Source organism: Thiobaca trueperi, from assembly GCF_004342175.1.
GTDB lineage: Bacteria > Pseudomonadota > Gammaproteobacteria > Chromatiales > Chromatiaceae > Thiobaca > Thiobaca trueperi.
On the sequence record NZ_SMAO01000006.1, the window covers coordinates 112,874 to 226,741 of the forward strand.

General features: G+C 61.2%; 104 protein-coding genes and 1 tRNA gene (2 of these 105 only partly in view). 43 read left to right on the forward strand and 62 right to left on the reverse strand.

Annotated features, from left to right (window positions below; translation table 11 throughout):
• Positions 1–205, reverse strand: partial view of a murein hydrolase activator EnvC family protein gene (locus EDC35_RS12495; RefSeq protein ID WP_132977584.1) — the 5' portion only. It extends 1,049 nt beyond the left edge of the window; only the first 205 of its 1,254 coding nucleotides appear in the window; it begins with the start codon at positions 203–205; its stop codon lies off the left edge, out of view.
• Positions 206–477: 272 nt separating this feature from the next.
• Between EDC35_RS12495 and coaD the strand changes: the two genes are divergently transcribed.
• Complete coding sequence (coaD, locus tag EDC35_RS12500) at positions 478–954, forward strand: pantetheine-phosphate adenylyltransferase (protein ID WP_132977585.1); 477 nt, start codon at positions 478–480, stop codon at positions 952–954.
• A 58-nt stretch (positions 955–1,012) separates the two neighbouring features.
• Positions 1,013–1,261, forward strand: coding sequence for a YfhL family 4Fe-4S dicluster ferredoxin (locus tag EDC35_RS12505; protein WP_132977586.1), 249 nt, complete (start codon positions 1,013–1,015; stop codon positions 1,259–1,261).
• Positions 1,262–1,357: 96 nt separating this feature from the next.
• On the opposite strand, the gene EDC35_RS12510 is transcribed toward EDC35_RS12505, so the two are convergent.
• Positions 1,358–1,729 (reverse strand): hypothetical protein, encoded by a 372-nt coding sequence (locus tag EDC35_RS12510; RefSeq protein ID WP_132977587.1) that lies wholly within the window; start codon positions 1,727–1,729, stop codon positions 1,358–1,360.
• Between the two features lie 309 nt (positions 1,730–2,038).
• Here EDC35_RS12510 and EDC35_RS12515 point away from each other — a divergent pair, with 309 nt between their 5' ends.
• The 7 genes from EDC35_RS12515 (at position 2,039) to EDC35_RS12545 (ending at position 19,871) form a co-directional block, all read left to right on the forward strand.
• Positions 2,039–3,484 (forward strand): glycosyltransferase, encoded by a 1,446-nt coding sequence (locus tag EDC35_RS12515; protein ID WP_132977588.1) that lies wholly within the window; start codon positions 2,039–2,041, stop codon positions 3,482–3,484.
• Positions 3,485–3,702: 218 nt separating this feature from the next.
• Entirely contained in the window at positions 3,703–5,043 is a 1,341-nt protein-coding gene (locus EDC35_RS12520) for a hemolysin family protein (protein ID WP_132977589.1), read from the forward strand.
• Positions 5,036–6,379 (forward strand): hemolysin family protein, encoded by a 1,344-nt coding sequence (locus tag EDC35_RS12525; RefSeq protein WP_132977590.1) that lies wholly within the window; start codon positions 5,036–5,038, stop codon positions 6,377–6,379. Before EDC35_RS12520 ends, EDC35_RS12525 begins: the two co-directional genes overlap by 8 nt.
• Positions 6,380–6,525: 146 nt before the next feature.
• Positions 6,526–9,513, forward strand: a complete 2,988-nt coding sequence (locus EDC35_RS12530) for a chemotaxis protein CheB (RefSeq protein ID WP_132977591.1) — start codon at positions 6,526–6,528, stop codon at positions 9,511–9,513.
• Positions 9,514–9,556: 43 nt separating this feature from the next.
• Positions 9,557–13,009 (forward strand): EAL domain-containing protein, encoded by a 3,453-nt coding sequence (locus EDC35_RS12535; protein ID WP_243651636.1) that lies wholly within the window; start codon positions 9,557–9,559, stop codon positions 13,007–13,009.
• A gap of 309 nt (positions 13,010–13,318) precedes the next feature.
• Complete coding sequence (locus EDC35_RS12540) at positions 13,319–14,353, forward strand: response regulator (protein WP_207896210.1); 1,035 nt, start codon at positions 13,319–13,321, stop codon at positions 14,351–14,353.
• A gap of 319 nt (positions 14,354–14,672) precedes the next feature.
• Entirely contained in the window at positions 14,673–19,871 is a 5,199-nt protein-coding gene (locus EDC35_RS12545; protein WP_132977593.1) for a response regulator, read from the forward strand.
• On the opposite strand, the gene EDC35_RS12550 is transcribed toward EDC35_RS12545, so the two are convergent.
• Positions 19,811–20,854 (reverse strand): quinone-dependent dihydroorotate dehydrogenase, encoded by a 1,044-nt coding sequence (locus tag EDC35_RS12550; protein ID WP_132977594.1) that lies wholly within the window; start codon positions 20,852–20,854, stop codon positions 19,811–19,813. The two genes, EDC35_RS12545 and EDC35_RS12550, sit on opposite strands and share 61 nt — an antisense overlap.
• A 336-nt stretch (positions 20,855–21,190) precedes the next feature.
• Between EDC35_RS12550 and EDC35_RS12555 the strand changes: the two genes are divergently transcribed.
• The 7 genes from EDC35_RS12555 (at position 21,191) to EDC35_RS12585 (ending at position 27,868) form a co-directional block, all read left to right on the forward strand.
• Positions 21,191–21,778, forward strand: a complete 588-nt coding sequence (locus EDC35_RS12555) for a DJ-1/PfpI family protein (RefSeq protein ID WP_132977595.1) — start codon at positions 21,191–21,193, stop codon at positions 21,776–21,778.
• 55 nt (positions 21,779–21,833) lie between these two features.
• Positions 21,834–22,607, forward strand: a complete 774-nt coding sequence (locus EDC35_RS12560) for a hypothetical protein (protein WP_132977596.1) — start codon at positions 21,834–21,836, stop codon at positions 22,605–22,607.
• A gap of 8 nt (positions 22,608–22,615) precedes the next feature.
• Complete coding sequence (locus EDC35_RS12565; RefSeq protein ID WP_132977597.1) at positions 22,616–24,364, forward strand: RyR domain-containing protein; 1,749 nt, start codon at positions 22,616–22,618, stop codon at positions 24,362–24,364.
• 101 nt (positions 24,365–24,465) lie between these two features.
• A complete protein-coding gene (locus EDC35_RS12570; protein ID WP_132977598.1) occupies positions 24,466–25,287 on the forward strand; it encodes an MlaE family ABC transporter permease in 822 nt (273 codons plus the stop codon).
• Positions 25,284–26,021, forward strand: coding sequence for an ATP-binding cassette domain-containing protein (locus tag EDC35_RS12575; protein WP_132977599.1), 738 nt, complete (start codon positions 25,284–25,286; stop codon positions 26,019–26,021). The genes EDC35_RS12570 and EDC35_RS12575 overlap by 4 nt, the downstream gene beginning before the upstream one ends.
• Positions 26,018–27,139 carry an MlaD family protein gene (locus EDC35_RS12580; RefSeq protein WP_132977600.1) on the forward strand — a complete coding sequence of 374 codons (1,122 nt, stop codon included), beginning with the start codon at positions 26,018–26,020 and terminating at the stop codon, positions 27,137–27,139. The genes EDC35_RS12575 and EDC35_RS12580 overlap by 4 nt, the downstream gene beginning before the upstream one ends.
• A gap of 105 nt (positions 27,140–27,244) precedes the next feature.
• On the forward strand, positions 27,245–27,868 hold the full coding sequence (locus EDC35_RS12585; protein WP_132977601.1) for an ABC-type transport auxiliary lipoprotein family protein: 624 nt from the start codon (positions 27,245–27,247) through the stop codon (positions 27,866–27,868).
• 124 nt (positions 27,869–27,992) lie between these two features.
• On the opposite strand, the gene EDC35_RS12590 is transcribed toward EDC35_RS12585, so the two are convergent.
• Together EDC35_RS12590 and EDC35_RS12595 are read right to left on the reverse strand one after the other, a co-directional pair.
• Positions 27,993–29,468 (reverse strand): autotransporter domain-containing protein, encoded by a 1,476-nt coding sequence (locus tag EDC35_RS12590; RefSeq protein WP_165903425.1) that lies wholly within the window; start codon positions 29,466–29,468, stop codon positions 27,993–27,995.
• Between the two features lie 55 nt (positions 29,469–29,523).
• The gene (locus EDC35_RS12595) at positions 29,524–29,946 is read right to left on the reverse strand and encodes a hypothetical protein (protein WP_132977603.1); all 423 of its coding nucleotides are present in this window, start codon (positions 29,944–29,946) and stop codon (positions 29,524–29,526) included.
• A 123-nt stretch (positions 29,947–30,069) separates the two neighbouring features.
• Between EDC35_RS12595 and EDC35_RS12600 the strand changes: the two genes are divergently transcribed.
• Positions 30,070–30,414, forward strand: coding sequence for a hypothetical protein (locus tag EDC35_RS12600; RefSeq protein ID WP_132977604.1), 345 nt, complete (start codon positions 30,070–30,072; stop codon positions 30,412–30,414).
• A gap of 64 nt (positions 30,415–30,478) precedes the next feature.
• Here the strand turns inward: EDC35_RS12600 and EDC35_RS12605 are convergent, their stop codons facing one another.
• The 5 genes from EDC35_RS12605 to EDC35_RS12625 all read right to left on the reverse strand — a co-directional run bounded on the left by EDC35_RS12605 (position 30,479) and on the right by EDC35_RS12625 (position 36,925).
• The gene (locus EDC35_RS12605) at positions 30,479–30,829 is read right to left on the reverse strand and encodes a hypothetical protein (protein WP_243651638.1); all 351 of its coding nucleotides are present in this window, start codon (positions 30,827–30,829) and stop codon (positions 30,479–30,481) included.
• Positions 30,830–30,959: 130 nt separating this feature from the next.
• The gene (hypF, locus tag EDC35_RS12610; RefSeq protein WP_132977605.1) at positions 30,960–33,302 is read right to left on the reverse strand and encodes a carbamoyltransferase HypF; all 2,343 of its coding nucleotides are present in this window, start codon (positions 33,300–33,302) and stop codon (positions 30,960–30,962) included.
• Between the two features lie 118 nt (positions 33,303–33,420).
• Positions 33,421–34,158 (reverse strand): SDR family oxidoreductase, encoded by a 738-nt coding sequence (locus tag EDC35_RS12615; protein WP_132977606.1) that lies wholly within the window; start codon positions 34,156–34,158, stop codon positions 33,421–33,423.
• The gene (locus EDC35_RS12620) at positions 34,155–35,477 is read right to left on the reverse strand and encodes an FAD-binding oxidoreductase (RefSeq protein WP_132977607.1); all 1,323 of its coding nucleotides are present in this window, start codon (positions 35,475–35,477) and stop codon (positions 34,155–34,157) included. The genes EDC35_RS12615 and EDC35_RS12620 overlap by 4 nt, the downstream gene beginning before the upstream one ends.
• Positions 35,477–36,925 carry a UbiA family prenyltransferase gene (locus EDC35_RS12625; protein ID WP_132977608.1) on the reverse strand — a complete coding sequence of 483 codons (1,449 nt, stop codon included), beginning with the start codon at positions 36,923–36,925 and terminating at the stop codon, positions 35,477–35,479. Before EDC35_RS12625 ends, EDC35_RS12620 begins: the two co-directional genes overlap by 1 nt.
• A gap of 72 nt (positions 36,926–36,997) precedes the next feature.
• Here EDC35_RS12625 and EDC35_RS19135 point away from each other — a divergent pair, with 72 nt between their 5' ends.
• Complete coding sequence (locus EDC35_RS19135; protein WP_165903426.1) at positions 36,998–37,192, forward strand: hypothetical protein; 195 nt, start codon at positions 36,998–37,000, stop codon at positions 37,190–37,192.
• Between the two features lie 227 nt (positions 37,193–37,419).
• Here the strand turns inward: EDC35_RS19135 and EDC35_RS12635 are convergent, their stop codons facing one another.
• From EDC35_RS12635 to EDC35_RS12715, 17 genes are all read right to left on the reverse strand, one after another.
• Entirely contained in the window at positions 37,420–38,373 is a 954-nt protein-coding gene (locus tag EDC35_RS12635) for a lysylphosphatidylglycerol synthase transmembrane domain-containing protein (protein WP_132977610.1), read from the reverse strand.
• Entirely contained in the window at positions 38,373–40,163 is a 1,791-nt protein-coding gene (locus EDC35_RS12640) for a hypothetical protein (RefSeq protein ID WP_132977611.1), read from the reverse strand. Before EDC35_RS12640 ends, EDC35_RS12635 begins: the two co-directional genes overlap by 1 nt.
• 45 nt (positions 40,164–40,208) lie before the next feature.
• On the reverse strand, positions 40,209–40,709 hold the full coding sequence (locus tag EDC35_RS12645) for a GtrA family protein (protein ID WP_132977612.1): 501 nt from the start codon (positions 40,707–40,709) through the stop codon (positions 40,209–40,211).
• A 41-nt stretch (positions 40,710–40,750) separates the two neighbouring features.
• Positions 40,751–41,389, reverse strand: a complete 639-nt coding sequence (locus tag EDC35_RS12650; protein WP_165903427.1) for an HAD family hydrolase — start codon at positions 41,387–41,389, stop codon at positions 40,751–40,753.
• A gap of 7 nt (positions 41,390–41,396) precedes the next feature.
• Positions 41,397–42,485, reverse strand: coding sequence for an N-acetylneuraminate synthase family protein (locus EDC35_RS12655; protein ID WP_132977614.1), 1,089 nt, complete (start codon positions 42,483–42,485; stop codon positions 41,397–41,399).
• A gap of 47 nt (positions 42,486–42,532) precedes the next feature.
• Positions 42,533–43,507, reverse strand: a complete 975-nt coding sequence (locus EDC35_RS12660) for a radical SAM/SPASM domain-containing protein (protein ID WP_132977615.1) — start codon at positions 43,505–43,507, stop codon at positions 42,533–42,535.
• Positions 43,508–43,619: 112 nt separating this feature from the next.
• Positions 43,620–44,621, reverse strand: coding sequence for a glycosyltransferase family 2 protein (locus tag EDC35_RS12665; RefSeq protein ID WP_132977616.1), 1,002 nt, complete (start codon positions 44,619–44,621; stop codon positions 43,620–43,622).
• Entirely contained in the window at positions 44,621–45,766 is a 1,146-nt protein-coding gene (locus tag EDC35_RS12670) for a class I SAM-dependent methyltransferase (protein ID WP_165903429.1), read from the reverse strand. Before EDC35_RS12670 ends, EDC35_RS12665 begins: the two co-directional genes overlap by 1 nt.
• A gap of 103 nt (positions 45,767–45,869) precedes the next feature.
• Positions 45,870–46,976 carry an FkbM family methyltransferase gene (locus EDC35_RS12675; RefSeq protein WP_132977618.1) on the reverse strand — a complete coding sequence of 369 codons (1,107 nt, stop codon included), beginning with the start codon at positions 46,974–46,976 and terminating at the stop codon, positions 45,870–45,872.
• A complete protein-coding gene (locus EDC35_RS12680) occupies positions 46,977–48,800 on the reverse strand; it encodes a thiamine pyrophosphate-binding protein (protein WP_132977619.1) in 1,824 nt (607 codons plus the stop codon).
• Positions 48,797–49,873, reverse strand: coding sequence for an NAD-dependent epimerase/dehydratase family protein (locus tag EDC35_RS12685; protein WP_132977620.1), 1,077 nt, complete (start codon positions 49,871–49,873; stop codon positions 48,797–48,799). The genes EDC35_RS12680 and EDC35_RS12685 overlap by 4 nt, the downstream gene beginning before the upstream one ends.
• Positions 49,874–49,876: 3 nt before the next feature.
• Positions 49,877–51,484, reverse strand: coding sequence for a lipopolysaccharide biosynthesis protein RfbH (gene rfbH, locus EDC35_RS12690; protein ID WP_165903430.1), 1,608 nt, complete (start codon positions 51,482–51,484; stop codon positions 49,877–49,879).
• On the reverse strand, positions 51,468–51,722 hold the full coding sequence (locus EDC35_RS12695) for a hypothetical protein (protein ID WP_132977622.1): 255 nt from the start codon (positions 51,720–51,722) through the stop codon (positions 51,468–51,470). The genes rfbH and EDC35_RS12695 overlap by 17 nt, the downstream gene beginning before the upstream one ends.
• Before the next feature lies 1 nt (position 51,723).
• On the reverse strand, positions 51,724–52,800 hold the full coding sequence (gene rfbG, locus EDC35_RS12700; RefSeq protein WP_132977623.1) for a CDP-glucose 4,6-dehydratase: 1,077 nt from the start codon (positions 52,798–52,800) through the stop codon (positions 51,724–51,726).
• Positions 52,797–53,570 (reverse strand): glucose-1-phosphate cytidylyltransferase, encoded by a 774-nt coding sequence (rfbF, locus tag EDC35_RS12705; protein WP_132977624.1) that lies wholly within the window; start codon positions 53,568–53,570, stop codon positions 52,797–52,799. The genes rfbG and rfbF overlap by 4 nt, the downstream gene beginning before the upstream one ends.
• A gap of 18 nt (positions 53,571–53,588) precedes the next feature.
• Positions 53,589–55,508: a tetratricopeptide repeat protein gene (locus tag EDC35_RS12710; RefSeq protein WP_132977625.1), complete on the reverse strand. Its 1,920-nt coding sequence runs from the start codon at positions 55,506–55,508 to the stop codon at positions 53,589–53,591.
• Positions 55,509–55,672: 164 nt separating this feature from the next.
• Entirely contained in the window at positions 55,673–56,104 is a 432-nt protein-coding gene (locus EDC35_RS12715; RefSeq protein ID WP_132977626.1) for a pilin, read from the reverse strand.
• A 377-nt stretch (positions 56,105–56,481) separates the two neighbouring features.
• Here EDC35_RS12715 and EDC35_RS12720 point away from each other — a divergent pair, with 377 nt between their 5' ends.
• A complete protein-coding gene (locus tag EDC35_RS12720) occupies positions 56,482–57,051 on the forward strand; it encodes a tetratricopeptide repeat protein (RefSeq protein ID WP_132977627.1) in 570 nt (189 codons plus the stop codon).
• A gap of 164 nt (positions 57,052–57,215) precedes the next feature.
• Positions 57,216–57,560, forward strand: a complete 345-nt coding sequence (locus EDC35_RS12725; RefSeq protein ID WP_132977628.1) for an HVO_A0114 family putative DNA-binding protein — start codon at positions 57,216–57,218, stop codon at positions 57,558–57,560.
• A 65-nt stretch (positions 57,561–57,625) separates the two neighbouring features.
• Here the strand turns inward: EDC35_RS12725 and EDC35_RS12730 are convergent, their stop codons facing one another.
• The 6 genes from EDC35_RS12730 to EDC35_RS12755 form a co-directional block, all read right to left on the reverse strand.
• Positions 57,626–61,072, reverse strand: a complete 3,447-nt coding sequence (locus tag EDC35_RS12730; RefSeq protein WP_132977629.1) for an acyl-[ACP]--phospholipid O-acyltransferase — start codon at positions 61,070–61,072, stop codon at positions 57,626–57,628.
• Positions 61,073–61,374: 302 nt separating this feature from the next.
• Positions 61,375–63,912 (reverse strand): DEAD/DEAH box helicase family protein, encoded by a 2,538-nt coding sequence (locus EDC35_RS12735; protein WP_132977630.1) that lies wholly within the window; start codon positions 63,910–63,912, stop codon positions 61,375–61,377.
• Positions 63,905–64,984: a PDDEXK nuclease domain-containing protein gene (locus tag EDC35_RS12740; RefSeq protein WP_132977631.1), complete on the reverse strand. Its 1,080-nt coding sequence runs from the start codon at positions 64,982–64,984 to the stop codon at positions 63,905–63,907. The genes EDC35_RS12735 and EDC35_RS12740 overlap by 8 nt, the downstream gene beginning before the upstream one ends.
• An 11-nt stretch (positions 64,985–64,995) precedes the next feature.
• A complete protein-coding gene (locus EDC35_RS12745) occupies positions 64,996–65,472 on the reverse strand; it encodes a DUF1016 N-terminal domain-containing protein (RefSeq protein ID WP_132977632.1) in 477 nt (158 codons plus the stop codon).
• Positions 65,465–67,072, reverse strand: a complete 1,608-nt coding sequence (locus EDC35_RS12750; RefSeq protein ID WP_132977633.1) for an Eco57I restriction-modification methylase domain-containing protein — start codon at positions 67,070–67,072, stop codon at positions 65,465–65,467. Before EDC35_RS12750 ends, EDC35_RS12745 begins: the two co-directional genes overlap by 8 nt.
• On the reverse strand, positions 67,069–67,713 hold the full coding sequence (locus EDC35_RS12755; RefSeq protein ID WP_132977634.1) for an N-6 DNA methylase: 645 nt from the start codon (positions 67,711–67,713) through the stop codon (positions 67,069–67,071). The genes EDC35_RS12750 and EDC35_RS12755 overlap by 4 nt, the downstream gene beginning before the upstream one ends.
• Here EDC35_RS12755 and EDC35_RS12760 point away from each other — a divergent pair.
• Together EDC35_RS12760 and corA are read left to right on the forward strand one after the other, a co-directional pair.
• Entirely contained in the window at positions 67,712–67,921 is a 210-nt protein-coding gene (locus tag EDC35_RS12760) for a hypothetical protein (protein ID WP_132977635.1), read from the forward strand. The genes EDC35_RS12755 and EDC35_RS12760 overlap by 2 nt on opposite strands.
• An 86-nt stretch (positions 67,922–68,007) precedes the next feature.
• The gene (corA, locus tag EDC35_RS12765; RefSeq protein ID WP_132977636.1) at positions 68,008–69,153 is read left to right on the forward strand and encodes a magnesium/cobalt transporter CorA; all 1,146 of its coding nucleotides are present in this window, start codon (positions 68,008–68,010) and stop codon (positions 69,151–69,153) included.
• A 58-nt stretch (positions 69,154–69,211) separates the two neighbouring features.
• On the opposite strand, the gene EDC35_RS12770 is transcribed toward corA, so the two are convergent.
• Positions 69,212–70,138 carry a cation diffusion facilitator family transporter gene (locus EDC35_RS12770; RefSeq protein WP_132977637.1) on the reverse strand — a complete coding sequence of 309 codons (927 nt, stop codon included), beginning with the start codon at positions 70,136–70,138 and terminating at the stop codon, positions 69,212–69,214.
• Between the two features lie 290 nt (positions 70,139–70,428).
• Here EDC35_RS12770 and EDC35_RS12775 point away from each other — a divergent pair, with 290 nt between their 5' ends.
• Entirely contained in the window at positions 70,429–70,911 is a 483-nt protein-coding gene (locus EDC35_RS12775; RefSeq protein ID WP_132977638.1) for a YchJ family protein, read from the forward strand.
• A gap of 66 nt (positions 70,912–70,977) precedes the next feature.
• Positions 70,978–71,916: an acyltransferase family protein gene (locus tag EDC35_RS12780; RefSeq protein ID WP_243651640.1), complete on the forward strand. Its 939-nt coding sequence runs from the start codon at positions 70,978–70,980 to the stop codon at positions 71,914–71,916.
• Here the strand turns inward: EDC35_RS12780 and hisC are convergent.
• The 10 genes from hisC to EDC35_RS12830 form a co-directional block, all read right to left on the reverse strand.
• Positions 71,900–72,988, reverse strand: a complete 1,089-nt coding sequence (hisC, locus tag EDC35_RS12785) for a histidinol-phosphate transaminase (RefSeq protein ID WP_132977639.1) — start codon at positions 72,986–72,988, stop codon at positions 71,900–71,902. The genes EDC35_RS12780 and hisC overlap by 17 nt on opposite strands.
• Positions 72,988–74,292, reverse strand: coding sequence for a histidinol dehydrogenase (hisD, locus tag EDC35_RS12790; protein WP_132977640.1), 1,305 nt, complete (start codon positions 74,290–74,292; stop codon positions 72,988–72,990). Before hisD ends, hisC begins: the two co-directional genes overlap by 1 nt.
• Before the next feature lie 59 nt (positions 74,293–74,351).
• On the reverse strand, positions 74,352–75,005 hold the full coding sequence (gene hisG, locus EDC35_RS12795) for an ATP phosphoribosyltransferase (RefSeq protein ID WP_132977641.1): 654 nt from the start codon (positions 75,003–75,005) through the stop codon (positions 74,352–74,354).
• Positions 75,002–76,279, reverse strand: a complete 1,278-nt coding sequence (gene murA / locus EDC35_RS12800) for a UDP-N-acetylglucosamine 1-carboxyvinyltransferase (RefSeq protein ID WP_132977642.1) — start codon at positions 76,277–76,279, stop codon at positions 75,002–75,004. The genes hisG and murA overlap by 4 nt, the downstream gene beginning before the upstream one ends.
• 145 nt (positions 76,280–76,424) lie before the next feature.
• On the reverse strand, positions 76,425–76,763 hold the full coding sequence (locus EDC35_RS12805; RefSeq protein WP_132977643.1) for an STAS domain-containing protein: 339 nt from the start codon (positions 76,761–76,763) through the stop codon (positions 76,425–76,427).
• 11 nt (positions 76,764–76,774) lie between these two features.
• Positions 76,775–77,395 (reverse strand): MlaC/ttg2D family ABC transporter substrate-binding protein, encoded by a 621-nt coding sequence (locus tag EDC35_RS12810; RefSeq protein ID WP_132977644.1) that lies wholly within the window; start codon positions 77,393–77,395, stop codon positions 76,775–76,777.
• A gap of 396 nt (positions 77,396–77,791) precedes the next feature.
• Complete coding sequence (gene mlaD, locus EDC35_RS12815; RefSeq protein ID WP_132977645.1) at positions 77,792–78,259, reverse strand: outer membrane lipid asymmetry maintenance protein MlaD; 468 nt, start codon at positions 78,257–78,259, stop codon at positions 77,792–77,794.
• A 4-nt stretch (positions 78,260–78,263) separates the two neighbouring features.
• A complete protein-coding gene (gene mlaE / locus EDC35_RS12820) occupies positions 78,264–79,043 on the reverse strand; it encodes a lipid asymmetry maintenance ABC transporter permease subunit MlaE (RefSeq protein ID WP_132977646.1) in 780 nt (259 codons plus the stop codon).
• The gene (locus EDC35_RS12825; protein ID WP_132977647.1) at positions 79,043–79,951 is read right to left on the reverse strand and encodes an ABC transporter ATP-binding protein; all 909 of its coding nucleotides are present in this window, start codon (positions 79,949–79,951) and stop codon (positions 79,043–79,045) included. The genes mlaE and EDC35_RS12825 overlap by 1 nt, the downstream gene beginning before the upstream one ends.
• 273 nt (positions 79,952–80,224) lie before the next feature.
• On the reverse strand, positions 80,225–81,535 hold the full coding sequence (locus tag EDC35_RS12830; RefSeq protein ID WP_132977648.1) for a cation:proton antiporter: 1,311 nt from the start codon (positions 81,533–81,535) through the stop codon (positions 80,225–80,227).
• Positions 81,536–81,919: 384 nt separating this feature from the next.
• Between EDC35_RS12830 and EDC35_RS12835 the strand changes: the two genes are divergently transcribed.
• Positions 81,920–82,183 carry an AbrB/MazE/SpoVT family DNA-binding domain-containing protein gene (locus EDC35_RS12835; RefSeq protein WP_132977649.1) on the forward strand — a complete coding sequence of 88 codons (264 nt, stop codon included), beginning with the start codon at positions 81,920–81,922 and terminating at the stop codon, positions 82,181–82,183.
• Positions 82,170–82,559: a type II toxin-antitoxin system VapC family toxin gene (locus EDC35_RS12840; RefSeq protein WP_132977650.1), complete on the forward strand. Its 390-nt coding sequence runs from the start codon at positions 82,170–82,172 to the stop codon at positions 82,557–82,559. The genes EDC35_RS12835 and EDC35_RS12840 overlap by 14 nt, the downstream gene beginning before the upstream one ends.
• A 136-nt stretch (positions 82,560–82,695) precedes the next feature.
• On the opposite strand, the gene EDC35_RS12845 is transcribed toward EDC35_RS12840, so the two are convergent.
• Positions 82,696–83,736, reverse strand: coding sequence for a hypothetical protein (locus EDC35_RS12845; protein WP_132977651.1), 1,041 nt, complete (start codon positions 83,734–83,736; stop codon positions 82,696–82,698).
• Positions 83,737–83,985: 249 nt separating this feature from the next.
• On the opposite strand from EDC35_RS12845, the gene EDC35_RS12850 reads away from it, so the two are divergent.
• The 4 genes from EDC35_RS12850 (at position 83,986) to EDC35_RS12865 (ending at position 87,889) form a co-directional block, all read left to right on the forward strand.
• Positions 83,986–84,147 (forward strand): phage integrase N-terminal SAM-like domain-containing protein, encoded by a 162-nt coding sequence (locus EDC35_RS12850; protein WP_243651641.1) that lies wholly within the window; start codon positions 83,986–83,988, stop codon positions 84,145–84,147.
• 73 nt (positions 84,148–84,220) lie between these two features.
• Positions 84,221–85,096, forward strand: a complete 876-nt coding sequence (gene bchO, locus EDC35_RS12855) for an alpha/beta fold hydrolase BchO (protein ID WP_243651643.1) — start codon at positions 84,221–84,223, stop codon at positions 85,094–85,096.
• A 206-nt stretch (positions 85,097–85,302) separates the two neighbouring features.
• Entirely contained in the window at positions 85,303–86,832 is a 1,530-nt protein-coding gene (locus tag EDC35_RS12860; RefSeq protein WP_132977654.1) for a phytoene desaturase, read from the forward strand.
• Positions 86,825–87,889 (forward strand): phytoene/squalene synthase family protein, encoded by a 1,065-nt coding sequence (locus EDC35_RS12865; RefSeq protein WP_424565296.1) that lies wholly within the window; start codon positions 86,825–86,827, stop codon positions 87,887–87,889. Before EDC35_RS12860 ends, EDC35_RS12865 begins: the two co-directional genes overlap by 8 nt.
• A gap of 18 nt (positions 87,890–87,907) precedes the next feature.
• Here the strand turns inward: EDC35_RS12865 and EDC35_RS19140 are convergent, their stop codons facing one another.
• The 3 genes from EDC35_RS19140 to crtD all read right to left on the reverse strand — a co-directional run bounded on the left by EDC35_RS19140 (position 87,908) and on the right by crtD (position 90,455).
• Positions 87,908–88,030 (reverse strand): toxin-antitoxin system HicB family antitoxin, encoded by a 123-nt coding sequence (locus EDC35_RS19140; RefSeq protein ID WP_207896212.1) that lies wholly within the window; start codon positions 88,028–88,030, stop codon positions 87,908–87,910.
• A gap of 17 nt (positions 88,031–88,047) precedes the next feature.
• Positions 88,048–88,758: a carotenoid 1,2-hydratase gene (locus EDC35_RS12875; RefSeq protein WP_243651645.1), complete on the reverse strand. Its 711-nt coding sequence runs from the start codon at positions 88,756–88,758 to the stop codon at positions 88,048–88,050.
• A gap of 200 nt (positions 88,759–88,958) precedes the next feature.
• Positions 88,959–90,455 (reverse strand): 1-hydroxycarotenoid 3,4-desaturase CrtD, encoded by a 1,497-nt coding sequence (gene crtD / locus EDC35_RS12880; RefSeq protein WP_132977656.1) that lies wholly within the window; start codon positions 90,453–90,455, stop codon positions 88,959–88,961.
• Between the two features lie 117 nt (positions 90,456–90,572).
• Between crtD and EDC35_RS12885 the strand changes: the two genes are divergently transcribed.
• The 9 genes from EDC35_RS12885 to EDC35_RS12925 all read left to right on the forward strand — a co-directional run bounded on the left by EDC35_RS12885 (position 90,573) and on the right by EDC35_RS12925 (position 99,179).
• Positions 90,573–91,442 carry a polyprenyl synthetase family protein gene (locus EDC35_RS12885; protein ID WP_132977657.1) on the forward strand — a complete coding sequence of 290 codons (870 nt, stop codon included), beginning with the start codon at positions 90,573–90,575 and terminating at the stop codon, positions 91,440–91,442.
• 58 nt (positions 91,443–91,500) lie between these two features.
• On the forward strand, positions 91,501–92,610 hold the full coding sequence (locus EDC35_RS12890; RefSeq protein WP_132977658.1) for a methyltransferase: 1,110 nt from the start codon (positions 91,501–91,503) through the stop codon (positions 92,608–92,610).
• A 64-nt stretch (positions 92,611–92,674) separates the two neighbouring features.
• Positions 92,675–93,757 (forward strand): alcohol dehydrogenase catalytic domain-containing protein, encoded by a 1,083-nt coding sequence (locus EDC35_RS12895; RefSeq protein ID WP_132977659.1) that lies wholly within the window; start codon positions 92,675–92,677, stop codon positions 93,755–93,757.
• Positions 93,754–94,704, forward strand: a complete 951-nt coding sequence (locus tag EDC35_RS12900) for a chlorophyllide a reductase iron protein subunit X (RefSeq protein ID WP_132977660.1) — start codon at positions 93,754–93,756, stop codon at positions 94,702–94,704. Before EDC35_RS12895 ends, EDC35_RS12900 begins: the two co-directional genes overlap by 4 nt.
• A 19-nt stretch (positions 94,705–94,723) precedes the next feature.
• Positions 94,724–96,118: a chlorophyllide a reductase subunit Y gene (bchY, locus tag EDC35_RS12905; protein ID WP_132977661.1), complete on the forward strand. Its 1,395-nt coding sequence runs from the start codon at positions 94,724–94,726 to the stop codon at positions 96,116–96,118.
• A 127-nt stretch (positions 96,119–96,245) separates the two neighbouring features.
• Positions 96,246–96,845: a hypothetical protein gene (locus EDC35_RS12910; protein ID WP_132977662.1), complete on the forward strand. Its 600-nt coding sequence runs from the start codon at positions 96,246–96,248 to the stop codon at positions 96,843–96,845.
• Between the two features lie 214 nt (positions 96,846–97,059).
• Positions 97,060–97,299 (forward strand): DUF4160 domain-containing protein, encoded by a 240-nt coding sequence (locus EDC35_RS12915; protein ID WP_279387998.1) that lies wholly within the window; start codon positions 97,060–97,062, stop codon positions 97,297–97,299.
• A complete protein-coding gene (locus EDC35_RS19145) occupies positions 97,292–97,543 on the forward strand; it encodes a DUF2442 domain-containing protein (protein ID WP_132977664.1) in 252 nt (83 codons plus the stop codon). The genes EDC35_RS12915 and EDC35_RS19145 overlap by 8 nt, the downstream gene beginning before the upstream one ends.
• Positions 97,544–97,799: 256 nt before the next feature.
• Positions 97,800–99,179: a hypothetical protein gene (locus EDC35_RS12925; protein WP_132977665.1), complete on the forward strand. Its 1,380-nt coding sequence runs from the start codon at positions 97,800–97,802 to the stop codon at positions 99,177–99,179.
• A 40-nt stretch (positions 99,180–99,219) separates the two neighbouring features.
• Here EDC35_RS12925 and EDC35_RS12930 read toward each other — a convergent pair whose 3' ends face one another.
• From EDC35_RS12930 to EDC35_RS12995, 14 genes are all read right to left on the reverse strand, one after another.
• Entirely contained in the window at positions 99,220–100,296 is a 1,077-nt protein-coding gene (locus EDC35_RS12930; protein ID WP_132977666.1) for an EAL domain-containing protein, read from the reverse strand.
• Between the two features lie 365 nt (positions 100,297–100,661).
• Positions 100,662–101,030, reverse strand: coding sequence for a hypothetical protein (locus tag EDC35_RS12935; RefSeq protein WP_132977667.1), 369 nt, complete (start codon positions 101,028–101,030; stop codon positions 100,662–100,664).
• A 25-nt stretch (positions 101,031–101,055) separates the two neighbouring features.
• Complete coding sequence (locus tag EDC35_RS12940; RefSeq protein WP_165903431.1) at positions 101,056–101,346, reverse strand: helix-turn-helix domain-containing protein; 291 nt, start codon at positions 101,344–101,346, stop codon at positions 101,056–101,058.
• A 246-nt stretch (positions 101,347–101,592) separates the two neighbouring features.
• Positions 101,593–102,804, reverse strand: a complete 1,212-nt coding sequence (locus tag EDC35_RS12945) for a phage major capsid protein (RefSeq protein ID WP_132977669.1) — start codon at positions 102,802–102,804, stop codon at positions 101,593–101,595.
• Between the two features lie 74 nt (positions 102,805–102,878).
• Entirely contained in the window at positions 102,879–103,160 is a 282-nt protein-coding gene (locus EDC35_RS12950) for a hypothetical protein (protein WP_132977670.1), read from the reverse strand.
• 8 nt (positions 103,161–103,168) lie between these two features.
• Positions 103,169–103,774: a hypothetical protein gene (locus tag EDC35_RS12955; protein ID WP_132977671.1), complete on the reverse strand. Its 606-nt coding sequence runs from the start codon at positions 103,772–103,774 to the stop codon at positions 103,169–103,171.
• A gap of 344 nt (positions 103,775–104,118) precedes the next feature.
• Positions 104,119–106,221 (reverse strand): AAA family ATPase, encoded by a 2,103-nt coding sequence (locus EDC35_RS12960; protein WP_132977672.1) that lies wholly within the window; start codon positions 106,219–106,221, stop codon positions 104,119–104,121.
• The gene (locus EDC35_RS12965; protein ID WP_132977673.1) at positions 106,218–106,571 is read right to left on the reverse strand and encodes a hypothetical protein; all 354 of its coding nucleotides are present in this window, start codon (positions 106,569–106,571) and stop codon (positions 106,218–106,220) included. The genes EDC35_RS12960 and EDC35_RS12965 overlap by 4 nt, the downstream gene beginning before the upstream one ends.
• Positions 106,568–107,065, reverse strand: a complete 498-nt coding sequence (locus EDC35_RS12970; RefSeq protein ID WP_132977674.1) for a hypothetical protein — start codon at positions 107,063–107,065, stop codon at positions 106,568–106,570. Before EDC35_RS12970 ends, EDC35_RS12965 begins: the two co-directional genes overlap by 4 nt.
• 311 nt (positions 107,066–107,376) lie before the next feature.
• Positions 107,377–107,631 carry a hypothetical protein gene (locus EDC35_RS12975; protein WP_132977675.1) on the reverse strand — a complete coding sequence of 85 codons (255 nt, stop codon included), beginning with the start codon at positions 107,629–107,631 and terminating at the stop codon, positions 107,377–107,379.
• A 154-nt stretch (positions 107,632–107,785) separates the two neighbouring features.
• The gene (locus EDC35_RS12980) at positions 107,786–108,586 is read right to left on the reverse strand and encodes a hypothetical protein (RefSeq protein ID WP_132977676.1); all 801 of its coding nucleotides are present in this window, start codon (positions 108,584–108,586) and stop codon (positions 107,786–107,788) included.
• Positions 108,583–109,650: a tyrosine-type recombinase/integrase gene (locus EDC35_RS12985; RefSeq protein WP_132977677.1), complete on the reverse strand. Its 1,068-nt coding sequence runs from the start codon at positions 109,648–109,650 to the stop codon at positions 108,583–108,585. The genes EDC35_RS12980 and EDC35_RS12985 overlap by 4 nt, the downstream gene beginning before the upstream one ends.
• A gap of 141 nt (positions 109,651–109,791) precedes the next feature.
• Positions 109,792–109,878 (reverse strand) — tRNA-Leu (locus EDC35_RS12990).
• A gap of 80 nt (positions 109,879–109,958) precedes the next feature.
• Positions 109,959–111,299, reverse strand: coding sequence for a sigma-54-dependent transcriptional regulator (locus EDC35_RS12995; RefSeq protein ID WP_132977678.1), 1,341 nt, complete (start codon positions 111,297–111,299; stop codon positions 109,959–109,961).
• Between the two features lie 125 nt (positions 111,300–111,424).
• On the opposite strand from EDC35_RS12995, the gene EDC35_RS13000 reads away from it, so the two are divergent.
• From EDC35_RS13000 to EDC35_RS13015, 4 genes are all read left to right on the forward strand, one after another.
• Positions 111,425–112,423 (forward strand): zinc ribbon domain-containing protein, encoded by a 999-nt coding sequence (locus tag EDC35_RS13000; RefSeq protein WP_243651647.1) that lies wholly within the window; start codon positions 111,425–111,427, stop codon positions 112,421–112,423.
• Between the two features lie 27 nt (positions 112,424–112,450).
• The gene (locus EDC35_RS13005; RefSeq protein WP_132977679.1) at positions 112,451–113,122 is read left to right on the forward strand and encodes a Crp/Fnr family transcriptional regulator; all 672 of its coding nucleotides are present in this window, start codon (positions 112,451–112,453) and stop codon (positions 113,120–113,122) included.
• 92 nt (positions 113,123–113,214) lie between these two features.
• Complete coding sequence (locus EDC35_RS13010) at positions 113,215–113,406, forward strand: YgaP family membrane protein (protein ID WP_243651648.1); 192 nt, start codon at positions 113,215–113,217, stop codon at positions 113,404–113,406.
• A 187-nt stretch (positions 113,407–113,593) separates the two neighbouring features.
• Positions 113,594–113,868, forward strand: the 5' portion of a protein-coding gene (locus tag EDC35_RS13015) for a NifB/NifX family molybdenum-iron cluster-binding protein (RefSeq protein WP_132977680.1). The gene runs 160 nt beyond the window's last position; 275 of the gene's 435 nt are visible here — the first part of the coding sequence; the start codon lies at positions 113,594–113,596; the stop codon falls past the right edge of the window.

A 113,868-nucleotide genomic window follows, 5' to 3' on the forward strand; every position in this document is an offset into this window, starting at 1 on the left:
CCTGCTGTTCGATGGAGGCCAGATCCCGCGTGCGCGCTTCGAGAGCGGGATCGGACTGCGCGGTGGACAGCGCCAGCGACGCCTCAGCGAAGAGAAGACAGAGCAGCCAGAAAACGGCGTGACGCAGGGCCCGACGGGGTTGCGCGCAACGGGTCGGCACGTCCGATGTCGGAGACTGCCTGAAAAGCGGGATATTGATCTTCATGGTTTCGCGGCAATCAGCGTTTATCCGGGGTTTGTGCTATCGTGCGGGCCGGCGGCAGAGCACCGGCTTCCGGTACGGCGGCATACCCGTCATCCCATCCTGAATAACAGGCAGGATGAACACGATTCTACAGAATTAAACTGCGTCCCAGCCAAGATCCATCGAAACGCCAAACGTCGAACTCACTCGAAACTCAGCATGCCGCTCTGGATGCGGTTTAGAATGAGCGATCGATTTCATGGCAACTGCCCACACCCCAGAGGATCCAGCGATTGCGTAGCGTGGTCTACCCCGGAACCTTCGATCCCATCACCAATGGTCATGTCGATCTGATTCATCGTGCGGCGCGACTCTTTGATCGCGTCGTGGTCGCGGTGGCGCTCGACACCGGCAAAACGCCCCTGTTTTCCATCGACGAGCGCGTGGCGCTGGTGCGCGGCAGTCTGACCGATCAGCCCAACGTCGAGATCCTGCCTTTCCAGGGGCTCCTGGTCAGTTTCACGCGCGATCTTGGGGTCAGTGTCATCATGCGCGGTCTGCGCGCCGTCTCGGATTTCGAGTATGAATTCCAGTTGGCGAGCATGAATCGCCGCATGGCTCCGGACATCGAGACCCTGTTTCTCACCCCGGCCGAGAAGTACGCCTATATCTCTTCCTCGCTGGTGCGTGAGATCGCCCGTCTGCGGGGCGATGTCTCGACCTTTGTCACGCCGACGGTTCAGGCTGCATTGAAGGCGCGATTTGGATAACATCCGCACGTCAAATCCCCAACCATCAACCATTTACACAAGCTGAAGGAGTTTTCCCATGGCACTGATGATTACCGACGAGTGCATCAACTGCGACGTCTGCGAGCCCGAGTGCCCAAACGGCGCCATCTCCCAGGGTGACGAGACCTATGTCATCGATCCCGCGCTCTGCACCGAATGTGTCGGTCACTACGAGACCTCGCAGTGCGTCGAGGTCTGCCCGGTTGACTGTATCGTCAAGGATCCGAGCCACGATGAGAGCGAGGACGATCTGCGCGCCAAGTTTGAGCGCATCGCGGGCAACTGACGCCTGGCCCGCCCGCAGCAACGCTTCAATGCGCTGACAGGGCGTGCGCCGGAGCCCCGCTGCGGGGCTCCGGCGCGTAGAAGCGATGCATCCCCGTCATTTGTCCCGCTCGACCAGCCAGACATCGGCAATGTGCAGGCTCACATCCGCCGCCATCAGACTCAGCACCAGGAATCCAGCCAGGAGCAGCCAGTGCAGCCCGCGCCACAGCGTGCGCAGTCGGCGACGCCTGGGATGCCAGTCCGGCGCGGGCAGACAGGGAACATGGGCGAAGATATCGATGAAGATCAGGCCGGTCACGGCCCAGAGCAGCAGTATCAGCCCCGGCATCAGGATGTCGTCGCCCGTCCGACCTTCAAAGGCCAGGAGTCCGACGCCAGCGGTGATGGCGCCAAGGGTGACGAGACCGAGCAGCAGTGCCCGAACCCTGATGAGGCGACGCGCGATCCGATGCAGATGATCCAGCATGGCAGAGCCGATGACCGTCAAGACAGAATGAATGATCCCGTCCGTGTCGCCGCAGGGATCGGTATGTACAGGATCCGGGGCGGGGTTCCAGATCCGCTTGAAGATTGCTCGGACAGCCTGTCAGGCGCTGATTCCGGGCGGGACTTGCTGTGGCTTTCCGGCGGTCCTATGCTGTCACCCATGTCGGCGCGGCGTCCTGTCTGTCGCTCCGGGCCGGCATTCGTTTTGCCCAATCCAGATCCCCGGTCAGCGCCGCCTCGCGACGTGCGACCCCTTTCAAATCTTTTTCAACCTCACGGAATCTAACCCATGCTCGCGGCGGAATCCACGGTCGAGCTTTTTCTGACACTCAGCCTCGTTATTCTGGGCATCTTCTCCTTCAACCTGCTGCTTCTGACGCTTGCGCGTCTGCTCCTGCCGAAGCGTCGCATGGCCACGGCAGAGCCGTCTGATACAGATTTGCCCAAGGTGCTGGTACAGCTCCCGCTCTTCAATGAGGGCGAACTGGTCGAGCGCATCCTGAGCGCCATCATGGCTCTCGACTGGCCCCGCGACCGGCTCCAGATCCAGGTGCTTGACGACAGCATCGACGGTTCGCTGGCCCTGAGCCGATCTGCCGTCGCGGCCCTGAGCAACGCAGGCGTTGAGATCGAACTCCTGCATCGTGTCGATCGCACCGCTTTCAAGGCTGGCGCACTGGCTGCCGGGCTCGCACGTTCCGACGCGCCTTTCGTCGCCATCTTTGATGCCGATTTCATCCCGCCACCGGATTTTCTGCGCCGCACGGTTGGCGCCCTGATCGCGCAGCCCGACTGGGCCTATGTCCAGACCCGCTGGGCGCATCTCAACCGGGAGGAAAACCTCCTGACCCGGATCCAGGCGCGGCTGCTCGATTCACATTTCGGGGTCGAGCAGGAGGCGCGCTGGCGTCTGGGTCTGCCGATCCCCTTCAACGGCACCTGCGGCGTCTGGCGGCGCGCGGCCATCGAAGATGCCGGCGGCTGGGAAGGCGATACCCTGACCGAAGATCTGGATCTGAGTCTGCGCGCCCGGCTGCGTGGCTGGCGCGCCGGCTTCATCAAGGATCTGACCGTGCCCGGCGTGCTGCCGGTCTCGACGCGCGCCTGGCGGGTGCAGCAATTCCGCTGGACCAAGGGCTTTGTGCAGTGCTTCATCAAACTTCTGCCGCAGATCTGGGCGAGTCCGGCGCTCCCGCGTTGGCAGAAACTGATGGTCAGCTTGCAGATCGGTCAGCCGCTGGCCTTTCTGCTGGGCATGAGCTGCATCATTCTGGGATTGCCATTCATCGCGGGCGAGATGGTGGCGGGCGAGACCCTGAGCCGCATCGCCCTGGTTGCCTCGACCCTGGGCTTTCTCGCCCCCATCAGCTTCCTCACCCTGGCCGGCACGCGCGGCGGTGCGCGTCAGACCGCGCAGGAGGTTTTGGGCGCGCTGGTCCTGACCAGCGGACTGCTGCTCTCGAATGCGCGCGGCGGACTGGAGGCCCTGCTCGGCTACCGGACCGAGTTCGTGCGCACGCCCAAGGCGCGCATCCAGAGCGGGCCGCGCGCCAGAGGCTGGAGCGGCGGACTCATGGAACTCGGCGCCGGACTTGGACTGCTCGGCTTCGTGCTGCTGGAGGAACCCTTTGCGGTCATTTATCTGGCCATCGTCATCAGCGGACTGCTCGGCGTCGGGGCCATGCAGATCCTGGATGAACGCATGCCCGCGCGTGTCGCCAACACGCAACCCTGAGTTGGGCTGCCGCGCCTGGTGCGGCAGGCGATTTTTGGCCTGGATCAACCCTGGCCGCATCGACGACACGGGGATCTGGCGCGGTTTAGAGCATGAAACAGGATGCACTTTTAAACCGCGTCTCCACTGAGGTTGGTGACATCCCCAGAACTAAACACAAACTGAAAGTTATGCCTATCGCGCTGGACGCGGTTTAACCGGGAGTCAACATTCAACCGATGAGCCTCTGGCCTTTCGTCGTTGTTCTTGTCCTCATCCTGATCAACGCACTCTATGTGGCCGCCGAATTTGCAATCGTCGGCGCGCGCGTGACGCGCGTCGAACAGGCCGCGAATCAGGGCCATCCGCTGGCCGCCGCACTGCTTCCAATCCTGCGCGATCCCACGCAACTGGATCGCCATATCGCTGCCTGCCAGATCGGCATCACGCTCTCCAGCCTGATCCTGGGCGCCTTCGGTCAGGCCACCTTCGCTCTGGACCTGGGTAGGATCCTGGTGTCGCATGGCGGACTCGAACCGCTCGGCGCCCATGCGCTGTCGGCTATCGTCATTCTGGTCGTCCTTTCATCCACTCAGGTCGTCTTCGGCGAACTCATTCCCAAGACGGTGGCGCTGCAATATCCGGTCGGCACGGCGATCCATACCTACCTGCCGTTGCGCTGGTCGCTGGCCCTCTATGCCCCACTCATCAGTCTGCTCAACGGCAGCGGCAATCTGGTGCTGCGGCGGCTGGGAGCGAGTCCGGAGGCGAGTCATCGCCATGTCCATGCCCCTGCCGAGATTGATCTCCTGATCCGCGAGAGCTGCGCGGGCGGACTGCTCGAAAGCAAGGACAGCAACCGTCTGCGCGAGGCGCTGCGGCTGGGTCGTCATACGGTGCGCCAGCTCATGGTGCCGCGCCGCCAGATCGCCAGCCTGGATCTCAACGCCCCCCTGGAGCAACTGCTGACCGAGATCGACGCCTCGCCTTACACGCGCCTCCTGGTGCATCAGGGCGGGCTCGACAACGTGCGCGGCTTTCTGCATGTCAAGGATGTCGCGGCCGCCATCGCGCGCGGGGCCGATCCGCAGGCGCTGCCGTCGCTGGTGCGTCCGCTGCTGGCCCTGCCGAGCCGGCTGACCACGGATCGCGCACTCGGCCAGTTGCGCGATCACCGCGCGCGCATCGCCCTGGTGGTCAGCGAATTCGGCGACGTGCAGGGACTCATCAGCCTCGAAGACATCATCCGCGAACTGCTCGGCGAACTCTCCGACGAATTCAAGTCCGGATCCGATCAGTTGCCGCTCCTGCTGCCCGATGGGCGCTGGCGACTGTCGGGGCGTCTGCCGCTCGACGAGGCCATCGAATGGGCGCAAACCCTGGGCAAGCCCGCCTGGGAGCCGAGCAGGGCGGAGACCCTGGCCGGCTGGATCCTGGAACAGCTCGACGCCGTGCCGGAGGCCGGCTGCCAGTTCGGCGCCGCCGGACTGGATTTCGAGATCGAGCAGATGGACGGCACCGCCATCAACACGGTGCTGGTGCGCCTGCCGGACGGGGCAACTGGAGACGCCGATGCTTGACCTGCTGATCGTCCTGCTCGTCATCATGACCCTGGTGGCGCTCAACGGGCTCTTCGTCGCCGCCGAGTTCGCCATCATCGGCAGCTCGCGCGCCGCGCTGGCGGCGCGGGCGGAGACCGGCGATCTGCGCGCCCGGCGCATTGCCGCCATTCTCGATGATCCGGCCCGGCTGGACCGCTATGTCGCGACCGCGCAGCTTGGCATCACCGTCGCCAGTCTGGGGCTCGGCATGTACGGCGAACACAGGCTCGCCGTCTTTTTCGCCCAGTGGTTGATCGATGCCGGATTTGCGGGACTCGGCGTCCAGCTCACCGCGCATGGTCTGGCGTCCGTACTGGCGATCACGGTCATCACCTATCTGCATATCGTCTTTGGCGAAATGATCCCGAAGGCGCTGGCGCTCAGTCACGCCATGCGGGTGGCGCTCTGGGTGACACCGCCCATGCTGCTGATCGGGCTGCTGCTCTACCCGCTGGTGAGAGGACTCAATCTGATCGGCAACTTTCTGTTGCATCTAGTCGGCGTCGAGCGCGGTCGCAGTGCGGGGCATTATCTGGATCCCAACGAACTGGAATCGCTCGCCCGCGAGAGCCAGGAAGGCGGTCTGCTCAGTGAGGAAAGTGGACGCATCTTCCAGGAGCTGGCCGATTTCAGCGAGATTTCAGCCGTCCAGGCGATGGTGCCGCGTGTGCGCACGCATGGCATCCCGAGCGACGCGAACGACACCCTGCTGCGCGAGATTCTGCTGCGCCATCGTCATACCCGCTACCCCGTCTACACTGGTGATCTCGACCAGATCGTCGGCACCGTCCATATCAAGGATCTGATTGGCCTGCTGCGCGCGGGAAGCGGCCTCGCCCCGGAGGCGGTGCACGAGACCGCTTATCTGCCCGAGACCGCCACCCTGGACGACGTGCTGGCGGCGATGGATCGGGTGCGCAATCAGATGATCGTCGTCATGGACGAACACGGAGGCACGGCGGGTATCCTCACCATCGAGGACATCTGCGCCGAGGCCGTTGGCGACATGGAGGAAGGCGCAGACGATGTGCCGGACGTGCTGCCGGTCGGGCTCGACCGCTATCAGGTGCAGGGCACGGTGCGGCTGGACACCCTGGGCGTCATCATCGGCACTGAGCTGGAACATCCCGAGGTGGACAGCGTCTCCGGCCTGATCCTGAGCGAACTGGGGCGACCGCCGCTGATTGGGGATCATATCCACTGGCACGGCCTGAGTTTTGAGGTCAGCAGTCTCTATGGACGGGGTGTGCGTCAGGTGATCGTGACACGCGAGCCATCCGAGCCCGTTCAGTCTGACGATGTCGCCCCTGCGTGACCGCTCCCCATTTTTCATGCGTTAAACCGCGCAAGCTCCTGCGGCGGCCAGGGTCGCTGCAACCCAAAAACATCGCCTGTCGCGCGGGGCGCGGTTTAATCTATACGGCAGCGATTTGACGATCCCAGCCAGGAGTTTGACCCATCATGTCCAATGCCCCGGACGTCGCCGAAGACACCGGCGCGACAACGCCTTCCACTCACCGCTTCAAGGGCTATGTCGTCGCCGTTGGCGCCTCGGCGGGCGGACTCGACGCCCTTGAGCGTTTCTTCCAGAGCCTGCCGCCCAATACCGGCGCCGCCTATGTGGTGATCCAGCATCTCTCGCCCGATCACAAGAGCATGATGGCGAATCTGCTGGCGCGTCATACCGCCATGCCGGTGGTGACGGTCGAGCACGATATGCACATCGAGGCGGATCGGGTGCATCTGATCCCTCCCGCCAGCATGATGAGCGCCTCCGGCGATGCGCTGCGTCTGAGTCCCAAGAATCCGCGCGGTCTGACGCTGCCGATTGATCTGTTCTTCACCTCACTGGCGAAGGAGTTCGGCAACCGGGCGATCGGCGTCATCCTCTCCGGCACCGGCTCCGACGGCACGCGCGGTGCAGTCGCCATCAATGATGCGGGCGGCCTGCTGCTCTCGCAGGATCCCGAATCGGCCAAGTTCGACGGCATGCCGCGCAGCGTCATCGCCACCGGACTGGTGGACGCCATCTTGCCGCCGGAAGATCTCGGGCCGCGTCTGCTCGAACATATCCATCAACTGCCCCGGGCCAAGATCCGGGTGCCGGCTCTGGCGACCGAAATCGATCAGGATGGTGCACACGAAGAGGCGATGCATCTGCTGCAACACTCCGGCGGCATCAATTTCCGCGAATACAAGCCGGCCACCGTCATGCGCCGGATGGAACGGCGGATGCAGGTGCGCCAGACGCCGGATCTGTTGAATTATGTGCGTCTGCTGGGTGCGGATCGGGCGGAGCTGGCGACCCTGCGGCGTGAGCTGCTGATTCCGGTCACCAGTTTTTTTCGCGACCCCGAAGCCTTCGAGGTGCTGGCCGAAACGGCCGTCAAAACCATCGTCGCCGAACGTCCCGATAACCAGCCGATCCGCGTCTGGGCGCCGGGCATCGCCACCGGCGAGGAGGCCTATTCGCTCGCGATTCTGTTCGCCGAGGCCTTCGAGCGGGCGCGGCGCTGGCCAAACTTCAAGCTGTTCGCCACCGACGTGGAACCGCAGAATATCGAGGTGGCGGGCGCCGGGGTCTTCTCCGAGGCGATCACGGCTGAAATCTCACCCGAGCGGCTGGAACAGTTCTTTCTCCGGCGCGGCAACCATTTCGTCATCAAGAACGAGATCCGGCAGAGCATCGTCTTCGCCCGGCACAACCTGCTGGAGGATCCGCCCTTCACCCGGATGGATCTGGTTTCCTGTCGCAATCTGCTGATCTATTTCCGTCCCGAGGCGCAGGAACGCGCCCTGCGTCGCATGCAGTACGCGCTGGCTCCCGGCGGCTTTCTCTTTCTCGGGCCAAGTGAAACACTCGCCAATCTCCAGACGGACTTCACCTCGGTCAGCTCCAAGCACAAGATCTATCGCATCCTGCGCCATGTCGCGCTGCCTCTGGACAGCGCCACGATTCCGCTCTCGCGCAACGTCCTGGCGGGCACGTCGGCACGCCCCGGTATCCGCACCCACAGCGTCGCCACCGATGCCGCCGCCATCGATGCCGCCCAAACCACGCTGCTGCGCTGCTATGCGCCGACCAGTCTGTTGCTGAACCGGCGTCATGATCTTCTGCATGTGTTCGGCGATGTCAGCCATTATCTGCGTATCGGCGAAGGCAGTGTGACCCTGGATCTGGCCAAGCTGCTGCCCAACACCCTGGTTGCCATCGCCAAGGCGCTGCTCTACAAGGCCGCACGCGATCGCGCACCGCTGCGTTCCGACATCCTCGGGCTGACCCTGTCCGATCAGCGGATCGAGCGTCTGCGACTGGTCGCGCGGCCCATCGAGCCGGCGCATGGCGAACCGCATCTGCTGCTGTCATTCGAAACCGAATCCACCGGTGTCCAGGAGAGCGAAACCGAGCCTGGCCCCGGTTCGCTGCGCATCCAGCCCCCCGATTCGCTGTCGCCGATCGAGACCATCAGTCTCGACCGCGAGACCGCCCAGCGTCTGGAGACCCTGGAACGCGAACTGGCGGCGACCCGCGAGAGCCTGCAGGCCACCATCGAAGAACTGGAGACCGCCAACGAAGAGTTGCAGGCCACCAATGAGGAACTCATGGCCTCCAACGAGGAATTGCAGAGCTCCAACGAGGAGCTGCAATCGGTCAACGAGGAGCTGTACACGGTCAACGCCGAGAATCAGGAAAAGATTGAGATCCTCAACCGGCTCAACGCCGATCTCGACGGCATGGCCAAGGCGGCGTCCATTGCCACCATCTTCGTCGATTCGCAACTGCGTCTGACCCGCTTCACGCCCGAGGCCACCAGTCTGTTCAAGATCCGCGACGCCGATCTGGGACGACCCATCGACGATTTTACCAATCTGCTCCAATACCCGGAATTCATCCCCGAGCTGCGCCAGACGATCATCGATGGCGAGATGCTCCAGCATGAGATCGATGCCGCCAACGGGCGTCATTATCTGGTGCGGGTGCTGCCTTACGCCGTGCGTAATGGCGAGGCGCGCGGCGCGGTCGCCACCTTCGTCGATATCACCACGCTGCGCGATGTCGAGCGTCTGCAGGCCGTGCTGGACTCGCTGCCCGAGTATGTCGCGGTGCTGGATTCCAATGCGAGCATCACGATGGTCAACCGGGCCTGGCGAACCTTTGCCCTGGACAACGCGCATCCGTCGCTGATCCGCGCCGGGCTGGGCGCGGACTATCTCGATGTCTGCGCCAAGAGCCAACTGACGGGTCAGTCATCAATCGACGACGCCGTGGCCGGCATCAAACAGGTTCTGGCCGGCGAGATTCCGGCCTTTTCCATGGAGTATCCCTGTCACCTGCCGAACCGCTCGCGCTGGTATGTCATGCACGTCGCGCCCATTCAGCATCCGGGGCGGGGCGTGATCGTCAGTCACATCAACATCAGCAAATGGTCAGTGAATCAGCATGGTTAAAGGTCGCAGCGGGCGAGGCGGGGACGTCCCGGCGCCGGGGGGCATGATGCGCGACCTGCCCGGCCTGGCCGCCGATCAACTGCGCGCACGGGCGCTGGACGCACTGCATCAGAGACGCTTCGATCTGGCTGACGAGGTGCTGGCGAGCGGCGATCTCAAGATCGCCGCGCTGGTGGAAAATCTGCGCATCTATCAGGTGGAACTGGAACTCCAGAACGACGAGCTGCGGCACAGTCAGCTCCAGACACAGGAGATGCTGGAACGCTTCACGACCTTCTTCAACAGCCTGCCCGTGGCCGAACTGGTCATTGATCGCACGGGTCTGGTCAAAGAGGCCAATCACGCGGCGCAACGTCTGTTCCATCTGCGCGACACCCATTTCCACCAGCATTTCTTCGCCCGTCTGATCGATGAGGCTGACCGGGGAACGGTGATCGGCGCCTGGTCCGGCCTGTCCGCCAATCAAAGCACGGAGCTCACCGAGATCCGCTTTCAGGGCGGTGAGACGGGGCATTTCATCGGCGATCTGCATCTCGCCACCCTGCCCCGGAGCGAGGGTGCGGTGCAGCAGTTCGTCTGCGCCGTCATCGACCGCACCGAGACGGTGCAGCAGCGTCTGGCGCTCCATGAGGCGGGAATACGTCTGCGGCGCAGCGAGGCCGAGCTGCACGAGCGACTCAAGGAGCTTGCCTGTCTCCACGACGTGCTGGCCGCGACCATGCAGCCCGATGTTCCGCTGGAGCAGGTGCTGCAACAGGTGGTCGAGCGCCTGCCCGCCGCCTGGCTGCACCCGCATCTGGCCGAGGCGCGGATTGAGCTGCCGGACATCCGGCGTCAGGACGCCGCGCCCACCTGCGTCGAGACGGCGGGTTTTGTCCTGACCGAGTGGTCGCAGACCGCGCATGCGCGTCCCGATGGACGCTATCGGGTGACGATCACGATCATCTATCGCGAGGCGCCGCCGCATGCTGGCGATTCGCCCTTTCTGGTCGAGGAACAGGATCTGCTCGATGCCGTGGCCAGCCATGTCGCCGTCTTTCTCGCCCGCCATGAGGACGAAGAGCGGCTGCGCGAGAGCCGCGAGCGTTACCGGGTGCTGGCCCAGTACAGCCCGGACTGGGAGTACTGGCTCGCCCCGGATGGTTCCTACCGCTATGTCTCGCCGGCCTGTGCGCGGCTGACCGGCTACGAGGCCGGCGTCTTTCTCGCCGATCCCGGTCTCATGCTGCGTCTGCTTCACCCATCCGACCGGGAGGTCTGGATGGATCATCTCAAGTCGATCCTGGCGACTGAAGGTATGACGCCGGATGCGGACTGTCTGGAATTCCGTATCCGCTCCCGCGACGGTCAGGAACGCTGGATCGAACATATCTGTTCGCCGGTCGTCACCGAGGACGGACGTTATCTGGGGCGACGTGGCGTCAATCGCGACATCACCGAGCGCAAACGGTTTGAAGAGGAGCTGAAACGCAGCGAGGATTTTCTGAATGTCACCGGCCACATGGCGAAGGTTGGCGGCTGGGAAGTGGACGCCACGACACACGCCGTGCGCTGGACCCGTGGCGCACATGAACTCTTCGAGATGGCGCCGGACGGCAAGCCCTCGTTCGAGAACGTGCTGGCCTTTTTTCATCCCAGCGACCGTTCCAGGCTGGAGGACGCCGTTGCCCAGGCGCTTGCGCACGGTCAGGAATTTGACATGCAGATGCGGCTGATGACGGCACAGGATCATTCGCTCTGGGCGCAGGTGACCGGCGAACCGGTGTGGGAGCATGGCCGGGTCGTCAAACTGCTTGGCACCATCCAGGACATCACGGCGCGCATGGAGGCTGACAAATCGCTGCGCCAGGCGGCACGGGTGTTCGAGAGCACCGCCGAGGGCGTGCTGATCACCGATCCCGACGCGCGGATCCTGGCGGTCAACCGGGCCTTCACCGAGGTCACCGGCTATGCCGAGGAGGAGGTTCTGGGCAAAACGCCCCGTCTGCTGCAATCGGGACGCCATGACGCGGCCTTTTACCAGGCCATGCGGGACGAGCTGAAGCGTACCGGGCAATGGCGCGGCGAGATCTGGAATCGCCATAAAAATGGACAGATCTACCCCGAACTCCTGACCGTCAGCGCCGTTCTCGATCAGGCCGGTGAATTGACCCAATACGTCGGCGTCTTCCGTGACATCAGCCATATCAAGCGTTCCGAGGAAAGGCTCGAATATCAGGCCCATCACGACTCGCTGACCGCGCTGCCCAACCGCAGTCTGTTTCAGGCCCGCCTGGAGCAGTGCCTCCAGCGCGCCGCGCGCTACGGGCGACTGGTCGGACTCCTGTTTCTCGATCTGGACCGTTTCAAGGAGGTCAACGACACCCTGGGACACCCGGTCGGCGACGCCCTGTTGCAACAGGTCGCCGACACCCTGGCCAAAGAGGTGCGGGCGGCGGACACCATCGCCCGACTGGGGGGGGATGAGTTCGTCGTCATTCTGGACGACATCCCCGCCGCCAGCTATGCGGCCCGCTTTGCCGAACGGCTGCTGGCGGCCTTCCGCCGGCCCTTCCAGGTCAAGGGGCACGAGCTCTTCATCACCGCCAGCATGGGCGTCAGCGTCTATCCGCAGGATGGCACGGAGATCGACACCCTGATCCGGCATGCCGATGTGGCCATGTATCAGACCAAGAACAGCGGACGCAACGGCTTCAGTTTCTACGATTCCACCATGTCCGAGGGGGCAGGCGAGCGTCTGCGTCTGGAGCAGGATCTGCGCGGCGCCGTGCAGCGCCATGAATTCATTCTCCACTATCAGCCGCAACTGGCCCTGGGCACCCGCGAATTGCGCGGCGTTGAGGTGCTCTGCCGCTGGCATCATCCTCGGCTGGGTCTCTTGTCGCCCGATCAGTTCATCCGGATGGCCGAGGAGATCGGTGTCATCGACGAGCTGGGCGCCTGGGTGCTCGAACAAAGCTGCCGGCAGATGGCGCGCTGGGATCGCGAGGGTTTTCGGGTGCCAAGGCTCGCCGTCAATCTCTCGGTGCGCGAAATCGAGCGCGCGGATCTGGTGGATCAGATCAAATCCATCCTGCAGCGCACCGGCATCGCCCCGCAGCGTCTGGAACTCGAAGTCACCGAATCCATGATCATGCGCCGCGCCGACGCCGCCATCGCCACCCTGATGTCATTGCGCGCACTGGGCGTGACCCTGGCGGTCGATGACTTTGGCACGGGTTATTCGTCGCTGGCCTATCTGAAACGTCTGCCGCTGCACCGGCTCAAGATTGACCGTTCGTTCGTCGAGAAACTGACCGAAGACAGCAACGACGACGCCATTGTTCGTGCCATCATCGCGCTGGGCCGCAGTCTGGGTCTGGAGACGCTCGCCGAAGGCGTCGAGACCCAGGAGCAGGCCGATTTCCTCTGTCGCGAGGGCTGCGACGAAGGTCAGGGTTATCTCTTCAGCCGGTCTGCAACGGCGGCGACTCTGGCGGCGGGCTGGCTGGTCTGATCCTGACCATTCCGGGAAAATGTCTACCAGAGTCAAGGCTCCAAATGGACAGGATGAACAGGATGTCGCAGGATTCACAGGAGACAAGCCATTGTTTTCTTCATCCTGTCAATCTTGAAAAATCCTGTGAATCCTGTCCATTCACGACCTCTCAGTGGGTAGATTGTTTTCAGGAAATCGCCTTAAACCGCGTCCAGCGCGATATGCGTCATTTTCAGTTTGTGTTTAGCTTTGGAGACATTATCTCCATCAGTGGGGACGCGGTTTAAATTTTATATTTTTCAATACAACACCCGGCGGGCAGGACGTATGCATTCCATAGCGAAACAAAGCGTTCTCGTCGTCGATGACGCACCGTCGAACATCGATCTGCTGGTCAGCAGTCTCAGGGACGATTACAACGTCAAGGCGGCGACACGCGGCGAAAAGGCGCTTCAGATCGTCCGCTCGGGTCATCCGCCGGACATCATCCTGCTCGACATCATGATGCCTGGCATGGACGGTTATGAAGTCTGCCGGCAGCTCAAGGCGGATTTCACCACGCGCCATATCCCGGTCATCTTCATCACGGCCAAAATCGCGATTGAGGACGAAATCAGAGGGTTCGAACTGGGCGCGGTCGATTACATCGCCAAACCCATCAGTCCGCCCGTGGTCCAGGCCCGCGTGCGCACCCAGCTTGCGCTCTACGATCAGAACCGGGTGCTCGAACACAAGGTCAACGAACGCACGGCGCAGTTGCACCAGATCCGGCTCCAGATCATCCGGCGTCTGGGGCGTGCGGCCGAGTACAAGGATAACGAGACGGGGCTGCATGTCATCCGCATGAGCTACTATTCGCAGATCCTGGGGCGCGCGGTGGGGATGAGCGAGCAGGAGGCCGAACTGCTGCTGAACGCCGCGCCCATGCACGACATCGGCAAGATCGGCATCCCCGACCGGATCCTGCAGAAACCGGGCAGACTGGACGCAGAGGAATGGGCCGTCATGCGCACGCACTGCCAGATCGGTGCCGACATCATCGGCGACGCTGGCGATTCCGATCTGCTCAACATGGCGCGCGTCGTTGCTCTGACCCATCATGAAAAATGGGACGGCTCGGGCTATCCGAACGGGCTGGCCGGCGAGTCGATTCCGCGCGTGGGGCGCATCGTCGCCATCGCCGATGTCTTCGACGCCCTGACCTCCGCGCGTCCCTACAAACCGGCCTGGACGCTCGACCGGACGCTCGACCTGCTGCGGCAGGATGCCGGAAGCCATTTCGACCCGCAGCTCATCCCGCTCTTTATCCAGGTTCTGCCCGAGGTCCTTGAAATCAGGGAGCGTCATGCCGAGGCCACGTAAAACGATCGGCATCTGCTGGTTCCGGCTCAGGGCCGAGCCTCTGGGCGGGCGGATCCCGATGCGCGCATCCGATGATTCGGAAATCAGGCGGTCTGCGACCCTGTCAGCGGTTCAGGCGTTTTCCTGGACTCGCTCGCCAAGCCGATTGATCCGGAGCGGGTGCTGACGCGCATCGCCACCGTGCTGGGCCGAGAGCCTGAACAGGGCCAGTGAACGCCGCTTAAAAACGATGCGGATTCTGTGAGTCCCGTCTGAATTCAGATGCCTGGTCGTTGGTATAAGATTTCAGGGAAATGATGGCTTTAGAGGGGCGCCGCTCATGCACAGGCAACGCAAGGGGGTCGGGCTACCCCTCCTGATGTTCGCGATCTGGATGGCGGCGACCACAACTCAGGCCGACCAGACCGATGCCCCGACATCCTCTCCGTCCGCCGCCGCGATCCCGCTGACCGCATCCGAACGCGACTGGCTGGAACGTCATCCGGTGATTCGGGCACAGAGCGAACCGGACTGGCCGCCGTTCAATTTCCAGGAATCTGGCGAACCACGCGGCTTATCCATCGACTATCTGAATCTGCTGGCGTCAAAGCTCGGGGTCCGGGTCGCATATCAGAGCGGCTCCGACTGGAGCATCTTTCAGCGCCAGATCCGCGACAAACAGCTCGATGTGATGCTCAACATCGTCAAAACCGAGGATCGGCAGCGTTATCTGCTGTTCACCGCGCCTTACGCGACGACGCCCAATGTCATCGTCAGCCGCCGTGACGACCCGATCATGAGCCTCGACGAGCTGACTGGTCGGCGGGTCGCCTTTCCGCGCGGTTTTTTCCAGGAAGAAATCCTCGCCCGCCATTATCCGGGTATCCAGCGTCTGCCCGTGGACGACGCCCTGGCCTCGCTGAAAGCGGTCGCCTTCGGGCAGGCGGATGCGGCGCTGGGACGTGATGCCGTGCTGCGCTATCAGATCGCCCGGCATCTGCTGACCAGTCTGCGGGTGACGGATGAGGTCGAACTCGGCGACCCCGATCTGGGCAATCTGCGGATCGCGGTGCGCGACGACTGGCCGCTCCTGCATACGGCGCTCGGCAAGGCAATGGAGCAGGTCACGCCCGCCGAGCTGAATGCCCTACAGCAGAAATGGCTGCTTCAGAGCGGCGCAGTGGTCGGCGGTGAGCTGATCGATACACCGGAAAGCGGTTGGTCGCTGCGGGCTATCCTGCCCTGGATCACCGTCATGGTGGTCCTGCCCCTGCTGTTCCTGATGGTGCTCGCCCTGCGGCGGATCAGTCATCACTCCGAGGACCGGCTGATTGACCGACGCAATCTGCATCAGATCGGTCTGACCGCCATCGCCATTTTTCTGGCGCTGGTGTTCACGATTGCCTTCCAGGCGCTCTGGGGCATGGAGCGCCAGTTGCGCGAAGAGCTGGGCGACACCCTGGTCACCGTCAATCAATCCGTGAGCCAGTCGCTGCAGCTGCGGCTGCAAAGCCATGAGCGTGAGATTCGCCGCATGGCCCGGGATCCGGCACTCCGGCGCTGGGCGCAACAACTGTTGGCGCAACCCCGCGAGGCCACGGCCCTTCGCGACAGCCCGGCACAGGAACAGATTCGCGCACTGCTGCGGTCGGATCTGGACGACATGCGCGCCACCGGCCTGTCTCTCGTGACGCCGGATCGTCTCATCATTGCCTCCATGCAGGATCGCGATCTTGGCGAGCAGAGTCGGCTGGCCGTCTGGCACCCGCGTCTATTTGCGCGCGCACTGTCCGGGGAAACGGTCTTTATCCCACCAATCCATGCTGAGACAGCGCCTCTGGATGCCGGGGGACAGCGGGTGACGCCCTCCGCCCTCATGTTTATCGTCACCCCCTTGCAGGATGACGCCGGCCAGCTCATCGCCCTGCTCGCACTGCAATTCGATCCGCGCTCGATCCTCGCACCCATCACCCGGATGGCGCAGATGCACCAGAGTGGCGAGACCTACGCCTTTGATCGCGACGGCAGAATGCTGACGCCCTCGCGTTTTGCCGAGGTGCTGGCGCCGCTGGCGGCTGACTATCGCGGTCAGCCCGACATGCTCGGTCGGCGTCTGCGCGACCCCGGCGGCAATCTGCTTGAGGGGTATCGTCCTGCGGTTCCACGTCCGCAATGGCCGCTGACCCGGATGGCTGGCGCGGCCCTGCGCGGACAGTCCGGGCTGGATACCGAGGGTTATCGCGATTATCGCGGGGTTCCGGTCATCGGTGCCTGGGTCTGGTTGGACGAGGCGGGCATCGGTCTGGCGACCGAAGTCGATCTCAAGGACGTACTGGCGCCCTATCGTTCGATGCGGTTACAGGTGCTGGGCACCCTGCTGGGCATTACCCTGCTTACCCTGGGTCTCACCGCCTTCATCATCTGGCTGAGCGAGCGCACCCGCGACCGTCTGCGGGTGCTGGTCGATGCGCGCACCCGGGAGCTGCGCAAGCTGGCGCAGGCCGTCGAGCAGAACCCGCTGTGCATCGTCATCACCGACGCCGAGGGCTATATCGAGCATGTCAATCCCATGTTCACCCGTATCACCGGCTACACGCCCGAGGAGGCCATCGGCCAGACCCCGCGTCTCCTGAAAAGCGGGCTCAACCCGCCCGAGCTTTACGCACAGCTCTGGGAGACCATCCGCGCCGGTCGGGTGTGGCACAGCGAGCTGCGCAATCGTCGCAAAAACGGTGAGGTCTACTGGGGCGCGATCTCCATCGCCCCCGTCGCCGACGACGCCGGCCAGGTGACACACTTTGTCGCCATGACCAAGGATCTCACCGAGACCAAGCAGACGGCGGAGGCGCTCGCCGCGCGCGAACAGCATTTCAGGGATCTGGTCGATACCATCCCCGGCACGGTCTACCGCTGTCTGATCGACCGCGACTGGACCATGCTCTTCATCAGCGACGAGATCGAGCGTCTGACCGGCTATCCCGCCGCCGATTTCCTGCACAACGCCGTGCGCACCTTCGCCAGCGTGATTCACCCCGAAGATCTTGGCCATGTCGAGCGCGTGATCAATGACAGCGTCGCGGCGCAGCTTCCCTATACCGTGGAATATCGCGTCATCGACCGCCAGGGCGTCATTCATTTCGTCTACGAGAAGGGGCAGGCGAGCTGCGACAGTCAGGGCGTCCCCGTCAATCTGGTCGGCACGGTGATCGACATCAGTGCGCGCAAACGGGCGGAGATGGCGCTGGAACAGGCGCGCGACGCCGCCGAAGAGGCGACCCGCGCCAAATCCGATTTCCTCGCCAACATGAGTCATGAGATCCGCACCCCGATGAACGCCATCATCGGCATGTCGCATCTGGCGTTGCAGACCGATCTTGATCACCGGCAGCGCAACTATATCGACAAGGTCCACCGCTCGGCCGAGGCGCTGCTCGGCATCCTCAACGACATCCTCGACTTCTCCAAGATCGAGGCCGGCAAGCTGGCGATTGAGTCGGTCGATTTCCGGCTGGAGGATGTCATGGACAACCTCGCCAGTCTGGTCGGGCTGAAAGCGGAGGAAAAGGGTATCGAACTGATGTTCGACCTTCAGCCGGCGGTGCCGACCGCGCTCATCGGCGATCCGCTGCGTCTCGGTCAGATCCTCATCAATCTCGGCAACAATGCGGTCAAGTTCACCGATCCGGGTGGCGAGATCGTCGTCTCAGTGACCGTCGATGAGCTTGCCGAGGATACGGCAGTACTGCGGTTCGCGGTGCGCGACAGTGGTATCGGCATGTCGCCGGAACAGCAGGCGCGGCTGTTCCAGTCCTTCAGTCAGGCCGATATGTCCACCACCCGCAAATACGGCGGCACCGGTCTGGGGCTGGCCATCTGCAAGCGGCTGACCGACCTGATGGGTGGCGAGGTCCGGGTCGAAAGCGCGCCGGGCGAGGGCAGTACCTTCACCTTTACCGTTCGTCTCCAGCGCCAGCAGGGCGACATCTCACCGCTGCGCGCCAGCCGCAACGATGTGCTCAAATCGCTGAATCTGCTGGTCGTCGATGACAATCCCACCTCGCGCGCGATCCTCTCCGACATGCTGGCGACCTTCGGGTTCGCCATCGATCAGGCGGACGCCGGCGCCCGGGCGATTGCCATGCTGGAGCAGGCGGATGCCAGCGCCCCCTATGACCTGGTACTCATGGACTGGAAGATGCCAGGGATGGATGGAATCGACACCATTCGCGCGATTCAGGATGACCCGCAGATTACCCACGTCCCCACCCTGATCATGGTGACTGCCTATGGACGGGAGGACGCGCAGCAGGCGGCGGCGGGACTGGATCTGGCCGGGTTCCTCACCAAGCCGGTGACGCCTTCGACCCTGCTCGACACCATCATGCACGCCATCGGGGAGGAAATCGTCAGCATCAGCCGCGCGGCCGGACGGCAGGAAGAAGCCTCGGAGGCCATCGCCAGACTGCGCGGCGCCCATGTGCTGCTGGTGGAAGACAACGAGATCAATCAGGAACTGGCGCTGGAACTGCTGACCATGAACGGTCTGCGCGTCGCGGTCGCGAACAATGGTCAGGATGCCCTGGACCAGCTCGCACCGGGTACCTTCGACGGCGTCCTGATGGACTGCCAGATGCCGGTGATGGACGGCTACGAGGCGACGCGGCGGATCCGTGCCGATCCGCGCTATCGGGATCTGCCCGTGATCGCCATGACCGCCAACGTCATGACCGGTGATCGCGAGCGGGTGCTGGAGGCGGGCATGAACGACCACATCGGCAAGCCGGTGAACGTGCGCGAGCTGTTCACGACGATGGCGAAATGGATTCAGCCGGGGCAACCGGGCACTGTGGCGCAGGAGACGCCGGAGCCGGCGCCCGACGATGCCGAGATTCACGCATTGCCTGGCATCGACACCGACGCCGGGCTCGCCATCGCCCAGCACAACCGGAAGCTCTATCGCAAACTGCTGCAAAAATTTCGCGACAGCCAGCGCGATTTCGCGGTGCAGTTCGCTACCGCGCGGCAGGGGCCGGATCCCGAAGGCGCGACCCGTTGCGCCCATACCCTGAAAGGCGTGGCGGGGAATATCGCTGCCACCGGGATCGCTCAGGCTGCACAGGCGCTGGAGACGGCCTGTCAGACGCAGGCTTCGCCGGAGCGGATCGATGCCCTGCTGGCGGCGACGATCGACGCGCTGGAGCCGGTGATACAGGGACTGGAATCGCTTGAACAGATATCAGCGGTCGCCTCCAGCAGTGCGGCGACCATCGACCGGGCGACACTTGAACCATTCCTGAACAGACTGCGCGGACTGCTCGAAGACGACGATACCGACGCCGCCGACCTGCTCGAAGAACTGGCGCCGCTCCTCGCCGGTACACCGCTGTCGCCAGGACTGGAGCGTATGAAGCGGGCCATTGATGACTACGATTTCGAGGCGGCCTTGCAGGAACTGGAGCGCATTGGCCGCGCCGTCGCTCAGAGCGGTGGGCCTGCCAGTCCCCGCAGCAATTCTCTGACGAAACCCGGTCCCCGGTAGATGAGGCCCGTATAGACCTGGATGAGATTGGCGCCAGCCGCCAGTTTGGCCGCCGCGTCCTCGGGGGCCAGGATGCCGCCGACCCCGATCAGCACCGGCTCCGGACCCACGGCGGCGCGCACCCGTGCCAGCAGGTCGGTGCTGCGGGCGAACAGGGGCCGTCCCGAGAGCCCGCCGCTGAGTCCGTCCGTCGCACTTGCCAGACCCTCAAAGCGAATGGTCGTGTTGGTCAGGATCAGACCGGCGCAGCCGGCGTCCAGCGCGGCACGGGCGCAGGCGATGGCGTCCTCGTCCGCCAGATCCGGCGCCAGCTTGACCAGCAGTGGACGCGGACGGCGCAGACGCTGATTCGGCCCCTGGATGGCGTCGAGGATCCGCGTCACCTCATCGACCCGCTGTAAATCGCGCAGCCCCGGCGTGTTGGGGCTCGAAATGTTCACCACCACATAATCGGCCAGCTCGCCGAGCCGCTCGAAGCTCTGCCGGTAATCATCCGCCGCCTGCTCGGCGGGCGTGACCTTGGACTTGCCGAGATTCACCCCGAGCGGCACCTCGGGCAGACCGCGCGCCCGCAGACGCTCCAGCCGCAGCCCCATCGCCGCCGCGCCTTCGTTATTGAAGCCCATGCGGTTGACGATGGCCTCGTCCGCCGTCAGCCGGAACAGACGCGGGCGCGGATTGCCCGGCTGGGCGTGCGCCGTCACGGTGCCGACCTCGATGAAACCGAAACCCAGTGACTGCCAGGCGGGCACCGCCTCCGCGTTCTTGTCCAGCCCGGCGGCCAGTCCGAGCGGATTGGGAAAGCGCAGGCCCATGAGCTCGGTAGCCAATGCCGGAGCGCGGGCGATGTCGTCCGGATTCAGTCTGCCGGCAGAGAGCGCCGACCAGCGCGCCAGCAGGCTCAGTGTCAGGCGATGCGCCTGTTCGGGATCGAGTTGAAACAGCAGTGGACGGATGAGACGCCACAGGTCGGTTGGATTCATCGTTCAGGGTTTCCTGTGTCAGGATTAAACCGCGTCCGGTGCAGCATATTTGGAAATCCCGAGGCTGTTCGTTGTCGTTGTCGTAATCGAAGATTCGCAAGCCGAAGACGATTACGACAACGACAACGACAACGACAACGACAACGATTGCGGCAGTGACCGGAAACGGTCTCGGAACATCGGCGCTGCTGCACTGGCGCGATATGCGTCATTTTCAGCCTGTGCTGAACGTGGCGGATGTTACAGGCATCATCTGGTCATGATCGCAATAAATGGATTTTTAAATGCTATAGTTTTGACTTTCCAATCAATCCGGGCTATCGGAGGACCATTTTCATGGCGGCGAAAAGAATTCTGATGCTGGTTGGCGATTTTGTCGAAGACTACGAAGCGATGGTGCCTTTCCAGATGCTACAGATGGTGGGGCATACGGTCCACGCGGTCTGTCCGGGCAAGTCGCATGGCGGTCATGTGCGCACCGCCATCCATGACGTTGAGGGCGATCAGACCTATAGCGAAAAGCCAGGGCACAATTTTATGCTCAATGCCGATTTCGCGACCGTCGATCCGGGTAAATATGATGCGCTGGTGATTCCGGGCGGACGGTCGCCCGAATATCTGCGGCTGAATCCAGAGGTGATCGAGATCGTTCGTCACTTCGCGGCGGGCGGCAAACCCATCGCGGCAGTCGCTCATGGTCAGCAGATTCTGGCCGCAGCGGGGGTTCTGGAGGGCAAGCGCTGCACCGCCTACCCTGCGGTTCGTTCCGAACTGGAGCATGCGGGTGGAACCTGGTGTGCAGTCAACGAGAGTGTCTCCAATGCCTATGTCGATGGCAATCTGGTGACCGCTTCCGCCTGGCAGGCACAACCGCAATGGATGCGCAAGTTCCTGGAGCTGCTGGGCACCCGCATCGAACCCTGACCCAAACCTCTGCGATTGATCATGCCAGATAGAGTTGAATCACTGCGGAGCCTTCATGTCCGAAGAAAACCGTTTCGCCATGCGTGGATCCAGCATGCACGCCGCCCTGTCCGCTCTGGGTCTGGGCGATCCCTGCCCGGTTCTGGTGCTGGTGGGCGGGGCGGCCAACATCGCCCCTGAGGTGGCGGACGCCCTGCTGGTTCTCTTTGAAATGCTGGCGCCGGAGCTGGATGCGCTGGGCGTTGCCCTGATTGATGGCGGCACGGCCTTTGGGGTCATGGCTTTGATGGGAGAGGCGCGCCACCGTACTGCCGCCCGTTTTCCGTTGATCGGGGTTGCGGCCCGTGGAACCGTGGCGCCAGCCACGCTGCCGGCGCAGGCGCGGGTCAGTCTTCTGCCCGGTGCTCAGGACGCCGAACATTGGACCGATCCGGAGGCGGCAGGCGGCAAGTCAGCCCGGCTCGACCCCAATCATTCACATTTTCTGCTGACGCCGGGTGATCAATGGGGCGACGAAGCGGCCTGGATCGATGCGGCGGCTGACTGTCTCGCCGTCGGTCTGCCGTCACTGACGCTGGTTGCCGCTGGCGGACAGATCACCCGGCTGGATGTCGCCATGAGCCTTGAGTCCGGGCGACGCCTGATCATTCTGTCCGGTTCCGGCGGTACCGCCGATCAGCTCGCCACCTGGTGGCGTGGCGGCGAGGCCATCGCGGATCTTCCGCTCGGCGACCGGGAGCGCGCCCTGATTCAGGTGATCGAGCTGACGGACGCCGCCGACTGTCTGCCGGACCTGCTGACCCAGGTCTTCGCCCCCTCTGCCGAGTAAGCATCCGCATGCTGTTCGGCGCCGCACCCGTCCATGTCTGTGGGGCCGAGCCACTGGTTTCCTGTGTCATCGCGGGGCTGCACGCCGACGGGCGCGCGGCGCGCCGGCTCGCGCCCGAGCAACTGGCAACCCTGAAGCCAGGCCGCGTCAGCACCCTGATCCTGGCCGATCCACCCGCTCCGGCTGATCTGATCGTTGCCTTTGCCGCCCGTTCGCGGCAGGCGCGTTCGCGCTTTCGCCCCGGCTCCACGCGGCTGATCCTGATGCACGCCGCCGATCCGCCGCCTGCATTGCCTGATCTGGATCTCGATGAGCGGTTACGGCTGGAGACCTTCGCGGTCGAGAACCGCGCCGCGCGTGCACTGCTCAGGCGCTGGCCGCTGCATCTCGGCATGGATCCGCTGTTCGGCCAGCGACCGCATCTGCTGCTCGCGGGCTTTGCCTCACCCGCCCACGCCTTTCTGGTCCAGGCCCTGCGGCTTATTCAGTATGGCGATGCTCGACCACTGGTGACACTTCTGAGCGAGGATCCCGAGTCGCTCGCCGCGCAGATCCAGAGCGCCTACCCTCAGGCGGGCCAGATTGCGGATCTGCGATTCGGCGATCTCGCCGCGCCACGGCTGGCCGGGACGCCTCCCGTGACCCTCGCGCTGGTCGCGCTGAATGATCCAGATGAAAGCGGTCTCGCAGTGGCGCGCCTGCTGGCCCGAACCATCGCCGCTGTGCAACGGGCCTCGTCGCCGATCCTGCTTGAAATCGGCGAGCGCAAAACGACTGGCGACATTGCGGATTGGGATGGACAGATCATCCCCGTCTCCTATCTCCAGGAAGCCTGTCGCGCCGGGGTGCTGCTGGATGGCATCGGCGACGAGGTGGCTCAGACCATCCATGAGCACTATTGCGACAGCATCGCCGCGCAGGGACGCGATCCTGTCAGCGAACCGGCAGGACAGCCCTGGACCCGGCTCGCGACCTCATATCGACAGGCCAACCGTCATCAGGCGGATCATCTCTGGGCCAAGCTCGCCGTCACCGACTGCCGCGCGGTGCCCGAGGACATGGTTGACGCCTTTGCCTTCGCCCCGCTGGAAGTGGAGCGGCTGGCCCTGATCGAGCATCGGCGCTGGGCGGCGGATCGTCATCTGGACGGCTGGAGCCATGCCCCGGTGCGCGACAACGCGCGCAAGCATCATCCCCAGTTGATTCCCTATGCCGAGCTGTCGGAGCCGATGAAAGACCTCGACCGGTTCGCGGTGCGCGGGGTGCCGACCCTGCTCGCCCGTTCGGGACTGGGTGTGGTGCGTCTGCTGATCGTCGGGCTGTCCGAATCGGAATCCGTGACGATCAGCGCCAAACGTCTGCACGGCTTGACCGGGCAGGTTCTGACGCGACTGCTCACCCGCTATCCGGATCGGGCGCTGATCATTGCCGCGACCCTGACGACTCCCGGCGCGCGACAGGTGGTGCGACAGGCGCTGGAGCGAGCCGGCGCCGGCCTCTTCTGGCTCCTGCCCCGGCCCATCGGGGAGCTGCTGGACGCTCAGCCGGAAGACGGGGCGCGTCGCGATCTGCTCGAACTGGGCGCACGGGCCGACCGTCGCATCACGCTCGCTGGCGAGGCCGATCTGGCGCGCTGGTTCACCGAGCGGGCCGAGATCGTCTTCGCCCTGGACGGGCAGGGGGCTCAGGAGCGCGCGGCAAAAGCGATCAGGCCGACACCGGACTGGCGAAGGCTCGACTGGAATTTCGAGTATTGAACAGACGCCTGCATGCCGCCCTGATCTCAGGTCAAGCCGTCTGGCTGGTGCGGGCGGGCGCATTGTTTGCGCCGCTGCGCAGGCTGTAAGATGCGGCGGCAATGAACCGAGAGTCTCCACCCCGGCCAATCCGTGTCGATACGCGACGCACTCCCCCTTTCACGGGTGCGACCGGCTGGATCGAGCGGTTCGGTTTTGCCGGACTCACCCTCGCGAGCTGTCTCGCGCTCTATCTGCGAATCCTGCTCGGTCGGGCGCGTCTGGATCTGCCGGCCTTTACCGCCTCGCTGCGTCAGGCCGGTCTGTCGATGCTGCCGGCCATGACCCTGGTGAGCGCGGCGGTCGGGCTCATCCTGGGGCGCCAGAGCCAGTCGATCCTGGCGCAGTTCGACCTGCCGGGTCTGGTGCTGCTGTCGGTCGTCTACGCGGTGGTGATGGAGGTGGTCCCGATCCTGGTCGGCATCCTGGTCGCCGGACGCGCGGGGGTGGCGCTGGCGGTACGGCAGGCGACGCTGACGGTCAGCGGCGAGATGGACGGTCTGCTGGTGAGCGGTGTCAACCCGCTCCATTTCACCCTGGCGCCGGTGCTGCTGTCGATGCTGCTGATGAGCTTTGCCTTCGCGGTCTGGGGTAGTCTCGTCACCTTCGGCGCCGCCGCGCTCTGGTTGTGGGGGATGGCCGATCTGCCCCCGGCGCTCTTTCTCGATGCCCTGACCCGCGCCCTGAGCCCCGCTGACCTGCTGGCGGCAGTGCTCAAGCCAATGCTCTTTGCGCTCCTGATCGCCCTGATCGCGACCGCCAACGGGACAGCGGCGGGCCGCGATCCCGAAGGCATCGCCCAGGCCGCGACCCGCACCATGATCAGCGCCGTGACCGCCATCCTGATCGCCGATCTGCTCTATATCCTGCTGGTGCGCGGATGACCGGCGCACTGGAGCTGGAAGGGGTTTATCAGCATGTGAACGGTCACATGGCGCTCCGTGACATCCGGCTGGCGCTGTCGGAGGGCGACTGGCTGTTGATCGTGGGACCAAACGGGGCCGGCAAGAGTCTGCTGATGCGTCTGATCCTGGGACTGGATCGCCCCTCGGCCGGCACAGTGCGGGTGCTGGGCCAGGATCTGGAGCGGCTCGGCGGACGTGCCATGCACCATCTGCGGCGCCGGATCGGCGCGGTCCTGCAGGGCGGTTCGCTGCTGGCCAGCGCGACCGTGCTGGATAACCTCCTGTTGCCGCTGCGCGATGCGCCCATGAGCCGTCATGAAATGGCCCGTGCCGCGCGACTGGCGATGACCCTGCTGCAATTGGACGGGCTCGAAAACCATCGACCGCGCGCGCTGTCGCTGGGCCAGCAGCGCCTGGTCGAACTGGCGCGGGCGCTCATCCATCAACCCCGGCTGCTGGTCTGGGATGGCTTTTCCGATGGACTCGATCCCGTCGCCATTCGCGAGACCCTGGCGATGCTGGGCAAACTGCGGGAGAACCGGAGGCTGACCCTGATCGTCACCGACAACCGACCGGATGTGCTGACCGATACCGCACACCGGATCGCCGTGCTGGATCGCGGTCGCCTGCTGTTCGATGGGCCAGCGGCTGAACTGGAACCAGCCGGTGCGACGCGGCTGGAACTGCGTTCCGCGCTCTGGGGGCGCCCGTGAGCATCGGTGAAGACCGGCCAGTCAACCGACTGGAGCGGCTTTATTCGCCGCCCGAGATCGGCGCGCCCGGCAAACGTCAGGCCCAGGCGCAGCGTCGGGATCTCCTGCTGGCCGGACTCTTCGTGCTGGCGATGATCCTGGTGATCCTCGGCGCGCTGGCCCTGCTGCTGCCCGGACTCTTTGGCCGGACTTATCGGGTCGATGCCTATTTCCTCAACGCCACCGGACTGGATGCCGGGATCCAGGTCATTCAGGAAGGCTATGTCATCGGTCTGGTCGAACGGGTTACGCCGGTCTTTCCCGGTCGCGATGACACCGCCATGCACTGTCCGTCGCCGCCCGTCGATGTCCCGCCCCGCCATCCCAAACTGCCCTGCTTTCGCGCCACGCTCCGTCTCAAGGATGGCTGGCCGGTGCCGCGCGACAGTGTGGCCCAGCTCGGCGCCGCCGGTCTGCTCAAGGGCGACGCCATCAAGATCCGGCCCGGTCTCGCGTCCGATCTGCTCGCGGACGGCGCCATCCTCGACGCTCAGGGACGCGAACCGGATCTCATGGCCCAGGTCGGCAAGCTGACGACGACGATCAAAACCCTGGTCGATGAGACCATCGCGCCCGCGCTCGTCAGTCTGCGCAACCAGATCCAGACCATTGAGACCCTGATCGGCGCGGGTGGCGACCAGAGCGAGAACCGCGAGCGTCTGGCGGGCGCATTCGAGAATCTGCGCGATCTCTCGGCACGGCTCAAGGAGGCGGTGGATCCACAGGCCATCGCCGCCATTCTCGGTTCGGTCAGGGAGACGACGGACAATCTGAAGCGGATCACGGGCGAGTTGCGCGGCGCCGCTCCCGGCATCCAGCGCGCGGTGAGCCAGTATGGCGATCTGGCGGTCGATCTGCGGGGTCTGGTTCAGGATAACCGGCCCGCGCTGCAACAGACCCTGGACGAGACCCAGATGCTGCTTCAGGATCTGTCCTCGGCCCTGACGCCCATTCTCACCAACATCGAGGATACGACCCGCAACCTCTCGGCGCTGTCGCGCGAACTGCGCAACGATCCGAAGTCGCTTCTCAAAAGTCGTGAGGCTGAGGATAGAACGCCTTGGTTGAAAGACCGTTAATTAGACAGGATTAACAGGATATTTCAGGATTAAAAAGATTAAAAACAATAAATTGAAAATCCTGTCTATCCTGTTAATCCTGTCGATTTGAGGCGTATATCTGACATGCATTGTTCGGGAAATTACCTCACGGCTCTGTTGCTGGTCCTGCTGCTGACCGGCTGCGGCTCATCCCCGCCACTCCAGTCAGACCGTTATTACGCACTCTCGCCAATCATCCGTGAGACCCCGGCGGCGACCCCAGCCTCTGGAGTGCTGCTGGTCAACACGCTGGCGGCGCGGGGCTTTCTCGGCGGGCGGCAGATCGTCTACCGTCAGGACGGACAGCCACTGCGGGTGGAACGCTACGATTGGCTGCTCTGGGAGGAAACCGTGCCGCGCGCTCTGGCGCAGTCCCTGGCCGACGCCATCCGCGATGCGGGGCTCTTTGAATTTGTCGTGACCCCGGCAGATCGGGCACGGGCGGACTATATCCTGAGCGGCGAGGTGGAGACTTTCGAGCACCGACCGACCGATCAGCCGCCGCGTGTGGTCGCCAGCCTGAATCTGTCGCTGGTCAGGGCCACTGATCGTCGTTCAGTCTGGATGAAAACCTATCGTGGAGAGGAGCAGGTGGACGCGAGCACACCGGAGGCGATCCCCGACGCCATGGCCGAGTCATTCAACCGGCTCACGGCGCGTCTGGTCGGGGAAGTGGTGCGCGATCTGCGGGGGAATAGACAGGATTAACAGGATGTTTCAGGATTAACAAGATTAAAAACAATAAATTGAAAATCCTGTCCATCCTGGAAAATCCTGTTAATCCTGTCCATTGACGGCATATCAGGCGGGCAGATGCCTTCCTGAAAAGCGCCTAAAAAGCAACGGACACCCCACCATAAAGGTCGTATCTGTCCTGCCTGTCTGCGCCGATCAGGGTCGTGCCGGCCAGTGAAAGCTGAACCTGCCGGTTGACCGCCAGACTGAACCCGCCGGAAATCCGCCCATAGGTGTCCTCGGTCACATCGTCCAGGGGGGTCATGACGGCTGCGTTGGGCAGAAAGGCGAAACGGGACTCCAGCAGATCCTGACGGCCAATGCCGAAATCACGCTCCAGTTCGCATTTCAGGTAGGCATGGATCGGATAGCCACCCATCACATCCCGGTGATCCAGCGCCGCGCCAAGAGAGGCCACGAACCGCTCGCGGTCCTGCTGTTCGATGTACTGGGTCAGGATCGGACTACCCTTTTCCCAATAAGCATCCACCGTGCCTTTTGAATAGCCGGTGGACAGCAGCGGGCCAAAGCGGAAACTGTCGTCACCAAAGAAATAACCACCCTGCAAACGCCCGGAATAACTCCAGCCATCGGTATCTGCACTCACCCTGGTCGCTCCGCCGAAGCGGTCAGAGCTGAAATCAACCTTGCCAAGGGTGGCGATCAGATCGACATAATAGCGATCCTGCGCAATGGAGCCGAAGCCGCCAAGCTGATAGGCCGTGGCGCTGACGCTGCCGAAATTCCGCTGAATATCGCTGTCAGAATCGGCGAAATTGAATGCGACCCCGAGTCGGGCGAGAGGATTGAGCTGGAAATCCGCGCCGACGGTGGCTGAGACAATATCCTGCTCATACCCCAGCATCCCAAGCGTGCTGTCCCGCTCGGTATGTCCATAGCTCAAGGCAGCGAAAAAAGGCGCCGTCGAGCAATTCGGATCAGGTGATTTGGCATGCTTTGTTTCAACAGAGGATTTGGGGCAGGATCCAAAACGGGTTTGATCCAACCTGTTTTCGAGCAGTGACGCGAAGTGAAGTGTGATGTCTTCCAGCAGGCTCACATTGACCCGCGACACCTCGGGGGCAAAGATAAAATTATTGGCGACCGTTTTGGCCTCATCGAATGTCAGACGGGCGAACTGCTGGGCAATGGGGTCGGGGTCGTTGACCGAGGATTGGAGCGCAAACTTATAGTTAATTGAGCCAAGTCCGGTACCCTGTCGCGTGTCGATGAACTGAATATCCTGTGCCGTGGTCCCAACCTGAACGATCATCGCGCGGTTGAATAGACCGGGCTGTTCAAGATAAGCGTATTTGTCGTTAAAAGCGTTTTTGTCGTTGCCGAACTGAATCATGGCCGTCCGGTTATAGAACCCGGTCTGCATGACGGCTGAATCTGAAACGACCCCCTGATCGACAATGGCAACCGAATTGGTGCTGCCTTGCTGGATGATGGTGATCGGCGGCTGCATAGCCTGAAAATCGCCCCCGTCGATACTCGCCTGAGACGCGGCAAGAGGCGTCGCCGAATAAATAACTGAGATCGAGCAAACGAGAAACAGCGGTTTCTTCATTTTGTGGTCGTTCAGGTTTTTGCCCATTGTTCAATACTGCCTAAACGGTTGTGAGTCATGGAGTAAGCGGACGCATGCGATCACGAATCCCTTTTCTGAATGCCTCGACCGATGAATCGTCGAGTGTCTGATTACGCGCGCTGGAACTGCGGGGAGCCGGGCAATCGATACAGTCCCGCGTACTGCGCGTAAAGCGATCCTTATCGACTGTCGTGGTGCTTTTCCCCGATGACGCACTCCCGGATTTGCTGCTCTGAATCGTGACATCGGTACTGTTGCCGCTTTTGGTCACGATCTTCTGACCATCGGGCGTCTTGGTGACCTGAGTGCTGCTTGATCCCTTTGCGCCGCTTTGCGTGATCACGGCTGTCGAGCTGCCCTGCTGATGGACCTCGGTGCCCGCGCAGCCGGCGGCGCTGAATGCCATGCCGACGATGGCGGCGATGGAAAAGCGACATATCTCATTCGACGAAACCATGGAGTGCTCGCCTCTCTATAAATGGCCTGACAGGGTTTGAGTGTTTTGCGCGCCATACGCGCGACCGGCGGGCAGGATGCGGTCGCGCATCTGCGAACAGACTGATGGCTATTGGCGACCGAATTGACGAACCGTATTGCTGTTGATGTTACCGGTCTGCTCTGTTCGCGCCTCGTTATTGTATCCCGCCTGCGAGGTGGCACTGTAGTTGCGACCGCAATCCTGCTGGACGTCGGCGCGGTTGCCCTGATTGTTGCGATCAATCTGGACATTGACATCGACACAGGGGCGTCCGCTGTTGTCGCGGGCAGCCTGGCTGTAAACCGATGCGGCTGGAATCAAAAGGGTGAAAGCCAATACGAAATGAAGCGTTTTCATCGATTTTACCTTGGGTGTGCAACTCGTGAAAATTCAACAGAGAATGGGCCGACACCAAAAAATGTCGGCCCATTCTGGCCTTCATCATGATGAAGGGCATCGAGCCGATTCGATGCGGTTCAACGATGAGTCCCGGAGAGACGGTCGGGTCGAATTATCTTCCGCGCTGAGTCGATTCGTTGTAGTTGGTGCCACCACCCTGATAGGTCTGGTTGGTGTTGAAGCGGCTGCCTGCCTGATAAGAACGGTTTGCATTATCGCGACCTTCCTGGTCGGTGGCGTTGTCGTTGTCCGCACCGCTCTGATAGCTGTCGTTGGTATTGACGTTGCCTCTCTGAATGGTCGTGTTCGTGTTGACCTGAGCGAAGGCAGGGGCGGACAGACCGATGGCGAGGGCAGCGACAAACAGCATCTTTGTTTGGTTTTTCATGGTTTTGACCCGTTCGTAATACATGGTGTAGTGGAAGGACTGCTCGCGAGGCGGTATCCCCACGCTTGCGCGCATGAATCGAATATGCCAGGGACACCTGCTGAAAATATAGGCGTATCGATTCAGAACAGCAAGGGATGCGCACCAAACGAATGCACAAGAATAAAGCCGTTTTAAAATCCGGGTTCAGGTCGTATTCATTTTGTCAGCGGGCCGCTGCGATGCAGGCCTGACCGAGCGCCAGTCCGCCATCGTTTGCCGGCACCTGTCGCTGGATGAGAACACGCAATCCTGCCCCGCGCAGGCCGGTGTCCAGGGCTTCCAGCAGGATCCTGTTCTGCATCACGCCGCCGGAGAGCGCGACGGTTCCGAGTCCATGCCGCCCGGCCAGGGTGACCGCCAGATCCACGATGGCCGCTGCGAATCCGGCATGGAAGCGCGCCGCGATCTGCTCATGCGCCACACCCTGCGCCAGATCGTCGCACAGTGCGCCCCACATTGGCGCAGCATCCAGAATCATCGCGGATGTCTCGGCACAGATCGCAAAGTGATAGCCCGTCCCAACGGACGCCATCGCGCCCGCCGCCAGGGCTTCCAGTTCAATGGCGGCCTGTCCCTCATAGAGCATGCGCTCGCCGCCAGGACCGAGCGCTGCCGCCACAGCATCGAAGAGACGCCCGGCTGAACTCGACAACGGGGCGTTCAGACCGCGCTGAATCAGGGTTCGCAGCAGTCCGAGCGGTTTGCCGGCCAGCCGCCGGATGACCTCCAGATCGGGATAACGGCTTTGCATGGCATCCCAGCCGTCGGCGGCTTCAAGCTGGGCGAAGAGATTGCGCCAAGGCTCCAGAATGGCCTGAGCGCCGCCCGGCATGGCGACGGGCTTGAGATGCCCGACCCGGCGATAGCCTCGGTAATCGCCGACCAGCCACTCGCCGCCCCAGAGTGTGCCGTCATCGCCGTAACCCAGCCCGTCGAGCAGGATGCCGAGCACCGGCCCGCCAGCCAGCGGCCAGCCATTGTCCGCCAGTACCGAGGCCAGATGGGCGTGATGATGCTGGACGCCGATCAGCGGCAGTCCGGCGCGAACCGCCTGCTCGCGACCGATCAGACTGGAACGGTAGTCAGGGTGCAGATCGACCGCCAGTCGCTGCGGTCGATGCTGGAAGAGTTCACGGTAAAGCCGGATGCTGTCTTCATACTCACGGGCAGTACGGGCCTCTTCCAGGTCGCCGAGATGCTGCGAGAGAACCGCCTGACCATCCCGCGTCAGACAGATCGTGTTTTTGAGTTCACCGCCAAAGGCGAGGACCGATGGCATCCGCTCGAAACCGGGCGGCAACTGGAGCGTCGCCGGGGCATAGCCGCGCGCCCGGCGCAGGAGTCGGGGCGCGCCGGCCATCACCCGTACCACCGAGTCATCGACCCGATTGATGATCGCCCGATCATGCAGCAGCGAAACATCCGCCAGACCATGCAGGCGTCGCATCGCATCCAGATTATCGATGCTCTGCGGCTCATCGCTCAGATTGCCGCTGGTCATGATCAGCGGGCGATCCCAGTCGGCGAGCAACAAATGATGGAGCGGACTGTAAGGCAGCATGAAACCGAGCGTGGTCTGGCCGGGCGCAATCTGTGACGCAAGATGACGGGACGCGGACGCGCTGCGTTCCAGCAGCAGAATGGGTGCCGCCGGGCTGGTCAGCAGCGCGGCCTCTTCCTGACTGACCCGGCAATGGTCGCGGATGACGTCCAGATCGCGCGCCATGAGCGCGAAGGGCTTGGCGAAGCGGCGCTTGCGTCGGCGCAGTTCGGCAACCGCCGCGTCATTGGTGGCATCGCAGGCGAGATGAAAGCCGCCGATGCCCTTGATGGCGAGGATGCGCCCCTCGGCAAGCAGCCGGCTGGCGGCAGCGATGGCGTCTGCGGCAGCAAACCCCGCCGGATCCAGTTCGCGTCCCTCGGCATCGACCAGCCAGATCCGGGGGCCGCAATCCGGGCAGGCATTGGGCTGGGCATGGAAACGCCGGTCAGACGGATCGGCATACTCGGCGGCGCAGGCCGGACACATGGGGAAAACCGCCATGCTGGTGCGCGCCCGATCATAGGGAATGCTGGCGACGATGCTGAGTCGCGGCCCGCAGTGGGTGCAGTTGGTGAAGGGATAGCGATAGCGCCGATTCGCCAAATCCCGAATCTCGGCGGCGCAGGCGGTGCAGGTGGCGGCATCGGGAACGATCCCGGTCTGGATCTCGGTGGCATCGCTGGCCAGGATCAGAAAAGAATCCGTCGGCAGCCGATCGCCAAGTGGGGCGCGCTCAATCGTATCGATCCGTGCCAGCGGCGGACACTCAACCCGCAGCCGCTCGCAGAACTGATCCAATGACTCAGGAGACGCATCCGCTCCCGCCTGGATACGGATCAGCACACCCTCGCCATCGTTGCGGACATCGCCGGTCAGATCCAGATCGTGCGCCAGTCGCCAGACGGTCGGGCGAAAACCGACCCCCTGCACCAGACCCCGGACGCGGATCAGCTCGGCAGGCATGGGCTTGCGTTCAATTGAACATGCATCGATTCAGGAGGCATTGGGCCGGGTTCTTCGCTTGAGCGCCGACGTTGCCGGCAAATTCTCGCGCATGGACCGGGCGGTTTGCCGGCCACCATCAAAGCGACAGGCGCCTGAAGAGCGATTCAGGAATCGCCTTGATGATCAACATGATGTAACGCCAGAACCAGGGCAGATAGACCACAGTCGCGCCGCTGTCGATTGCGTTCAGGATCCCGCGCGCGATGGTATCGGGCGAGACCCATAACAGTCCCTTTTTGAAACTTGCCGTCATTGGCGTATCGACGAATCCAGGTTTGACCGTGATGACCCGCACACCCGAGCGATGCAAGCGATTGCGCAGACCCTGCAGGAACAGCGTCAGCGCGCCCTTGGCGGTCCCATAGACATAGTTGCTCTGTCGCCCACGGTCCCCAGCGACGGACGAAATCACGACGATGCATCCCCGCCCCTGCGACTCGAAGCGATTGGCCAGGATCGTCAGCAGCGAAATCACGCTCAACAGATTGATCTCGATCGCCGCGCGGGTCTGCTCAAACGACGCCTCGCATGCTGATTGATCGGGCAGGGTGCCATAAGCAAACAGCACCGTATCGAGTCCATCAAGCGCCTCGGCTGCCTGCTCGATGATCTGAGCATGACGCGAATCATCAAGCGCCTCCATCACGGCAGTCGCCACGCATTCCGCGCCGCGAACGCTGGCATCATCGGCCACCGCCTGGAGCCGTTCAGCCTGGCGTGCAACCAGAAACAAGCGGTCTCCCGCCGCAGCGAAGCGTCTGGCTGTGGCCCGGGCGATGGCCGATGTCGCGCCGATAATCAGGATCTTTCTCACGTCAGGTCTCCTCTCATACGCCGCCTGAAACTGGAATCGAAGCGCGGATCACGCAAGGCGTCCAGCCTGGGCCAGTGCGGATAGCGCGCGAAAAAATCCTCCCCGCACATCCGTGCATCCTTGGCCGGATAGATCCGCCCACCTGCCTGCCTGACGACCGCATCAAGCTGGTCCAGCAGCGCGAAGGTCTTCCTCCCGGCATTGGGGAAATCCAGAGCAAGCGTCACGCCCGGCAGTGGAAAGGACAAAAGCCCCGGCGAGACCGGATCGCCAAACACTTTCAACACCGCCAGAAACGACCCGACGCCCGCCTGCGCGATCCGCTCCAGGATCTCGCGCACGGCATCGGGACCAACCGTGCGCGGGACGACGAACTGATATTGCAGGAAACCGCGTGGACCGTAGATGCGATTCCAGTCGCCCACGCCATCGAGCGGATAGAAGAAGGGCTCGTAGTGGACCAGATCGCGCTGTACGCCAGGTGGATGGCCATGGAAATACGCCGCGTTGAACAGCCGCAGGGTGGCCGGGTTGATGGCCGAAAATGGCGGACCGACAGGAATCCGTACACGCCGTCGCGAGGGGCGTGGCGGTTGGCTCGGACTGATCTCGGCGTGATTGCCCCGGATGAAGACCCCCCGTCCAAGCCTGGCCCCGCCCGCCAGACAATCGATCCAGGCGACCGTCTGCTCGAAGCGCGCGTCCGACTCGGCGGACAGCTCGAAGAAGGCGTCCAGCGTGTCATAACGCTGTGTTTCGGTCTCGATCAAGGGCGTACTGATGCGCCGCAAGCGAATTTCCGCCCAGGTGATGAGTCCGGTCAAGCCGAGTCCGCCAATCGTCGCCCGATAGAACTCAGGGTGCGACTCCGGCGAACACAGCCGCCGGCTTCCATCCGAGCGCAACAGCTCGAAGGCCGGCACATGACAGCCGAAGGTGCCCGCCCGATGATGATTCTTGCCATGCACGTCGTTGGCGATGGCGCCCCCGACCGTCACGAAGCGCGTCCCCGGCGTCACCGGCAGAAACCAGCCGCGCGGGACGGTCAACGCCAGGATCTCATCGAGCAGGACGCCCGCCTCGCAGCGCAGCAGACCTGAATCCTGATCGAAGGCGATGAAGCGATCGAGCGGACGCGCATCGATCAGCGAACCGCCATCGTTCAGGCACACATCGCCATAACTGCGCCCGTTGCCGAAGGGCAGCGCAGACTCATGCGCTTCTTCGGGCAGAGGGAGTGAATCGAATCGCCAGCGCTGGAGCCTGACCCGCTGTGTGGCGCGTGGATAGCGATTCCAGGACGTGTAACGATGAGTCATCAGACCAGACCAGTGAGGCTTGAGGACGCCAGCCACACGCATCCCGCCACGAGGGCGAAAACCGTGTAACTGACCGGATCGGTCAGCGCGAACACAACCGGATCCTCATGCAGGGCACCGCGCCGGGCCAGGAGCCACACCCGGCTGATCCAGTAGAGCAGCAGGGGACAGGCCAGCCACAGCAGGGACGGTTCGGTGTAAAGCGCCATCACGTCCGCGCTGTCGATGTAGAGCGCCAGCACCAGCGCCGACAGATAGCCGCTCACGATGCCAAACTGCGCGAGCGTCTCCAGATCCGCCGTCCGATAACCGCGTCCGGCGGCGAAATTGCGCCCGTCCGCGTAGCAGAGTTGCAATTCGGCATAGCGCTTGGCCAGCGCCAGACTCAAAAACAGAAACAGCGACAGGGCCAGGAGCCAAAACGACAGCGGGATTCCGGTCGCCGCCCCACCGGCCCCGATGCGCAGCGTATAGAGTCCAGCCAGAGTCAACACATCGATCAGAACCCACTGTTTCAGGCGCAGTGAATAGGCCAGGGTCAGCAGATAATAGAGTCCGAGCGTCACCGACAGCCAGAACGGCAGCCACAGCGCCAGCAGGAAGGCCAGGGTCAAGAGACTCGGGATCAACCACAGGCCTTGTTGAATCGGGATGAGCCCGGCCGCGAACGGACGGCGGCATTTGGTCGGATGCGCGCGATCCGCCGCCAGATCCAGCAGATCATTCAATACATAAACACTGGAAGCACAGAGCCCAAAGGCGAGAAAGGCCAGGGCCGTCTGGAGCAGCAGGGCAGGGTTGAATACTTGATGGGCGGCCAGCAGCGGCACGAACACCAGGGCATTCTTGACCCACTGATGCACCCGCAGCGCCTTGAGATAGGTGCGCAGGCTGATCGCTGGTGCGGGGATGATACGCTCGACCTCGGCCATTCCGGCGACGTGACGGGCCAGCGGCGCACTGGCGTTGACGACAATGGCCTTCCTGGCGTGGCTCCAGACCCGCAGATCGCTGATGGAGTTGCCGGCGTAATCGAAACCGCTGGCGCCGAACAATTCCACAAGACGATCGCGCTTGCGCGTGCCTGAGAGATTGATTTCGGCGTCGCTTGCCAGGATGGCAGCGAACAGCCCCAGATGACAGGCGATCTGTTCGGCATACCGCTGATTGGCGGCGGTCGCCAGCACCAGCCGTCGCCCCTGATTCTGCTGATCGCGCAAGTAGGCCAGCAGTGGCTGATTGAACGGCAGCCGGGTCACGTCCAGTTCGACCCGCTGGGCGATCTGGTGCTTGAAATGGGCTTTACCCTTGAGCAGCCACAGCGGCAGCACGAAGAGCCAGAACGGATTGCGCTTCAGCAGCACCAGCACGGATTCGATCAGCAGATCCGTCTGGATCAGGGTGCCATCCAGATCCACGCACAGCGGGCGGGGTCGATCATCCGTCATCCGTCTTCACCGTATCCAATAGAAAGCTCAATCGGCTGTGGTCGGCGAGGTTGGTCATAGTGGGACTCCGTGATGCCGCACCTGAGCATGAATCGGCTGGGGTCGTGTCTCGGGATCGACGAGGATAACGTCGATGCGTTGATCGCCCAAGGTGATTTGCAGTTGGGCGGCCAGACGACTCGCCATGGCGGCGCGATTGGCGATTCGCTGATTGGTTTCAACGAACAGATCAATGTCACCGCCGCGAGCCGCCTCGTCGAGGCGTGATCCGAATAAACGCACGCACGCGCCAGGGCCAAACATCGCGGCGACGGTCTCGTGGATGATTTTGGATTGTGCTGGGGTGATTCGCATCGCTTATTTCTCAAGGGCATGAATGATGTCCGATTTCGTCAAGTCGCCGCTTCCAATACGGGCGACCGGCGATGGACCCAGATCCACCTGAGTCAGGGCGCCATCCAGATCCACACACAGCAGGCGCGTTGGCGAAGCCGTCATAGGTTCGCGTGCCGTTGCGTGCCGCCGAGCTCCAGCCAACCCAGGGCCGCCAGACCCAGGACCACTGCAAACCACAGCGTCGCCAACCGACACAGCAGGGTCGCCGCCAAAGCGGTCGGCATCTCAACACCGGCCAGACCCAGCAAGAGCACCATCACGGCTTCCGTGCTCCCCAGACCGCCGGGAATGAAGGATAGCGCCCCGGCCAGGATGCCGGCGGCATAGATGCCCAGGGCCGACAGAAGTGAGATCGGTGTCTCCAGTGCGTGCAGAATGACAAAGAAACCGATCCCCTCGGCTCCCCAGGCGATCAGGCCCAGCAGCAGGCCCGGATGACGCAGCTGCGGTTGCAGCAGTTGCGCCGAATCGCGCAGGAGCGCGCGCAGATGCCTGATCCCGCGCGCGAGTCGCGGCCAGTTGCACCGCGTCGTCAGACGGCCGAGCAGGCGATCAAGTTGCGGATGGTGCAGCAGAGCCAGTGCCGCCAGGACACCGATCAGCGCCACGGCGACCGGCCAGCGCGCGCTGGCGAAGCTCCAGGCCGCCGCGATGGCCAGGATTGCGATGGCTGCCAGATCCAGCAGGCGCTCGACGAAGAGCACCGCCAGACTCTGGCTCCAGGGTACGCCGTGACGGTTGAGGTAGAGCGAGCGCACGGCCTCGCCTGCCTTGCCGGGGGTAGTGGTGAAGGCAAAACCGGCCACATAGTAGGCGAGGTGTCTGCCCCAGGGGATCTGTTTACCGAAAAGATGCAAATACCAGTGCCAACGAGCGAAACGAATCAGGTAGTTGAGTAACGAGAGACTCAGGAGCAGCGCCCAACCCGAGATCCCAAGCCGAATGGCCGCATCGGCGACGACCGAGGCATCGGTGTAGACCATGGCCCCGGCATACAATGCAATGCCAAACCCAACCGAGACGAGTAAAGGGCGAGCCAGACGGCTCATCATCAGCGGTCAACCGCCCGCCTGCGGCGCCACGTCAACCATGGCCAGACCAGCAGCAGGAAAGTGGTCGTTGCAGCTAAACCAGCCATGGTCACCAGATCGGCAATCCGCTGTTTCGTGCTCTTCGCGAACGGGAATGGGCGATACGAAACGAACGCCTCTGCCGCCGCCCGCTGGTCCACGCGGAAATGGTCTCCAGGTTCGCATCCGTTCTCTTCAGGGAAAACGTAACAGGCTGGATTCTTGATGTTTAGATAGCCGTCTGCCTCATCCATCACGTCGCCCAGCACCAGTCTTCCCTGCGGGAATTTTTCCAGCCGGTAACCGAAGGCCGGGTTGTAGCATGCCGCCTGCGAAACGCCCTCCACAAGCACGTCGTTCCGATCCACGCTCCCGTATAACCCTTCGTTGCCGGTGGCCGCTTTAATCCCGACAAAGTTGATCCGATGCGCTTGTGCCGCGCCTGCTGCGAGCCGCTGATAGCCCGCCAGGAGAGAACCTGGGTTGTAGGGCTGATCGCGGTAGTACAGCCTCAGATCGACGAATTGCAGTCCAATAAGAATCAGGATGGATGCAGTGGCGAACCGCCAATGGTTGCCTGTCCAATACTGCGCCGCCATCGCGAACAGAAGAGGCAGGACGGCCAGATAGATCACAATCCAACGCATCGGCCACGCCGTCGCTCCGATCAGCGGCACCTGCTTGAGCCATGTGTTGAATTGCGGCGTATAAAACATCAGGACGAGCGGAATAAAGGCCAGCACGACGATTGCGAGCGCCGGCCAGCGCGCACCTGTCAGTCGAAGCCCCTGAGCACCGTCGCGTCGGCGCAGGAAAAAGGCCGCAAGAAGGCAGATCAGGGGCGCGATGGTAAAGCCATAAGCCCATTCATGGGGCAGCACGCTCCACTGGACGTTGACCATCGAGGCGAAGGCCTGACGCGCGGCGGCCTCGCTCGTCCAGAACAAGGCAAGCAGGGTCGTCTTGATGAGCGCCCAAGGGTCCGCGAACCCTGGCAATTGGTATTGAGTGCGTTCAAAGCGCCCGTAAAACGCCAGACTCGCCATCAGTTTGCTGGCAGAAAAAACCACGCTCACCGCGACGGCCAGCATCATGCGAGCGAGCAGGTCTCGCTGCCATGGCTGCACCAGGCGATATGCAAGCAGCACAAGTCCGACCCCAAGCGCGCCTGGCACCATCAGCGTGGGCAAGCCCGATTGCAGCCAATAAGCGGCGATGAGGCCGGCGAGCAAGGCAAACCCCACTTTATGCACAACGCCGTCTGCGGGCCGAATCAGATACCAGGCCAACCAGGGAACCAGGGTCAAGCCGTGATAACCGTATTCGCCCAGAATGGTGCGATAGGGCTGAAACGTATTGAAGAAAAAGAGCGCCGCCGCGAAGATCGACCAGCCGAGGGAAAGACCAAATGCCCTCCTGGCCAGCACATACATCCCGAAGTAGCCCAGGGAGGCGAACAGCAGCAGTGTGAGGTAAGCGGCTGTCAGCGGATCGACAATAAAACTGAGCCACTGGGGCACGGAGTAGTAGCCGGACTGCGGATCGGCGAACAGCGGAACACCCGCGCAGAATGAAGGCGTAAACCAGGGCACCTCGAAGAGTCCGTTTTTTGCGAACCAGATAAAACCGTCCGTGCAGCCCGCCAGGGCGAGGCCAAAGTCGTGTCCCAAGGTACCGCGTGCGGTTGGAAAGAAGTCGTGATAGATGAAATGGAAGAGGGAAAGGAATACTCCCCAAGCGGCAAAGACATAGACGCGATCATTGATTTTCATGAGTAATTTGCTTTTCTCCGGCATCGTCAGGCAGGTCCATATGAGTCATTGCCGGCCTCTGAAATTGCCGTATTCCATCGACGTCGCTGCGGCAACGCCGTTTCTGAATGTAAACATTTTATGTCCAAAGAAGCTCAGAATGACCTGTGTTGCCAACAGCAAAGCGCCTGCGATATACGGCGCGGCATGCGGGTTATCCGTCAGATACGCCACAACGAATACCGATGGAGGCAGCAGTGCCAATCCCAGCAGGATGCTTCCGCTATAAATAATCAGACAGCGTGCCCATTCAGTAAAATAGTGACCCTTGGTCTTGAAGACGAACCATTTGTAGCCGAGAAAAGAAACCGTGATATTCAGCACGCTTGACAGCAGACTTGCCGCCAGGTAGCTGGCAGGAATATAGGAGGCCAGGAGGGCGGTGAACAGTGCGAACATACCGTAACCGAACACCGTATTCCAAATTCCGACAACGAGATAACGCCCAAACTGCCCAGGCGGGATATGCGAGGTCAACGAGGTCAGAAAGGAACGAGGCTTCAGCATGTAAGACTGGCTCAGTATTCAGCGTGAAGAAAAAAGCTGCCTCAGCACAATCTGGCAATCGCAGCCGCGTTATCGAGCACCACCAGATCGCGTAAGACATCTGGCGAAAATCGCCCATAACCCCAGCTCACGCCGATAAACTGCAAACCGTTTTCGTGCGCTGCCTGCGCGTCGTCCGGCGTATCGCCAATCAGACAGGCATCCTGCCCAGGGATGTCATGTTTCTCCAGCAACCAACGGATCAGCGCGGCTTTCGATGCGAAAACAGGGGAAACCGAATCCAATGCATGGATGCCTGCAAACAAGGACGTCCAGTCCAGCATATTCAGAATACGTAAGGTTGGACGAATGCGTTTATTTGTTACGATGAACATTTTTGAACCGCTTGATGCCAGCGAGCGCAGTGTCTCATCGATACCTGGATAGACCAAGGTCTTCAAATAACCACTGCTATCGTATTCCTCACGGAAAAAATTCGCCAAACGCTCAACGGTGCCTGCATCCTCAATGCCTGCGATCCTGCTCAAAATCACATGTAACGGAGGCCCGATCAGCGATTGATCCAAGGGCACGACTGGAGCGATACCTGCCCGTGCCAGGGCTGTGGCGAACGTGTCAAGAATACCTGGAGCAGAGTCGATCAGCGTGCCATCGAGATCGAATAACAGAATGTCAGGCATGATCGAATCAAAGTCCGCGCTGGTAGATCTGGTCGCGAAGCGTGCTGTTACGGGAATAAGGGCTATCCACATCATCGATCATGAGCGGCTTGTCCTTGCTGATGTCTGACAGGATCTGCTGACCGTTGAGGATTTCCCGGCAAGACAGTTGGCCCTTTAGCAAAGGAATCGCGAGATAGAAATCGCGGTTCAGGTTGCGATGATGGATTTCGTATCCTGCGGGCAGGTCACGCTTGGCGTAAACACCCCGAACCAGCGCATCGAGATACTGAACTTCCTTGCGTTTTGGAGTGCGTTTGGTTGTGCTTTCCCCGCCACACATCTCAACCGCCTTGTGGTAAGCCTTGAACCAGGCATCAATCTGGTGCGGGAGCGAGCAATAGGGTGAAACCGGGATGTCGTCATCCTCGATATCGATGTGACGCTCCCAGATTCGGGCTCCTTTTGCATAGGAGATCAGCATCGAAGCGTGCCAATCGGTGTATTCATGGGTCGAAAACCCAATGACATTGTTCGGGTAGCGCTGACGCAGATAGTCGATCTGGTTCAGTTCCAGTTCGCCGTCCTCGGACGGATAGATCGAGACACAATGATTGATCGCGAGCGGAATATGTCGATTGGCAAAAAATTTCACCAGATCGTCAAGGTCTTTCAATGAGGAACCGCCGGTCGATACGATGACCGGGCGTTTTGTCAGCGCAATGCGTTCGATCAGGAACCAATCGTTGAGATCGGAACTGGCGATTTTGATGATGGGAAGATCCAGCTCCTCACAGAAATCCACCGATGCCTCATCAAATGGCGTAGCCATCGGGATGCAGCCCTGCTCCTTGATGCGGGCCACCAGCGTGCACATCTCGGCCTTTGGAAGTTTCGTCGCCTCAGTTTTGCTGATGTAGCGGACATCGCGTGTCCCTTTGAAATCCGGATGGACAAAACTCTCGACATCGCGAAACTGGAGTTTGATGGCCGCGCGCACGTTGTTGAATTTGACGACCTGAGCGAAGTCATTGACGATCTTAAGACCGCGATCAAGACGCCCCCAATGATTGTTGGCAAGTTCGAGCACAAAAAGATTCTCGAAAATTCGCTTCATTTTGAATTTCTCACTAAGTTATCACTATGCCACTTATGTGCTCGTGATTAATCGTAGTTGTATCGCTTCAGAAGTCGCTCGCGAGCGTCGTCGAGATCAAATAAGTCGGTAACTCCGAGCATATAATGGCAATGGGCGCAAGCCGCGTATTCGCTGCGCAGACCTTGCAAGTGTGCTTTTCGGAGTCTGCCTAGCTCAGGGCCATTCCAGATTTCAGGAATAGATTTCTTGGTTATGTCGCCAATGATTAGGGCTAGCGCCCAATCGTCGCAGCAAGGAGAAACGGTGCCATTAAAATTTATTGCGAGCATCTTAAAAGGCTCTGGGCAGACGATGCGGCTTGGCTTAATGGGGGTCACGCCATCCATGCCAACTCGGGGATTCAATCCGAGCGTGAAATCTTTTATATTTGAATTGCTCCAGCCCATTATTCCCTCTATGCGAGCGACATCTGAAATTGGCCTGAAATCTCTTATGAACTTCTCACGTTCACTATTAGACAGGCCAGTGTCTATTATTTTTGCCAGTATTTTCGTGGCGCTCCGGCGACGTCTTGCTTCAGAATAAAAGTAACGTACATTCTCAAGAATCGAATCATAATCGTCGTAGTTCTGAGTGACTCTTAGATATCCCTCATTAGTCACATGCTCTACGGAGATGCGTATAGCATTCAATCCTGCGTCCAAAAGGGCGTCAGAAAGCGCGGGGGAAAGGCGTGATGCGTTTGTGGTTATTTCTGTGCTTGAGGCAACTTTGTGCGACGTCGCGTAGGCTACCATCTCCGCAATATCCTTATGGAGTAGCGGCTCTCCATCCTTGTGGAGAGAGAGTACAGCGATATTTCCTCCGAATGCGGTGAGTTGGTCTATTATCGATTTGTATAGGGAGAGTTGCATTAGTCCGATGGGGCGATTGACGGACCGAAGTAGTTCTTTGTCAGAAGTTGGACAGAAGACGCAACGGAAATTACAGGCATTGCAGACGTCGATCATGACGTATTGCGGCGCGCCTAATGGCAGCATTCGCGATAGCGAGCCTGCTCTTCGAACAAGAAATCTTCCGATGGCATTCTTTCGGAGCAGGATTTACCCGAGTTGCGTGTTGATAAGGCGGTATCCGAGCATGGTAACGAGGTTATACATATCCACACGGTGGCTCTAATTTAGTGAGTGTTATGGACTCGCGCTCGAAATTGATACGCTCTTTTTCGACAACAAGAGGTCTTTTCATGACCTGAGAATGAATAGACAGAACGTATTCGCCGATAATTCCGATGAAAAATAACTGCACTGCGGCAAAGAAGAAAACGCTAATTAAGATGGGCGCTGTCCCGACCGTAAAGTAATCCCAGAACATCAGCTTGAGCAGTAAATAGGTGATGGAAACGCCCAGACTGAGTAACGCCAGCAGAAAGCCGGCCATAGCAGCCAAACGAACCGGCACCTTGGAATGACTGGTGATGCCAAGCATCGCCAGATCATAAAGCGTGTAGAAATTATTCTTGGTGATTCCGCGCAGGCGTCTTGGCTGTTCGAACGGAATAGTTGCGTACTCGAAGCCAAGCTCGGAAATAAGACCACGAAAATACGGATAAGGGTCGCCAATTTTTCTGATTTCATCAATCACAGAACGATCATAGAGTCCAAAGCCGGTAAAATCAGGGATCAGCTTGACATCTGAGATTCGGCCGATGGTACGGTAATAGGTGCGGCGCACGAGAGTCATCAAAAAAGTCTCTCTCGATTTCGGCTTGACACCGACTGCAATTTTATATCCTGCTTCCCATTGCTTTAAAAATGCACCGAGTAGTTCAGGTGGATCCTGAAGATCGGATGCCATCGTAATAATCGCAGCGCCCCTTGCCTGCATGATTGCATGGACTGGCGAGCGGATGTGTCCGAAATTTCTGGTATTGACGATCAGCTTGATTTTCGGATTGGTTTGAGCGATTAGCTTGATGCGCTCGACCGTGCGATCAGTCGATGCATTGTCGATAAAGATATGCTCATAGTCATATTTCGGAAATGGCGCCAGTGCCGTCCCTATTCTTTCCACAAGTTCGGAGACGTTATCCTCTTCGTTGAAACAGGGGGTGACAATGCTAATAAGCACTGAAGATTCAGTTTGATCAGACATCAATGCTCGCCATCCACAATCGAATGAAACGGATACGCGACGCCTAATGCACAGTAGTCCTGTTCAATTTGATCGGCGGCGACCGCAGCAGCACAAATGACCAGTGTATTATCCGGTAGATTCTGCAACCCGACCTCCGGGCTGAGGATGAGTTTACCCGCGAAGCGTAAGCCTTGTTTTTTACTGTCGCGATCAACAATCGCCAGAAGAGAGTGCAGGGGAAACCAGGGCTCGCCAATGAGCCGCTGCGCGAGCGATCCGGCACCCCACAACACAAATGGCGTTTCATTCCCCATGAGTGCAAGCAGGCGGGTGCGCAGTTGCGTGACACCTTCGATGCTTTCCTCAACGTATTTCGCGAGTGAAGAATACAGTGACTCACCCGGTTCAAAAGCGGTCATGCCTGTTTCAAAAAGGCCGAAAATCGCGGGATAGCCGGCCCCGTTCTGGAGACAGATTTTTTTCTGTCCCATTTCAACAATCGACAACCCCAGCACATGAGCAAAATATGTTAGTGATCCCCGTCCAAAATGATTGATGTGCTCGGGGTCGAAGAAGTAAAGAGGCGGAAAGTTCTGTAGATCGTATCCTGCTGGATCCGGTACCTCGATATAGATCTTACCCCCAGGAGCGAGCAAGGCGAGCACCGATTTCAGCACGGCCTGCGCGTCGAATACGTGTTCAAGTACATGACTGAGAATGATCAGATCGAAAGATGGTTCGTTGCGATCGCTCCACCAAAGATGTTCTGCAGGCAGCACAATCGTGTGCGCATTCATTCCGGTAGCACGAATTCGCTCCACACAAACTGGTGATGGGTCAAATCCCGTCAGATCCTCGAAACCATTTTTCCTCAATTCTTTAAGCAATCCTCCATTGCCACAGCCAATGTCCGCGATCCGCGCGCCTGGTGGCGCATGGCGCGATAGAAACGCAGCCAAGGTTTCAAGACGTTGACGATCCATCGGCTCATCACCGCCGCCAGTGGCAACGCCTGGATCTTCGTATTTTGAAAATGACCGGTAATGGTCATCGTAGTCAGATGCCCGCGCCTCTGAATCGGCGAACCCGCTTCCACATCTCCGGCATACTGCTACATCATAGTGCGAAGGCAAAGGCGACGTTTCCGGCAGAACGAAATACATCCTATGCAGGTAGTGGCATTCATGTGAATGACATGCTGGACAGGGCCGAGTGGATGTCGCCAGAACGACGTCCTGTTTTTGTGTTTGCAGAGAGACTCGTTTTTCAGCAAACGGCATAAAGCACACTGTCAAAGGTATTGGATTCATGAATCCGATATGTCAGTTGATACCGGGGCTCAATGCGTTGCAGAAACTCAGGGATTTTCCAGATGTCGTCCCAGCGGTGATAGGCGGCAATCGCCAGGACTGGCCGGTCTCTGGCAATGATGCCTTGTGCACCTTCGAGGGCGGCGAGTTCGTGGCCTTCGATATCGAGCTTGATGTAGTCGATGCGCTGATTCATGAGACAGTCATCCAGTGTCACGCACTGGATGCGGCTCTCGCCGCTGGACATGATCGCGCTGGCCTCACCATTTTCGCATGAGAAAGCAAGCCATTCGGTGGCGTTCGATAATCCGCAAGGAAAGCCGGTTACCGGAAAACCGAAAGTCCTGGCTTTCCGGGCAAGTTTGGAAAAGTTTGCCGGATCGGGTTCGAAGACGTAGGCGCCGGCCAGTTGGAGTCGTTCAGCGGCCTGCATCAGGGTGTCGCCATCGTAGGCGCCGCCATCGACGTAGACGACCGGCCGGCCAGTCGCTACGAAACTGGCAATGACCTCATCCGGATAGTACTGGCAGGTGCCCGATGGCTGAGGCGCCCTTTCTGGCGATGCACCAAGCCGAAAACGCAGCGTATCCATAAACTGTTGTCGGCTTTCTTCGTCACCGAGCATCTGCAAGGCGCGTTCGATCTGCGGGCGCTTGTCGGCGTAGTGTCTGCGATCAGTCAGCCAATAGCGCCAGCCCATCTGTTGCTCGATCACCTCGAAATAATCCTGAGGCAACCGCAGGCGGTCGATGCCCCGAGCATGGCAAGCGGCCGCCAGCAGACTGAGATCCGATGCCGCGCTACGATTGAACACCGCCAGCCACATCGGCAATGCACAGAGATTTCTATCCAGATCCCCCAGGGATACAACCGGAACATTATCGATCGTGCCAGCCGATTGGCCGGACACCACGAACGCACGCACCGGAATGCCTAGATCTTGCAGAGCGGAAAACACCGCACGCGCGAAATGACCCGCACCGAAGAGCGTAACCCCGTCATGCCTCGCCTCGTCGATTGTCGCGTGGATCTTTGAACCAATCTCGAAAAAATCGAACATCATTCAAACCTCCTCGCTTCCAGGGACAGGGCGGCGTGGTTTCGCACATTGCGCCACCGCTTCCGCTCGCACGGCCGCAAGCTCCTCGCTCGGAAGAAACGGAAACATATCGTCAAGTTCAGGTGTGGCGAATGTGCCGTCTTCCAGCATGCGTGATTTGATACGGGGCTCGAAGGGTTGTGCTGGATCGACATCGATATGGATCAGCGCCGGACCATCAAGTGCGAGCATTTCGTTGAACTCAGGCAGATCATCGGGGCCGGAGATACGGGCGGCCTGGAGTCCGTAAGCGCGCGCGAGTGCCGCGTAGTCGGGGAACTCAACGCCCGAGGCCGGTGTGGCGCCAACGATGCCGCCGAAGAAATTTTCATGCGTCTGGCGGATCGACAGATAGCCGTCGTTGGCGATCACGATGACCAGCACCCGCGTGCCCAGCGTCTTCAGTGTCTGCAATTCCTGGACGTTCATCTGCAGGCTACCGTCGCCCGCCAGGCAGATCACGCGTCTGGTGCCTGCGCCCATCGCGGCTCCGATCGCCGCCGGCAGGTCGTAGCCCATCGAGGCCGAGCCGGAATTGCTGAACAGACGTTGCCCGGCGTGCAGTCGGCCAACCTGGAATGGCAGGATGCAGGCTGAGGCATTGCCGCAGACGACGATGTCGTCATCGCGCAGTTGGCCGAAGACATGATCGACGATGGCATAAGGATTCAGGCGGGGCGCGAGTCTGTGATGCGGTTGCAAGACCGGATAACGATCCTGCAACGCATGACACCAGCGCGCCCAATCGCTGTAGTCGGGCAGGGCGGCGAGTTCGATTTCGGCGGCCAGGGTGCCAATGAAACGGGCGGCATCGGCAACGATTTTCAGCGAGGGTTTAACGAACGGCTTTTCAAGTTCGGCCGGATCGATATCGATCTGGATGATGTCGGCATTCTGAGCGAACGTGGACCAGTTGTAGCTGACCTGACGGATGTTGAGGCGCGAGCCGATTACCAGCAGACAATCGCAGGCTTGCAGACAGAAATTACCCGCGCGCGTACCGATCGTACCGGGACGCCCGGCAAACAGCGGGTGATCGCTGGCGATGAGATCGTGCGTCCAGGCGGTGGCGACCGGAATGCCGGTCGTTTCGGCAAGTGCGAGCAAACTGGCCGTTGCGCCAGCGATGCGCACGCCGCTTCCGGCCAGAATCAGCGGCCGTTGTGCGGCGCACAGGCGCGCGATGACCTGTTCGCAATCGTCGATCAGGGTCGGTGATGCCAGCGCAACCGGTGACGGGACGGACGGTATCTCTAGCGCAACGGTCGCGGACTGGATATCGAGCGGAACCTCGACCCAGGCCGGGCCGGGGCGACCGACCGTCGCCGCCGCGAGCGCGGCGGGGAGCAGGGTGATCAGGTCTTCGGGCCGGCGGGCCACCTCCGCGTATTTCGTGACTGGCTTCGCCATGTGGATGACCGGGCCTTCCTGATCGCCGAGCTGACGCAAGCCGACGACCGGAACGAAATCCAGGCAGGTTTCACGTTTGACCTGCCCGGACAGCACCAGCATCGGCACTGAGTCGGTATAGGCGCCGAATACGCCGTTGAGGGCATTGATGCCACCGGGTCCGGTCGTGACATTGACCACCGCCGGTTTGCCGGTGACACGCGCGTAACCCTCGGCCGCCATCGCGCAGGCCTGCTCGTGGTGCATGTAGGTGCAGCGCAGTCGGGGATGCGTGCCGAGCGCATGATTCAGAAACATCGCCCCCCCGCCGGTGACGCAGAACACCTGCTCGATTCCCTGAGCAACCAACCAGTCGGCAATCTGTTGAGAAACATTCATGAGGCGTCCGCCTGGATTGCGTGAATGTTGGGGGTGCGCTCAAAAGACGGATCCTGCGCGCGCGCCCAACGCAAGGTGCGCTGTAGCGCCTGATCGAGCGGTGTCCACACCTCCAGGCCCAACTCATCGCGAGCGCGTGTGATCGATGGCACATAGCGCGTCGGCGGTTGTCCCGATGGCGCACCCTGAATCCGCACGCGGTCATCGCCGCCGGCAGTCGCAACCGCCCGGGCGAGATCGGCAATGCTCACCGCCACGTCGGATCCGACGTTGTAGGGGCGATTCGGCTGGCCGTCGAGCAGTACCGCGAGCAGCCACACCACCAGATCGCCCGCATAGAGATAGGAACGGTAAGGCGTGCCGTCGCCCTGGATCTCGATGGGCCTGCCGTGCAGCAGGTCGCGCATGAAATTGCCCACGGCAAAATGCGCGTCGAAGGGCAGGAAGGGGCCAACGAAGGCGAAGCCGCGCGCGATCTTTACCGGCAGACCGGATGCGGCGCACAGGAACTCAGCCGCGCGCTTGCCTTCACCGTAAGCGGATGCCGGCGAATTTGGATCGGGAGCGCCTGCATGGTTTTCGTCCAGGCGCTCGATGTGCGTCGGCTGGGGGCCATAGACAGCGCCCGAACTCGTCAGCAGCATGGCGGCGCAGCCAGCGCGATCGGCGAATTCCAGTACATGGCGCGTACCGCTGGTGATGGTGTCGAACATCAACAGCGGTTGCGTACGGTTGAGTTGTTCGCTCGCGGCGGTCGCGGCATGGATCACGAACGGAAAGCTGCCGGGAGGCGGAGTGAAATCCCGCACGTCACCGCGCCACCAGTCAAGCGCGTGATGTGTCGCCAGCGCACTGGCGCGACGGGTAAATGTCTCGGGATCCCGGCTCAACACGGTGATACGCAGACGCAGATCCAGCCGGTCATCGGCCCAGGTCAGGGCTTCGAGCAGCCAGCGACCGAAAAAGCCGGTGCCACCGGTGATGAAAAGCCGTTCGCCGGCGAGTCGCCGCAACCAAGGCTCGGCGAGGGAAACGATTTCGTCGAGATCGGCGGCGAGTGGGTTGGGCGGCATCAACTATTTGCCTATGGCGAAGAATTGGCTGAATCTGTCGCTGGTGTAATCAAGCATCTCCCGCATCAGCCCCGGCCACAGACCAATCCAGAAGGTGTCATTCATCACCCGATCCGTATTTTCGAGCGAACCGGCGATGCGGTATTCGCGCCCAGCCATCGAAGGCTGACGGATCAGATTGCCACCGAACAGCAGGCGGGTGCCGATCCTGTGCTCGTCCAGGTATTTGATGAGATCGATCCGCGCGGTATTTGCTTCGGGTTTGAGCGTGATCGGATAGCCGAACCAGGAGGGGTCGCTGTCCGGCGTGGCGCGCGGCAGTTCCAGACGATCAGCGAGCGGTGCAAGGCGATCACTGAGATAGGCGAAATTGGCCTTGCGTGCGGCGATGAAATCCGGCAGTCGATCAAGCTGCGCCAGCCCGCAGGCCGCCTGCATGTCGGTGATTTTGAGGTTATAGCCAAGATGGGAATAGGTGTATTTGTGGTCGTAGCCCGGTGGCAGCGCGCCACGCTGCCAGTCGAAGCGTTTGCCGCAGGTGTTGTCGCAACCGGGTGCGCAATAACAGTCACGTCCCCAGTCGCGCAGTGATTCAAGGATCTTGCGCAGCCGTCCGCTCCGGGTGAAGACCGCCCCGCCCTCGCCCATGGTGATGTGGTGGGCGGGGTAGAAGCTCAGGGTGCCGATGTCGCCGAAGGTGCCGACCAGCTTGTCTTGATAGGTCGAGCCGAGCGCATCGCAGCAATCCTCGATCAACCACAAATGATGCTCGCGTGCGATGCGGGTGACCTCTGCCAACGCGAAGGGGTTGCCGAGCGTATGCGCGAGCATGATGGCGCGGGTGCGCGGCCCGAGCGCGGCCTCGATCCTGTTGACATCAATGTTGTAGGTCGGGATGTCGATATCGACGAAGACCGGCACGCAGCCGTTCTGCAGGATCGGGTTGACCGTGGTTGGAAAGCCGGCGGCAACGGTGATGACCTCGTCGCCGGGACGCAGGGCGCGCGCGCCGAGCGTGGGTGAGGTGAGCGCGGTGAAGGCGAGCAGGTTGGCCGATGAACCCGAATTCGTCGTCAGGACATGGCGCACGCCGAGTATCTCGGCAAGACGCGACTCGAAGGCGGCATTGAAGCGTCCGGTGGTCAGCCAGCCGTCGAGTGCGGCCTCGACCATGTTCTGCATTTCCGGGGCGCCGATCACCTTGCCGGCGGGCGGGATGGGGGTGACGCCGGGCTCGAAGGGGCGGGGTGTTATGCCAGCTTCCGCGAACCCCTTGACACGATGCGCTGTGGCTTTGCGTAACAACTCTCCGCGTTTGGCGGCATTCAGGCGGGCGACCGGGCGGCACTGGCTAGCCTGTAACGTGATGATCTTATCGACCCGCGCGACACTGTCCAATCGCAGCACGCCTTCTGCCAGATCGGCATTGCCGATGGCAACGGCAAAGGGGTCGAAGGCATAGGCATCGACTTCAGATGTCATGTACGCAACTTGAACATCCCCGGCATGACGTTCGTCGTTAACCGAAATCACGACACCCGGCCTCACCTTGCTGCCGGCGCGGTTGGTGTACGGAAAATCCAGCAGCACGATATCACCGGGCTTTAACATCGAACGCCTGCTCCCAATCCACGTCGCTGTCATCGTCGGTCGCAAAAAAGCCGGCCATCCCGAGCGCCTGAAAATCCTGTTCGGAATCCTTGGCGATACCCTGAAAGATCGATGCGGGTATCCCTGTTTTTCCTTCCCGATCAAGCACGATCACTAACAGCTCGGCATCTTCGATGTCGGTCAAAGGCTCAAGCAACTGGATGCGGCCATGACGGTAAACGGCTTTGACGGCTTGCATGTCAGCCTCCCGAATCTGTTTGGTAGTCAGCGATCTCCGCCAGCGACCAGGCGCGCATGTCGTTTCCAGCATCCAGCGCCCGCTGCCAGGCAACGATGCGGGCGAGGGTTTCGGTCAGCGGCCAGCGGGGCGTCCAGCCTAAGCGTTGTCTGGCTTTGGCGCAATCCAGCCGAAGACTGTGCGCCTCATGGGGCTGCGGGGCATCGTCGCACTGCCAGTGACTGCCTTCGCCCCAGGCGGTGGTCAGGCGGTCGGCCAGCCACTGCACGGGGCGGCTGTCGCGGTCGTCAGGTCCGAAATTCCAGGCCTCGGCAAAGGCCGTTCCGGCAGTCAACAGCTTTTCGGCCAGCCGCAGATAGCCTGACAGCGGCTCCAGCACATGCTGCCAGGGACGGATCGCCTGCGGATGACGGATGATCGCCGGGCGGCCCGCCGCGAGGGCGCGCAGCAGATCGGGAATCAGCCGATCTTCGGCCCAGTCGCCGCCGCCGATGACATTGCCGGCGCGGACGCTGGCCAGGGCGACGCCGTGCCCGGCATGGTCCGCCGGATTGAAATAGGAATCGCGCCAGGCGCGGGTGATGAGTTCGGCGCAGCCTTTACTGCTGCTGTAGGGGTCATGGCCGCCCATGGGGTCATTCTCGCGGTAGCCCCACACCCATTCGCGGTTGTCATAGCACTTGTCGCTGGTGACGTTGACCACGGCGCGGACGCTGGTCGTCTGGCGCACGGCCTCCAGCAGATGCACCGTGCCCATGACGTTGGTGGCGAAGGTGCCGACCGGATCCGCGTAAGAGGCCCGCACCAGCGGTTGCGCCGCCAGATGGAAGACCATCTCCGGGCGATGGGCGGCGAGTGCGGCAGCGAGCCGGTCAGGGTCGCGGATGTCGGCGATGGTCGAGGTCATGTGCTCGCCGATGGCGGCGAGTTCGAACAGACTCGGACGGGTGGGAGGCGCCAGGGCATATCCGGCCAGATCGGCCCCCAGCGATTGCAGCCACAGCGACAGCCAGCCGCCCTTGAAACCGGTATGCCCGGTGATGAAAACGCGCCGACCGGACCAGAACGATACGTTCATGACCAGATCTTCCAGGGTGCGCGACCAGTCGCCCAGAGGTCTTCGAGCAGGTTCTTTTCGCGCAGCGTATCCATGGGTTGCCAGAAACCGCGATGATGCCAGGCGGTGAGCTGACCGCCACGGGCGAGCGTTTCGATCGGACCCGCTTCAAAGGCGCAATGATCGCCATCGATCAGATCGAGCACGGCTGGTTTCAGCACGAAGAAGCCGCCGTTGATCAGACCGCCATCGCCGTGCGGCTTTTCCTTGAATGACACGACGCGATCCGCCGTCAGCTCAATGGCGCCGAAGCGGCCTGGTGGCGTGACGGCGGTCACGGTGGCCAGAACCCGCTGCTCGCGATGGTAGGCGATGCTCGCGCCGATATCGATGTCACCGACACCATCCCCGTAGGTGAAGCAGAAATCCTCGTCGTGCTCGACATAGCGACGCACGCGCCCCAGACGGCCTCCGGTCTGCGTCGCCTCGCCGGTATCGACCAGCGTCACCCGCCAGGGCTCGGCGTGGTGTTCGTGGACTTCCATGCGATTGCAGGCCATGTCGAAGGTCACGTCCGACATGTGCAGGAAGTAGTTGGCGAAATATTCTTTGATGACATAGCCGCGATAGCCGAGACAGATCACGAAATCATTGATGCCGTGCGCGGAATAGATCTTCATCACATGCCAGAGGATCGGGCGCCCGCCGATCTCCACCATGGGTTTCGGCTTGAGCTGGGTTTCCTCACTGAGTCGGGTGCCGAGTCCGCCGGCCAGGATGACGGCTTTCATTTTTGGCTTTTCTGCTCGCTATGGTTTTGTGCGTTCGAGTTCGGTTTTCCAGTGGGCGCAGACATCTTTTGGTGCCGTGGGCAAAGCACAAACCTGGCTAAGCACCTGGGCGCGTCTTGACTGTGCATCCTCTTTCGCATCGGGAATGAAATAAGCAACAGCTTGCGCAAAAGCGGCTTCAGCGTCTTCCCATCGGTCAAGCCCGTATAGCGAAAGGGCTTTTAGCAGCCATCCGCTGGGATAAGTTGGTGCATATAGCAACACTGTACGAGCGTCAGAAAAGGCCTCGTTAAATTTGCCGAGCATTAAATGAGCTGTAGCGAAGTCAGTATAAATAGAGCGATAGAAGAATGCGGCGTCAAAACCGCTTATGGATTCAATGTCAAGCTCGGAAATCCCCATCGATTGAATGAATTGATGGGGTGGTGTCGGACTCATCTTTAAGGTGTCGTGAAACAGCGTCAGCGCTTTCTCAGGTTCGTTTATTTTCAGGTGGTACTCGCCTTTCAGTAATTTTGCGATTGCACGCTGACGCTCCGGTGTTTTTTCATGGTTGTTTTCATAAAACTCATCAACCCTTTTCAAGATCAAATCTGCTCTTGGAATGTCGTTGAAGCGCAGGGCGGACGCGGCATAGTTATTTTGAATGGCGGGCACATTCGGGTTCCGGGAATCGGCCCATGCCCAGAGGCTTAGCTCGTTATTCCATAATGGAATGGTCACCCTGATATTGGCGATGGCGGAGATGATGATCAGTGCCGCCAGCATGCCTGCCAGGATAGGCAGGCTGCGATGCATGGAAGGCGATAATTGAATGGATTGCAGTTGCAGCGTTGCAGCACTTAAGGCGAGAAAAACCAGTGGCAGTGTCAGGAAGCGTTCATGGCCGATACTGCCGCCGATGGGTATCGGCAGAATATTGAGGACAGGCAGCAGCGCGATGCCCCAGCCGGCCAGCAGAACGGCTGACCAGCGACGGCTCTTGATCAGCAATGCGAGTGCAAGGAGACCGACGGTAAGAGACGCGATGCCGAGCCAGCGCGCGCTGCGGCTCATGTCGATGACGTTGAATGGATGTTGCGGGTTGATATCAGTGAAAGGCCACAGACTCATCTTGATGTAAAAGAGCAGTGTTTGGCCGACAAAACCAGCGTGGTGCCAAACATCCTCGAACCCTGCGTTGACGCCCTGATCGCGACTGGTGATTTGCCCGAGAAGAACATGCCGCAGTATCAATACCAGTACGGCGGTTGCGGCTAATAATGCATAAAGACGCCATTCTCGCGATTGGAAGAACGAGATCGTTAATGCGCTCCAGGATCTGCGGAAGCCTTGTTGCCCCAAATAGATCAATAGCAGCAGCACGGGCAATGTTGCCGCCATCTCTTTGCTGAGGGCGGCGAGCAAAAAGCAGATGCTGACCCACAAATCGCGGCGCCAGCCATCAAACCCAAGATAACCCCAGATGGCGAGCAATATAAAAAAAGTAACCAGCAGATCAAAGCGGCCAGAAATCCAGGTGACAGGCTCGATCAGTGCCGGGTGCAGGGAATAAAACAAGGTCGCGAGCAGGACTCGCCAAGCCCTTGCCGTGAATTCTCCGTTCGCCGTTAAGCGGATCACGATCAGACCAACCAGCAGGGAGTTGGCAAGATGCAGGCCGATGTTTACAGCATGCGAAATGGCTGAATCGACCCCGGCCAGGCGAAATTCCAAGGCAAAGGAAGCCAGGGCAACGGGTCGAATGTAGGCTGTTCCTGGCAGAATTGGTTCAAATAAAGTCTGCCACAACAGATCGGGTATGCGGAGAGCCGGGTTGTTGGCAAATAATTGCCAATCGTCCCAGACATATTGGCCGTCGATGGCGGGCCAGTACGTCAGAGCGGCCAGGACGACGGCGAAGATGACCAGTGCGGGAAGCCAGCGATCAGGGTACATAAGTTGAATTGCCCGCAACTATGAAACAAAAACCACAAACGCCCCAGTCAGTGGGGCGCTTGTAGGTGCACACGATGGTGTTTCGGGTTTGAGAATCAGAGCATTTTCAACGCTCAAAAGCGCACCATCTGCCTCTGGTCGTAACCCGACCCACAACGCTCGTATTAGCGGCAGTTCGCTGGAACGTACTTCGCCTTTGTGGCATCAGAAACCTTGCACGTCCATGTCATCTTGTCTGCGGTCAGGTTGGGCGTGTCTGCCACAAAGACCGGATCCGGGCTCAGAGTCAGGACTACGGCGCCAGCCTTGTCGGATGTGGAAATAGTGATGACACCGGTGGAAGCATCGACCGATACAGCAGAAAGATTTTCAGTCGTGCCTGGAGGGGTCCATCCCAAATCAGCCGACACCGTGCCTGAATAGGCATTTTCGGCGACTGTTGCCTTTGCTGCGGAGCCGAGCGACAGACCTTCAGTCACACGGGCACGGATGAGGTAATCCTGATAAGCAGGAATCGCAATCGCCGCCAAAATACCAATGATCGCGACCACGATCATGAGTTCGATCAAGGTAAAGCCCTGTTGATGCTTTTTCATAACGCTCTCCGCAATGGATGAAACTTTAACTGTTGAGGGAGACTGGGTGGCGGTCTGATACGGCTTACTGCGCTGTCGAAGTCCCCCGAGCGGGCTAAGGCAGCGAGCATGCCAATCTTCAGGATGTAACCCGCGACACCCATGAAGCCTCGCAGTTGCTGGATAGGCCGCACTCGCCGCCCGCCACGGGTCTGTTGAGTCAGATCCGATGTCACACCTCCCCTTGTGCCAACCGGGATGATGGCACACCCACTCCCGTGCCAACTGAGGCGATGGCACACCCCCTGTGCCATGCGGGCGGTTCATTGACGTCTGGTGTTGGGATAGACTCGCTGGTCTGATGGGTTTGACCTTTCTGATTCAGCGAGAGTAACGAGATGCCTTCGATTCGCCTGAGCACCGCGATCACGATCACTGGATTGAGTCGGCGCACCCTGTGGCGCCGCATCAACGAAGGCGGTGTCTCCACCCTCGGCACACACGAACCGGGGGAAGAAACGCGCTTGAATCTGGATGATGTGCTGCCGTTGTCCTCGCTGCCGCTGGAACCGGAGGATCGCGCCATCCTTGTTGCCGCTGATCGGGGCGATGCGGTGGCCCAATGCGATCTTGCCATCCTGCTGCTCAATGCCGACCGACCGGCTGCGGCGATTCCCTGGTTCACGCTGTCCGCGCGACAGTTTTATGCGGATGCGATGTGCTTTCTGGGGCGGTGTTATCTGTCCGGCGAGGGGATCAGCCGCGATGTCGATACCGGGCTGATGTGGCTGAGTCAGGCGGCGGCGAAAGGGCATCCGCTCGCGGAGGATCTGATGGCGTTTTTGCTCAGTCCGGCGGGACGTCAACGGCGGGCAGCGGGAGATCCGCCCGCCCTGGATGCGGCGCTGAATGACATCGAGCGCCGGATGTTGTTGGCGGCTTTGGCAGAGACGGCTGATCCGGCGTGAGGCGGGAGGTTGAGCCATGGGTGGTGCCCCAATCATATGATGGCGATCAACCCCTGACCAAACGCACCCTCTGGCGTTATATCGACAGCGGACGGCTCGCCGCCAGCCGCTCAACGCTCCGAGCCAGACAGTGTATTCCGGGCAGATGTAGCGAGGTGGAGGCGATGAAAGCGATTATCGATATTGCGCATGCAGGCCAAGTGTTCGATGCGGCTTTGGCCGATCTGGCAGCCGGCGGCAATGCCGACTATGTTCTGAGCTTCGAATCCGCACACACGCTATTTTCCGACATCACCCCGGCACGCCTGGACCTGCTCGATGCCTTGGCCCGTCTCGGACCATGCGGCCTTGTCACGCTAGCCAAGGCAACAGGGCGCCATGAGGCCGATGTGCTGACCGATAGCCGACGCTTGATCGAGCTTGGTTTGATCGAGCGCGGAGATGACGACAGGATTAAGGTGCCGTTCGAGATGCTGGAAATTCGCATGACATTGGCGAAAGCCGCTTAAAGTTGTCGATGCATCTGATCAGCCTCTGCACCGCCGTCGCCCTCACCGGCCTGACCAAACGTACCCTATCCCCCCACCGCCAGCCGCCGCACCGCCCCAAAATCAGTCTTGCCGCTACCCAGCTTGGGAATCGCCTCAACCCGCATCACCTGCGCCGGGATGCTCAGTGGATTGACGCCGATCTCCAGCAGACGTCGGCGCAGCAGGTCGGTGTCAATGTCTTCGGCGGTCAGCAGCAGGATGCGCTCGCCCTTGCGCTCGTCGGGCAGATTGACCGCCGCGACCTCCAGTTCGGGCATCCCGAGCGCCCGTCTGACCTGTTCCTCGACCGCGCTCAGGCTGATCATCTCGCCGCCGAGCTTGGCGAAGCGCGAATAGCGATCGACGATGGTGAGGAATCCGTCGGCGTCCAGATGGCCCTTGTCGCCGGTTTTGTACCAGCGTTGGCCGTCCAGTTCGACGACGGCCTCCTGGGTCTTCTCCGGATCCTTCAGATAACCCTTCATGACCTGCACGCCGCCGATCAGGATCAGGCCGTCCTCGCCCACCGGCAGCGCCTCCAGGGTCGCCGGATCGACGATGCGGAAGCTGGTGCCGGGCAGCGGCATGCCGACGGTGCCGGGGCGCGAGCCGGTCTGGATCTTCCAGGTGTCGGTCTCCAGCGCATCGGGGACGTTGACGCTCGCCACCGGCGTGGTCTCGGTCGCACCATAACCCTCGTAGATTGGCTTGTGGAACTTGAGCGCAAAGGCCTCGCGCACTTCCGGCCCCAATCTTTCGGCCCCGGCGACGACGATCCGCAGCGATTGCAGCATCAGCGGATGCACCCGTTTGTTGCGGGTGTAGAGCCGCAGGAAGGTCGAGGTGCTGCACAGCACGGTGGCGCGATAGCGGGCGACGGCCTTGGCGGTGCCCGGCGCGTCGGTCGGGTCGGGATGGCAGACCATGGGGATGCCTTCGAGCAGCGGCAGGAAGGTGGTCGCGGTCAGGCCGAAGGCATGAAAGAGCGGGAGATTGGCAAGGATGATGTCGTCCTGCTCGGTGTTGAGCACATCCGAGATCTGGCGCACGTTCGCCATGATGTTGCGATGGGTGAGTTCGATCCCCTTGGGTGTGCCCTCGCTGCCGCTGGAGAAGAGGATTGCCGCCGTGTCGTCCGCCTTGCTCGGGCGGGCGAAGAATGCGCGCAGCAGCGGTGCGGGCAGCAGACTGGCGACGCCGAGCATGGTCAGCGCACGCAGCGGGCCGATGCTGGCGCGCAGGCCTTCCATTGGGTGCAGGGTCACATCCGGCAGCGTGGCGTTGAGATCGATCCCGCGCTGTTCGAGCTTGCGCAGAAAGCGGTCGGCGGTGATGACATGGCGGATGCCGGCTTTCTCGACGCCGGCCCGCAGTGACTCGGCGCTGGCGGTGTAGTTGAGGTTCACCACCGTCTTGCCGGCCATGAGCGCGGCCAGATTGGCGATGGCCCCGGCGCTGCTCGCGGGCAGCAGGATGCCGACAACCGGCTCCGGCGTCAGTCGCCGCACCTTGCCGGTAAACAGCAGCACCGCCGTGAGCAGACGCCGGTTGGTCAGGGTCGTGCCGATGGAGTCGATGACGGACACGCGCCCGAGGTCGCGTTTGACACTGGCGAGCCAGGCGTGGGGCAGGGTCGGCAGAGTCGCGACATGGCTGTGCCAGGAGGTCACCGAGAGTTCGATCACCGCCTGTTTGACCCGCTCGGCACTGGCGTCGCGCGGCAGTGGTGGACCGAAGGCGACGATCACATCCTGCACACGCCCTTCGCCGCGATTGGCCTTGAGCTTGGCGCTGGCATAGGAGAAACGGCTGCCCCAGAGACCGCGCTGATAGAAGGGCAGGATGACGCCCGATCCGGCCTCGCGCGCCGACAGCTCGAAGCCGCGCTTGAACTCGGAGAGCTGGCCGTTCTTGCTCAGGGTGCCTTCGGGGAAGATGCAGACCACTTCGCCCGCCTCCAGCAGCCGGGCGACGGTCTTGATCGCCTCGCGGCTGCGTCCGCGCGAGATCGGGATCACGCCGAAGAAATCCAGAAAGCGGCGCAGATACCAGCGTTCATAGATCCAGCGTTCCATGACGAAGCGCACCGGGCGCGGGCTTGCCAACTGCACCATCGCCCAATCGACCCAGCTCACATGATTACCGAGCAGCAGCACGCCGCCCTGCGCCGGCAGATTGTTGAGTCCGATGACATGCAGCCGGTAACGGGTCGCCATGACCCGCGCGATGAGAAAGCGCACCAGCGATTGCGGCAGTTGATAGAGCGTGTAAAACGCGCCGAGCAGGGCAATCACACCGAGCGCGATCATCAGCGCCAGACTGCCGACCTCGACGAATGCCGCCGCCACCGTGATTCCGAGGAAACTCAGCATCAGGATGTTCTGGACGAAATTGTTGGCCGCCAGCACGCGCCCCAGTCCGTCCTCGCCGGCATTGAACTGGATCAGCGCATTCAGCGGCACCAGAAAGAGTCCGGCCAGGAAACCGAGCGCCAGAAAGTTGAGCCCATGCGCCCAGGCCGAGCCGAGCCCCGGCAGGATGAAGAGCGCCGCCGCGATGCCGATGGCGCCGACCGGGATCAGCCCGGTCTCGATGTGATGACGCGAGACGCGCCCGGCGACGATGGAGCCGAGGATGATGCCGATCCCCGAGCAGGCCAGCATGCCCTGGATGACCACGGTGTTGTGTTCGCCCAGCGTTTCCTTGGCGAAGGCCGGAAAGACCGCCAGCATCACCTGCGAGATCGACCAGAAGACCGACAGTCCCACGATCGACAGCCAGATGACCTGATTGTCCCAGGCGGCTTTGAGGTTCAGCCGCAGATAGCGCCCGCTGCGGTATTCGCGCCAGTCGAACGGCATGTCATTGCCGGGGGTGGTTTGCGGTAGACGGTAGGCCATGAAGACCTCCATCAATGAACAGCCCACCAGCACCCAGCCGAGCGGGGCGATCAGGTGCATGATCTCGTCGGGTGTGCCGAAACGGGCTCCGGCCAGACGACCCTCGAACAAAATCGAAAAGAAAAAGATCCCGGCCAGGATCGCCGTGGTGGTGGTGGCCTGCACCCAGCCATTGGCGGCGGCCAGCGGTTCCTTGCCGACCAGTTCCTTGATATAGCCGTATTTGGCTGGCGAATAGATGGCACTCTGCGCCGCCAGCAGAAAGGTCATGCCGAAGGCCAGCCAGAACCAGCCCAGGTAATAGCAGAGCGTGATCGCCAGGGTCAGCGCGACCGCGACCCAGGCGCTGGCGCGCATCACTCGATGCTTCGGGAAACGGTCAGCGAGAAAGCCGGACGGCGTGAACAGCAGCACGAAGGGGAGCAGAATCAGCGCATTGACGATGGCCGTCAGCAGGATCTGCGCATCGCCGTCATGCGTTTTGAAGACGGTGTTCTGGATGACGATCTTGTGCCCCAGATCCACGAAGGCATTGAGAAAGATCATCAGGATGTAGGACAGAAAGCCGGTGATGCGGAAGAGCTGACCCATACTATGCCTCGTGTTAAACCGCGCCCAGTGCGGTATGTGATCGTTGGGGATTGAGTCGGCCTTGGCAGAATCGACGACCGTTCGCGCGGGCGCGGTTTAAGATATTAAAAAATATAAATTTTAAACCGCGTCTCCACTGAGATCGATGACATCGCCAAAGCTAAACACAAAATGAAAATGACGCATGTCGCACTGGACGCGGTTTAGCTAACAACTGAGAAACATCGCGTAATGAATTTTGACACCTGTCACAGCCATGCGAGGTACGGGCGTCGGCTGGATTTGCCTTGTTGCTTTGCCCTTTAATCTGTCGCCACGACGGTATCGTAAAGCCCGTAATGGGTCAGCCCCTCATGGCTCTCAATGCCCGTGTAGCGAAGCGACGCATCTTCATAACGTCGGAACGCGAAAACGGCCTGGTTCATCTGTTCGGTGTTGAACACCTTAAGCTCGACGAGCTTACTGAATTCCTTCACCGTCAGGCCGGTGACGGCACGGAACAAATCCGGTTCCAGTTGGGTGATGACATCCTGGAGCGTGTTCTCGCGAAAGTCGGTGAGGTACATGAACGCCGGAATACGGGTGGCGAACTTGATCAGTTTTTCCTGCACCAGCTTGCGCTTGGACTTGTATTCCTTCTCCTCGGCGGAGAGTTCCTTTTTCTCCTTGTCCGACAAATCCTTTTCCTTCGCCTTGTTCTTGAGCGCCTTGACCTTCTCGCTCTTGTTGATGATGGTCTCGATGATGTTGTCGCCCAGCGCGCGCCAGCCCTCGATGCGCTCCACGGCCGCCATCGCCTCGGGGTTGTCCATGATGCGCCGCAGCGTGCCGTTATCCACGTTCACCAGCAGTGCGCTCTCCCACTTGCGCGCCAGTAGCGTGGCCGAGGTGCCCGCCATCGCGATATCGAGGATGCCGCCCGCGTCGATCTGCGTCATGTTCGCGCCGTCGTAAGCCAGTACGGGCAGGAAAGACACGAGATCCTTGACGGCGTTCTCTGGATTCGACTCGTTGGGCGACAGGCCGATGCCGTACTCGGAAAGCTGCCGCAGGGCGCGGGTCGGCGCGAAGTCGAACACGAAACAGACCGGCTTGAGGATGTCCTCCTCGTGCGGATTGTCGCCGTTGGGATTCTTGATGGACCAGGGCGATTGCACGCGGAACGCCGCCTGGAAGTAGGTCTCAGGCGACTTGAGATTGCGCAGCATCAGGATCGATGACCACTGCGGGACCGTCACGCCGGTGGTGAGTTTGCCGCAGGAGAGCGTGATGCTCTTGGTCTCGAAGCCGCTGCCGATGGCCTGACGCACGGGCGGCAGCGCTTCCAGTCCGATGCCCGCTTGAGCGCCCGCTGCCACGATCACCCTGTAGTCATGCCAGAAAGTGTTGTGCTTTTCCGCGAGCAGACTGGCCATCGCATGGCAGGCCGCGACGTTGGGCAGAAACCAGAACGCATGTTGCAGGTACGGCAACAGACGCACATCGGAATACGGGAATGGGGGCCGCGTACCCGTCTTCAGGTGCTCGATCGATTTGGCCATGTAGCCGCCGCGAATGATGTCCAGCCACTTCTGCACATCGCTCTTGTGCGTGAACTTTGCCGCTTTGCCGGTCCCCGATGCCTCGAAGAAAGCGTTGAGGTCGAACTCGTCGAATTCCCCGTCGCTCGCAATCACCAGTAGTTCATCCGGCATCTGATACGTCAGCAAGCGCATCTGCGGCAAAGCCCCGTAGGGGTTCCGCTGCCCCGGATGCTTGGCGGCGAACGCCTCCTTGGCACGCTGCTCGTCGGTATAGGTCCAGTTGAAAATCTGCTCTTCGATGAACTCGCCGGTCGCCAGCGCCTTGAAGGGCGTGCCGGACAGGTAAAGATACGCCCGCGTGGTGATCGGCAGGAACGCGGCTTCCTGCTCCGAAAGCACGGCGAGGTCTTCGTTCATGTCCGTCAGCCCCCCGGCGTATTCGAGCCCGGCCTCCTTTTTCGCGACGGCGTCCTCTTCGCCCTCGAACAATTCCTTGGCGGTCTCGCGCCAGGCGCCGAAATGGTATTCGTCGAATACCACCAGATCCCAGTTCACCGTGTGGATCCATTCATTCTTCGGCTTGATGTTGCCGGCGGCATCGCGGCCGAGCAGATCCTGAAATGAACCGAAATAGACGACGGGTTTTGCGTGGTCGATCTGCGTCGGGTCGCTGCCGGATGAGCGCGACAGATATTGCCAGCCGTCGAAGTCGGCATGGCTTTCGAGGTCGGTCTGCCAGGCGTCTTCGACGGCGGGTTTGAAGGTGAGCACCAGTACGCGCTTGGCGTCGAGTTTTTTGGCGAGTTGGTAGGTGGTGAAGGTTTTGCCGAAACGCATTTTGGCGTTCCAGAGAAAGCGCGGCGCGGCGTTCTGTTTTTCTGCCCGGATCGACTGGTAGTAGTCAAACGTTTTGTTCACCGCCTCGGCCTGCTCGCGGCGCATCGGGAAGGTTTCGTGATGCGTTCCCGCGAACCGCTGGCCGGTGCGCAAATCGGTGAGCACGGTTTTCACGTCCTTGACCGTACAGCGCATCCATTCCAGTTGGACGTTTGCGAAGCCCTTCCTGACCAGTGCCGCGCGCACTTCGTGATCGCTGAAAATGCCGCCGTCGTCGCGCTCGGCGGATTCGTCGAGTTCGATCCGGTAGTTCTTGATGGCGGCGGTCTTGAGCTGCTCGGCGACACGCTGCTTCACGTCGCGTGTGGTTTGCCCGACCTTGAGAAGCCCTTTGTGCGCCGCGTCGGCAATCGAGTAGGCGTAGATGCGCGGCCGGGCTTCTGGTTTAGGCGCGAGGATTTCTTCGACGGGCTTATTCATCCGCGTCACGCTCTTTTTCAAGCGCCAGAGCAAGACGCAGCGCCTCGCTTTCGCGTTCAATCTCCGTGCGAAGTTCTTCTTCCGTGGGCAACACCAGCTTGTAGCGGCTGGCGAACAACTGTTCGCTGCCGTTCAGCACGGAGTAACGCACCACTGAATGATCCTTGGCCTCGCACAGCAGGATGCCGACCGTCGGGTTATCGCCCTCGTTGCGCTTCAGGTCGTCGTACATGCGCACATACATGTCCATCTGGCCGATGTCCTGATGGGTCAGCTCGCCGGTTTTCAGGTCGATCAGCACGAAGCATCTGAGCAGGTAGTTGTAGAACACCAGGTCGATGTAGAAATCCTTGCTCTCGGTGCTGACGCGCTGCTGGCGTGCGACGAAGGCGAACCCCTTGCCCAGTTCCAGCAGAAAGGCTTGCAGTTTGTCCATCAAGCCCTGTTCCAGGCTGGATTCCAGCACGCGGCCCGCGCTCGGCAAGCCCAAAAATTCCAGCATGACCGGATCGCGGACGAACGCGCGTGGCGAATGTTGCAGACGCGCCAGATGTTCCCGCGCCTCGTCGGCTACCGCCGCCTTGTCCTGGCTGAGTAGCAGACGCTCGTAATACAGCGTGCCCATCTGCCGCTCCAGCGCGCGCGAACTCCAGTTCTGTTCGGCGGACTCGTGCATGTACCACAGGCGTGCCGCTTCGTTGTCCAAGCGCGTCAGCAGGCGATAGTGCGTCCAGCTTAATTCGTGACGCAGCGCGTCACACTTTGGAAAAGCGAGATAAAACAGCCGCATATAGCGTAGATTGGAGGCGTCGAAGCCTTTGCCGAACTCGTGCGTCAGTTGCTCGGCGAGCATGGGCAAGAGCCGTTTGCCATACGCAGCGCGTGCCTGCCCGCCCTGCTCGAATTCGACGATGTGACGGCCGATTTCCCAGCAGGTGCGCACCTGAATACTGTCCACGGCACGCAGTGCCTGGGTGCGCGCCTGTGCGATCAACTGGCGCAACTGGCCCAGCAAGGGCGCGGCGCTCGTGGCCGGGTTCTGGGCTGAAGTTTCGTCGATGGGTTTATTCATCGGCACTGTCCTTAAGGAAGCTGAAGCGAGAAGCCGTGCGGGGAGCCGGTACTCGCCGGGTGGCTTATCCTCGACGGCGACTGTTCGCTCAAGGGCGCTCCAGATTCTCCACCCGCCGGGTGGATTTTCCGGGGCGGGATCAATTCAGTACCCGTCGGGTACTGTATTGGTGCTGCCGCGATCGCTCTCGTACTGTAAACAAGGTAAGACTTTCTGAAGTTCTGGAGATTGGGTACGGAAAAACCATGACCGTAGCGCTGCGCCAAGTGCCCGGACAAGGTTTCCAGAACCTGCTTGCCGTACCCCGCCCGCTGCTCGCCCTGCTGCAATTCCTCCACGATCTCGCGCCCGATCAAACAGTAGGCGAGCACCATGTTCGTGTTCACCGCCCGGACGACATTGCCCCGCGCCTGATCAAGGATGGAGACGACGCGCCCAAAGAGCGCGTCGGGCTGCTCCGCAGGAATCGTCTGCTTTGGCTTACTCATTTTCGGCTTCGTCTGGGACGGCTTCATCGAAAAGTTCGCTGTCGTGCTCGGCGACCTGCGATTCGATGAAGGCGATCTCGTCCTTGGTCAGCCCGTACCGCTTGTAGAGCTTGGCGTCGGTCCATTCTTGGTTGAGGGGAAGGTCTGGTACGAATGCGTATACGTCGCGCGTGGCGTGCTGCGTGGCCTTGCGGAGAGAAACCAGAAACCTGACAAAGCGTGTTCGCAGATATTTTGCGTAGTTGATGGCTTCTGTCTCGTCATCGAAGTGGCCGGCAACGAGGTAGGTTTCAGTACATGCAGTACCCGGCTCGGCAATGATGGGCTTACTGAGGAATTTGGTCTCAACCGCCGCGCTTGTTCCCTGAACGGCTGTCATCAGCACCTTCCACTCGTCAATCCACGCCGAATTGACAGCAATCGTCGTGCGCTCAATCCAACCGGTACGCTGGTTCTCGAAGAGCTGTATCGGTTTCTTCAAGCCCGCTTTAGTAGGCTTGCCCTTGAAGTTCGTCGCCAGCCCAAATGGCTTACGGCTGGATACGCGAGCATCTAACGTCGGCTCCTCCTTCGCCCTGACCTTCTCCAAAATTGGCACCGCCTCATTGCGCCGAATCAGAATGTCATAGGAATCGAGGTAACGAGCCACCGCTGGCCCCGTCGGCTGTCCGTCCCAGATCGTTTGCACCGTGCACGGCCCCTGATAGTCGCGATCCCACAGAAAATAGGAGATACCGCCACGAATCTTCACCCCCGGAAAGCCCTCGTAGAGCTTCGGGTAGTCCACGATCTGCCGCATACGCTTGTCCGACAGCATCCTCTGCCGGTATTTATCGAGCCCCTTGCCGCCTGCCATCCAGCGCGACGGCGTCACGAATACCGCGTAGCGCGGTTCGAGTTCAAGCGCCTGCTCCACGAACAACTGATAAATCGGCGCGGCACTCGTGCCATAGCCGCCATCGGCCAACTGGTAGGGCGGATTGCCAATGATCACGTCGAACTGCATGTCGTCTCCAAACAACTCGGACACCCGAGCCTTGATGTCATTGGTGTGGATGAACGCATAGGCGTGGGTTTCCAGTTCTTCCCCACGGTCAAGGGCACTTTGGCTGGCCCCACAGAAGGTGCATTTGCCATTGACCCAGACATGCTCGACGCGCTCGAACCAGATGTTGCCCGCCTCACTGTCAAAGCCCTTGGCGACGGAATGCGCCCCATTGGCTTGCTTCGAGCAATACACGCTGCGCCGCGCCAGCAGGCTGGTCAGATGCGTAATGCCGATGCCGAACACCTGCCGGGTCAGGATGTGATCGACGCGGGCCTGGAGGTCGGGCATCTCGTCCGCCAGTCCCTTGACGAGGTGGCTGGCGATCTCGCGCAGGAAGACGCCCGACTTCGTACAGGGATCGAGAAAGCGTACTGTTTTATCGGCCCAGAGATTCGCTCCGTCATGGCTGCTCGCCCAGGCTTCGGCCAGCGTATCCAACATCCGGTTAGCGAACTCGGGCGGCGTAAAAACTTCGTCGTTGGATAGATTCGCAATGCAGGTCAGCACGTCGGGATTGCGCCCCCGCAACGAAAAACTCGCCTGTTCAGTCATCCCGTCGCTTCCAGATGCAAGGAGGCCAGATCGTTCACCGTCATTGGCGGATAGGTTTTGGTCGGTGTAAAAATTTCGTGCTTGCCGAGGTGAGCGAAGAGCGAGCCTTCTGCGCTGAAGGCGGACGAACCGGTCAGCACCTCAAAATTGAAATCGCGCCGTTGAAACTTGCCCTTACCGAGATAGCCCCATTCCGCAAAGGTGATCGGTTGTCCATCGCTGGCCAGCATTTTCAGGGCGTCGCCATGGACGAGATTCCACGAGAGCACGTAAAACGCTGCCCGGTACAGGTCGTCCGACGTCTCGATATTCAGGTACTCGGCGAAGATGTCCAACAGGTTCGCGCGGCACTCGGCGATGTTGTCCGCCAGCAGTTCGATACCGTAGATGCACATCAGCGCATACAACGCAAAGTGCCGCCGCTCGAAATCCGATTGGCCATATTTGAGTTCGACGGCAGCGAGCTTGCGTTGCAGGACGCAAACCAGAAAATTCCCGCTTCCGCACGCCGGTTCAAGAAAACGGGAGTCGATGCGCTCCGATTCGTCCTTGACGAGGTCGAGCATGGCATCGACCATCCACGCGGGGGTAAAGACCTCCCCGTGGTCGGTGACACGCTGTTGGGACTTGATTAGGGACATGAGCGGAAAACGTCTGGCTGTGACTCGCATGGATTTTGCATCCTACTCCCCGCCGCCGCCAGAAATCCAGCCTAAACGTGGACGCTTGCCGGGCTGGATCGCAGCGGCGATGCGAGCCGACAAAAAAGGAATCGAGGGCGCGCGAATGCACCTGCCGGACGGCGGGATGCCCGTCCAGTTGGCGCAGGGCGAGCCGGGTCGAGCGTGAGATCCGCGGCAGGCGGCAAACTTGATCCTGGACCCCGCACAGCCGATAGTGGCCGCCTCTCCATCTGGCGACCAGATCACAACATCATGCGCGACCCCGTCACCCCTCCCAATCACAGCCCACGGCGCAAGCATGCCGCACGCGCACGCACGCGCCTGCCGCGCGTCAAGCGCTCCCAGCCGGGACTGCCTGCCGGCATCGAATACCATGAGCTGACGCAGAGCGCAAACAGCGCGCCAGCGCGGGTCTGCTGCATCGACTACAGCCCCGAGCGGATCCAGGTCCAGGAGGTCGGCGACATCGCCGCCTTTCTGACCAACCATCGCCCCGATTGGACCCAGGTGCGCTGGATTCATGTCGAAGGTTTGCAGGATCGCCGTGTCGTTCGCGCGCTGGCGGAGAAATATCAACTGCATCCGCTGGCGATTGAGGATGTTCTGGACGGCGGGCATCGCCCCAAGCTGGAGGATTTTCCGGCGATTGGCGAGCTGCCCGGACGGCTCTTCGTCATGGCGCGCGGCGTGCGTCTGGTGGAGGATCAGATGCTGGCCGAGCAGATCGGCTTTTTTCTGGGGCGCAACACGCTCCTGAGTTTTCAGCAGACCTCCAGTCCGGCCATCAACGAGATTCGGCAGCGGCTGGACAATCCGCGCTCGCGGGTGCGCCAGCACGATGCCAGTTTCCTGCTCTATGCCCTGATCGATGCCCTGGTCGATCGCTTTTTTCCGCTGCTCGACGCCAGTTCGGAACGGCTGGAGATGGCCGAGGAGGCCGTCCTCACCTGTCCCGAGACCCAGAGCCTGCACGCGCTGCATCTGATCAAGCGCGATCTGGTGATGATCCGCCGCACCGCCTGGCCGATGCGCGAACTGGTATCACAGCTCCAGCGCGAGCATCACGAATGTCTGTCGGCGATCACCCAGACCTATTTTCGCGATGTTTACGATCATTGCGTGCAGATCATCGATCTGATCGAGACCTACCGCGAGATCGCCAGCGCCGTGGCCGAGACCTATGTCTCGGTCGTCTCCAACCGCACCAACGACATCATGAAGGTGCTGACCATCATCGGCACCATCTTCATTCCTTTGACCTTTCTGGCCGGCGTCTATGGCATGAACATCCCGATGCCCGAAACGCACTGGCAAGCCGCCTATCCGGTGTTCTGGGCCGTCTGTCTGGGCATCGCCGGCTTCATGCTGTGGCGCTTCCGGCGCGGCGGCTGGCTGTAGGCGGGTTCCGGGAGACGCGGGGATTCCGGTCAGACGGCCTCGGTGGCCCGATAAAAAGCTATAAGTGTTCGGGATCGGCAGTAAAGATGATGGTGAGCCAGCGATCCGGCCCGGCGCAGCCGATGGCCTCGCCGATCTCCGCGCGCATGGCGTCGAACGCCGTGATGGGCAGACTGAGATCGGAGGGCACCAGGACCGAGATCTCGATGAAGCAGGCGCGACCGGTCTTGGAAAGATAACTGCGGTAGTCCAGGAAGCCGTGACGGCGGACGAATTCAGCCATCGCCGCGCGCACTTGCGCGTCCGTGTCGGGCGGACTGATGAGCAGGATCTCGCGATAGGAGTCGCGCGCCTCGCGAAAGGGCAGGGGCAGCAGGACCAGGGTGACGATTGCCAGCACCAGCGGATCGATGAAGCGGATCCAGCCCTCGGCGGCGGTCCCGCGCATGAGCAGCGCCGCGCCGAAGGCGATCAGGAGCGCGGTGGTGATCAGCGCCGACAGCAGCCACGCCTTCAAATCCAATCCGACCAGGGCTGAATCGATGCGCTCGGCCTGACGTCCCAGCCACCACCACATGCCGAAGGAGATCAGGGCGACCAGGGCGGCATAGCTCAGGGCAAGCCCGAACTCCGGCTCATAGCCGCCCTTCAGGAGACTGTTCACCGCGCTCAGAAAGGCATAAGCGACCAGGGCGATGAGCACTGAGGATTTCAGGGCGATGACCAGTGGCTCCAGATGCCAGAAACCGTACTGGAAGCGGCGGTCATCGCCCTGCATGGCGACCAGTCGGGCGACCTTGAGGGTCAGCCAGGTGATGGCGACATCAGCCAGCGAAAAGAGACCGTCGAAGAGGATCGCAGGAGAGCGCGCCATGAGCCCAAAGGCAACCCCGAGCCCGGCGATCAGGAGCGTCGCCCACACCGAGAATTCTAATAGCCGCGCCTCCAGCTCGTTGCGTAACCGCATCACACGTTCGTTCCGCATCCTCGCGTTCCCCTTATGCCGCTGGATCGTTATTGGTCGATTGTCTGGCAGACCGGGGGCGCATTGTAGCAGCGGGCGGGCGAGGATTCAGGCGCCTCAAGTACTGGCTCGTGCCGCGCCCTTTGCACAACCACATGTGCAGAGGCATTCAAACATGTCCTTCGCTGCGGGTGTTCCATTGACAGCCGGCACGCAATACGAACAAGATCGCCGCCCTCGTTATCCGATCCTCGCGATCCCCGCTGTGGGGCAGGGGGCTCGACAAGAACCATTTTTCAGGAGTGTTATCGATGTCTGTCTGTGTCTGCGGTTCCGGTCTTGAATTCGCTGCCTGCTGCGAGCCGATTCTGGCCGGTCAACCGGCGCCAACGGCTGAGGCGCTGATGCGCTCGCGCTATGCCGCCTATGCGGTCGGCAATCTGGATCATCTCGAACGCACCGCCACGTCTGAGGCGCGCGAAGCCTTCAATCGCGCGGATGCCGAGCAGGTGGCCGATGAGACGACCTGGCTGGGACTGGAGATCCGTCAGGTCGTGGATGGCGGGGTTGAGGACGAGACCGGACAGGTGGAATTCGTGTTCCGTTACCGTTTGCAGGGGCGGAAGATGATGCAGCACGAACTGGCCGATTTTCGTCGCGAAGACGGCCTGTGGCTGTATCAGGGCAGTCAGATGAATCCCAAATCGCCGCCGGTGCGGGTGTCGAAGGTCAATCGCAACGATCCCTGCGCCTGCGGTTCGGGGAAAAAAGCCAAGAAATGCTGCGGGGTCTGATTTGTGGCGAGTGTCGTTCCCGGACATCGCCTGAAATCAGCCGGATCCCGTAACAGGGGCGTGGATGTGCTCCGCGTCCTCTGTATTTTCTACATCGTTGGCTACTGGCATCTGATGCCTTATACGACCGCCTTGCCGGGATACGCCAACTGGTTCACCGAGGCGCTGAAATACATCGCGCTCGGAACCTTCGTCTTCTGTTCCGGTTTTCTGCTCGGACGCCAGCCGGTGACGCTCGATCCGTCTGGACTCGGCACCTTCTACCGGCGCCGGCTGCTGCGCATCTATCCGCTGTATCTGCTGGCCCTGATCCTCTTCGGACTGGCCGGTCTCGCCAGTCTCGGGCAGGTCATCGACGGCATCTTTCTGATCTCGATGTTCGACCCGCCGGCCATGCCGACGCTCTGGTTCGTCACCATGATCATGGCCTTTTATCTGCTTGCGCCGCCGCTGATCCGGCTGGCGGATCGCCCTGTCTGGATGCTGCTCGCCGTCGCTCTGCTGATGCTGGCGCTGATTGTCCAGCATCGGCTGATTCAGACCATCGACCTGCGGATCCTCATGTATCTGCCCGTCTTCGCGCTCGGCATTTTTTACCAGCGACAACCGGCGCTCAGGGGTTTTCTGACGGACAACCAGTGGCCGTTGCGGCTGCTCCTGTTGCTGATGCTTCCGTTGAGCCGGATCGGCAACGAATGGTCAGTGAGCGGCGCCCTGACCATCGTGCCCTTGATTCTGATCGGCGCCCTGACGCTGTTCGTCCTGGCCGACCGGATCGCCGGTCGGCTCCATGGTCCGACCATCGCCTTTCTCGCCTATACGAGCTTCGGTCTCTACCTGTGTCACCGACTCGTCTTCCAGGCGTTAATCGGGATGTATTTTCCGGAGCAGGGATGGGTTCAGGCGCTTTATCTCATGGCGGTCGGACTGCCTGCTGGCATCCTGCTTGCCTATGGCGTTCAGCGCGGCTATGACGGACTGACCGGCGCTACCCGCCTGCGCTGACCAGTGCGGTCAGGGCGGCGATGAAGGCGGCGTTCTCCTCCGGCAGGCCGACCGTCACCCGCAGACAGTCTTTGAGCTGCGGATGTGCTCCGTTGAGGTTTTTGATGAGAATCCCGCGTTCCTTGAGTCCGGCGAAGATGGCGTCCGCCGTGCCGTCCGCCATGCGGATGAGGATGAAATTGGCCTCGCTCGGATAGGCGTGAATGCCGGGGATGCGGTGCAGCGCCTCGAACAGATGGCCGCGCTCGACCCGGATGGCGTGGGTCTGCTCGTCCAGCACGGCCTTGTGTCTGAGCGCGAAGGTTGCCGAGACCTGGGTGAGGACGTTGACGTTATAGGGCAGACGAACCTTGTCGATCTGCTCGATCCAGGCCGGCGGACCGACCAGATAGCCGAGCCGCAGCCCGGCCAGACCCATCTTGGAGACGGTACGCATCACCAGCAGATTCGGCCAGTCGCCGATCAGGCCGAGAAAACTGGCGTCGGTGAAGGGCGAATAGGCCTCATCGACGATCACCAGACCGGGCGCGGCCTCGATGATGCGGACCATGTCGTCGGCGTCGAAGCGGTTGCCGGTCGGGTTGTTGGGATAGGCGAGATAGATCAGCGCCGGCTGTTCGCGCTCAATGGCCTCCAGCACGGCGGGCAGATCAATGGAAAAATCGTCCGTCGCGAGCGGCACGCCGACATGCTCCATGCCGGCGAAGAGCCCGATCATCCGGTACATGACGAAACCGGGCTCCAGCGACAGGATCTTGCGTCCCGGCTGGGCGACCGTCATGGCCAGCATCTGGATGATCTCGTCCGAGCCGTTGCCGAGCAGCAGACCCATGTCGTCCGGGATGTCCATCGCCTCGCGCAGCGCGGCCTGGAGCGCCTGCCCTTGGGGATCGGGATAGCGGTTGATCTCGACCGCGCGCAGCGCGTCAAGCCAGTCGGACTTGAGCGCCTCGGGCCAGACATAGGGGTTTTCCATGGCGTCCAGCTTGATGAGTCCGGCCGCTTCGGGGACATGATAGGCCCGCAGCGCGCGGATCTCGGGGCGGACCAGTTCGGCGATCAGATCATTCATCAGACATCCTCTCCACGATATTCAGCCGAGCGTGCATGCGCCGTCAGACCTTCGCCGCGCGCCAGCACCGAGGCGATCCTGGCGAGTTCGGCTGAACCGGCGCGCGAGGCCTGGATGAGACTGGATCGCTTCTGGAAATCGTAGACCCCGAGCGGCGAGGAAAAACGCGCGGTGCGCGAGGTCGGCAGAACATGGTTCGGCCCGGCGCAGTAGTCGCCGAGCGCCTCAGCGGTATAACGGCCCATGAAGACGGCCCCGGCGTGACGGATGCGCCCGACGATGGATTCGGGGTCTTCAATCGAGAGCTCCAGATGCTCGGGCGCGATGCTGTTGGCAACCGCGATGGCGTCATCCAGATTGCGCGCCAGGATGAGTGCGCCGCGCCTGTTGAGTGCGGAGGAGATGATGGGCGCACGCTCCATGGTTGGCAGCAGTTTGTCGATGCTGGCCGCGACCTGATTGAGAAAATCGCCATCCCAACTCACCAGAATCGACTGGGCGTCCTCGTCGTGTTCGGCCTGCGAGAAGAGATCCATCGCGATCCAGTCGGGGTCGGTCGCCCCATCGCAGATCACCAGGATTTCGGACGGGCCGGCGACCATGTCGATGCCGACCTGACCGAAGACGGCGCGCTTGGCGGTCGCCACATAGATGTTGCCGGGACCGACGATCTTGTCCACGCCGGGGATGGTCGCGGTGCCATAGGCCAGCGCCGCGACCGCCTGTGCCCCGCCGATGGCGAAGGCGCGATCCACCCCGGCGATATGCGCGGCGGCCAACACCAGATCGTTGAGTTCGCCGTCCGGGGTCGGCACCACCATGATGAGCTCGCCCACCCCCGCGACCTTGGCCGGGATGGCGTTCATCAGCACCGACGAGGGATAGGCCGCCTTACCGCCGGGGACATAGAGCCCGGCGCGATCAAGCGGCGTCACCTGCTGACCGAGCAGGGTGCCGTCCGGCTCGCGGTAGCTCCAGCTTGCGAGCTTCTGATGTTCGGCATAGGCGCGGATGCGTGCTGACGCCTGTTCCAGCGCCTCGCGCTGCGCGGTGTGAATGGACTGCCACGCCTCCTCCAGTCGTGCGCGCGGGATCTCCAGCGCGGCCGGCGAGACGGGCGTCCAGCGGTCGAAGCGAGTGGTGTAATCCAGCAGGGCAGCATCGCCACGGGCGCGTACCGAGCGGATGATCTCGGCGACGATCTGTCCGACCCGATCATCGGAAACCGACTCCCAGGCAAGAAGCGCGTCGAGCCGTGTGCGGAAATCGGCGTCAGCGGTGGATAGACGTTGGATGTCGGTCACGACTGATTTCACTCCTATGGGATGGGACGCTTGATCACAAAGTTCAGGGTGGTCCCTGTCTACCCGGCGCTGCGCGTGGTGACGGCCTCACGCAGCAGGGTCAGCAATGCGTTCACGGTCTCGTGTTTCATTTTCCAGGATGCCTTGTTGACCACCAGACGCGAGCTGATGTCGGCGATATGCTCCAGCGGCACCAGCCCGTTGGCCTTGAGGGTGTTGCCGCTCTCGACCAGATCGACGATCAGATCAGCCAGACCGACCAGCGGGGCCAGTTCCATCGAGCCATAGAGCTTGATGATCTCGACCTGCTGGCCCCTGGCGGCAAAATAGCGTTCGGCGCTGTGGACATATTTGGTGGCGATTCGCAACCGGCGCGAGGTCGGCGGCTGGGTGTCCGGTTTGCCGGCGACCATCAGCCGGCAGCGGGCGATGCCCAGATCCAGCGGTTCGTAGAGTCCCTCGCCGCCGTGCTCCAGCAGCACGTCCTTGCCGGAGACGCCAAGGTCCGCCGCGCCGTACTGCACATAGGTGGGCACGTCGCTGGCACGGATGATGACGAATTTGACCTGCGGATGCGTCGTTTCCAGGATCAGCTTGCGGCTGGTCTCAGGATCTTCCAGCGGCGCGATCCCGGCATGGGCCAGCAGCGGCAGGGTCTGTTCGAGGATGCGGCCCTTGGAGAGCGCGATGGTCAGGGGTGCGTTCAGATTCATGTGATGGCCGTCCGACTGTCCCCGGCGACGCGCTGGATGTTGGCGCCCAGGGCGAGGAGCTTTTGTTCCATGGTCTCATAGCCGCGATCCAGGTGATAGATGCGGTCGATCAGGGTCTCGCCAGTCGCGACCAGACCCGCCAGCACCAGACCGGCGGAGGCGCGCAGATCGGTCGCCATGACCGGCGCGGCGGTCAGACGCTCGACCCCGCGACAGATGGCGACATTGCCCTCGATGCGGATATCGGCGCCCATGCGCTGCAACTCGGGGACGTGCATGAAACGGTTCTCGAAGATGGTTTCGGTCACGGTCCCGACCCCTTCGGCGATGCTGTTCAGGGCGCAGAACTGCGCCTGCATGTCGGTCGGGAAGGCCGGATGCGGCGCGGTGTGGATCTCCACGGCGCGCGGGCGTCGGCCCCGCATGTCGAGCTCGATCCAGTCCGATCCGGTGACGATCTCGGCGCCGGCCTCGCGCAGCTTTTGCAGCACGGCGTCCAGACAGTCCGGGCAGGTGTCGTTGACCCGCACCCGTCCGCCGGTCATGGCCGCGCCCACCAGAAAGGTGCCGGTCTCGATGCGGTCGGGCATGACGCGATAGTCAGCACCGCCGAGCCGGTCCACGCCCCGGATGCGGATCAGATCGGTGCCTGCGCCCTCAATGCATGCGCCGAGCGCATTGAGGAAATCGGCCAGATCGATCACCTCCGGCTCGCGCGCGGCGTTCTCGATCAGGGTTTCGCCCTGGGCCAGGGCGGCGGCCATCATCAGATTTTCGGTGCCCGTGACCGAGACCATTTCCATCACCAGACGCGCTCCCTGCAACCGATCCGCGCGGGCGCGGATATAACCGCCTTCGACCGTCACCTCGGCCCCCATGGCGCGCAGTCCGTCGATGTGCAGATTGACCGGACGCGCGCCGATGGCGCAGCCGCCGGGCAGCGAGACATCGGCACGTCCATAGCGCGCCACCAGCGGTCCCAGCACCAGGATCGAGGCGCGCATGGTCTTGACCAGCTCATAGGGCGCGGCGAAGCTGGTCAGCGGGCGCGGCTCGCTCCACACCGTATCGCCATCCTGCGTCAGTTGGGCGCCCATGCGCTCCAGGAGCGCGAGGGTGGTCTTGATGTCACGCAGTCGCGGCACATTGGTCAGCGTCACCGGCGCCTCGGCCAGCAGGGTCGCGGCCAGGATCGGCAGGGCGGCGTTCTTGGCGCCCGATGCGCGGACTTTGCCATGCAACGCGGAACCGCCGGTAATCAGAAGTTTATCCATGAAATAATTGGGAATCGCGGAAGGGTGAAAGAGGCTGCCAGGCGCAATCCGGGCGGTTTGAATCCTGATGCGCGTCTCAAATAGACAGGATTAACAGGATTTTCCAGGATGGACAGGGTTTTTCAAACCGTTGTTTTAAATCCTGTTAATCCTGTCCATTGACAGTCTGTCGGTCGGGGTCGGGGACGACCGGCAGCAGATCCTGAAGATTGGAGAAGGCGGCGATCCGGTGCAGCGAGTCCGGCAGATGGAGATAAACGAGACGGATGTCGCGCGACTCGGCCATCTCCATCCATTCGAGCAGGAGCGCGAGCCCCGCGCTGTTGGCGAACTCGACCGCAGCCAGATCGATTTCCAGATGCGCGAGCGAACGCAGCGCCGGATTTCGGAACAGCTTTTCAGCCTCGGCGACCAGACCGGGCACGGTCGTGAAATCCAGCGCGCCAGCGAGACGCCAGCGACCGGCATCCGTCTGGAGCGTCACCGCCTGCCGGCTCACTCCTGACCCTTTGTGTTCATGTCGGTCAGCTTCGCGATCAGCGCATCGAGTCCGCTCTGACGGATCTCGTTGGCAAAACTGGTGCGATAGTTGCCGACCAGACTGGCGTTGTTGATGACGACATCATAGACCCGCCAACTGCCGCTGCTGTTGTGCATCCGGTAATCGACCGGGATGGGCGCCGCGCCTGATTCGCGCACCTCGGTCGAGACCGTCACGGTGCCGGGTCGGCTGCCGGGCTTGGACGGCAGATAGCGGATCTCCTGCCCGGAATAGCTCAGCAGCGAGCGCGCATAGGTGCGGATCAGCACCTGCTTGAAGCCGTTGACCAGTTGGCGCTGCTGCTCGGGCGATGCCTGCCGCCAGGATTGACCCAGGGCACCCTGAGTGATGCGCTCGAAGTCGAAATGCGGGGCGACGGTCGTTTCGACCATGCCGTAGATCAGGGATGGATTGCGGTCCACCTCGGCGCGCCGCGCCTTCAGCGTAGTCAGCATCTGTTCCGCCGTGCGCTGCACCAGCGCGGTCGCCTCGTCCTGAGCGGCCAGCAGACTGCCGCTCCAGGACAGTGGCAGGAGAACCAGTAACAACAGAAAAAAATTGCGTCGCTCAAGCATTGAACTGCGTCCAGTTGGGATAGGGGTGTTTGTGAGGTGGTTTGACTGCGTCAGCCATCAACCAGCACTGCGGCTGACGCAGTTCAAGTCGTTCATTAAACCGCGTCCAGCGCGATAGGCGTAATTTTCAGTTTGTGTTTGGCTTTGGAGATGTCATCGACTTCAGTGGAGACGCGGTTTAAAATTTTACATTTTTTAATACTTTAAACCGCGCCCGCTCGAACGGTCGTCGATTCTGCCAAGGCCGACTCAATCCTCAAATATCACATGCCGCACCAGGCGCGGTTTAATGATGTTTAAATTTTTTAACATCTTAAATCGCGCCAGCTCCGGCAGTCGTCATTGCTGCCAAGGTTTGTTCAAGCCACAAACATCGCATCGCGCAATGGGCGCGATTTAACCGCTCTCGCCAGCTTTTTTGAACAGGAACTGCCCAATCATCTGTTCGAGAACCAGTGCCGATTGGGTGTGGACGATCTCGTCTCCGTCGCGCAGATAATCCTGACTCCCGCCCGGCTCCAGGCCGATGTACTGCTCGCCGAGCAGGCCGGAGGTGAAGACATTGGCGAAGGTGTCTTCGGGCAGGGTGTCGATGCCGGCATCGATGCGCAGCGTGACCACCGCCTCGTAGGTCGTTTTGTCAAACGACAGGCTTTCGACCCGTCCGACACGCACCCCGGCGACGGTCACTGGTGCCCGTACCTTGATACTGCCCACATTCGCAAACCGTGCGGTGAGCCGATAACCTTCGGCGGTCGAATCCAGGCTCAGATTGCTGATCTGCATGGCCAGAAAAAAGAGTGCGAGGAAGCCCAGCGCCATGAAGGCGCCGACCGTGACCTCAATCGTATGCCGCGTTGCCATGCCGTCAACCTCCGAACATCAGTGCCGTCAAAACGAAATCCACGCCCAGGACCACCAGCGCGGCATGGACCACCGAGCGCGTGGTGGAGCGGCTCACGCCTTCCGAGGTGGGGACCGTGTCGTAGCCCTCGAAGAGCGCGATCCAGGTCACGATGACGCCGAAGACCAGGCTCTTGACGATGCCATCCATCACATCATCGAAATCGACCTTCGCCTGCATCTGGCTCCAGAAGGCGCCCTCATCGACCCCCAGCAGACCCACGCCGACGAAATAACCGCCCAGCACGCCGACCGCGCTGAAGATGGCCGCCAGCAGCGGCATGGCGATCACGCCGCCGTAAAAGCGCGGGGTGAGGATGCGCCGCACCGGATCGACCGCCATCATTTCCAGCCCCGACAACTGCTCGGTGGCCTTCATCAGACCGATCTCGGCGGTCAGGGCCGAGCCCGCACGTCCGGCGACCAGCAGCGCGGTGACGACCGGCCCCAGCTCGCGCACCAGCGAGGTGGCGACCATGACGCCCAGACTCTGCGCCGCGCCGAATTGGGCCAGCACATAGTAGCCCTGGAGTCCGAGCACCATGCCGACGAAAAGCCCCGAGACGCCGACGATCAGCAGCGAAAGCACGCCGATATTGAAGATCTGCGCCGTCAGCAGACGCGGTCGGCGCAGGATCTCGCCGACGCCGAGGACGATGGCGAACAGCAGCAGATGCGCCCGGCCCAGACGCTCCAGCGCGCCCAGTCCGCCGCGTCCGAGACGCGCCAGGGATTCCAGCCGCATCAGCGTCCTCCCCGCGTGCGCAGATCGTCCGCCAGATCGGGCGCCGGGTAATGAAAGTGCATCGGGCCATCCGGCAGACCGTCCATGAACTGGCGCACCTCTTCGGATGGATCGGCGGCGAGTTCGGCGGGCGTGCCGTGGGCGATGACCCGCCCTTCCGAGATCACATAGAGATCATCGGCGATGCTCGCCGTCTCGCGCACGTCATGCGAGACCAGAACGCTGGTCAGACCGGCGGCGTCGTTGAGCTGACGGATGAGCGAGACCAGCATCCCCATCGAAATGGGATCCTGGCCCGCGAAGGGTTCGTCATAGAGGATCATCATGGGATCCAGCGCAATCGCCCGCGCCAGTGCCACCCGCCGCGCCATGCCGCCCGAGAGTTCGTTGGGCATCAGGTCGCGCGCACCGCGCAGACCCACGGCCTCCAGCTTGAGCAGCACCAGTTTGCGCAGCAGCGAGGGACGCAGATCGGTATGTTCGCGCAGCGGATAGGCGACATTCTCGAAGACCGTGAGATCGGTCAGCAGCGCGCCGCTCTGAAAGAGCATTCCCATGCGTCGGCGCAGTCGAAAGAGTCCGCTCTTGTCGAGCCGATGCACGTCCTCGCCATCGACCTCGATCCGCCCGGCATCCGGGCGCAACTGACCCGTGATGAGCTTCAGCAGGGTTGTTTTACCGGTGCCGCTTGGTCCCATCACGGCGGTCACGCTGCCGCGCCGGATATCCAGATCCAGATCGTCGAAGATCACCCGCGAACCGCGCCGGAAGCTCAGACCCCGGATCCGCACCAGCACCTCAGGTTCGTTTGCGACAGACGCAACCGAGCCATCGACCGCCTGGGCCGCTGGCGAGGAAGGATCAACGAGGGGTTCTGATGGCAGTGGATTGCCAGCGTCGCGAACCATTTAGGGCTGTTCCTGACGTTTCGCCCGGCCACGTCGCAGCGTCGCCATCAGGCTGAAGGGAAGCGCGCCATTCTCGCGAGCGGGGAGTGGAACGTCAAGTGAACTCAGCCAGAGGATGACCAAATGAACCGGATGGCTGGTGCAGCAGTGCAGATGCTCCGAGACCGTTCGTTGATCGTTGTCGTTGTCGGCTTGCGAAACTTCGATTACGACAACGGCAACGACAACGATCAGAAACGGCCTCGGGATTTCCAAGGTGCTGCACTGGGGCGCTCAGGATTCAGGCTTCGCGTCTGCAATTTGATCCGGGATGCGACCGGCAAAATCGGCGTGATCGAATTCCAGATCGGCCCGGCGCCCGGTCGCGCGGATGACCGGACCCAGGCTCAGACCCTGCACCAGAATCGAGAAGACCACCACAATGTAGGTCACTGAGACCAGCACATCGCGGACCTCGCCATGCGGCAAGGCCAGGGCCATGGCCACCGAGATCCCGCCGCGCAATCCGCCCCAGGTGAGGATCGCGACGACCCCGGGCGCGTAATGGCGAAACCGGGTCAGCGCCGCGATTGGCAGCCCGGTGCTGATCGCCCGCGCCGCCAGCACCAGCGGGATCGCCAGCAGGCCGGCGGTGAAGATCCCGACAGTCATCGTCAGAATCATCACTTCGAGCCCGATCAGCACGAACAGCACCGCATTCAGGATCTCGTCGATCAGCTCCCAAAAGCTGTCCAGATAGCGCAGGGTCTCGTCCGAGATGATATGGTCGCGCGCCAGATTACCGATCAACAGACCGGCGACGACCACGGTGATCGGCGCGGAGACATGCCAGTGTTCCGCAACCGCGTAGGCGCCGCTCGCCACCGCCAGGGTGATCAGCACCTCGACCTGATAATGATCGATGCTGCGCATCATCAGATAGGCGAGGCCGCCGCTGAACAGGCCCAGCGCCAGACCGCCGACGGCCTCCTGCAGGAAGATGGTCAGGAACAGACCGGGATGCATCGCCTTGTCGCCGATGGCGATATCCAGCAGCACCAGGAACAGCACGACGGCCACGCCGTCGTTGAACAGCGACTCACCGGTGATTTTGGTTTCCAGGCTCTTCGGCGCCTGGGCCTGTTTGAGAATACTGAGCACCGCAATCGGGTCCGTCGGCGAGATCAGCGCGCCGAACAGCAGACAGTAGATCAGCGGGACATCGAGCCCGATGAAGAAAAAAATCAGCCAGGCGCCAGCCGCGACGATGAGGGTCGAGATCAGCACACCCGCGCTTGCCAGCAGCGCGATGACCCACTTATGGCGGGCCAGATCGGAAAGTCTGACGTGCAGCGCACCGGCAAAGAGCAGAAAGCTCAACATGCCGTGCAATAAGGTCTCATCGAACTCGATGCTGGCGAGCATCCGTTTGGCGTCCTGCTCCAGCCACTCGGTGCCGGGGATCGGCAGCAGCAGCGCCAGCGACATCAGGAGCGCGATCAGCATCAGGCCGATCACCGTGGGCAGTTTCAGGAAGCGATGGTTGAACCAACTGAAAAGGGCGGACAGCGTGATCAGGGCGGCGACGATATCGAAGATTCTCATGGCGGCTGTGCTCCAGATGTGGGCGTTCATCTTATCCGATTGCTGGCGGCAAAGCGGATGAGAAGCGAGCGCCTCGCAGCCAGGGGCGCCATGCCGTGACACATCCGATTGAGCGGAGGGCAGTCACCGTTCAAGAACAAATTGAGCAATTCAATGCGTGTGTCGGCTGTAATCGTTGTCGTAATCGCAAATTTGGGATCGGATGGCTTCGACAACGACAACGACAACGACAACGACAACGACAACGACAACGGAGCTACGGGGAAGAGTCAGGAATAATGTTCATCTTTTTTGACTTGTCCCATTAGGGGGCGCCCGCTCAGTTTGACAGGCCGTCCAGGCAGATATAGTCTTACTTTGATCTTACTTGATTGGGCTTGCCCTATGGAAACCACCAAACTCTCCAGCAAAGGCCAGGTGATCATACCCAAGGCGTTTCGAAGCACTCATCACTGGGAGCCTGGTCTTGAGCTCATGGTCATTGATACCGGTGAGGGTCTCCTGCTGAAACCGAAAGCCCCGTTTCCCCCTGCCGAACTTGCAGACGTTTTCGGCATGTTCAGCGGCAAGGTTGCCCCAAAGACCGACGAGGAGATCAGGGCGGCCCTGACCAGAGATATTCGGGAGCAGTGGCGTGATCGCAATTGATACCAATGTATTGGTGCGGCTGCTCGTGAGTGACAACCATGCACAGAGCAAGGCCAGCCACATGCTCTTTGCTGCCGAGGACATCTTTATCCCTGACACAGTGCTTCTTGAGACCGAATGGGTGCTGCGAGCCGCCTTCGAGCTGAGTCCGGCAGATATTTGTACGGCCTTGCGGCGAGTATGCGGCCTATCCAATGTAACGGTCAGTGACGGTCAACGTGTTGCCCAGGTCATTGACTGGCATGAAATGGGTTTTGACTTTGCTGATGCTTTCCATCTTGCGCTTGGTAAAGAAAAGAACTCGCTCAAGACATTTGACGTCGACTTCATCAAGAAAGCAAAAAAGTATACCGATCTGCGAGTGGAGCAGCCCTGACGTCAGGCTAACCCGGCGCATACTGCGCCTTATATCCGCTTCAAAGACCACGCTCTAGCTCGGCGGCGCAGTATGCGCTCGGGTTTAGCCATTTGTTATGGTCGTAGGTTGGGATGAGCGAGAGCGAATCCCAACATCACACCTGAGAATTGTTGTGGTTATTAAATTCGCACCAATCTATACTGGCCAATCGGAAATGTTCTCTTATCAAATTAAAGTATATAAACAGAAAAGCCGAAAAATCATATAATTTCAGTATATTTGACTGCCTTTGTTGCAGGATTTGTAACGTATATATCTCCATCGCAAAAAGTAAAAAAATGCCAGAATTTTTATTTTCTATTGCAAGCCCATCGTTAGTTAGCACCACAGAGAACCTAAGTACGTTATATTCAATACCAGTTGTTTTTTTTATGTATGCTGATAAGTGGTGTAAGATATCTTTGATCCTTCTTTCTGCGCGCTCAATGTCTTTCATTGCGCCAATAATCACCATCTCGTTATCTGCGTCAGTGTTTGCCATCGTCAGAGACCCTGGAAGAAAAAATACGACCCCATCTTCTGGAGAGAATGGAATATTGATGCCATGCTTGATCATTTTTGTGAATTCTGTATCGGTTATATCTCTGCAAGACACCCCCATTCTTTTTATTCTGTAAGGCTCTAGAAGGTGAGGCCAGTTTTTGTGTATTATATTAAGTAGCTTCCTGTTTAAAAAGCCAGTCTCGATATCGTGCGAAAGAATGTCTACTAAATAAGCGCGATCTTTATCAAATTTCGCGAAAAGGATGCTTTTTGTTCCTTTAATTAAGCCTTTTCTTTTTCCTTTGTTTTCCACTTTATCTCCAAGGTGAAGATGATGAAGCCCGAACACAGTGAGCGTTAAGTCCGTATGATTGAGCTCGCCCTGTCTGTTGCTAAGGTATATATTTACATCTTGGCCGCGTGCTATCCTGTAAATGATATTTTGTATTACATCCCTTTTTTCATATTTAAATAGGTTGTGCTCATGCAATTCATTTGATATAAATACTTCTCTTTTGTCAGTAGATATGCTCTTCTTCTTGGCATTTAAAAACTGCCTAAGAAGTGTGCGGCAGTCATTTGAGCTGCTATTAAGTATGCATTTCAATTCATTAATCAGGGTTGTTTCGAGATCACAAATAACAATAGCCATGATGCAAGAGATATAGCGTTAATGCCTAGCTACAATTCGACCTCAAAAATGACGCCGAATCCTGCTTGTTTGCACCTCAAATGTGAGGTATGAGTTTTTTACCACTCCTGGTGCGCACTGTAAATTTTATTTTTGGCTTTTTTGTCAATGATTTACGTTCATGTTCCCAGTTTGGCTTCCATTTTAGACGGCGTTTCGGTTTCCGAATAAAAGCCTCATTTACTCGATCAGGTGCGTGACCGGCTGCGGGTGAAGCACTATTTCTTGCGGACTAAACAGGCGTCTGTCGATTGGATCAATCGCTTCATTCTGTTTCACGCCAAACGCCATCCGGCAGGCATGGGTGCGCCAGAGATTGAAGTCATTCTGACGCATCCGGCGGTTGATCAAAAGGTGTCTGCTGCGATATAGAATCATGTGCTCAATCGCGGCGTCCGCAGTCCGCTGGATGTCTAAACTCTCAGGTTCTTGAGTCATGAATCGAATGGATCACCCCAAGTGGGAAACAGATGGTCGCGACTGGCCGAATTGCGAATTCAGCGATTTCGTGTCGGCGGGCGGTTTGCGCTGGCATGTGCAGCGGATGGGGCAGGGGCCGGTGTTGCTGCTGCTGCATGGCACCGGAGCGGCGACGCATTCCTGGCGCGATCTGGCGCCGCTGCTGGCCGACCATTTCACCGTGGTCGCGCCGGATCTGCCGGGGCATGGCTTTACCACGGCGCCGCCTTTCGAGCGCATGTCGCTGCCGGGTATGGCGGCGGCGGTCGGGGATCTGATCGAGGCGCTGGGGGTGAGGCCGGAGCTGGCGCTCGGGCATTCGGCGGGGGCGGCGATCCTGATCCGGCTCTGTCTGGACGGGCGGATCGCGCCACGCGGTCTCATCAGCCTGAACGGGGCGCTGCTGCCCTGGCGCGGGCTGCCGGGTCATGTCTTTTCGCCAGCGGCCAAGGTGATGGCGAAGAGTGAATTGATGTCGCGGATCTTTGCCTGGCAGGCGGGCAATCGGCGGGGCGTGGCGCGTCTGGTGGCGAATACCGGGTCGCGTCTGGAGCCGTCCGGGCATGAGTTCTATCGGCGTCTGGTGCGCAGTCCGGGGCATGTGCGTGCGGCGCTGTCGATGATGGCGAACTGGGATCTCAATCTGATCGAACAGGCGTTGCCGGAGTTGCAAACGCCTTTATATCTGGTGGTGGCGGAGGGCGATCAGACCGTCTCGCCGCGTGAGGCGCGGCGGGTGTGCGAGCGTCTGCCAAGCGCGGAGTTGACGACGCTGCCGGGGCTCGGGCATCTGGCGCATGAGGAGCGGCCTGCTGATGTTGCCGCAATCGTGCAGGGGGTTGCCGCGCGGGCACTCATCTGAGCAGTGTGTCTCTGACAGGATTAACAGGGTTTTTAAAGCGTTGTTTTAAATCCTGTTAATCCTGGCTGAATTCAAATCCGCTCATGCTGTGATGTTGAGGCGCTACCGCTGAATGTCTGGGGTTTCTGGATGACGCGAAAGAGTGACAACGCCCGGATCTTGCTATACTGTCAACCAGTCTTGACAATGAATTGGGTAATGCAGACTTGACACTCGCGGCTTCCCACCTTTCTGAAACGAATTCCGGTCAAACCAAACCGCACGCGGTCATCATCGGTAGCGGCTTTGGCGGTCTGGCGGCGGCGGTGCGGCTGGCGGCGCGCGGCTATCGGGTGACGATTCTCGAACGTCTCGATGCGCCCGGCGGGCGCGCCTATGTTCACGAGCGCGACGGCTTCCGCTTCGATGCCGGCCCGACCATCATCACCGCGCCCTTCCTGCTCGAAGAACTCTGGGAACTGTGCGGTCGCCGGTTCAGCGATGACGTGGAACTCAGGCTGATGGATCCCTTCTACCGGATCCGCTTCGACGACGGCAAGATCTTCGATTACAGCGGCGACGCCGAGAAGGTGAAGGCGCAGATCAGGCAGTTCTCGCCCGCCGACGCCGAGGGCTATGACCGCTTCATGGCCATGAGTGAACAGGTCTTCAAGATCGGTTTCGAGGATCTGGGGCATGTGCCCTTTACCTCCTGGGCCGACATGGCGCGCATCGTTCCCGACATGGTGCGGTTGCAGAGTTACCGCAGTGTCTACAATCTGGTGTCCAAATACATCAAGGATCCCTACATCCGGCAGGTGCTCTCTTTTCATCCGCTGCTGGTCGGCGGCAATCCCTTCACCGTCACCTGCATCTATACCCTCATCTCCTTCCTGGAGCGCAAGTGGGGCGTGCATTCGGCGATGGGCGGCACCGGTGCGGTGGTCAAGGGTCTGGTGAGTCTGGTCGAAGGGCAGGGGAGCCTGATCCGCTACAAGACCGAGGTCGAACGTATCCTGGTCAGGGGCCGCAAGGCGGTCGGCGTGCGCCTGACGACCGGCGAGGAGATTCCTGCTCAGATTGTCATCTCCAATGCCGATGCGGCGACGACTTATCACAAGCTGCTGCCCGATGTCGAACGGCGGCGCTGGACGGATCGCAAGCTCGACCGCGCGGCCTATTCCAACGGGCTGTTCGTCTGGTACTTCGGCACCAAACGCCAGTATCCGGACGTGAAGCACCACACCATTCTGCTCGGCCCGCGTTACAAAGAGCTGATTCAGGACATCTTCAAGCACAAGCGGCTGGCCGACGATTTCAGTCTCTATCTCTATCGTCCGACGGCGACCGATCCGAGTCTGGCCCCCGAAGGCTGCGATACCTTCTATGCCCTGTCGCCGGTGCCCAATCTCGATGGAGACACGGATTGGGCGAGCATGGCTGAGACTTATCGCGCCAAAGTCGCACGCTATCTGAGCGATTCGATTCTGCCGGGGCTGGAAGATCAGATTGCGACCTCGCTGGTCGCCACGCCCCAGGATTTCAATGACCGGCTCCTGTCCCACAAGGGTGCCGGCTTCAGTCTTGAGCCCACCCTGATGCAGAGTGCGTGGTTCCGCCCGCACAATCTGAGCGAAGAGGTGGATGGTCTTTATCTGGTTGGTGCGGGGACGCATCCGGGGGCAGGCGTGCCCGGTGTCATTTCCTCCGCCCGTGTCCTCGATACGGTGGTGCCTGATGCTTCAAGCCATGTCTAATCCAATGCATTCCTCGACCGCTCAGGCCGCGGCGGATATTGCCGCCTGTCGCGACCTGCTGCGCTGCGGCTCGCGTTCCTTCTATGCCGCATCCTTTCTGCTGCCGCAGCGTTTCCGCGATCCGGCGATTGCGCTTTATGCCTTCTGCCGCATCGCCGACGACGCCATCGATTGCGTCGAAGGCGATCCGGTCGCACAGGCGGCGGCGCTGGCCATGCTCTATGACCGGCTCGACCGCATCTATGACGGCTGCCCCATCGACGATCCGGCCGACCGTGCGCTGGCCGATGTCGTGGTGCGCTTTGCCATGCCCAAGCGTCTGCTGACGGCGCTGCTGGAAGGGTTCGAGTGGGATGCCGAAGGGCGCCGTTACGAGGATCTGTCCGGTATTTACGACTATTCGGCGCGGGTCGCCGGCACGGTCGGCGCCATGATGGCGACCCTGATGGGCGCGCGTTCCGAGGAACTGGTCGCCCGCGCCTGCGATCTGGGCGTGGCCATGCAGCTCACCAACATCTGCCGCGATGTGGGCGAGGACGCGCGCAACGGACGGCTCTATCTGCCGCGCGCCTGGATGCGTGAGGTCGGGATCGAGCCGGACGAATGGCTCAAGGAGCCCGTCTTCAACGAGGCGCTGGCCTCCGTCATCCAGCGTCTGCTGGACGCAGCGGATGCGCTGTATCAGCGTTCGGATGCCGGTATCGCCGCGCTGCCGATGGGCTGCCGGGCGGGCATTAACGCCGCGCGTTATCTCTATTCCGAGATCGGGCGTCAGGTCGAGCGTCAGGGTCTGGATTCCATCAGTCGGCGCGCCGTGGTGCCGCCACAGCGCAAGCTGCAGCTGCTGGCGCCGATTCTGGGCAAGGCGGTCCTGTCGCCGCGCTATGTGCCTGCACCGCCGCTGGAAGAGACCCGCTTTCTGGTCGATGCCGTGGTTGCTGCGACCCCGCCGCAGTCGGTTGCGAAACAGGCGGCCGGTGTCAGTGATCGCGTGGTCTGGGTTGCCGAACTCTTCGGACAGCTTGAGGAACGCCAGCGCGTATTGAGCATGCGCTGAGCCTTCATTGCGCGCCCGTCATGGGCGCGCTTGATTTGACTCCAGGGTGGCGTGTCTGATGGCTTCGGTTGCCCATTGATTCAGGGTTTGGCCGTGGGCTGCTGCGGCAATCACGGCGGCCTCATGTTGAAAACTACGCATATCGCACTGGACGCGGTTTAACGCCGACGCGGCATCCGAAACGGCAGCAGCGTCTGCACCCAGCCGGAGCGGAAGCGGTCAAGACAGAGACTTTCGTGAACGGATGTCGCCGACTCGCCAAGCAGGCGGGTTTCCACCACTGAGCGTGCGTAAAAGGGCGTGTCTTCCAGGGTGTCGATGACCTTGGCCGACTGCCCGGTTTCGCTTTGGGTGCCGCGCGCGATGCGCCAGATGTCGGTCGTGGGCAGTGGCACTCGTGGTGGCGGGTCGAATGGCTCGACCTCGCCCCGGTGATCGACCCGCAGCGCCAGCTCCGCCGCCTGTCCTTCACGAGCCGTCACGTCATAGAGGATCGCCGCCCCCTGGCGCAGCTCGGCGCGCGACCAGTCCCAGCGCTTGAACGCCTTCTCCAGCGGTTCGCTGCCCCGGTTGGAATCCAGATAGCCGGCCCCGCTCCAGCGCAGATCGGGATGCCGGAAATTGACCTCGACCCGCGCGACCGGCGCGATCGGCCACCAGCGATGATTCCCGGCCGGATCCAGCGGAAAATCAAGCGCGTTGATGGCCTCGGGATAGACCCGCACCTGTCCGCGCAGACGCGAGGGGATCGGCGCGCTGATCTCATCAATGTCGATGACCAGCGCATCGTCTTCCCAATGAACATGGCTGGGACCAATGGTCAGATGGTCGCGATCACGTTGCAGGGCGTCCCGTCCGCGCTCGGTCATGGCCCAGCGTTTGCCCCGACGGCCATAGAGTGCGACATTGAGCGCGCAGTGATCGAGCGGATCGGCATTGCCGCGTCGGCGCGACCAGGCGTAATAAGGCGAGAAGACGCTGCCGAGCAGGGCGATCAGGGTCAGCCCGTGCTGACCGTCGTCACTGAGCGCATCGACATACCACCAGAGATAACCGTCCTGCTCGACCTTCAGGTCGAAGCGAGGTCCGCGAGCAGGCTCGCCGCCGCCAGGCGTCCCGACATCGCCGCCATCGGCACGCCCGCGCCCGGATGGGTGGCTCCCCCCGCCAGATAGAGCCCTGGAATCCGCGTGCGCGAGGCCGGTCGATTGAAGGACGCCTTCCAGCCGTGGGTGGCCTGACCATAGAGCGCCCCGCCCGTGGCCGGAAAGAGCCGGTCGAACATCGCGGGTGTCGTGACCAGGCTGTGCTCGGGGTTTCTCGTGACCTTCAGGCCACAGCGTTCCAGGAGCGAGAAGACCCGCTGTTCGCATTGTTCGATCTCCGCTGCATCGAATGGATGGGTGTCACCCCTGGCCGGGGCGTTCAACAGACAGAACAGCCGCTCCGCCCCGAGCGATGCCGTCTGATTGCGTTCATCGCGATCCAGCGCGCAAATATAGACGGTGCCTTCCCGAGGCAGGCGGGCGTGGCGGAAGATATCGTCGAACTCGGCGGCATAGTCGCGTGCGAAAAAGATATTGTGCCGCAACAGCGGAAAACCATGGGTCTCAGCCACCAGATTCCAGGTCATGGCCGAGAGTGAGCGATCCTTCGGGGAAACACGCGCGACCGATTTCGTCGCGCCTTTGCCGAAATGGCCGCTCGACAGGGCGGACGGGTCGCCATTGACGATCACGGCATCGGCCCGGATGGATTCGCCATTGGCGAGCCGCACGCCGGCTGCCCGTCCGTATTCGATCAGAATCTCGGTGACATCCATGTTGTATTCGATGCCGACCCCGTTCGCCTGGGCCAGCCGCGCCAGCGCCACGGCGGTCTGGTGCATGCCGCCTTCCACCAGCCACACGCCCTGCCGTTCGACATGAGCGATCAGCATCAGGGTGGCGGGAGCCTGGAAAGGCGAGGAGCCGCAGTAGGTGGAATAGCGCCCGAACAACTGGCGCAGCCGCTGATCCTTGAAATGCTCGCCCAGTGACTGCCACAGGCTGTCGTAGGGCTTGATGTCGCGCAGACCGCCGAATCCGCGCACCCCGCAGCGACCGATCAGGCCCAGCAGGCTCGGCTGCGTGGAGCGGATGAAGGTCTCGTCCAGGGTTTCATAGATCGCCCGGGCCTGCTCACAAAAGGATTGGTAGCCCCTGGCAGCTGCCGCACCGGCGAAGTCGCCGATAGCCGCGACCGTGCGCGCCTGATCGGCGAACAGATCCAGCCGTTCATGCTCGCTCCAGGCATGGCGTGCTATGATCTCCGCCGGTCGAAGCTGGAGATAATCGTCGAGTCTGGCGCCGGCTTCGGCGAAGATGTCGTCGAAGATCCAGCGCATGGTGAAGACAGTGGGACCGGCATCGAGTCGATGCTCGCCGATCCGCACCTCGCGCATCTTCCCGCCCGGTGTTCCGGCGCGCTCGAAGAGTCTGACCTGGACGCCGCGACTGGCCAGTTGAATGGCACTGACCAGTCCGCCGATGCCGGCACCGACAACAATCGCTTTTTCCGTGGGCATCAGGGTACAGTCTCCCTCGATTCGCATTGACGCATCGGATATTGATGTCTATTGTACATGACACGGTCAAGTGTCAACTAATCCTTACATATGAGTGCAGTTAGCGGGGGATCATCAATGGATGCCACAACAAGAATCGAGCGGGCGCTGACCGCTGCCATAGACGCTGTGGCCCTCCCCGGCTGTCCTCCCCGTCTGATCGAGGCGGTTCGTCACTCCGTCTTCCCCAGTGGTGCGCGGGTGCGTCCCCGGCTCTGTCTTGCCGTCGCAGCGGCTTGCGGCAGCAAGGATTATGCGGCAGCCGACGCCGTCGCGGCGTCCATCGAACTGCTGCATTGTGCCTCATTGGTGCATGATGATCTGCCCTGTTTCGACGATTCTCCGCTGCGCCGTGGCGTGCCCTCGGTGCATCGCGCCTTTGGCGAGCCGCTGGCCGTGCTGGCGGGCGATGCGCTCATCATCCTTGCCTTCGAGCATCTGGCACGCAGTCTGGCCGATACCCCGGAGCGTCTGGGACCGCTGCTGCTGACGGTCAGCCGCTCGGTTGGCATGCCCTTTGGTATCACCGCCGGCCAGGCCTGGGAGTGCGAGTCGCAGGTCAAGGTCGAGGATTATCACCGCGCCAAGACCGGTTCGCTCTTCACTGCCGCAACCGCCGCTGGCGCCCTGGTGGCCGGTGCCGATGCCGCCGCCTGGAGCGTCGTCGGCGACAAAATCGGCGAGGCCTATCAGGTCGCGGACGATCTGCGTGACGTGGCTGCCAGCGCCCAGGAGCTTGGCAAGCCGGTCGGTCGTGATGCCGTGCTCAATCGTCCCAGTGCGGCGGGCGAACTCGGCATTGAGGGCGCCATCGCCCGGCTGCGCGGTCTGGTGACGGGCGCGATCGATGCGATTCCGGCCTGTCCGGGGCGTGATCAGTTCGCCGAGGTGCTGATGGCCGAATCGCATCGCATCATGCCCAAAAATCTCGCCCAGCATGCGGCTTGATCCACGCGGATTGATTGCCTGTCGCGGTGTCGCGGATCCGGTCTAGGTGGCGCTGTCCATGTGGGTTCCCAATCGCTTGCTGGATCTGCGCAATCGTGTGTTTGCAAATCCCGCTTTTCAACGCTGGGCCGCGACCTTTCCCCTGACGCGCCTCATCGCCCAGCGCCGGGCGCGTCAACTCTTCGATATCGTTGCCGGTTTTGTCTATTCGCAGGTGCTGTTCGCCTGTGTGCGTTTGCGCCTGCTGGACCATCTGGCCGAAGGGCCGCTGACCCTTGACCAACTGGCGCGGCGGCTCGATCTGCCGCCGGATGGCGCGCGCCGCCTGCTGCGCGCCGCCGTGAGCCTGCGGCTGGTCGCCGTGCGCGGCCGGGATCGCTATGCACTGGATGAGCTTGGCGCGGCCATGATGGGCAATCCCGGCATCGCGGCGATGGTCGAGCATCACGCGATGGCCTATGTGGATCTGCAGGATCCCGTCGCGCTGCTGCGTGGCGAGGCACAGGGGCAGGCGCTCAAGGATTATTGGGCCTATGTCGGTGCCGACGTGCCTGCGTCCGCAGCGGGCCATGCGGTCGATGGCTATACCGCGCTGATGGCCGACTCGCAGCATCTGATCGCTGGCGATGTGCTGGATGCCTGTTCGCTCAAGGACCATCGCTGTCTGCTCGATGTCGGCGGTGGCGACGGTTCCTTTCTGGTCGCGGCGGCCAAACGCTGGCCGCATCTGCGCGTCATCCTCTTCGATCTGCCGGCGGTCGCCGAGCGCGCCCGCGCACGTTTCGCCCGCGAAGGGCTGGCCGAGCGTGCCACGGCGATTGGTGGCGACATGCTGCGCGACCCCCTGCCGCAGGGGGCGGATATCGTCTCGCTGGTGCGGGTGCTGCACGATCATGACGATGAGGTGGCGCAGCGCATCATCCAGGCGGCAGGTCGTGCGCTCGCTCCGGGCGGCACCCTGCTCGTCACCGAACCCATGTCCGGCACGCGCGGCGCCGAGCCGATCGGCGACGCCTACTTTGGCTTCTATCTGCTGGCGATGGGCAGCGGACGCCCGCGCACCCCGCGCGAACTCAAGACCATGCTGCGGGCGGCTGACTTTGATCGGGTGCGTCTGGTGCCGACCTGTCGGCCCATGCTGACCCGGCTGATGCTGGCGCGAAAATAAGTGACTGACGCGCAACTTTGGCTAAACTGTCGGATCTTTCAGATTCAACTGTCCGAGTCATGCCTTGAACTCCGATACACCGACTCTCGAAGCACTCGCCGTCGTTCTCGAACAACCTGAACGTCTTTCTCTCCAGCGGCTTCCGCTCACCCCGCCCGAGGCCGGCGATGTCATCGTCGATATGGAATGGAGCGGGATCAGCACCGGCACCGAACGTCTGTTGTGGTCGGGCACCATGCCGCCTTTTCCCGGCATGGGCTATCCGCTGGTGCCCGGTTACGAATCCGTCGGGCGCGTGACTTATGCCGGCCCTGAATCGGGTCTTGAGGTCGGTCAGCGCGTCTTCGTGCCCGGCGCGCGCTGTTATGGCGAGGTGCGCGGGCTCTTCGGTGGTGCGTCCTCGCGTGTCGTCGCGCCGGGTGCGCGGCTGCTGCCGGTGCCCGAGTCGCTTGGCGAGCGGGGCGTGCTGCTGGCGCTGGCTGCCACCGCCTATCATGCCATCGCAACGCCCTCAGCCAGCGTGTCGGCCCACGCCGCCCTGCGCGCCGAGTCGTCGGCGAGCGCCACAGCCGCCGGTGTATCAGCGAGTTCCGTCGCGACGGCCGGCACAAGCACCGCGCCCGCCCCAGCGCCCCATGTCGAGCTGATCGCCGGTCACGGCGTGCTCGGGCGGCTGCTGGCACGCATCGCCGCGCTGGGGGAGGGCACCCGTCCGGTGGTCTGGGAGACCAACCCCGTGCGTCACAGCGGCGCCGAAGGCTTCGGCTACGACGTGATGCAGCCCGACGACGACCCGCGCCGCGACTATCGCACCATCTGCGACATGAGCGGGGACGCCAGAATCCTCGACAGCCTGGTCGCGCGTCTGGCGCGCGGCGGCGAGATCGTGCTCGGCGGCTTCTATCACGAGCCGGTCAGCTTCACCTTCCCGCCGGCCTTCATGCGTGAGGCCCGTTTCCGTATCGCCGCCGAGTTCCAGCCGTCCGATCTGGCGGCGGTGCGTGACCTGCTCGACGCGGGCCGGCTCTCGCTCGACGGGCTCATCACCCATTGCGTCCCCGCGACCGAGGCGGATTCCGCCTATCGCACCGCCTTCGGTGATCCGAGCTGCCTGAAGATGATCCTCGATTGGAGAACCATTGCGTGACTGTATCCGTCAATATCCCCGCACCCAGCGCACCCTCGGTCAAGCAGACCCAGATCATCGCCATCTATGGCAAGGGCGGCATCGGCAAGAGCTTCACCCTCGCCAATCTGTCCTACATGATGGCGCAGCAGGGCAAGAAGGTGCTCCTGATCGGCTGCGATCCCAAGAGCGACACCGCGACCCTGCTCTTTGGCGGGCGCAACTGTCCGACCATCCTCGGCGTCTCCAGCGAGAAGAAGAAGGCCGGTGATTCGGTCGCCATCGGCGACATCTGTTTCAAACGCGACGGCGTCTTTGCCATGGAACTCGGCGGCCCTGAGGTCGGGCGCGGCTGCGGCGGGCGCGGCATCATCCACGGTTTCGAGCTGCTCGAAGGTCTGGGCTTCCATGAATGGGATTTCGATTACGTCCTGCTCGACTTCCTGGGCGACGTGGTCTGTGGCGGCTTTGGTCTGCCGATCGCCCGCGATCTGTGCCAGAAGGTCATCATCGTCGGCTCGAACGACCTCCAGTCGCTCTATGTCGCCAACAATGTCTGTTCGGCGGTCGAATACTTCCGGGGTCTGGGCGGCAATGTCGGCGTCGCCGGCATGGTGATCAACAAGGACGACGGCACCGGCGAGGCGCAGGCCTTCGCCACGGCTGCCGGGATTCCGATCCTCGCCACTATCCCGGCGCATGAGGAGATCCGGCGCAAGAGCGCCAATTACGAGATCATCGGGCACCCCGACGGTCCCTGGGGTCCGCTGTTCGAGTCCCTGGCAGCCAACGTCGCCGAAGCCCCGCCAGTGCGCCCCAAGCCGCTGGCGCACGAGGCACTGCTCGATCTCTTCAAGGGCGATGCTGTCGGACGCCATGTGGTGCTGGAACCGGCGACCCTGGCCGATATGTGCGACGCCTCGGCCATTGCCAAGCCGTCGCTCGAAGTCGTTTACGACGATGTCTGAGCGCCGGGAGGAATCAGCGATGGTCCAGGATTCGACTCAGGCGAGTGGCTGCGCCAGCGCCTCGGGACAAAAGCGCGGCCCGCACGATCAGCCGCAGACCATGTGCCCGGCCTTCGGCGCGCTGCGCGTCGGTCTGCGCATGCGCCGCACCGCCATGGTGCTGGTCGGCTCCGGCTGCTGTGTCTATGGTCTGAGCTTCACCGCGCATTTCTACGGTGCGCGACGCTCAATCGGCTATGTGCCCTTCGACTCTGAGTCGCTGGTCTCGGGCCGGCTGTTCGAGGACGCGCGCGAGGCGGTGCTCAAGCTCGCCGACCCTGACAAGCTCGATACCATCGTCGCCATCAATCTCTGTGTGCCGACCGCTTCCGGGGTGCCGCTGCGACTGCTGCCCAAGGAAGTGAACGGCGTGCGTATTCTCGGTATCGATGTGCCCGGATTCGGCACCCCGACCCATGCCGAGGCCAAGGACGTGCTCGCCGGGGCCATGCTCCAGTACGCCCGTCTGGAGGCCGAGCAGGGGCCGGTGCAGGCCCCGCGCGGTGGACGCGCCGAGCGCCCGACCGTGACCCTGCTGGGTGAGATGTTCCCCGCCGACCCGGTCGGCATCGGCATGATGCTCGACCCGCTGGGTCTGGCCGTCGGCCCGGTGGTGCCGACCCGCGAATGGCGCGAACTCTATGCCGCGCTCGACTGCCGGGTGGCGGCGGCCATCCATCCGCAGTATCAGGCCAGTGCGCGCGAATTCGCCGCTGCCGGTCGCCCCATCGTCGGCTCGGCCCCGGTCGGGCGCGATGGGACGGCGGCCTGGCTGGATGCCATCGGTCAGGCGTGCGGTATCGCTCAGGACAAGGTTGACACAGCCAAGAACAAGTTCCTGCCCGCCATTGGTGGCGCGCTCGCCGCCATGCCGATCAAGGGCCGGGTCATCGTCTCCGGCTATGAAGGCTCGGAGCTGCTGGTCGCGCGTCTGCTGATCGAATCCGGCGCGACCGTGCCCTATGTCGGCACCGCCTGCCCGCGCACGCCCTGGAACGAGCCGGATCTGGCGTGGCTGGAGGAGCGCGGCGTCCCGGTCCAGTTCCGCGCCTCGCTGGAACAGGATCTGGCGGCGGTCGAGTCGCTGGAGCCGGATCTGGCGATTGGGACGACACCTGTGGTTCAGGCGGCAAAGGAGCGGCAGATCCCTGCGCTCTATTTCACCAACCTGATTTCGGCGCGTCCGCTGATGGGACCGGCGGGTGCTGGGTCGCTGGCGCAGGTCATCAATGCCGCGCTTGCCAACAAGGAACGCTTTGCCACCATGCGGGCCTTCTTTGAGGGCGTGGGCACGGGCGAGACCAGTGGAGTGTGGCCGGTGATGCCGGTCAAGCGCGGAACAGGGCGCGCGGCTGGCAAGTCTGCGCAGTTGTAAATTAAGGGATAGGACGTTTGTCGTGATTCACAATTTCGTTGGTTGGACTGCGTGCAGTCTGGCTGACGGAATTGTGTGCGCAATCTAGAATACGTTATGCCTCTGAGAAATATAGCTGAGGACTGAAATGTTAGAGCAGGAAGCATTAAATCATTGGCGCTTCTTTATATCTTTAGAGAAAGATTTAATGACCGTAAAGGATTACATCGAAATCGCTCAGGACAACTACAACTCTTACTCTTTTGAGCTATCAAAAATACTCCAGCTATCGTGCGCCGAAATAGATTGTATATGCAGATTGCTATGTAAAGAGATTGATCCTTCCACTGACTATCAAGATCAAGCTGTATTTAGCGGAAACATCGCGCAATATAGAAAGACCGTATTAACCAACCTGCCTAAACTTCCCGAGGCTGAGGTTCACATAACAACACCTGGAATCAACGCATTTAGGCCGTGGGCTGACTGGCAATCGCTTGACTCGCCTACGTGGTGGAAAAGCTATAACAACGTCAAACACTATCGCCATGTTTGTTTCAAGGAGGCAAATCTGAAAAATGTGTTAGAAGCAATGGCGGCCTTGATGATTATAGCGTCTTATCTTTATCGAACAGTTGTGGCTCAACCTTATGCTAACCCGATGCCCCCGCCAAAATTATTTACAAGCGAATATACAAGCCCTTTCTTGCTTGCACGTGCAAATAGTGAGCTGCCAGACTTCGCATAACACGCGCCTCAAGCCAGTCCCATACTGCGTCTACAGAGCCGTATCTAGCGAGGTATGATGGGTAGAACGGCCACGCGATGATCTTGACGGTTGCTGTAACGCTTGTTGGCCGTGAAACCCATCATTCACCGCAGCTACAATCTACAATCGTTCGTGACAGCTTGGACTTTGTTTTGAGAGCAACTGAATGCCAGTTTTGTCAGTGTTTTTTGGAATGATTGTACGCATGTGGCACGACGATCATCCGCCGCCACACATTCATGTTGCGTATCAAGGATTCGAGGCTTTAGTGCAAATCGACACAGGCCAAATTCTAAAAGGCAAACTTCCGAAAAAAGTTGCATCGATTATCAGTGACTGGTGCGAGACTCATCGAGTTGAACTGCTGGAAAATTGGGACCGTGCCCAGCGGTTCGAAACACTTGAACGTATTCAGGGGGCTGATCATGATTAAAATTCTTGAATTCGATTATTTGGGAAACGGATGCCTCGAATTGACTTTTTCCGATGGCGCGAGAGGAATTTTTAACGTCTGGTCTTATTGCTCGACTCGGCATGGTCCTTTGCTTGAACCGCTTCAGTCAGAATCCTATATTAAACGTTGCTTCATCGACATAGGCGCTCTCGGTTGGCCCAATGGCTTGGAGCTGTCTCCGACACGTCTTTATGAACTTTGCGAAATAAAGAAAGCGGCATAACTGCAACGGTCACTGTTTCTGGAAAACCGAGTATTGATGTCCTGCCGGGCACGCTTAGCAAGGATGGGTAGAACGGCCACGCGATAACCTTGAGGATTTCTGTGACGCTTATTGGCAGTGAAACCCATCACTCACCGCAGCAGATAGTAATCCATCCATCCATGGCCTATCGCCGAACGAAAGCGCAAGAGATTTGGGCTGTCGATTGGGTGAGCTTTTTTGCGCAAAACGCCATTTCTGGTAGGAAGTGTTTGCCATGAAAATCAAACTTGCTTTGTTTTCTATCCCGATACTGATGGCGGCTATTTCGTCAATGGCTTCATCGCATTATACGATCTGCGGCGAAGAAGGAAAGGCATGCAATATAGATGGCGGCAAACCTGTTATTTTGCGATATGGGGCGAATCCGGCCTCCGAAGACCAGCCTGAGAGTGATTCAGGTGGATATATCTATACTCCGTTCAGCGGAATCAATGAGATATGGTGCGGCAATGATCTCGGCGATCCGGCTTGGGGCATAGCCAAACAATGCGATACCATCGATAACATTCCATCGATTGCCGGTGTCGAATCTCATGTTTGGGGATATCAGTGCGCTGATCAAGATGGGAGCTGTCAAATACATAACGCGGATATTCCAACGTGGGTCCATTATTATGCATCTGATGCGGATGGCAATCTTAAGGCAATTACAGGCATTCAGGACAACACCTTTCCCTGCACGAATGCGCAATTCAAGTACGATCCACTGCCGGACGCAAAGAAAAAATGCAATATCGGCGAGCCCGTCATCAAAAATAACGATGGCTATCCCGTCAAACTGAATTGGATTGAATGCGCAGCCGAAGATCAGTTCTGTCAGCTCAGGATGCCTGATGGAAGCGATTGGATAGATGCGGCTGCGAACACCCCGGTCCTGATGCGATTCAGCTTTTGGGGTCGGTCGGTTTACCAGCTTGGTTCATTTAAAAAAGGCTTCCTGTGCTCGCATTCGACTTTCGGAAACGATTCGACGCCTTATTCGACAAATGGATACTGTTCTTATGTTTTACTGCCTAACAAATATCGGGCGAATGTTCAAATTGCATCCTCGGATTCGATCATCGGTGGCGATGTTCCTCAACCGAAAATGTTGGGTGGATTACAGTATGGGAGAACATTTGTCGCGTGGCAGAAAGTCGCTGAATTTAAATGCGCCAAAGGCGCTGAATGTGATTTAAGTTACGCTCTTGCTTATGGCTCATCGAGCAAAAATTATTTTACGAAAACGACGGAGTGGGCCGAGTGGGTAACGAATTCGGTTGGATTGGGCGTCGTGGGTATCAAGGCTTCTGTTGAAGCATCGGCGAATTATGGCGATTCTGAGAATTTTCAAAACGCTTTAAATGTCGAGTACGGACAAAAAACAACGATAAACTGTGTCGAAAACAAATCTCCGTATGCTTATCATCTGGTTCTGTATCAATTCGAAACCCAGACCGATATAACCTGTATTTTGAGTGGAGATTGCAGCACAGTTACCCAAACGATGGATACATTTTGCGCTGTCAATCCACCAGACGGTTATCAGGGGCCACAATGCCTGCCTGGTGATTGTGCGGATGAATTTTGTTACACATGCAAAAATTCGATTTAGCCAGGATGGGTGGAATCCTTGGTTTTCCAGCAAGATTGGTTCAGGATTTTGTCCAAAACTCCAGGCCGTTCGGCTGCGGCGGCTCAGGAGCCGGACGGGCGAACAGATAACCCTGGAGCAGATCCGCCCCTTCGGCCACGACATGGGCCAGTTCGCCGGGGGTTTCGATGCCTTCGGCAAGCACTTGAATGTCCAGCTCGCGGGCGATTCCGATCAGCGCCCGAAACACCGTCTGACGACCCGGATCGGTGTCGATATGGCGGATGATCTCCATATCGACCTTGATGATGTCGGGCCTGATCTGGGCCAGCAGGTTGAGCGAGGCATAACCGCTGCCGACATCGTCCAGCGCCACGCGATAACCGGATGTGCGATAGAAGTCGAGGATGCGCTTCAGATGCTCGATATCATCGACCCTTTCGGTTTCCACCACCTCGAAGACGATGCGATCCGGCGCGATCCCCAGATTTTTCGCCCAGCCGACCGTGCTTTGCAGACAGTGCGCTGGGTCATAGATGGCGGTCGGAATGAAATTGATGAAAAGCTGGCCGTCCAGACACTGCGCCGCCGCACTGTGCAGGGCCGTTTCGCGCGCCTGACGATCAACCTGAAACAGCAGATCGTTGTCGGCTGCGGTGGACAGGATCTCGCCCGGAAACATCAGGCTGCCATCCTGACGCTGTCCGCGCAGCAGCGCCTCATGCCCGATGACCGCCCCGGTGTCGGCGGCCAGAATGGGCTGAAACCAGGAGATGAAACGCCTGTGTTCCAGGATGTCGAGCAGGGCGTCGGCATCCAGCAGACTCAGCCAGCGATCCAGGGTGCGGGCGCGGGTGAAGGCGTGGAAGGTCAGGGTCTCGCCCGAATCCAGCCGCAGCGCCGAAATGCCCTGATATTCGAGACGGTTGAAGGCGCCCGAATCACGGACGAGGACGAGAAATTCGCGCAGGCGTGTGTTTGGGAGACGGACCACTCTGTCCTCGACGCACCCTCCCAGTCCCTGATGCTCCAAAAAGCCGGTCAGCTTGTCCATCAGCTCGCGCACGGCGCAGGTCAACAGCAGGTTTCCCGGCTCATCGGATGATAGCGGAATCGTCTGGCAGCGAGCGCATGGCATCGTCAGGTTCCCCCGCGAATGTCGCTTAAACAAAAGGGGCTAGGTGTTGCCACCTAACCCCTTAGTTTTTATTGGTACCGAGGGCCGGAATCGAACCGGCATGGGGTCACCCCCGTCAGATTTTGAGTCGTTTAAAATCAACGACTTACAGCGCGTCACAACACATTGCAGCATGATTTTTAAGAATTTTTCACGGGTTCCGTGCGACAGTGTAAGGCGAAAAGCTGGCAGATGTTAGCGAACAGTGGCGCATGAGTGGCGCATGGTATCGCCTATATGCTGAGAGCGCCAATATCAGAACGCAACCAGAAATAGGTTCGGGCGCTCATTTCCGTCACTGACGGAAATGAAAGGCGCAGTAACGGCTAGATGTGGTCTAGATCGGTCTGCCACAGGCGAAGCTGACGGCGCATGCTGCTTGCGCGGGGCGCGCGGCCAAATTGCGCCAGGAGGGCGCGGCGGATCTCGACCGGGCGCCGGCCTTGCTGGTCCAGCGTGATTGCCAGGGCTCTTTCCGGTGCGGTGTAGTGGCGGGAGTCGCCCGTGGTCGGGCTCTCTTCTCTGCGCTGCTCCAGGGCGGTGACGCGGGCGCGAAGGTCTGCCAGGGCGTCCGGTTCGCTCAAGCGATCCAGGGCGCGAAGGATCACGCTGGTCATGGTTTCGCCGGGGCCGGCCAGACTGTGCAGACGGGCGCGGGTGCCGGCGGGGAATTTCAGGGCGATTTGTTCGGGCATAAGGTCTAGATGCGGTCTAGATCGCTCAACGTGCGAGCATTTGCCGGGCGCGCTGCGCTTGGCGAGTCAGGTGGCGTTGCTGGTTTTCGAGCCGGCGGTAAAGGGCGGATGGGTGCAGCTCCAGGCGCTTCGCGGCCTCGGCGATGTGCCAACCGCAGTCGCGCAGCGCCTCCAGAATGTCATGGTCGGTCAGGCGTGGCGGGGGCGGAATCGCGATCTTGGCGCCGGCCAGCTCGGCGGTGATCCGACGAATGACGGTCTCGGCGATCTCGCCGGGCACTTCTTCGCGCAGGATTTTGGTGAAATGCTGAAACACGTGGACCTCGCAGGAAGGGCGCTCGCTGGGTCGCACCCACTTGGCACATCGGCGGCCTGAAATGGGCCGGGCGAGCGGTGCGGCCAGCGGTGGCGGGCGGTCCAGCGAGCGAAAAGGGTGCGCGTCGTGCAGCGCGGGCTGTTCCCGCGCGTCCGGTGACGCTCAGTCTGTCCCGGTGGCGCGGCATTGTTTAGGAGGTTCTTTGCGCCGGGCTATGCCGCGCCTCGCCCGGTGCGCCCGCAGAAATCAGTCGAAAGTCATCCGCACGCAGCCGGTACGGGAGACGACCGCGTAATCGTAGACGTGCGAGCCCGTCAGCACTAACGCGCGGTCGCCTTCGGCGGGCTTGGGATTTCCAGGCCGGAGACGCAGACTTTGGCCCCCCTCGCCGCGCAGCGTGGCGCGGGCCAGGACCGGCCACGCTTCGGGGTCGCTGAACAGGTACCAATGCTTTTCCAGGTAAGCGGTCGGCAACACTTCGGGCGCGGCGCGGTTGTTGGAATCACCGTACATTGCGCAAACGATCTTACGGGCCGCGTGCTCGCTCCCAGCCGGGCAGAGCAGAAATTTCGGCTCGCAATCTGCCGGGGAGCCGTTGACTATCTGGTTGCGCAGCACGCCGATAGCCAAGCCGAGACCGGTTTGCTCGGGTGTGCCAATTACAGAATTCCCGCCCGCCGCGTGGAATGCCGGCTGGCCGTCCGAGAGGGTGTGATCCTGGTTCAGCAACGCGAAGGCGGCGCGCAATTCATTTTGTGCAGCCGCGATCAGTGTGGACTCGACCATGCGCGCAATGGCCTGGATGTCGTCATTCGCGATCAGGATCTCGCTGAAAAACAACCGGATAGGGCTGCGAACCAAAGCCAGATCCTCGGCGCGGGCCTTCGGCGTGAGGTTTTGCCAGGGACGTTGCTCGCTGGTGTCGGCGGCCTCGATCTCGGACTCCAGCTCGACGGTTCCGACCTTGCCAGCGTGATAGTTGTTCAGCTCGACCGGGCGGCAGATTTTCAGGAGCGTTTTCAGGAGCGACGGGGTGCGCGACAACGCCAATCGAGAGGCGAAATCGGCGAGCAAATCGCCAAGATGTGCGGTGCCTGGGCCGAACTGCGCGAAAATCTGGCGGTCGTCCCACGCGGCGGCGTGGCGTCCGTGGAGCGCCTCGCAGGCCTCGCGCGCAAAGTCGCGAAGGCTGGGCGGGTTGAGCGCCAGTTTCGAGAGCACGCCGGGGTAGCAGTCCTCCCCCAACCTCTGCCCGGCCAGCGCCCAAAACAAATCCCGGTGCGCTTCAAGCGACGGGCGCACATAGGGAGTGTCCTCGCCGCGCTCGTATTTTGCGCGAAATCCGGCAGTCAGGCGCTCTTGCGCCTCGCGCAGTTCGGCCAGACTCATGGCCGCAACGCGGGGATCCTTGGCCTCATAGCGGGCGGCGTGGGCGTCGTTATCGTCGTCTGTGTTCACACGGGGTTCCTCGTGGTCGGTGGTCCTTTCGGGCGATAGGGTGAGACTACCGGACACGCAACTGACGCTTGCCGTCAGTCGCTCAACATTTTGAAAATCCGCTCGCGCGAGCAGCCGATTCCACCCCTGAGGACCGCAGTCAGGCGGGTTTCAACATCGTCGCGCGGCAGGCGGGCGCCGGCCTGGATCCGCAGCCACGCGGTTTTGAAGCGTCTCAGCCGCTCGGCGATCTCGCCGGCTGCGCGCCAGGGGCGCGAAAGATCCGGGTCGAGCTGTTCGGCCAGGTCATAAAGGGCGCGGATGCCATCGATCTGCGCTTGCGCGCGCGCGATGCGCTCCTGGGCGGTGCGGGCCAAGGGTGGGCTCATGCGGTGACCTCCGGCTGATCTGCTGGGGGCGGCGGCGGTTCCGCCAGCCGAAGCGCGGCATGGATCGTGTCGGCGGTGTCTTCGTCCAGTCCAGCCAGGCCAGCGGACAGCGGCTCGTCGGCGGCGCGGCTGAATGCCTGATCCAGGCACTCGCACAGCAGGTCATCGTCGATCAGCCCGTCCAGGCTGGTTTCCAGGTGATGCAATCTCCGCTCGGCTCGGATCAGCAGCTCGGCGAGGCATCTTGTCTGTTGCGCAGCTCGGGTTGCGCGAGCCTCGGCGGCGGCGGCGCGAGCCAGGGCGGCGGATCGCTCGGCCTCGGCGCGTTCGATCTGCTGGCGGATCGCGACCAGGATCTTCGAGCGCGCTTGTGGGGCGTCCGACCTCAGCAATTCAGCGGCGGCGCGGGACGGGTTGATTCGTCCGTCCGGGCGGGTCGTCAACTGCCCCCGGCTGACCATCTGACTGATGCGCTGCCGCGTCACTCCGAACAGCCGCGCGCAGTCCGCTTGACAGAGCGCGATTCCATCGGGGTCCAGACCGATGGGCAGCTCGTCGGTTGACGGTGGGGCTTTTTTGCTCTGAAACACGTCTGTTTTCACTAATTTGTCCATCTGTTCAACGGCTTGTAAGCAGTGTTGCCTATGCTGCAACGCCGCGCGCTAGAAAAAACGCGGGGCCGCAATGACCCGCAGCGCAGGAGCCGGGAAGAACCTACTCACTACCCTTGACCCTCTTCGCCTTCTTGACCCTCTTCGCTTCATTCATGATCCGTAACATATTGATATTGATGGTTAAAAAATGATCTATCGAAGAGGGTCAAGGCTTTTTCTGGTGGGTCGTTTTGGGCGCTTGTAAGTCATTGATTTTTGGCGAAGGGGTTCAAAGATCCCGAAGAGGGTCATGTTTTTTGGGTTGAACCGCTTGACCCCCTTCGCTGGTCGGCTCAGGGGAGTGACCATATCCATCCCTTCGCGAAATCCTGCTTGTGGGATTGCACGCCGAGTGCCTTCTTGGCGCGCTTGAGCGTTTCCGGCGAATGGCCGTCGTCGCGCGCCTCCCGCTGGATTTTCTTCACGTCAGCGGGGCCGTCCCTGAGCATCGCCAACAGGAATTCCTTAGCGTCTGCTATGGCGCTGCGCTCCTCTGGATCTGCTCCTGACGCCTCTGCTTGAGCCAGCAAGTCGCGTGCGCTCCCCTCCAGGAAATCGCCCCAGAGAATGCGCGTGGTCTCGATGCCGGGGATCGGTTCGTGAAGCTCCAGGTCATAGGCGAAACCGCCCGTATCGGGGCCGATGTTGGACTTGGCGCGGGCCAGGATCCGCCCGCCTCCCTCGTCTTCCGACAGGCGAGCGGTCGCCAGTACCACACGGGCCAGCGCGCCGAAGGACAGCGAGCCGGTGACGCGCTCAACGGGGTCGCGTCCCGCCGATCCCTTCGTAAAGTGGGAGATTCCAAGCACGGCACAGCGGCGCAGCATCGCCAGATCGACTAGCGGTTGCAGGGCGCGCCGGACCTCGGCAGCCTTGTTGGAATCACCCGCGACTGCCGACACGATGGGATCGACGATCAGCAGCGCCGGCAGCGGATCCATCTCGGCGATATGATCCGCCAGCACGAGGGCATCCTTGCTGGGATCGAAGGACCGCTTCTGTCCGCCCTGGATGAATCCGGTCACGATGTGCACGCGATCCAGATTCGCGCCAGCGGCGAGTAAGCGCGGGACGAGGGTATCTCTGGGGTCATCTTCGCCTGACCAGATCAGCACGTGACCCGGTTCCGCGTGGGTGCCGTCAGGCCAGCGCCCGCCGATGGTCAGGGTGGCAGCCAGCGCCATGGCGAGGGTGGTCTTGCCGGTGCCGGGTGCCCCGGCCAGCACCTCGACCTTCCCGCGTGCAATCCATCCCTCCCACATCCAATCAATCGGCTCGGGCTTGATCGACGATGCCGTGACGACCGTGACCGCGCCCGGATCGATGGACGGTTGACTGCGTCCGCCATTGGCACGGGGTGCCGGATCAGATGCAGCAGCAGGCGAGCCATCGCCCTGGGGCGGCGGTTCGGGCCTTGCGTTTTCACGCGGTTGGGCGGCCTGTCGGGTTTTCCAGCCGAGCGTTGCCGGGTTGATGCCGATCTGCGCGCACAGCCATAGCGCGGCCTCGGTCGCGTCCTTTGCCGGTCCCCAATCCAGGACCAGATCAATCGGCGTCCTTCCGACTTCCTCGCCGAAATCCTTGATGCCTGCCGGCAGGATGGACAGGTCTTCTTCCAGGTTGCGCCCCAGATCGGCGGACGAGACGCGAAAGCCGTCGTGATAGGGCCGCGCTTTCGGCAGAAGGGCGGGAACCCATGCACTCAAGGTTTGCAGCGCCTTGCTGTTCATCTTGGCATGGAACGATTCACCCGGTACGGGGTGCGCGGTCTGCCGGGTGGTGTCGCGCCCTGGGCTATGCAGCGGCGCCAGGGTCTCGACCACAAAGGCGCTCACGTCCTCGATGTCGCCTCTGACCGCATCGCCGGTCACGGTGAAATACCGACCAGCGGCATAGGCTTCGATCCCGCTCTGGTTGGATCCGAGCGACTTGAACGGCAGGCCATAGCCGATGGCATGCAGACCGGTGCCGCTGGGGGAGGTCTCGATATAACCGGGCAAGGCTTCGCCCACGGCAACCAGTTCGGATCGCTGGTCGAGCTGATCCAGGTCGATCCCCTGCCAGTGGTTGCCGGTACCGTCCGGGCCAAGGGCGAAGCCGGCGCCGGTGAAGCGCCCGGTGTCCAATGCCTCAAGCATCTGCTCGAAGGTGCAGAGCCGATCCCAATCCGCTTGGGTATCGAGCACGCCCTGACGGCGGGAACCGTCGCAGTAATAGGGGATTTTGCGCGGTTTCTTCGTCGGGTCGGGGTTGGGCTCCAATCGCCAGACCAGCCAGCGCGGGGCCTCACGCATGGTCTGGGGGATCTCGACCGTCAGCAGCAGACGCGGGTTGACGGCGGGGGTTGAGGGATGGGGAGCGACCAGCGCCCCCGATCCTTGGGGGCTGTCGGTCACGATGCGCGTTCCTCCTTGGCCTTCGCGAGATCATCGTCCACGCGCTGGCGCAACGCTTCGCGAAGGGTGCGGCTGGCCGCTTCGGCCAGGGTGCACCCATCGATTCGAGCGAGGCGTGAGAGCAGCCCGCGCTCGAAGGCGCCGAGCGCGAGACGAACATCTGCGTCGGGATCGTCTTGCTCGCCGGCCAGATCGGAGGCGAGGCGTTCAAGCGTCTCTGACCAGCGGTCGATGATCAGCGCGAGGCCGGTGGCCTCGGGAACACCAGATCCGGCGACGGTTGCGCCGATGTAATCGACCTCGGCGGCCAGCTCATTGAGCGTGTCGAGCACGGGGAGGATGGCGCTCATGCTGCACCTCCCGAAACCGATTCGGCATGCTGCCGGATCGCCGCACTGAGCAGACTCGCGGCTGTTGCATCCGGGTCGCTGCCTTCACGCTCGGCGATCTGAGCCAGCAGCGCGGCTTCCGCTTCGGACAGATCCAGAACCAGAGAGACGGAATCGCTCGCGGCGTCCATCAGCTCGCCATCGGGTTCCACGGCAGAGCCGGCCAGAATCCGATCCGCTTCTTCGCCCAACACGTACCAAAGGCGAGCATGCGCGGCGGTCAGCATTTCCGTTTCATGAGCGCGCCACTTGAGAAACTCATCGATGTGTTGCGCGAGTTCAAGCAGCGCCTCGGCCTTCGGCTCGTATTGCAGCGCCTCGGCTAAGTCGATTGAATCGCGCGACAGGACAAACAGCGCAGCGCGCCGGATCGGTTGCCAGCCTTGGTGCAGCGCCTCGGCCTTCTTGATCTGGCGAGGGGTCAGTGCGGCGTTAAAGGTGAAGGGTGTCTTCATGGGTCGAACCTCAATGCAGAGTTGCAGGGTTCGACTGACAGACAGGCGGGCAGGGGCAGGACAGACGACAGACAGTGCTGACGCACTGCACCCGTGTTGGGTATAATCATCCTGCCGGTGCTCAACTGGTATCGTCAGTCGGGCTTAAATGTCCAGTTCCCTGCCAGGGGATCTGGAACGGCTACAGATTAAACCGGGTCGGTCGCCCAATGCAACGCCTCGCTGTTCACGCAGCGGGGCGCTTTCATTTCCGGTCCACTTCCGGGCCTGTTTTTCTCGCCGGGACTGCCGGCGCTGAACGGATCGGCGGTTCATGCGGCTTTCCTCATCCGCTCGCCGCCCCTTAAGCTGGCGCGACCATCGATCAGCCATGCCATGTATCGTTCCCGGTGAAGCAACAAACGTCGCCCGCGCCGGATCACCGCGCCAGATGCCTCCAGGCCATTGGTGTGCCGATGGAACAAGTCTTCACGAAGACCGCCCACGCTAAGGGCCGGCTCGGCTGCTGCCAATTGTTTGACGCTGTACAGGGTGGGGGTCGTGGTGGGCTCGGTATCTTTGCTCATTTTTTGCCTCTGCCGGCAGGAGTTGAGGGAATCGCGCCGGGCGTTGTCCGGTGCGATGTGGCAGAGATTAAAAAATGAGAGGTGTCCGGTCGCGGACGTTTCCAGCGATTTTCAGCCTCGAAACGTCCGGTTGAGTTGCGCTGGCGTTGCGCTGTCAGTAAAAAATCACGCACTCTCCCGGCTGGAACGGTGGTGCCATCTTGCGCGCGTGCCGGATCAGATCAGCCGATATGTCGCTATCCTGCTCAATGTGCGGTTCCAGGATGGCGCGGGCGATCAGTGCCAGGGTTTCATGGCCGATCCACAGATCGGGGGGCAGAATGCTGACCGCTGCCACAGCGAACGCAGCATCAAAGGCGTGGACCCATGACCTAACCAGCTTGGTGTAACCCACTGTGGCATGGGCTTGATGCGGATACATTGGGGTCGGGTTACTTTCCTCAGCGGCTTGAGCCAGCGCAGCCAGGAGAGCCGCTGGTGGGACAGTCCGCAAGGACTTCTCCACATCCGCCTCTTCCCAATGCTTGAAACGCGGCAGGCGCCATCCGGACGCCTCAAGCAGGGTTTGTGTGTCGGACAGCGCGGTTGGGGTCGATAAGGCGCGATGGGCCGTATGTTCCAGATGATCGTGCAGCAAATCGGCGAGCTGTCCCGACAGCTCGGCAATATCGGCTTGACGCTTGCGCGCCCTTTTTATCTCCGCCTGGAGATCGGGCTGAAATCCGGCACCTGGGGCTGAGCCGATGAACTGGTTCAGGATGAGGCTCCAGCTCAGTGGGTCGGCGACACCTTGGCTGCTCAGGTCGCGCCACAGCTTCTCGTATTTGGAATCCAGCAGTCGGTTCAGCGCCTCCACCTCCAAGGAGTTCCAGCTTGCGGGGTTGCTGGCATGAGCCGCACGGATGACGTTCGCGTGGTTCCAGACATCTCGTGGCAGATGAGCGGGCTTGCTCATTCCGCTGCTCCACCAAAGACCGCCCGATTCATCCGCTCCACCACACCAGTGGTGTGCGCTTCGCTCAGGTGGGCGTACCGCTTCACCATTTGCAGGGTCTTGTGCCCCAGAACCTCGGCGATCTCGGCAACGCTTGCGCCATTCATGGCGAGGTAACTGGCGGCGCTGTGTCGCAGGTCATGGAATTTGAAATCCGCGATCCCCGCGCGGTCGAGTGCGAACTGAAATGCCGCCCGCAATTCGACGGGCTTATCTTTCCGTCCAGGGAAGACCCACGGCGAGGCGTCGATCCTGCTTTGCTGTTGAGCAGCCAGCAGTGCGCGGGCCTGTCCGACCAGGGGGACCAGACGGCGCTCGCCGTTTTTGGTGTGCTCCAGCAGGATCCGCCCCTGTTCGATGTTCACCCGATCCCACGTCAACCCGAGAATCTCCTGCGCCCGCATGCCGGTTGACAGCGCCAGGACGACAGCCGCCAGCAGGTACGGCTGTTTGGATACCCGGCATTCCGTCAGCAGTCGCTCGCGTTCGTCGTCGGAGAGGAAGCGCACTCGACCGCGCGCCTCCTTGAGCTTGGTGACTTTGCGCACGGGGTTGTCGTCGATCCATCCCCATTCGCGCACCGCGACGGTGAAGGCATGCCCCAATGCAGCCAGATAGCGATTGACGGTCGCCCCGTTCATCAGCCCGCCGCGATTGGTCTGGGTGCGTAGCAGTTTGTCGCGAACCTCGCCGATCATGGCAGGGGTGACATCGGCCAGGCTGTAAGCGCCGATTTCCGCGCGCCAATATTGGAGCTGGGCGGTTTGCATCTTCCCCTGACGGCCTTTGAGGGGAATGACATCGCGAAGATAGCGGTCGATCAGATCGGCCAGGGTGCGCCGGGTGCTTTCGATGGTCTTGAAGTGTCGGCGCTCGCGAATCGCGGCCTCGGTCTGGGTACCCCAGCGGGTCGCATCGGTCTTGCGCTTGAAGGTCGCAATCTGGACGGGATGACCTTTGAGCCGGACGCGAACCTGATAGCAGGTCTCGCCGTTGGGATTGATGCGCTTGGTGATGGTTGCCATGCCTTTTTCCGTCAGGTGCGGTCAGGTGTGGCAGTTGATTATAGCGTCAATCTTTTTTGGCAGTGGCGCATGAGTGGCGCATGCGCGGCGAGCGCCACGAAAAAGGGGTTAGGCTTTTTGGCCTAACCCCTTGATTTGATTTGGTACCGAGGGCCGGAATCGAACCGGCATGGGGTCACCCCCGTCAGATTTTGAGTCTGATGCGTCTACCAATTTCGCCACCCCGGCAACGCAGCGCGTGAGTATAGGGTAAACGCCCGGAAATAGGTACCCTAAAATCGTTCGCTGCGGATGCGTCGGGAGGCGTCTCAAGCGACGGACAGTCTGCTCAGGCGGCAACGGATCGCGAGTGGGGTCATGCCGAGTTTTCGGGCGGCGGCGGGGATGTTCCAGTTGGCTGGATCGACTGTTGCAGAGGGGTTCTGCGGTGCAGAGCCGTTCGGGTGCACTGCCGTCTGCATGGTGGGGTCGAGCGGGTTCAGGGGGGCGCTTTTGGTCAGATAGAGATCCTGGATCTCGATCCGTTCGCCATCGCAGAGTGCGGTGGCGCGCTCCAGGATGTTTTCCAGTTCGCGGACGTTGCCGGGGAAGGCATGACGTTGCAGTGCCGCCAGCGCCTCGGGTGAGAGTGTCAGGGGTTGTGGGGTGTATCCGGGTTCTGTCTGCTGACGGGCAAGCCGTGTGAGCAGGCGGGTGACGAGCAGCGGGATGTCCTGGGGGCGCTCGCGGAGTGCGGGCATGCGCAGCTCAATGACATTGATGCGATAAAAGAGATCCTGCCGGAAACGCCCCTGCGCGACCTCAGTGGCGAGATCGCGATGACTGGCGCTGATGATGCGTGCGTCAACCGCAACCTCGCGCTGGGCGCCAACGGGGCGCACGCTTTTTTCCTGGATGGCACGCAGCAGTTTGACCTGGGCCGGTCGTGGCAGGTCCGCAACCTCGTCGAGAAAGAGCGTGCCGCCCTCGGCGGCCTGAAAGAGCCCTTCCTTGTCGCTGACGGCGCCGGTGAAACTGCCTTTTTTGTGCCCGAACAGCTCGCTTTCCACCAGATCCTGCGGAATGGCCCCGCAGTTCACGGGGATGAACGGGCCTTCGCGGCGTGGTCCCTGCACATGAATCAGTCGCGCCGCCAGCTCCTTGCCGGTGCCGCTTTCACCCGTGATGAAGACCGGCGCCTGATTGCGCGCCAGTTTGGCGATGAGGCGGCGGATCTCTTCCATCGCTGGTGATTCGCCGAGCAGCGGCGTGGTGGTGGAGGTGTCGTCGCCGAGCGCGCGGCCGCGCAGCTTGAGTGCCGAGCCGACGAGTCGTCGCAGCAACTGTAGATCGACCGGCTTGGACACGAAATCGAAGGCGCCGGCCTTCATCGCGGCGACGGCCGATTCCTGGTTGCCGTGGGCGGTGATCATGGCGACCGGAAGCGCGGGATGATGCTCGCCGATGTAACGGATCAGGTCCAGACCCGTGCCATCCGGCAGGTTCATGTCGGTCAGACAGAGATCGAAGCGGTCCCGCTCCAGTTGCCGTCGGGCCTCGCCAAGCGTCAGGGCCGTCACGGCTTGAATGTCCATCCGTCCCAGGGTGATCTTGATGAGATCGAGGATATCGGCCTCGTCATCGACGATGAGTGCCTGGGCTTTATTCATGCTTGCTCCGTGTGGCGATTCTGCGCCAGGGCCATCCTGTCGATGCTGTACTCGGGTGCGGCCTGACTTGTATTGTGAGTCCGCATTGTATGAAATTTCCCCAACTGAGGAATGAGGATGGCGTGATGCACCACGAGTCTGCCCCGGATCCAGCGGCCCCGCCGACTGCTGCCGAGGTCTTCCAGCGTCCGACCGGAATGGGGCTTGCTCAGGCCAGTCTACGCTGCCCCAAATGCGGTGCGGAGCAGCCGCCCGGCGCCATCTGTCGTCACTGCGGGATCGTCTTCGATAAATATGAGCAGGCGCAGCGGCGGGCGCGGAGCGGCGGGCGGGCTGCTACCACGCTGTATCGGCGGGATGGTTTTCCTTACCGCTTCGTCAATCAAGTCCTGTGGCTGGTCTTTCTCGCGAGCCTGGGACTGGCGATCTGGAGCCATTGGCAGAAGAACCGGTTCCCGCCGCCGGCGTTCTATCACGCGGAACGATTGGGTGAGCCGCTCCAGACCCCGACCGCCGCCGCGCCCTTCGAGATCGAGACGCAGGGCATTCGCTATACCATCGAACCCCTGTTCGATTATCAGCTCGACGGCGTGGTGGTCAGTCTGCACGACAGTGATGTCTTCTGGGACATCTATCACTTCAAGGACTGGAAGGATTTCATCAATATCCGCGATCTCTGCGTCGTCTGGGGCGACAATGTCACTTCCGGCGTCTTTCGCGACATGCAGTACCATAACAGCACCTGGACCTGCTGGATCTCGACCGGCAGCGCCGAAACCGCGCAGCGCTTTGCCTGGGATCAGCTCTCGAACAATCATCTGCTGACCCATGATCCGGCCATCCATGAGGCGATCAAATCCGCCGAGCTCGGCGATCAGATCCATCTGCGCGGTCAACTGGCCCGTTATTCACATACAGGCGGATTCGCGCGCGGCACCAGCACCACCCGCGCCGATACCGGCAACGGCGCCTGTGAAACTATTTATGTCGAGCAGTTTGGCATCACCCGCAAGGCCAATCCCGGCTGGCGTCTGATCTATCGGCTCGCCGTTGCGCTGACCCTGACCGCCCTGCTGGGGCTGATCGTGATGCTCTTTGTGGCGCCGGTCAGGGCGCTGAAATGAGGCGCGACAAAATGATGAGAAACAAGCATGTCTGAGACGACCTGGCCCCGCCTCTTTCCGACCCTGGCCGCTGGCGACCCTGCGACCCGCGCACTGCTGGAGGGCGCCCAGTCCCTGGAGCTGCCGCCGGAGCAGCCCGTGTTCTTCGCCGGCTCGCCCTGCCCCAACTATGTCATGGTGCTGGAGGGAAGCATCCGGGTGCAGATCCTCGGCGAGGGGGGGCGCGAGGCGCTGCTGTACCGGGTCGAGCCCGGTCAGGCGTGCGTTCTCACCACCTGCTGCATCCTGTCGGGGGATGATTATCCCGCCGAGGCCTTCACCGAGTCCCAGGTCAGAATCCTGATGGTCTCCAAGCCGGTCTTCGACCGTGCTCTGGCCGAGGCACCGGCCTTCCGGCGTTTTGTCTTCGACAATCTGGGGGCGCGCATCGCGCAGTTGGTCAAGCGGATGGAGGAGCTCGCCTTCCGCCCGATCGGGCAGAGACTGGCGCATTTTCTCCTGCTGCGAACCGCCCCGGAGCCGTCCGCGCCCCTCATGGCGACCCATCAGGAAATCGCGGCGGAGATGGGCACTGCCCGCGAGGTGGTGTCGCGCCATCTCAAACGCATGGAGACCGCCGGTCTGGTCAGGCTGGGGCGCTCGACGATCCAGATCCTTGACCGGCAGGGTCTGGAGCGCATCGACTTCAGTGTTCTGTGATCAAGTCACTGACGGACCGGGTCGGCTGCTTTAAGGTGATGAAAGTCCCCAATCCCTGGGGGCCATTGACGCACCACTGGGAGAAACGGCTCGTGAACATCACCAAAAACATCGGCACCACTGATCGTGCGATTCGCGGCGTCGCCGGAATCGCCCTGATTGCCCTGACCGTCACCGGCAATCTCGGACCCTGGGGCTGGATCGGCATCGTTCCGCTGGCCACGGCCATTCTGTCCTGGTGCCCGGCCTACACCCTGTTTGGCTTCAAGACCTGCAAAGACTAAACCGCGTCCAGAGCAAAAGGCTAAACTTCGAGTGAGTTCGACGTTTGGCGCATCGACGGCCCTTGACCGTGACGTGGTTTAACTCTCTGTAAACCGCAGAGGCTCTCACGGCTGTCGATGCGGTCAAGGTCGATAGCATCCGAAAACACCGCATACCGCACCGGGCGCGGTTTAACAGAGCACCATCATGCGCATTGCAGTCACCAGTCAGAATTTCAAGACCATCACCGGGCATGCCGGCAAGAGCCGTCGCTTCATCGTCTACGACGTGGATGGATCCGCGCCCCCTGTCGAGGCGGAACGACTTGACCTGTCTTCCGGGATGTCCATCCATGATTATCACGGAGAAGATCATCCATTGTTTCAGTTGGGGCTCAATGCCCTGATCACCCAGAGCGCAGGGGCGGGGTTCATGCAGCGCATGGCGCGTCATGGCATCAGCGTTCATGCGACCAGCGAGCC

What these genes read in the sequence shown, in the direction of transcription:
- EDC35_RS12505 (WP_132977586.1), top strand. Translation starts at nt 1,013, where the DNA reads ATGGCACTGATGATTACCGACGAGTGCATCAACTGCGACGTCTGCGAG.
- EDC35_RS12510 (WP_132977587.1), bottom strand. Translation starts at nt 1,729, where the DNA reads ATGCTGGATCATCTGCATCGGATCGCGCGTCGCCTCATCAGGGTTCGG.
- EDC35_RS12515 (WP_132977588.1), top strand. Translation starts at nt 2,039, where the DNA reads ATGCTCGCGGCGGAATCCACGGTCGAGCTTTTTCTGACACTCAGCCTC.
- EDC35_RS12520 (WP_132977589.1), top strand. Translation starts at nt 3,703, where the DNA reads ATGAGCCTCTGGCCTTTCGTCGTTGTTCTTGTCCTCATCCTGATCAAC.
- EDC35_RS12525 (WP_132977590.1), top strand. Translation starts at nt 5,036, where the DNA reads ATGCTTGACCTGCTGATCGTCCTGCTCGTCATCATGACCCTGGTGGCG.
- EDC35_RS12530 (WP_132977591.1), top strand. Translation starts at nt 6,526, where the DNA reads ATGTCCAATGCCCCGGACGTCGCCGAAGACACCGGCGCGACAACGCCT.
- EDC35_RS12535 (WP_243651636.1), top strand. Translation starts at nt 9,557, where the DNA reads ATGATGCGCGACCTGCCCGGCCTGGCCGCCGATCAACTGCGCGCACGG.
- EDC35_RS12540 (WP_207896210.1), top strand. Translation starts at nt 13,319, where the DNA reads ATGCATTCCATAGCGAAACAAAGCGTTCTCGTCGTCGATGACGCACCG.
- EDC35_RS12545 (WP_132977593.1), top strand. Translation starts at nt 14,673, where the DNA reads ATGCACAGGCAACGCAAGGGGGTCGGGCTACCCCTCCTGATGTTCGCG.
- EDC35_RS12550 (WP_132977594.1), bottom strand. Translation starts at nt 20,854, where the DNA reads ATGAATCCAACCGACCTGTGGCGTCTCATCCGTCCACTGCTGTTTCAA.
- EDC35_RS12555 (WP_132977595.1), top strand. Translation starts at nt 21,191, where the DNA reads ATGGCGGCGAAAAGAATTCTGATGCTGGTTGGCGATTTTGTCGAAGAC.
- EDC35_RS12560 (WP_132977596.1), top strand. Translation starts at nt 21,834, where the DNA reads ATGTCCGAAGAAAACCGTTTCGCCATGCGTGGATCCAGCATGCACGCC.
- EDC35_RS12565 (WP_132977597.1), top strand. Translation starts at nt 22,616, where the DNA reads ATGCTGTTCGGCGCCGCACCCGTCCATGTCTGTGGGGCCGAGCCACTG.
- EDC35_RS12570 (WP_132977598.1), top strand. Translation starts at nt 24,466, where the DNA reads ATGAACCGAGAGTCTCCACCCCGGCCAATCCGTGTCGATACGCGACGC.
- EDC35_RS12575 (WP_132977599.1), top strand. Translation starts at nt 25,284, where the DNA reads ATGACCGGCGCACTGGAGCTGGAAGGGGTTTATCAGCATGTGAACGGT.
- EDC35_RS12585 (WP_132977601.1), top strand. Translation starts at nt 27,245, where the DNA reads ATGCATTGTTCGGGAAATTACCTCACGGCTCTGTTGCTGGTCCTGCTG.
- EDC35_RS12590 (WP_165903425.1), bottom strand. Translation starts at nt 29,468, where the DNA reads ATGAAGAAACCGCTGTTTCTCGTTTGCTCGATCTCAGTTATTTATTCG.
- EDC35_RS12595 (WP_132977603.1), bottom strand. Translation starts at nt 29,946, where the DNA reads ATGGTTTCGTCGAATGAGATATGTCGCTTTTCCATCGCCGCCATCGTC.
- EDC35_RS12605 (WP_243651638.1), bottom strand. Translation starts at nt 30,829, where the DNA reads ATGCGCGCAAGCGTGGGGATACCGCCTCGCGAGCAGTCCTTCCACTAC.
- hypF (WP_132977605.1), bottom strand. Translation starts at nt 33,302, where the DNA reads ATGCCTGCCGAGCTGATCCGCGTCCGGGGTCTGGTGCAGGGGGTCGGT.
- EDC35_RS12620 (WP_132977607.1), bottom strand. Translation starts at nt 35,477, where the DNA reads ATGACTCATCGTTACACGTCCTGGAATCGCTATCCACGCGCCACACAG.
- EDC35_RS12625 (WP_132977608.1), bottom strand. Translation starts at nt 36,925, where the DNA reads ATGACGGATGATCGACCCCGCCCGCTGTGCGTGGATCTGGATGGCACC.
- EDC35_RS19135 (WP_165903426.1), top strand. Translation starts at nt 36,998, where the DNA reads ATGCCGCACCTGAGCATGAATCGGCTGGGGTCGTGTCTCGGGATCGAC.
- EDC35_RS12635 (WP_132977610.1), bottom strand. Translation starts at nt 38,373, where the DNA reads ATGATGAGCCGTCTGGCTCGCCCTTTACTCGTCTCGGTTGGGTTTGGC.
- EDC35_RS12640 (WP_132977611.1), bottom strand. Translation starts at nt 40,163, where the DNA reads ATGAAAATCAATGATCGCGTCTATGTCTTTGCCGCTTGGGGAGTATTC.
- EDC35_RS12645 (WP_132977612.1), bottom strand. Translation starts at nt 40,709, where the DNA reads ATGCTGAAGCCTCGTTCCTTTCTGACCTCGTTGACCTCGCATATCCCG.
- EDC35_RS12650 (WP_165903427.1), bottom strand. Translation starts at nt 41,389, where the DNA reads ATGCCTGACATTCTGTTATTCGATCTCGATGGCACGCTGATCGACTCT.
- EDC35_RS12655 (WP_132977614.1), bottom strand. Translation starts at nt 42,485, where the DNA reads ATGAAGCGAATTTTCGAGAATCTTTTTGTGCTCGAACTTGCCAACAAT.
- EDC35_RS12660 (WP_132977615.1), bottom strand. Translation starts at nt 43,507, where the DNA reads ATGCTGCCATTAGGCGCGCCGCAATACGTCATGATCGACGTCTGCAAT.
- EDC35_RS12665 (WP_132977616.1), bottom strand. Translation starts at nt 44,621, where the DNA reads ATGTCTGATCAAACTGAATCTTCAGTGCTTATTAGCATTGTCACCCCC.
- EDC35_RS12670 (WP_165903429.1), bottom strand. Translation starts at nt 45,766, where the DNA reads ATGTATTTCGTTCTGCCGGAAACGTCGCCTTTGCCTTCGCACTATGAT.
- EDC35_RS12675 (WP_132977618.1), bottom strand. Translation starts at nt 46,976, where the DNA reads ATGATGTTCGATTTTTTCGAGATTGGTTCAAAGATCCACGCGACAATC.
- EDC35_RS12680 (WP_132977619.1), bottom strand. Translation starts at nt 48,800, where the DNA reads ATGAATGTTTCTCAACAGATTGCCGACTGGTTGGTTGCTCAGGGAATC.
- EDC35_RS12685 (WP_132977620.1), bottom strand. Translation starts at nt 49,873, where the DNA reads ATGCCGCCCAACCCACTCGCCGCCGATCTCGACGAAATCGTTTCCCTC.
- rfbH (WP_165903430.1), bottom strand. Translation starts at nt 51,484, where the DNA reads ATGTTAAAGCCCGGTGATATCGTGCTGCTGGATTTTCCGTACACCAAC.
- EDC35_RS12695 (WP_132977622.1), bottom strand. Translation starts at nt 51,722, where the DNA reads ATGCAAGCCGTCAAAGCCGTTTACCGTCATGGCCGCATCCAGTTGCTT.
- rfbG (WP_132977623.1), bottom strand. Translation starts at nt 52,800, where the DNA reads ATGAACGTATCGTTCTGGTCCGGTCGGCGCGTTTTCATCACCGGGCAT.
- rfbF (WP_132977624.1), bottom strand. Translation starts at nt 53,570, where the DNA reads ATGAAAGCCGTCATCCTGGCCGGCGGACTCGGCACCCGACTCAGTGAG.
- EDC35_RS12710 (WP_132977625.1), bottom strand. Translation starts at nt 55,508, where the DNA reads ATGTACCCTGATCGCTGGCTTCCCGCACTGGTCATCTTCGCCGTCGTC.
- EDC35_RS12715 (WP_132977626.1), bottom strand. Translation starts at nt 56,104, where the DNA reads ATGAAAAAGCATCAACAGGGCTTTACCTTGATCGAACTCATGATCGTG.
- EDC35_RS12720 (WP_132977627.1), top strand. Translation starts at nt 56,482, where the DNA reads ATGCCTTCGATTCGCCTGAGCACCGCGATCACGATCACTGGATTGAGT.
- EDC35_RS12725 (WP_132977628.1), top strand. Translation starts at nt 57,216, where the DNA reads ATGAAAGCGATTATCGATATTGCGCATGCAGGCCAAGTGTTCGATGCG.
- EDC35_RS12730 (WP_132977629.1), bottom strand. Translation starts at nt 61,072, where the DNA reads ATGGGTCAGCTCTTCCGCATCACCGGCTTTCTGTCCTACATCCTGATG.
- EDC35_RS12735 (WP_132977630.1), bottom strand. Translation starts at nt 63,912, where the DNA reads ATGAATAAGCCCGTCGAAGAAATCCTCGCGCCTAAACCAGAAGCCCGG.
- EDC35_RS12740 (WP_132977631.1), bottom strand. Translation starts at nt 64,984, where the DNA reads ATGAATAAACCCATCGACGAAACTTCAGCCCAGAACCCGGCCACGAGC.
- EDC35_RS12745 (WP_132977632.1), bottom strand. Translation starts at nt 65,472, where the DNA reads ATGAGTAAGCCAAAGCAGACGATTCCTGCGGAGCAGCCCGACGCGCTC.
- EDC35_RS12750 (WP_132977633.1), bottom strand. Translation starts at nt 67,072, where the DNA reads ATGACTGAACAGGCGAGTTTTTCGTTGCGGGGGCGCAATCCCGACGTG.
- EDC35_RS12760 (WP_132977635.1), top strand. Translation starts at nt 67,712, where the DNA reads ATGAGCGGAAAACGTCTGGCTGTGACTCGCATGGATTTTGCATCCTAC.
- EDC35_RS12755 (WP_132977634.1), bottom strand. Translation starts at nt 67,713, where the DNA reads ATGTCCCTAATCAAGTCCCAACAGCGTGTCACCGACCACGGGGAGGTC.
- corA (WP_132977636.1), top strand. Translation starts at nt 68,008, where the DNA reads ATGCGCGACCCCGTCACCCCTCCCAATCACAGCCCACGGCGCAAGCAT.
- EDC35_RS12770 (WP_132977637.1), bottom strand. Translation starts at nt 70,138, where the DNA reads ATGCGGAACGAACGTGTGATGCGGTTACGCAACGAGCTGGAGGCGCGG.
- EDC35_RS12775 (WP_132977638.1), top strand. Translation starts at nt 70,429, where the DNA reads ATGTCTGTCTGTGTCTGCGGTTCCGGTCTTGAATTCGCTGCCTGCTGC.
- hisC (WP_132977639.1), bottom strand. Translation starts at nt 72,988, where the DNA reads ATGAATGATCTGATCGCCGAACTGGTCCGCCCCGAGATCCGCGCGCTG.
- hisG (WP_132977641.1), bottom strand. Translation starts at nt 75,005, where the DNA reads ATGAATCTGAACGCACCCCTGACCATCGCGCTCTCCAAGGGCCGCATC.
- murA (WP_132977642.1), bottom strand. Translation starts at nt 76,279, where the DNA reads ATGGATAAACTTCTGATTACCGGCGGTTCCGCGTTGCATGGCAAAGTC.
- EDC35_RS12810 (WP_132977644.1), bottom strand. Translation starts at nt 77,395, where the DNA reads ATGCTTGAGCGACGCAATTTTTTTCTGTTGTTACTGGTTCTCCTGCCA.
- mlaD (WP_132977645.1), bottom strand. Translation starts at nt 78,259, where the DNA reads ATGGCAACGCGGCATACGATTGAGGTCACGGTCGGCGCCTTCATGGCG.
- mlaE (WP_132977646.1), bottom strand. Translation starts at nt 79,043, where the DNA reads ATGCGGCTGGAATCCCTGGCGCGTCTCGGACGCGGCGGACTGGGCGCG.
- EDC35_RS12825 (WP_132977647.1), bottom strand. Translation starts at nt 79,951, where the DNA reads ATGGTTCGCGACGCTGGCAATCCACTGCCATCAGAACCCCTCGTTGAT.
- EDC35_RS12830 (WP_132977648.1), bottom strand. Translation starts at nt 81,535, where the DNA reads ATGAGAATCTTCGATATCGTCGCCGCCCTGATCACGCTGTCCGCCCTT.
- EDC35_RS12835 (WP_132977649.1), top strand. Translation starts at nt 81,920, where the DNA reads ATGGAAACCACCAAACTCTCCAGCAAAGGCCAGGTGATCATACCCAAG.
- EDC35_RS12845 (WP_132977651.1), bottom strand. Translation starts at nt 83,736, where the DNA reads ATGGCTATTGTTATTTGTGATCTCGAAACAACCCTGATTAATGAATTG.
- bchO (WP_243651643.1), top strand. Translation starts at nt 84,221, where the DNA reads ATGGATCACCCCAAGTGGGAAACAGATGGTCGCGACTGGCCGAATTGC.
- EDC35_RS12865 (WP_424565296.1), top strand. Translation starts at nt 86,825, where the DNA reads ATGTCTAATCCAATGCATTCCTCGACCGCTCAGGCCGCGGCGGATATT.
- EDC35_RS19140 (WP_207896212.1), bottom strand. Translation starts at nt 88,030, where the DNA reads ATGCGTAGTTTTCAACATGAGGCCGCCGTGATTGCCGCAGCAGCCCAC.
- EDC35_RS12875 (WP_243651645.1), bottom strand. Translation starts at nt 88,758, where the DNA reads ATGACCGAGCGCGGACGGGACGCCCTGCAACGTGATCGCGACCATCTG.
- crtD (WP_132977656.1), bottom strand. Translation starts at nt 90,455, where the DNA reads ATGCCCACGGAAAAAGCGATTGTTGTCGGTGCCGGCATCGGCGGACTG.
- EDC35_RS12885 (WP_132977657.1), top strand. Translation starts at nt 90,573, where the DNA reads ATGGATGCCACAACAAGAATCGAGCGGGCGCTGACCGCTGCCATAGAC.
- EDC35_RS12890 (WP_132977658.1), top strand. Translation starts at nt 91,501, where the DNA reads ATGTGGGTTCCCAATCGCTTGCTGGATCTGCGCAATCGTGTGTTTGCA.
- bchY (WP_132977661.1), top strand. Translation starts at nt 94,724, where the DNA reads ATGGTCCAGGATTCGACTCAGGCGAGTGGCTGCGCCAGCGCCTCGGGA.
- EDC35_RS12910 (WP_132977662.1), top strand. Translation starts at nt 96,246, where the DNA reads ATGTTAGAGCAGGAAGCATTAAATCATTGGCGCTTCTTTATATCTTTA.
- EDC35_RS12915 (WP_279387998.1), top strand. Translation starts at nt 97,060, where the DNA reads ATGATTGTACGCATGTGGCACGACGATCATCCGCCGCCACACATTCAT.
- EDC35_RS19145 (WP_132977664.1), top strand. Translation starts at nt 97,292, where the DNA reads ATGATTAAAATTCTTGAATTCGATTATTTGGGAAACGGATGCCTCGAA.
- EDC35_RS12925 (WP_132977665.1), top strand. Translation starts at nt 97,800, where the DNA reads ATGAAAATCAAACTTGCTTTGTTTTCTATCCCGATACTGATGGCGGCT.
- EDC35_RS12930 (WP_132977666.1), bottom strand. Translation starts at nt 100,296, where the DNA reads ATGCCATGCGCTCGCTGCCAGACGATTCCGCTATCATCCGATGAGCCG.
- EDC35_RS12935 (WP_132977667.1), bottom strand. Translation starts at nt 101,030, where the DNA reads ATGCCCGAACAAATCGCCCTGAAATTCCCCGCCGGCACCCGCGCCCGT.
- EDC35_RS12965 (WP_132977673.1), bottom strand. Translation starts at nt 106,571, where the DNA reads ATGAGCGCCATCCTCCCCGTGCTCGACACGCTCAATGAGCTGGCCGCC.
- EDC35_RS12970 (WP_132977674.1), bottom strand. Translation starts at nt 107,065, where the DNA reads ATGAAGACACCCTTCACCTTTAACGCCGCACTGACCCCTCGCCAGATC.
- EDC35_RS12975 (WP_132977675.1), bottom strand. Translation starts at nt 107,631, where the DNA reads ATGAGCAAAGATACCGAGCCCACCACGACCCCCACCCTGTACAGCGTC.
- EDC35_RS12980 (WP_132977676.1), bottom strand. Translation starts at nt 108,586, where the DNA reads ATGAGCAAGCCCGCTCATCTGCCACGAGATGTCTGGAACCACGCGAAC.
- EDC35_RS12985 (WP_132977677.1), bottom strand. Translation starts at nt 109,650, where the DNA reads ATGGCAACCATCACCAAGCGCATCAATCCCAACGGCGAGACCTGCTAT.
- EDC35_RS12995 (WP_132977678.1), bottom strand. Translation starts at nt 111,299, where the DNA reads ATGAATAAAGCCCAGGCACTCATCGTCGATGACGAGGCCGATATCCTC.
- EDC35_RS13000 (WP_243651647.1), top strand. Translation starts at nt 111,425, where the DNA reads ATGCACCACGAGTCTGCCCCGGATCCAGCGGCCCCGCCGACTGCTGCC.
- EDC35_RS13005 (WP_132977679.1), top strand. Translation starts at nt 112,451, where the DNA reads ATGTCTGAGACGACCTGGCCCCGCCTCTTTCCGACCCTGGCCGCTGGC.